General features: G+C 60.4%; 114 protein-coding genes and 1 pseudogene (2 of these 115 only partly in view). 51 read left to right on the forward strand and 64 right to left on the reverse strand.

Annotated features, from left to right (window positions below; genetic code table 11):
* Window positions 1-22, forward strand: the 3' end of a protein-coding gene (locus tag ACQ7C1_RS12705) for an Ig-like domain-containing protein (RefSeq protein ID WP_430958515.1). Its footprint begins 683 nt before the window's first position; the window shows 22 of its 705 coding nt (coding positions 684-705); its start codon lies off the left edge, out of view; it ends in the stop codon at window positions 20-22.
* 211 nt (window positions 23-233) lie between these two features.
* On the opposite strand, the gene ACQ7C1_RS12710 is transcribed toward ACQ7C1_RS12705, so the two are convergent.
* From ACQ7C1_RS12710 to ACQ7C1_RS12730, 5 genes are all read right to left on the reverse strand, one after another.
* On the reverse strand, window positions 234-938 hold the full coding sequence (locus ACQ7C1_RS12710) for a hypothetical protein (RefSeq protein WP_430958516.1): 705 nt from the start codon (window positions 936-938) through the stop codon (window positions 234-236).
* A complete protein-coding gene (locus ACQ7C1_RS12715; RefSeq protein WP_430958517.1) occupies window positions 938-3214 on the reverse strand; it encodes a polysaccharide biosynthesis tyrosine autokinase in 2277 nt (758 codons plus the stop codon). Before ACQ7C1_RS12715 ends, ACQ7C1_RS12710 begins: the two co-directional genes overlap by 1 nt.
* A 51-nt stretch (window positions 3215-3265) precedes the next feature.
* The gene (locus tag ACQ7C1_RS12720) at window positions 3266-3976 is read right to left on the reverse strand and encodes a sugar transporter (RefSeq protein WP_430958632.1); all 711 of its coding nucleotides are present in this window, start codon (window positions 3974-3976) and stop codon (window positions 3266-3268) included.
* A gap of 84 nt (window positions 3977-4060) precedes the next feature.
* On the reverse strand, window positions 4061-5272 hold the full coding sequence (locus ACQ7C1_RS12725; RefSeq protein WP_085779125.1) for a polysaccharide biosynthesis/export family protein: 1212 nt from the start codon (window positions 5270-5272) through the stop codon (window positions 4061-4063).
* 303 nt (window positions 5273-5575) lie between these two features.
* Complete coding sequence (locus ACQ7C1_RS12730) at window positions 5576-6985, reverse strand: O-antigen ligase family protein (RefSeq protein WP_430958518.1); 1410 nt, start codon at window positions 6983-6985, stop codon at window positions 5576-5578.
* A gap of 302 nt (window positions 6986-7287) precedes the next feature.
* Here ACQ7C1_RS12730 and ACQ7C1_RS12735 point away from each other — a divergent pair, with 302 nt between their 5' ends.
* Entirely contained in the window at window positions 7288-7887 is a 600-nt protein-coding gene (locus ACQ7C1_RS12735; RefSeq protein ID WP_430958519.1) for a transglutaminase-like cysteine peptidase, read from the forward strand.
* Window positions 7888-8155: 268 nt separating this feature from the next.
* The gene (locus ACQ7C1_RS12740; protein WP_085779128.1) at window positions 8156-9475 is read left to right on the forward strand and encodes a UDP-glucose dehydrogenase family protein; all 1320 of its coding nucleotides are present in this window, start codon (window positions 8156-8158) and stop codon (window positions 9473-9475) included.
* Between the two features lie 190 nt (window positions 9476-9665).
* On the opposite strand, the gene ACQ7C1_RS12745 is transcribed toward ACQ7C1_RS12740, so the two are convergent.
* Window positions 9666-10457 (reverse strand): metallophosphoesterase, encoded by a 792-nt coding sequence (locus ACQ7C1_RS12745; protein ID WP_430958520.1) that lies wholly within the window; start codon window positions 10455-10457, stop codon window positions 9666-9668.
* A 658-nt stretch (window positions 10458-11115) separates the two neighbouring features.
* Here ACQ7C1_RS12745 and ACQ7C1_RS12750 point away from each other — a divergent pair.
* Entirely contained in the window at window positions 11116-11358 is a 243-nt protein-coding gene (locus ACQ7C1_RS12750; RefSeq protein WP_064804427.1) for a KTSC domain-containing protein, read from the forward strand.
* Between the two features lie 94 nt (window positions 11359-11452).
* On the opposite strand, the gene ACQ7C1_RS12755 is transcribed toward ACQ7C1_RS12750, so the two are convergent.
* The 3 genes from ACQ7C1_RS12755 to ung form a co-directional block, all read right to left on the reverse strand.
* The gene (locus tag ACQ7C1_RS12755; RefSeq protein WP_430958521.1) at window positions 11453-12058 is read right to left on the reverse strand and encodes an alpha/beta hydrolase; all 606 of its coding nucleotides are present in this window, start codon (window positions 12056-12058) and stop codon (window positions 11453-11455) included.
* A gap of 10 nt (window positions 12059-12068) precedes the next feature.
* On the reverse strand, window positions 12069-13001 hold the full coding sequence (locus tag ACQ7C1_RS12760) for a VOC family protein (protein WP_430958522.1): 933 nt from the start codon (window positions 12999-13001) through the stop codon (window positions 12069-12071).
* A gap of 134 nt (window positions 13002-13135) precedes the next feature.
* Complete coding sequence (ung, locus tag ACQ7C1_RS12765; protein ID WP_430958523.1) at window positions 13136-13837, reverse strand: uracil-DNA glycosylase; 702 nt, start codon at window positions 13835-13837, stop codon at window positions 13136-13138.
* Between the two features lie 230 nt (window positions 13838-14067).
* Between ung and ACQ7C1_RS12770 the strand changes: the two genes are divergently transcribed.
* From ACQ7C1_RS12770 to ACQ7C1_RS12780, 3 genes are all read left to right on the forward strand, one after another.
* Entirely contained in the window at window positions 14068-15492 is a 1425-nt protein-coding gene (locus ACQ7C1_RS12770; protein ID WP_430958524.1) for a phosphomannomutase, read from the forward strand.
* 40 nt (window positions 15493-15532) lie between these two features.
* Window positions 15533-16960: a mannose-1-phosphate guanylyltransferase/mannose-6-phosphate isomerase gene (locus ACQ7C1_RS12775; RefSeq protein WP_430958525.1), complete on the forward strand. Its 1428-nt coding sequence runs from the start codon at window positions 15533-15535 to the stop codon at window positions 16958-16960.
* 134 nt (window positions 16961-17094) lie between these two features.
* The gene (locus tag ACQ7C1_RS12780) at window positions 17095-17400 is read left to right on the forward strand and encodes a hypothetical protein (RefSeq protein WP_085779135.1); all 306 of its coding nucleotides are present in this window, start codon (window positions 17095-17097) and stop codon (window positions 17398-17400) included.
* A 25-nt stretch (window positions 17401-17425) separates the two neighbouring features.
* On the opposite strand, the gene ACQ7C1_RS12785 is transcribed toward ACQ7C1_RS12780, so the two are convergent.
* Window positions 17426-18382 (reverse strand): endonuclease/exonuclease/phosphatase family protein, encoded by a 957-nt coding sequence (locus ACQ7C1_RS12785; protein ID WP_430958526.1) that lies wholly within the window; start codon window positions 18380-18382, stop codon window positions 17426-17428.
* Between the two features lie 256 nt (window positions 18383-18638).
* Here ACQ7C1_RS12785 and ACQ7C1_RS12790 point away from each other — a divergent pair, with 256 nt between their 5' ends.
* Window positions 18639-19655, forward strand: coding sequence for an NAD-dependent epimerase/dehydratase family protein (locus tag ACQ7C1_RS12790; RefSeq protein ID WP_183699187.1), 1017 nt, complete (start codon window positions 18639-18641; stop codon window positions 19653-19655).
* Between the two features lie 18 nt (window positions 19656-19673).
* Here ACQ7C1_RS12790 and ACQ7C1_RS12795 read toward each other — a convergent pair whose 3' ends face one another.
* Window positions 19674-19988 carry a hypothetical protein gene (locus ACQ7C1_RS12795; protein ID WP_430958527.1) on the reverse strand — a complete coding sequence of 105 codons (315 nt, stop codon included), beginning with the start codon at window positions 19986-19988 and terminating at the stop codon, window positions 19674-19676.
* Between the two features lie 240 nt (window positions 19989-20228).
* A complete protein-coding gene (locus ACQ7C1_RS12800) occupies window positions 20229-20498 on the reverse strand; it encodes a hypothetical protein (protein WP_430958640.1) in 270 nt (89 codons plus the stop codon).
* 230 nt (window positions 20499-20728) lie between these two features.
* Between ACQ7C1_RS12800 and ACQ7C1_RS12805 the strand changes: the two genes are divergently transcribed.
* The 6 genes from ACQ7C1_RS12805 to ACQ7C1_RS12830 all read left to right on the forward strand — a co-directional run bounded on the left by ACQ7C1_RS12805 (window position 20729) and on the right by ACQ7C1_RS12830 (window position 26950).
* Window positions 20729-21433 carry a CerR family C-terminal domain-containing protein gene (locus tag ACQ7C1_RS12805; protein WP_430958528.1) on the forward strand — a complete coding sequence of 235 codons (705 nt, stop codon included), beginning with the start codon at window positions 20729-20731 and terminating at the stop codon, window positions 21431-21433.
* Window positions 21430-22443, forward strand: a complete 1014-nt coding sequence (hlyD, locus tag ACQ7C1_RS12810; RefSeq protein WP_430958529.1) for a secretion protein HlyD — start codon at window positions 21430-21432, stop codon at window positions 22441-22443. The genes ACQ7C1_RS12805 and hlyD overlap by 4 nt, the downstream gene beginning before the upstream one ends.
* On the forward strand, window positions 22440-24185 hold the full coding sequence (locus tag ACQ7C1_RS12815; protein WP_430958530.1) for an ATP-binding cassette domain-containing protein: 1746 nt from the start codon (window positions 22440-22442) through the stop codon (window positions 24183-24185). Before hlyD ends, ACQ7C1_RS12815 begins: the two co-directional genes overlap by 4 nt.
* A complete protein-coding gene (locus ACQ7C1_RS12820; RefSeq protein ID WP_430958531.1) occupies window positions 24182-25309 on the forward strand; it encodes an ABC transporter permease in 1128 nt (375 codons plus the stop codon). Before ACQ7C1_RS12815 ends, ACQ7C1_RS12820 begins: the two co-directional genes overlap by 4 nt.
* Window position 25310: 1 nt before the next feature.
* Window positions 25311-26423 (forward strand): ABC transporter permease, encoded by a 1113-nt coding sequence (locus ACQ7C1_RS12825; RefSeq protein ID WP_430958532.1) that lies wholly within the window; start codon window positions 25311-25313, stop codon window positions 26421-26423.
* Window positions 26424-26554: 131 nt separating this feature from the next.
* On the forward strand, window positions 26555-26950 hold the full coding sequence (locus tag ACQ7C1_RS12830; RefSeq protein ID WP_064705948.1) for a DUF1236 domain-containing protein: 396 nt from the start codon (window positions 26555-26557) through the stop codon (window positions 26948-26950).
* Between the two features lie 148 nt (window positions 26951-27098).
* On the opposite strand, the gene ACQ7C1_RS12835 is transcribed toward ACQ7C1_RS12830, so the two are convergent.
* The 4 genes from ACQ7C1_RS12835 to ACQ7C1_RS12850 all read right to left on the reverse strand — a co-directional run bounded on the left by ACQ7C1_RS12835 (window position 27099) and on the right by ACQ7C1_RS12850 (window position 30056).
* Window positions 27099-28142 (reverse strand): Gfo/Idh/MocA family protein, encoded by a 1044-nt coding sequence (locus ACQ7C1_RS12835; protein WP_430958533.1) that lies wholly within the window; start codon window positions 28140-28142, stop codon window positions 27099-27101.
* 9 nt (window positions 28143-28151) lie between these two features.
* Window positions 28152-28937: a ThuA domain-containing protein gene (locus tag ACQ7C1_RS12840; protein ID WP_430958534.1), complete on the reverse strand. Its 786-nt coding sequence runs from the start codon at window positions 28935-28937 to the stop codon at window positions 28152-28154.
* 194 nt (window positions 28938-29131) lie between these two features.
* Window positions 29132-29473 (reverse strand): DMT family transporter, encoded by a 342-nt coding sequence (locus ACQ7C1_RS12845; protein WP_064804454.1) that lies wholly within the window; start codon window positions 29471-29473, stop codon window positions 29132-29134.
* Between the two features lie 19 nt (window positions 29474-29492).
* Window positions 29493-30056 carry a TetR/AcrR family transcriptional regulator gene (locus tag ACQ7C1_RS12850; RefSeq protein WP_430958535.1) on the reverse strand — a complete coding sequence of 188 codons (564 nt, stop codon included), beginning with the start codon at window positions 30054-30056 and terminating at the stop codon, window positions 29493-29495.
* A 166-nt stretch (window positions 30057-30222) separates the two neighbouring features.
* Here ACQ7C1_RS12850 and ACQ7C1_RS12855 point away from each other — a divergent pair, with 166 nt between their 5' ends.
* Together ACQ7C1_RS12855 and ACQ7C1_RS12860 are read left to right on the forward strand one after the other, a co-directional pair.
* Window positions 30223-30612 (forward strand): group II truncated hemoglobin, encoded by a 390-nt coding sequence (locus ACQ7C1_RS12855; protein ID WP_085780162.1) that lies wholly within the window; start codon window positions 30223-30225, stop codon window positions 30610-30612.
* 2 nt (window positions 30613-30614) lie between these two features.
* Window positions 30615-30986 carry a DUF423 domain-containing protein gene (locus ACQ7C1_RS12860; protein ID WP_085779147.1) on the forward strand — a complete coding sequence of 124 codons (372 nt, stop codon included), beginning with the start codon at window positions 30615-30617 and terminating at the stop codon, window positions 30984-30986.
* Window positions 30987-31250: 264 nt separating this feature from the next.
* On the opposite strand, the gene ACQ7C1_RS12865 is transcribed toward ACQ7C1_RS12860, so the two are convergent.
* The 5 genes from ACQ7C1_RS12865 to ACQ7C1_RS12885 all read right to left on the reverse strand — a co-directional run bounded on the left by ACQ7C1_RS12865 (window position 31251) and on the right by ACQ7C1_RS12885 (window position 34274).
* Window positions 31251-31565 (reverse strand): antibiotic biosynthesis monooxygenase family protein, encoded by a 315-nt coding sequence (locus tag ACQ7C1_RS12865; RefSeq protein ID WP_097600633.1) that lies wholly within the window; start codon window positions 31563-31565, stop codon window positions 31251-31253.
* A 9-nt stretch (window positions 31566-31574) separates the two neighbouring features.
* Window positions 31575-31847 carry a hypothetical protein gene (locus ACQ7C1_RS12870; protein ID WP_430958536.1) on the reverse strand — a complete coding sequence of 91 codons (273 nt, stop codon included), beginning with the start codon at window positions 31845-31847 and terminating at the stop codon, window positions 31575-31577.
* On the reverse strand, window positions 31844-32251 hold the full coding sequence (locus ACQ7C1_RS12875; RefSeq protein ID WP_085779150.1) for a DUF2325 domain-containing protein: 408 nt from the start codon (window positions 32249-32251) through the stop codon (window positions 31844-31846). Before ACQ7C1_RS12875 ends, ACQ7C1_RS12870 begins: the two co-directional genes overlap by 4 nt.
* 107 nt (window positions 32252-32358) lie before the next feature.
* Entirely contained in the window at window positions 32359-33708 is a 1350-nt protein-coding gene (locus ACQ7C1_RS12880; RefSeq protein WP_430958537.1) for a TonB family protein, read from the reverse strand.
* Window positions 33709-33848: 140 nt separating this feature from the next.
* Window positions 33849-34274, reverse strand: a complete 426-nt coding sequence (locus tag ACQ7C1_RS12885; RefSeq protein WP_430958633.1) for a hypothetical protein — start codon at window positions 34272-34274, stop codon at window positions 33849-33851.
* A 177-nt stretch (window positions 34275-34451) separates the two neighbouring features.
* On the opposite strand from ACQ7C1_RS12885, the gene hemP reads away from it, so the two are divergent.
* The 7 genes from hemP (at window position 34452) to ACQ7C1_RS12920 (ending at window position 39478) form a co-directional block, all read left to right on the forward strand.
* The gene (gene hemP, locus ACQ7C1_RS12890; RefSeq protein WP_430958634.1) at window positions 34452-34634 is read left to right on the forward strand and encodes a hemin uptake protein HemP; all 183 of its coding nucleotides are present in this window, start codon (window positions 34452-34454) and stop codon (window positions 34632-34634) included.
* Window positions 34635-34654: 20 nt separating this feature from the next.
* On the forward strand, window positions 34655-35704 hold the full coding sequence (locus ACQ7C1_RS12895; RefSeq protein WP_430958538.1) for a hemin-degrading factor: 1050 nt from the start codon (window positions 34655-34657) through the stop codon (window positions 35702-35704).
* Between the two features lie 11 nt (window positions 35705-35715).
* Entirely contained in the window at window positions 35716-36645 is a 930-nt protein-coding gene (locus ACQ7C1_RS12900; RefSeq protein WP_430958539.1) for a heme/hemin ABC transporter substrate-binding protein, read from the forward strand.
* A gap of 2 nt (window positions 36646-36647) precedes the next feature.
* Window positions 36648-37760, forward strand: coding sequence for a FecCD family ABC transporter permease (locus ACQ7C1_RS12905; protein ID WP_430958540.1), 1113 nt, complete (start codon window positions 36648-36650; stop codon window positions 37758-37760).
* 23 nt (window positions 37761-37783) lie between these two features.
* Entirely contained in the window at window positions 37784-38578 is a 795-nt protein-coding gene (locus tag ACQ7C1_RS12910) for a heme ABC transporter ATP-binding protein (RefSeq protein ID WP_430958635.1), read from the forward strand.
* A gap of 147 nt (window positions 38579-38725) precedes the next feature.
* Window positions 38726-39070 (forward strand): hypothetical protein, encoded by a 345-nt coding sequence (locus ACQ7C1_RS12915; RefSeq protein WP_430958541.1) that lies wholly within the window; start codon window positions 38726-38728, stop codon window positions 39068-39070.
* A gap of 9 nt (window positions 39071-39079) precedes the next feature.
* Window positions 39080-39478, forward strand: coding sequence for a hypothetical protein (locus ACQ7C1_RS12920; RefSeq protein WP_430958542.1), 399 nt, complete (start codon window positions 39080-39082; stop codon window positions 39476-39478).
* Between the two features lie 348 nt (window positions 39479-39826).
* Here the strand turns inward: ACQ7C1_RS12920 and ACQ7C1_RS12925 are convergent, their stop codons facing one another.
* Entirely contained in the window at window positions 39827-40384 is a 558-nt protein-coding gene (locus ACQ7C1_RS12925) for an RNA polymerase sigma factor (protein WP_011426507.1), read from the reverse strand.
* A gap of 9 nt (window positions 40385-40393) precedes the next feature.
* Window positions 40394-40600, reverse strand: coding sequence for a NepR family anti-sigma factor (locus tag ACQ7C1_RS12930; protein WP_011426508.1), 207 nt, complete (start codon window positions 40598-40600; stop codon window positions 40394-40396).
* A 251-nt stretch (window positions 40601-40851) separates the two neighbouring features.
* Between ACQ7C1_RS12930 and ACQ7C1_RS12935 the strand changes: the two genes are divergently transcribed.
* The 5 genes from ACQ7C1_RS12935 to treZ all read left to right on the forward strand — a co-directional run bounded on the left by ACQ7C1_RS12935 (window position 40852) and on the right by treZ (window position 48054).
* Window positions 40852-41646, forward strand: a complete 795-nt coding sequence (locus ACQ7C1_RS12935; RefSeq protein ID WP_020922074.1) for a response regulator — start codon at window positions 40852-40854, stop codon at window positions 41644-41646.
* Window positions 41647-41839: 193 nt separating this feature from the next.
* On the forward strand, window positions 41840-42835 hold the full coding sequence (locus ACQ7C1_RS12940; RefSeq protein WP_430958636.1) for a sensor histidine kinase: 996 nt from the start codon (window positions 41840-41842) through the stop codon (window positions 42833-42835).
* Between the two features lie 398 nt (window positions 42836-43233).
* Window positions 43234-44595, forward strand: a complete 1362-nt coding sequence (locus ACQ7C1_RS12945) for an NAD(P)-dependent oxidoreductase (RefSeq protein ID WP_430958543.1) — start codon at window positions 43234-43236, stop codon at window positions 44593-44595.
* A 15-nt stretch (window positions 44596-44610) separates the two neighbouring features.
* Window positions 44611-45924, forward strand: a complete 1314-nt coding sequence (gene preA / locus ACQ7C1_RS12950; protein ID WP_097600644.1) for an NAD-dependent dihydropyrimidine dehydrogenase subunit PreA — start codon at window positions 44611-44613, stop codon at window positions 45922-45924.
* Between the two features lie 141 nt (window positions 45925-46065).
* Window positions 46066-48054: a malto-oligosyltrehalose trehalohydrolase gene (gene treZ / locus ACQ7C1_RS12955; protein ID WP_430958544.1), complete on the forward strand. Its 1989-nt coding sequence runs from the start codon at window positions 46066-46068 to the stop codon at window positions 48052-48054.
* Here the strand turns inward: treZ and ACQ7C1_RS12960 are convergent.
* From ACQ7C1_RS12960 to ACQ7C1_RS12970, 3 genes and pseudogenes are all read right to left on the reverse strand, one after another.
* Window positions 48051-48888: pseudogene (locus ACQ7C1_RS12960) on the reverse strand (SIR2 family protein). The gene treZ and the pseudogene ACQ7C1_RS12960 sit on opposite strands and share 4 nt — an antisense overlap.
* Before the next feature lie 203 nt (window positions 48889-49091).
* Window positions 49092-49526 carry a DUF6766 family protein gene (locus ACQ7C1_RS12965; protein WP_207243184.1) on the reverse strand — a complete coding sequence of 145 codons (435 nt, stop codon included), beginning with the start codon at window positions 49524-49526 and terminating at the stop codon, window positions 49092-49094.
* 69 nt (window positions 49527-49595) lie between these two features.
* On the reverse strand, window positions 49596-50633 hold the full coding sequence (locus ACQ7C1_RS12970) for a TIGR03885 family FMN-dependent LLM class oxidoreductase (RefSeq protein WP_430958545.1): 1038 nt from the start codon (window positions 50631-50633) through the stop codon (window positions 49596-49598).
* A 511-nt stretch (window positions 50634-51144) separates the two neighbouring features.
* Here ACQ7C1_RS12970 and ACQ7C1_RS12975 point away from each other — a divergent pair.
* On the forward strand, window positions 51145-52824 hold the full coding sequence (locus tag ACQ7C1_RS12975; RefSeq protein WP_430958546.1) for a glycoside hydrolase family 13 protein: 1680 nt from the start codon (window positions 51145-51147) through the stop codon (window positions 52822-52824).
* A 21-nt stretch (window positions 52825-52845) separates the two neighbouring features.
* On the opposite strand, the gene ftrA is transcribed toward ACQ7C1_RS12975, so the two are convergent.
* Window positions 52846-53844, reverse strand: a complete 999-nt coding sequence (gene ftrA, locus ACQ7C1_RS12980; RefSeq protein ID WP_430958547.1) for a transcriptional regulator FtrA — start codon at window positions 53842-53844, stop codon at window positions 52846-52848.
* A 69-nt stretch (window positions 53845-53913) separates the two neighbouring features.
* Here ftrA and ACQ7C1_RS12985 point away from each other — a divergent pair, with 69 nt between their 5' ends.
* Window positions 53914-54324 (forward strand): rhodanese-like domain-containing protein, encoded by a 411-nt coding sequence (locus ACQ7C1_RS12985; RefSeq protein ID WP_183699138.1) that lies wholly within the window; start codon window positions 53914-53916, stop codon window positions 54322-54324.
* Between the two features lie 40 nt (window positions 54325-54364).
* Here the strand turns inward: ACQ7C1_RS12985 and ACQ7C1_RS12990 are convergent, their stop codons facing one another.
* Window positions 54365-55387, reverse strand: a complete 1023-nt coding sequence (locus ACQ7C1_RS12990) for a zinc-dependent alcohol dehydrogenase family protein (protein WP_430958548.1) — start codon at window positions 55385-55387, stop codon at window positions 54365-54367.
* Between the two features lie 102 nt (window positions 55388-55489).
* On the opposite strand from ACQ7C1_RS12990, the gene ACQ7C1_RS12995 reads away from it, so the two are divergent.
* Entirely contained in the window at window positions 55490-56389 is a 900-nt protein-coding gene (locus ACQ7C1_RS12995) for a LysR family transcriptional regulator (RefSeq protein ID WP_430958549.1), read from the forward strand.
* A gap of 29 nt (window positions 56390-56418) precedes the next feature.
* Here the strand turns inward: ACQ7C1_RS12995 and ACQ7C1_RS13000 are convergent, their stop codons facing one another.
* Entirely contained in the window at window positions 56419-57063 is a 645-nt protein-coding gene (locus tag ACQ7C1_RS13000) for a TetR family transcriptional regulator C-terminal domain-containing protein (protein WP_430958550.1), read from the reverse strand.
* Window positions 57064-57361: 298 nt separating this feature from the next.
* On the opposite strand from ACQ7C1_RS13000, the gene ACQ7C1_RS13005 reads away from it, so the two are divergent.
* From ACQ7C1_RS13005 to hydA, 3 genes are read left to right on the forward strand one after another with little or no spacing between them, the layout of a single operon-like run.
* On the forward strand, window positions 57362-58615 hold the full coding sequence (locus tag ACQ7C1_RS13005; protein ID WP_430958551.1) for a Zn-dependent hydrolase: 1254 nt from the start codon (window positions 57362-57364) through the stop codon (window positions 58613-58615).
* Window positions 58615-59199 carry an endonuclease domain-containing protein gene (locus tag ACQ7C1_RS13010; RefSeq protein ID WP_430958552.1) on the forward strand — a complete coding sequence of 195 codons (585 nt, stop codon included), beginning with the start codon at window positions 58615-58617 and terminating at the stop codon, window positions 59197-59199. Before ACQ7C1_RS13005 ends, ACQ7C1_RS13010 begins: the two co-directional genes overlap by 1 nt.
* Entirely contained in the window at window positions 59196-60650 is a 1455-nt protein-coding gene (gene hydA / locus ACQ7C1_RS13015; RefSeq protein ID WP_430958553.1) for a dihydropyrimidinase, read from the forward strand. Before ACQ7C1_RS13010 ends, hydA begins: the two co-directional genes overlap by 4 nt.
* Before the next feature lie 58 nt (window positions 60651-60708).
* Here hydA and ACQ7C1_RS13020 read toward each other — a convergent pair whose 3' ends face one another.
* On the reverse strand, window positions 60709-61122 hold the full coding sequence (locus ACQ7C1_RS13020) for a cupin domain-containing protein (protein ID WP_011426527.1): 414 nt from the start codon (window positions 61120-61122) through the stop codon (window positions 60709-60711).
* A 94-nt stretch (window positions 61123-61216) separates the two neighbouring features.
* On the opposite strand from ACQ7C1_RS13020, the gene ACQ7C1_RS13025 reads away from it, so the two are divergent.
* The 6 genes from ACQ7C1_RS13025 (at window position 61217) to ACQ7C1_RS13050 (ending at window position 70243) form a co-directional block, all read left to right on the forward strand.
* The gene (locus ACQ7C1_RS13025; protein ID WP_085779168.1) at window positions 61217-62002 is read left to right on the forward strand and encodes an ABC transporter ATP-binding protein; all 786 of its coding nucleotides are present in this window, start codon (window positions 61217-61219) and stop codon (window positions 62000-62002) included.
* A 234-nt stretch (window positions 62003-62236) separates the two neighbouring features.
* A complete protein-coding gene (locus tag ACQ7C1_RS13030; protein WP_430958554.1) occupies window positions 62237-63166 on the forward strand; it encodes an ABC transporter permease in 930 nt (309 codons plus the stop codon).
* The gene (locus ACQ7C1_RS13035; RefSeq protein ID WP_430958555.1) at window positions 63163-64290 is read left to right on the forward strand and encodes an ABC transporter permease; all 1128 of its coding nucleotides are present in this window, start codon (window positions 63163-63165) and stop codon (window positions 64288-64290) included. The genes ACQ7C1_RS13030 and ACQ7C1_RS13035 overlap by 4 nt, the downstream gene beginning before the upstream one ends.
* Window positions 64291-64349: 59 nt before the next feature.
* Window positions 64350-65321: an ABC transporter substrate-binding protein gene (locus tag ACQ7C1_RS13040; RefSeq protein WP_221113550.1), complete on the forward strand. Its 972-nt coding sequence runs from the start codon at window positions 64350-64352 to the stop codon at window positions 65319-65321.
* A gap of 398 nt (window positions 65322-65719) precedes the next feature.
* Window positions 65720-66910, forward strand: coding sequence for an efflux RND transporter periplasmic adaptor subunit (locus ACQ7C1_RS13045; protein ID WP_430958556.1), 1191 nt, complete (start codon window positions 65720-65722; stop codon window positions 66908-66910).
* A gap of 12 nt (window positions 66911-66922) precedes the next feature.
* The gene (locus tag ACQ7C1_RS13050) at window positions 66923-70243 is read left to right on the forward strand and encodes an efflux RND transporter permease subunit (RefSeq protein WP_430958557.1); all 3321 of its coding nucleotides are present in this window, start codon (window positions 66923-66925) and stop codon (window positions 70241-70243) included.
* Window positions 70244-70542: 299 nt separating this feature from the next.
* On the opposite strand, the gene ureG is transcribed toward ACQ7C1_RS13050, so the two are convergent.
* The 21 genes from ureG to ACQ7C1_RS13155 form a co-directional block, all read right to left on the reverse strand.
* Window positions 70543-71154 (reverse strand): urease accessory protein UreG, encoded by a 612-nt coding sequence (ureG, locus tag ACQ7C1_RS13055; protein ID WP_097600658.1) that lies wholly within the window; start codon window positions 71152-71154, stop codon window positions 70543-70545.
* 87 nt (window positions 71155-71241) lie between these two features.
* On the reverse strand, window positions 71242-71913 hold the full coding sequence (locus tag ACQ7C1_RS13060) for an urease accessory protein UreF (protein ID WP_430958558.1): 672 nt from the start codon (window positions 71911-71913) through the stop codon (window positions 71242-71244).
* A 6-nt stretch (window positions 71914-71919) separates the two neighbouring features.
* A complete protein-coding gene (gene ureE, locus ACQ7C1_RS13065) occupies window positions 71920-72522 on the reverse strand; it encodes an urease accessory protein UreE (RefSeq protein WP_430958559.1) in 603 nt (200 codons plus the stop codon).
* 88 nt (window positions 72523-72610) lie between these two features.
* Window positions 72611-73474, reverse strand: coding sequence for a GGDEF domain-containing protein (locus ACQ7C1_RS13070; protein ID WP_430958560.1), 864 nt, complete (start codon window positions 73472-73474; stop codon window positions 72611-72613).
* Between the two features lie 327 nt (window positions 73475-73801).
* Window positions 73802-74461, reverse strand: coding sequence for a TIGR02117 family protein (locus tag ACQ7C1_RS13075; RefSeq protein ID WP_430958561.1), 660 nt, complete (start codon window positions 74459-74461; stop codon window positions 73802-73804).
* Window positions 74462-74485: 24 nt separating this feature from the next.
* Window positions 74486-76198, reverse strand: coding sequence for an urease subunit alpha (ureC, locus tag ACQ7C1_RS13080; RefSeq protein ID WP_430958562.1), 1713 nt, complete (start codon window positions 76196-76198; stop codon window positions 74486-74488).
* A gap of 6 nt (window positions 76199-76204) precedes the next feature.
* The gene (locus tag ACQ7C1_RS13085) at window positions 76205-76609 is read right to left on the reverse strand and encodes a PIN domain-containing protein (RefSeq protein WP_430958563.1); all 405 of its coding nucleotides are present in this window, start codon (window positions 76607-76609) and stop codon (window positions 76205-76207) included.
* Window positions 76596-76862: an AbrB/MazE/SpoVT family DNA-binding domain-containing protein gene (locus tag ACQ7C1_RS13090; protein ID WP_430958564.1), complete on the reverse strand. Its 267-nt coding sequence runs from the start codon at window positions 76860-76862 to the stop codon at window positions 76596-76598. The genes ACQ7C1_RS13085 and ACQ7C1_RS13090 overlap by 14 nt, the downstream gene beginning before the upstream one ends.
* 11 nt (window positions 76863-76873) lie before the next feature.
* Entirely contained in the window at window positions 76874-77527 is a 654-nt protein-coding gene (locus ACQ7C1_RS13095; RefSeq protein WP_430958565.1) for a Urease operon accessory protein, read from the reverse strand.
* A 1-nt stretch (window position 77528) separates the two neighbouring features.
* On the reverse strand, window positions 77529-77936 hold the full coding sequence (locus ACQ7C1_RS13100; protein ID WP_097600664.1) for a lysozyme inhibitor LprI family protein: 408 nt from the start codon (window positions 77934-77936) through the stop codon (window positions 77529-77531).
* A 17-nt stretch (window positions 77937-77953) separates the two neighbouring features.
* The gene (locus ACQ7C1_RS13105) at window positions 77954-78259 is read right to left on the reverse strand and encodes an urease subunit beta (RefSeq protein ID WP_003542314.1); all 306 of its coding nucleotides are present in this window, start codon (window positions 78257-78259) and stop codon (window positions 77954-77956) included.
* A gap of 10 nt (window positions 78260-78269) precedes the next feature.
* Window positions 78270-78521 carry a DUF1272 domain-containing protein gene (locus ACQ7C1_RS13110; RefSeq protein WP_430958566.1) on the reverse strand — a complete coding sequence of 84 codons (252 nt, stop codon included), beginning with the start codon at window positions 78519-78521 and terminating at the stop codon, window positions 78270-78272.
* Window positions 78522-78530: 9 nt separating this feature from the next.
* Window positions 78531-78833 carry an urease subunit gamma gene (locus tag ACQ7C1_RS13115; protein ID WP_064695492.1) on the reverse strand — a complete coding sequence of 101 codons (303 nt, stop codon included), beginning with the start codon at window positions 78831-78833 and terminating at the stop codon, window positions 78531-78533.
* 28 nt (window positions 78834-78861) lie between these two features.
* Window positions 78862-79683, reverse strand: a complete 822-nt coding sequence (locus ACQ7C1_RS13120; RefSeq protein WP_085779182.1) for an urease accessory protein UreD — start codon at window positions 79681-79683, stop codon at window positions 78862-78864.
* A gap of 151 nt (window positions 79684-79834) precedes the next feature.
* A complete protein-coding gene (urtE, locus tag ACQ7C1_RS13125) occupies window positions 79835-80530 on the reverse strand; it encodes an urea ABC transporter ATP-binding subunit UrtE (protein ID WP_097600743.1) in 696 nt (231 codons plus the stop codon).
* An 18-nt stretch (window positions 80531-80548) separates the two neighbouring features.
* Window positions 80549-81067, reverse strand: a complete 519-nt coding sequence (locus ACQ7C1_RS13130; protein WP_097600667.1) for a hypothetical protein — start codon at window positions 81065-81067, stop codon at window positions 80549-80551.
* Window positions 81068-81143: 76 nt separating this feature from the next.
* On the reverse strand, window positions 81144-81899 hold the full coding sequence (gene urtD / locus ACQ7C1_RS13135; RefSeq protein WP_085779184.1) for an urea ABC transporter ATP-binding protein UrtD: 756 nt from the start codon (window positions 81897-81899) through the stop codon (window positions 81144-81146).
* Window positions 81900-81905: 6 nt separating this feature from the next.
* Complete coding sequence (gene urtC, locus ACQ7C1_RS13140; RefSeq protein WP_430958567.1) at window positions 81906-83069, reverse strand: urea ABC transporter permease subunit UrtC; 1164 nt, start codon at window positions 83067-83069, stop codon at window positions 81906-81908.
* Window positions 83066-84691, reverse strand: a complete 1626-nt coding sequence (gene urtB / locus ACQ7C1_RS13145) for an urea ABC transporter permease subunit UrtB (RefSeq protein WP_430958568.1) — start codon at window positions 84689-84691, stop codon at window positions 83066-83068. The genes urtC and urtB overlap by 4 nt, the downstream gene beginning before the upstream one ends.
* 111 nt (window positions 84692-84802) lie before the next feature.
* Entirely contained in the window at window positions 84803-86095 is a 1293-nt protein-coding gene (gene urtA, locus ACQ7C1_RS13150; protein ID WP_097600669.1) for an urea ABC transporter substrate-binding protein, read from the reverse strand.
* A 179-nt stretch (window positions 86096-86274) separates the two neighbouring features.
* The gene (locus tag ACQ7C1_RS13155) at window positions 86275-88179 is read right to left on the reverse strand and encodes a phosphatase PAP2 family protein (protein ID WP_430958569.1); all 1905 of its coding nucleotides are present in this window, start codon (window positions 88177-88179) and stop codon (window positions 86275-86277) included.
* Window positions 88180-88357: 178 nt separating this feature from the next.
* Here ACQ7C1_RS13155 and ACQ7C1_RS13160 point away from each other — a divergent pair, with 178 nt between their 5' ends.
* Window positions 88358-91741, forward strand: coding sequence for a hybrid sensor histidine kinase/response regulator (locus ACQ7C1_RS13160; RefSeq protein WP_430958570.1), 3384 nt, complete (start codon window positions 88358-88360; stop codon window positions 91739-91741).
* Window positions 91734-92651, forward strand: a complete 918-nt coding sequence (locus tag ACQ7C1_RS13165; RefSeq protein ID WP_097600672.1) for a response regulator transcription factor — start codon at window positions 91734-91736, stop codon at window positions 92649-92651. The genes ACQ7C1_RS13160 and ACQ7C1_RS13165 overlap by 8 nt, the downstream gene beginning before the upstream one ends.
* A gap of 193 nt (window positions 92652-92844) precedes the next feature.
* Here ACQ7C1_RS13165 and ACQ7C1_RS13170 read toward each other — a convergent pair whose 3' ends face one another.
* From ACQ7C1_RS13170 to ACQ7C1_RS13195, 6 genes are all read right to left on the reverse strand, one after another.
* Window positions 92845-93969 carry a branched-chain amino acid ABC transporter substrate-binding protein gene (locus tag ACQ7C1_RS13170; RefSeq protein WP_085779191.1) on the reverse strand — a complete coding sequence of 375 codons (1125 nt, stop codon included), beginning with the start codon at window positions 93967-93969 and terminating at the stop codon, window positions 92845-92847.
* 120 nt (window positions 93970-94089) lie between these two features.
* Window positions 94090-94443 carry a DUF6867 family protein gene (locus tag ACQ7C1_RS13175; protein ID WP_085779192.1) on the reverse strand — a complete coding sequence of 118 codons (354 nt, stop codon included), beginning with the start codon at window positions 94441-94443 and terminating at the stop codon, window positions 94090-94092.
* A gap of 18 nt (window positions 94444-94461) precedes the next feature.
* Complete coding sequence (locus ACQ7C1_RS13180; protein WP_176536353.1) at window positions 94462-95205, reverse strand: ABC transporter ATP-binding protein; 744 nt, start codon at window positions 95203-95205, stop codon at window positions 94462-94464.
* Window positions 95205-96080, reverse strand: a complete 876-nt coding sequence (locus tag ACQ7C1_RS13185; protein WP_064804536.1) for an ABC transporter ATP-binding protein — start codon at window positions 96078-96080, stop codon at window positions 95205-95207. The genes ACQ7C1_RS13180 and ACQ7C1_RS13185 overlap by 1 nt, the downstream gene beginning before the upstream one ends.
* On the reverse strand, window positions 96080-97471 hold the full coding sequence (gene livM, locus ACQ7C1_RS13190) for a high-affinity branched-chain amino acid ABC transporter permease LivM (RefSeq protein ID WP_085779193.1): 1392 nt from the start codon (window positions 97469-97471) through the stop codon (window positions 96080-96082). Before livM ends, ACQ7C1_RS13185 begins: the two co-directional genes overlap by 1 nt.
* Before the next feature lie 4 nt (window positions 97472-97475).
* On the reverse strand, window positions 97476-98378 hold the full coding sequence (locus ACQ7C1_RS13195) for a branched-chain amino acid ABC transporter permease (protein ID WP_064811172.1): 903 nt from the start codon (window positions 98376-98378) through the stop codon (window positions 97476-97478).
* Window positions 98379-98912: 534 nt separating this feature from the next.
* Between ACQ7C1_RS13195 and cysQ the strand changes: the two genes are divergently transcribed.
* Both cysQ and ACQ7C1_RS13205 read left to right on the forward strand, forming a co-directional pair.
* Entirely contained in the window at window positions 98913-99710 is a 798-nt protein-coding gene (gene cysQ / locus ACQ7C1_RS13200; protein ID WP_430958571.1) for a 3'(2'),5'-bisphosphate nucleotidase CysQ, read from the forward strand.
* Between the two features lie 586 nt (window positions 99711-100296).
* Window positions 100297-101022, forward strand: a complete 726-nt coding sequence (locus tag ACQ7C1_RS13205) for a sugar transferase (RefSeq protein WP_085779195.1) — start codon at window positions 100297-100299, stop codon at window positions 101020-101022.
* Window positions 101023-101260: 238 nt separating this feature from the next.
* On the opposite strand, the gene ACQ7C1_RS13210 is transcribed toward ACQ7C1_RS13205, so the two are convergent.
* Window positions 101261-101569, reverse strand: a complete 309-nt coding sequence (locus ACQ7C1_RS13210; protein ID WP_430958572.1) for a hypothetical protein — start codon at window positions 101567-101569, stop codon at window positions 101261-101263.
* A 105-nt stretch (window positions 101570-101674) separates the two neighbouring features.
* Between ACQ7C1_RS13210 and ACQ7C1_RS13215 the strand changes: the two genes are divergently transcribed.
* Window positions 101675-101950 carry a DUF1153 domain-containing protein gene (locus tag ACQ7C1_RS13215; protein ID WP_007533628.1) on the forward strand — a complete coding sequence of 92 codons (276 nt, stop codon included), beginning with the start codon at window positions 101675-101677 and terminating at the stop codon, window positions 101948-101950.
* 21 nt (window positions 101951-101971) lie between these two features.
* On the opposite strand, the gene ACQ7C1_RS13220 is transcribed toward ACQ7C1_RS13215, so the two are convergent.
* A complete protein-coding gene (locus tag ACQ7C1_RS13220) occupies window positions 101972-102439 on the reverse strand; it encodes a paraquat-inducible protein A (RefSeq protein WP_430958573.1) in 468 nt (155 codons plus the stop codon).
* Between the two features lie 135 nt (window positions 102440-102574).
* On the opposite strand from ACQ7C1_RS13220, the gene ACQ7C1_RS13225 reads away from it, so the two are divergent.
* Window positions 102575-102853 (forward strand): GNAT family N-acetyltransferase, encoded by a 279-nt coding sequence (locus ACQ7C1_RS13225; RefSeq protein WP_430958574.1) that lies wholly within the window; start codon window positions 102575-102577, stop codon window positions 102851-102853.
* A gap of 156 nt (window positions 102854-103009) precedes the next feature.
* Here ACQ7C1_RS13225 and ACQ7C1_RS13230 read toward each other — a convergent pair whose 3' ends face one another.
* Window positions 103010-103363, reverse strand: a complete 354-nt coding sequence (locus ACQ7C1_RS13230) for a flagellar export protein FliJ (RefSeq protein WP_085779199.1) — start codon at window positions 103361-103363, stop codon at window positions 103010-103012.
* Window positions 103364-103800: 437 nt separating this feature from the next.
* On the opposite strand from ACQ7C1_RS13230, the gene ctrA reads away from it, so the two are divergent.
* Window positions 103801-104502 (forward strand): response regulator transcription factor CtrA, encoded by a 702-nt coding sequence (ctrA, locus tag ACQ7C1_RS13235; protein ID WP_007533606.1) that lies wholly within the window; start codon window positions 103801-103803, stop codon window positions 104500-104502.
* 214 nt (window positions 104503-104716) lie between these two features.
* Here the strand turns inward: ctrA and ACQ7C1_RS13240 are convergent, their stop codons facing one another.
* Window positions 104717-105079 carry a response regulator gene (locus ACQ7C1_RS13240; protein ID WP_011426567.1) on the reverse strand — a complete coding sequence of 121 codons (363 nt, stop codon included), beginning with the start codon at window positions 105077-105079 and terminating at the stop codon, window positions 104717-104719.
* Window positions 105080-105197: 118 nt separating this feature from the next.
* On the reverse strand, window positions 105198-105845 hold the full coding sequence (gene chpT / locus ACQ7C1_RS13245; protein ID WP_430958637.1) for a histidine phosphotransferase ChpT: 648 nt from the start codon (window positions 105843-105845) through the stop codon (window positions 105198-105200).
* A gap of 194 nt (window positions 105846-106039) precedes the next feature.
* Between chpT and ACQ7C1_RS13250 the strand changes: the two genes are divergently transcribed.
* Both ACQ7C1_RS13250 and ACQ7C1_RS13255 read left to right on the forward strand, forming a co-directional pair.
* Entirely contained in the window at window positions 106040-106627 is a 588-nt protein-coding gene (locus ACQ7C1_RS13250; RefSeq protein ID WP_430958575.1) for a DUF1134 domain-containing protein, read from the forward strand.
* Between the two features lie 116 nt (window positions 106628-106743).
* Window positions 106744-107904 carry a hypothetical protein gene (locus ACQ7C1_RS13255; RefSeq protein WP_430958576.1) on the forward strand — a complete coding sequence of 387 codons (1161 nt, stop codon included), beginning with the start codon at window positions 106744-106746 and terminating at the stop codon, window positions 107902-107904.
* Between the two features lie 3 nt (window positions 107905-107907).
* Here the strand turns inward: ACQ7C1_RS13255 and ACQ7C1_RS13260 are convergent, their stop codons facing one another.
* Together ACQ7C1_RS13260 and ACQ7C1_RS13265 are read right to left on the reverse strand one after the other, a co-directional pair.
* Entirely contained in the window at window positions 107908-108729 is an 822-nt protein-coding gene (locus ACQ7C1_RS13260; protein ID WP_221113565.1) for a TrmH family RNA methyltransferase, read from the reverse strand.
* Window positions 108730-108735: 6 nt separating this feature from the next.
* Window positions 108736-109119 carry a hypothetical protein gene (locus ACQ7C1_RS13265; RefSeq protein ID WP_085779203.1) on the reverse strand — a complete coding sequence of 128 codons (384 nt, stop codon included), beginning with the start codon at window positions 109117-109119 and terminating at the stop codon, window positions 108736-108738.
* A 41-nt stretch (window positions 109120-109160) separates the two neighbouring features.
* Between ACQ7C1_RS13265 and ACQ7C1_RS13270 the strand changes: the two genes are divergently transcribed.
* Both ACQ7C1_RS13270 and rpoH read left to right on the forward strand, forming a co-directional pair.
* Window positions 109161-110186, forward strand: coding sequence for an RluA family pseudouridine synthase (locus ACQ7C1_RS13270; RefSeq protein WP_430958577.1), 1026 nt, complete (start codon window positions 109161-109163; stop codon window positions 110184-110186).
* A 189-nt stretch (window positions 110187-110375) separates the two neighbouring features.
* A protein-coding gene (gene rpoH / locus ACQ7C1_RS13275) for an RNA polymerase sigma factor RpoH (RefSeq protein ID WP_085779205.1) crosses the window boundary here: on the forward strand, window positions 110376-111244 show its 5' portion. It continues 40 nt past the right edge of the window; the window shows 869 of its 909 coding nt (coding positions 1-869); its start codon is at window positions 110376-110378; the stop codon falls past the right edge of the window.

Here is a 111244-nt window from a genome sequence, read left to right on the forward strand (position 1 = left end):
CGTCTCCGGCCCCGTCGTCTGATCGACGACAAGCATCGCAGCCCGTTTCCTATGCAAACGGGGTGCCAATAAAAGGCCCGTCACACAATCGGCGGGCCTTGTCACATGGGGAGAGTGCAAGATAGCGCATCGGTGCGAAAATCGGAATCCGGAAAGCACGATGGTAGATTCATGGTGTCAGGGCGTCCGTGCGAAAGGACGCACGGCGCTCCAAGGAAGAGCTCCGCCCCTAATCACTTGCTGCAGCGTTGCCGGAAACGCGCTGTCGCTCCGTCTCCTGCCTTCTCCCAGTTTCTGTCGAAGATCGGGCGGAGTTGCGGGCTGATTTGCTTCATGACGGCTTTGACCCTGCAACGATCCCCAAGCTTCAGCATGGTCATGAGATCGCTGTCGAGCGCGTGGCCCGCCGCCAGGAGCGTTGTATCGGTAAAACCGTTCCAGAAATAAAACCGCGTCAGAATCATCGACTCATCGTAGGGCGCCAGAGCGACCGAACGTTTCATCATGCCAGCGCTCGACAGCGGCTCTTCCGCAATCTTCGACTCGACCGCCGCAAGACGCAGCCAGAAATTACTGTTCGTCGGCATGCATGATAATGCATGTTGCAGATAATGACGTGCACTGGCGGCCGCGGCAACCCAGGCGTCGTAATCGATATTGACGTTCTGTCGATCGAGCTGCGTCAGAACGAGCGTCAGGCCGGCGGCAACAATGTCAGATCGGCAATAGTGTCCGTCGATTCGTTCAATAGCGCGCGCCGCGTATCTGGCCGCGACATTGTTCCCGACAGTTTCGCCGCGTTCTATCCTCTCGGCGACCATCGAAATGCTGGCCGTCCTGATCGAAGCATAGAGCTCGCGGCTGGCCAGCACCGTAAAGACCACGGTCACGATGAAGAAAACGATTCTCGTGCGCAAAACGTGCCGAATGCCGAACATCAGCTTTCGGTATAGTATCGGGAATAGCGCTTGTAATAATATTCGCTCGAACCAAATGTCCGGTAGAGCTTCATCTGGGCCGGATCGACCTTGGTTAGTATGGCTCCGACGCACTTCGTATAGAGATCCGGCTCGGACAACAATGTCGATTGGACCACCTTCCGCGAAGTCTTGCCCCACTCGATCACGAACACGACCGCATCGAGCTTCGGGTTAATGGCGCGTGCATCCACCACCGGAGCCAGAGGAGGCAAGTCGACGATAATGTAATCGAAACTTTGACGCGCAATCTCGAGAAGCTGATCCATACCGCGCGATGCGAGCAGCTCCGACGAATGCGGAACGCGATAGCGTGCCACCGTCGGCAGGAATGCGAGCTTTGTCTTGGGGTCGAGGAGAATGAGATCCTTCAGCGGGCGATTGTCGACGATTGCTTCAAGCAAGCCGGCTTCCGCGTGGCGGCCGATCGCCCGCGTCGCTCCGGGATTGCGCATATCGCCGTCGATAAGCAGGCACCGTGCCCCTTGCATGGCCAAGAGCTTGGCAAAATTGATTGCCGTCGTCGACTTGCCTTCACCGGGCAAGCTCGACACCACACCGATGACTTTGCAGCGCTGGTCGGAGGCACTGATATCGATCGCGATTTTCGCGCTTCGAAGCGTCTCCGCGAATGCCGACAGGGGATGCTCCTCGACATAAGTCGTGGTCTTGCCGCCCCTGGCGATGCTTCGCGGGTTCCCAGGATCGACCAGCGTCGGATCATCGACATTGTTCTCGATCAGCGGCATGACGCCAAGGGATTCGACATCGAGCATATCCCTGACATCGTCACCGGTGCGGAAGAAGCGATCGCGGAATTCACGGAAAGCTCCGATGCCGCTACCGAACGCGCATCCCAGGAACATTGCGAAAGCGATGACGAGGCTTCTTTTCGGCGCACTCGGCTTCGTTGGCGTCTCCGCAGTCGTGATGATACGTGCGGCGGTAATTGGGAAGCTCTGCTGCTGGATCGCCTCTTGATAGCGCGCCAAGAAGCTCTGATAGAGGTTCTTATAAGTATCCCGTGTCCGCTCGAGCTCGCGGAGCTGAACCTGCGTCTCGCCCGCCGTTGCGGCCACACCCGTTGCCTTATCAACGCTGTCACGCAGCGATTTTTCGCGGGACTGCGCAACCGTGAGCTCGCTCTGATAGCTCTCGGCGATGCGATTCAGCTCGTCGAACATCAGCCGTTCGTATTCGGCCATCTCGGCGCGCAGCCGGACGGCCTGGACGTGGTCGGGACCAAGCCGCGCCTCGATTTCGGCCTCGAGCTTCGAAGCTTCGAGATATTTCTTGCGGAGGTCGTTTGAAATCGAGCTGTCGAGCACGTCGGTCACGATCGCATCGGTCTGCTTGGCTTCGATGATCGACTTGATGCGGGTATATTTCGCTTCGGCCTGAGCGGTTTCGGCCTGAGCCTTGATCAACTGGCTGTTCAGCTCGGAAAGCTGCTGCTCGCTGAGCAAGTTGCCCTGCCCCGCCTCGACGAGCCCATGCTCACTTCGGAACTTCTGCACTGCAAGGTCGGTGTCCAACGCCTGCTGCCGGAGTTCTTCGATACGCTCCTGCAGCCACTCGCCGGCCCGCCTTGTCGCGTCATATTTCGAATTGAGCTTATCGACCAGATAAACATCGGCAATGGCGGCGGCGATTACTCGGGCCAGATCCGGAGACTGCGAGGTGTAGGTGACGTCGAGAACGTAGGATTTGCCGACACGCTCGACATCGATATTTCCGGCGACGGTTTCCGCGGCCCATCGCCGCTTCATCTCCAGATCGGGAGCGATGGCCGCGTCGTCGGCAAACCAGGAGCGAAAATTCAGCAGAGATTTCAGCGTACCGACAGAAAAGAGTGAGTTCTTCTGTGCGTTGAACACCGGATCGTCGACAAGTTTCAGCTTGTCGACGACGGCATAGGCGATCGTATCGGACTTCAACAGCTCGACCTGGCTGAGGACCGTACCCTCGTCATCGTCCAACTGGCCAAAAGCCGCCAGCTGGTTAACCATCTGATTGTCGCTGCGGTCGATCAGCACTTTGGTCTCGGCTGTATAGACCGGCACCGCCGTCAGGACATAGACGACACCGAGAATGCCAAAGGCGAAAGCGCATACCGCTACGATCCGCCACTGGCGACGGACGATTGCGATAAGCTTGTCGAAATCGATGAAATCAGCTTCGTTTCCCGTATCGCGGGAAGGGTCGATACGCGGCGTAAGTTTATCTGGCGACAGCAATTTCGATCTCCAACAATGGCGTCAAGCGCTAAGATCTACAGGCAATTCCAGCTATTGTGTGACGGGGACGCTCTGACTGGTCGACTCCGATGTATCAGAGGATGACTGGCCCGCTCCTCCCGCGCTGACGATTGTCGTCGTCGACGTTGTGGACGAGCTGTCCTCATCGTTCGTATTCGAAACCCTAAGCGTGCCGGCAGTCGTGGCGCTGCCGTCAAACGGCGTACCGTCATCCGACCCGGGACCTGTCTGCCCGATTGAACCAGTGTTGCCGATACCGGATGCTGCCGCTGGCGCACCTGTGCCTGGACCGAGCGCCGCCGTCCCGCCTTCGGCCAGAACCTTTGCAAAGGCTGTCAGCAGCGGCGCAAGATCGGGATCGGCGCTGGCCGCCTCGGCAACAGCTTTTTCGATCGCCAGTTTGAACTGCGGATCCGAGACCTGGCAACTGTTTGCGGCTCGCCCGAGACCGGATCCGATCGCCGCCATCTGTGCGGCATTAGCCTTCTTGGCCTGCTCGAGTACCGGCAATAGGGCGTCGTTGCTGCTCCCTACCAGCGCTCGAACACGCGATGACAGAACCAGGGGATCGGACACGTCGAGCAGAACGGCAGGATTGGCGGTAAATCCGCCGACATCTGCGGGTGTGAGATTTGCAGGACCCAGGCAAGCAGCCGCAAAGGCGCTCGAAGTCATGCCGACAAAAATCCCCGCGGCAATTCCGCTATATGCAAGTTTACGATAAACACTAAACCTTGCCATAAAAGTGGCTTCCTTCATCAAATCCGCTATCGCAAACAGACCACCAGCACCGATCGTTGACGATCGGCGCCGGCTACTCCCCACTTAGTTTCCGAGGTCTTGGACCGCATTACGGGTATCGCGTGCGTCGTCCGTGACGCCGGCAACAGTGGACGATACCGAGTTTACGATGTCAAGGAACTTGACCAGTTCGATAGAGTCCGAATTGGAAATATAGATAATATCCTTGTCTTCCATCTTGAATTGCTGAGCGGCAAACAGGGTTGCCGGATCACGAAGATTGGCGCGGATAATCACCGGAACCGTCTCGCCCGCAAACCGCGTCGTATCTACATGCATCGCTGCCAGCGTCTTCTTCGGGACAAGGCGATAGAGCAGGACCTGGGCTGGATCCGCACGGTCGTCACGCAGACCGCCCGCCTTGGCGATGGCCTCCCCGAGGGTCAGGTCCGACTCCTCGAAATCGAACCGGCCGCTCACGCCGGCGGCGCCGAGCGCCAGGAACGTGCGGCGCTCGTGATCGACGGAGATCGTGTCATCCGGCGCCACATAGATATTCTCCGCCGGGTTTTTCAGCAGCGTATTGTAGGCGACCGTCGCCGTTCTGCCGCGTCGCTGCAGCGTCACATTCGTTTCGATGTTATTGGTCGTCAAACCACCCGCGGCGGAAATGACGTCGAGAATGCGCTCACCGGCCGGACTGATCTGAACACGCTGAGGATTGTTGACGTCACCCAGCACGGCTACCTGACTGGAGCGGTTGGTCGTCGTTGTGATAACAACCTGCGGCTCGATCGCGCGGCTGGCAAGACGATCTTCGACATCCTGCTCGACGGTCTCCTTTAGGCGACCGGCAGCCGGAACGCGACCGGCATAGGGGATCGTGATCGTTCCGTTTCTATCGATGGTCTGCGCCGGCAGAGAGATATAATTGCCGGGCCGGCTACCGGCGTCAGAGGGAATAAAGAGACCACCGGATTGAGCTTCGAAAATCGCAACCTCTACGACATCGCCATAACCGAGTGGAATTTCGGGCGCGCCACCGCGTCCACCGCCAAAACCCTTGAAGGAGCTCGGCTGCGGAGTAGTGAAATAGGCCAGGACGTTTTTGCTGAGATCAACCAGGGCGTAGTCGATACCGACTCGACGCTCCTTCGTGGTTACCTTTACCGCGGCGTTTCGATCAACATCCTTGTGATCGGGGCCGGACCTTGGCAAGGACGTGCAGCTTGCCAATATACTCGTTAGCGCTACAACAATGGCGACGCGTGTACTACCAACAGGAAAACAACCCATAGAATAACCCGTGTTGACGCCCTTGAAGCTACTGCTCCGCAATCGGACAAATTACAAGACAATCCCTGATCAATAATTACCAGATGCCGTTTATCATTCCCTAACTGTGGCAGCCCGGCAACGCCGCGCCCTTCAGGAAACAAACGGCCTCAGCCCGACTCTCTGACGTCGGCAATAATCTAAAGGCTGCGTCCGCTATAAAATTTCTTAGGTTTAAGAGTCAACCCGCAGCCCTGAATCAATCCGGCATCTTCGAAAAACCTTCATAAATTCCATTCATTTAAGCCATTGCGCATGCACGGCTCACCCATATTGGCGATCCGTTTCGCGGTGACTGCGGCCGAGGCTGATTGCAACAACGGCGCTCAGGAATGCGGAAAAAAATACTGCGAAACCGGGGATTTGCAGCGAGAAGTCGACCGCGGCATGAAGAGCGACCAGAACCGTCGCCGCTATGCCGAGCAGAACATAATGTCGCAGGCGCCGCCTCTCGGAGAGCCCGCGCCAGAAAACCCTCGCGAGCACTCCGAAAGCAAGAAACGTCGCAACTGGAAACGCTACCCCCAAGCCCAGAAATCCTTCGAGGTAGAAATTATGTGCACGGTCAAAAATCCCGAAGATGCCGCAGGCCGGATCACGATAGGCCGAAAAAACGGTGCGAAAGGTCCCGAGGCCCGTTCCGGTTAACCAGTGATCCGAAATGGCGCGCCATATGTCGGGCAGAATACAGAAACGATCATCATCCTCGAGCCGCCTTTCCTGCGCGCGTAAGATCGCTTGCCCTGCAAATATGCTTAGCAAGAGGACGACGAAAATCACTGCCGCGAGAAGCTTTAACACCGAATGCCATTTCGGTGCCGGTATTAAATATCGCCTTGAGCTGTTCCAATTGAGGACCAGCCAGGGAAAATAGATGAGCGCGGCAACAAAAGTCGCGAATATTCCGGCGCGTGAGCGGCTCAGCATCAACGCGGTGAAACATGCACATAAGAGCAGAATATAGATCCACGTTCTCAAGAGCAGAAGGTTTCGGCCTGGTTCGCCGGGCAGATGCGTTGAATAGGAACGGGCAATGTCCCTGACCAACGTCAGCATGAGCAACGTTCCCAGCCCGAGGAAAGTGGCGGCGGTATTGCGGTTGACGAAGATGGCCGTCAGGCTGTCGAGGTAGGCGTGTTTTTCTATGACGATCAAGACGTTGGGAAACATCGAAAATTGCAGCAGGCCGAAAACGGCGATGCCCCCCGCCGCGAGCCCCAGGCTGGCCAGCACTTTCCGCGCTCGTTGATCGGTATCGCACAAGATAAGTCCGGTCAGAAAGGTCACGAAAGGCAGGGCCACCCAGAGTATCGAGGCAAGCGTGTCCGCCGGTTCGACGGAGATCGCCGCATATTGGACGCCCGCCAGATCGCGTGCAGCGCCCCAGGCGGGGTTTGCCAGCAAATTGGCCGGCAGTTCGATCGTTTGGATAAATGTCCAGCTCGTCAGCACGACGAGCAAAAGCAAGGCGATCTTGAACACCCACCTGCTTTGTCTTGGCTCCGCAAACAGCAATACCGAAACGATGGCGAGAGCAAACATTCCGATTGCGGCGAAGGCGAAGGGCAAAGGTGTGACACTTCCAAAAGGAATGAGCGTCAATATCACAAGGCCGATGAAGGCAACGAGAATCGCCTCCCGCAAGACCTGCCTGTTGATGAGGTTGGATAACATTTGACTTCACTCACCAGCAGCCAACATGAGGCAATCACAACCATTACGGTTAATATACTCGTACTAACATAAGTTGCAGATCAAGCGCTTGCGTGTTAAAGTGCAACAGAATTCCACATCGTTAAAATTGTCGCGAATGGCTTAAGCCAATCGAGACAGGATCCCGCTTATGCTCCTTCAAGCAGCAGAAACGGGATAGACGTTCTGTGCCCAATACTTGGCAGATCACCAAATCGCCATGCCATTGACCGAGCCAAAAGGCAAGCCTGATCTCAAGCGCTTGCCCTGACGGGGATCAAGAGATGAAGAAAACCTTCGTTACACTTCTGGCACTGGCTTTTACAGCGGGGAATGCCTGCTCTGCATTCGCGGCCGGCCCCGCAGGTTTCGCCCGCGGCCTGACCAGCGGTTCGGAGATCAGCTATATCTCCGAAAAGGGAAAGATCGTTCCGCCCTTCGCCCAGGTGCTGTTCTGCGCCCAGAACCCTGCCGAATGCCGCGACAATAACGGACTGTCGGTCATCGCACTGACGGACAAGGAAATGTTGCAGCTGAAGAACGTGAACAACACCGTCAATCGTACCATGATCGGCCGCAACGATTCCCGCAACGAACTGAACGGAGATGTCTGGAAGGTGAATGTGCGCAGCGGCGACTGCGAAGATTTTGCATTGACCAAGCGCAGCCGCCTGATCGCGATGGGCTGGTCATCGCGCGCCTTGCGGATCGCAACGGCCTATACACCTTCCGGCGAAGGGCACGCCGTCCTCGTGGTCAGAACCGACAAGGGCGACCTGGTGCTCGACAACAGGCAAAGCAGCATCAAGAACTGGCACGACACAGATCTGCGCTGGGACAAGATCCAATCGGGAACAGACCCCTACGTCTGGTACCGGCTGTAGCTGCCGAGACAGCCGATAGAGCAATTCGTCTCATTCCCGGGTTGAAGTCGAGCCGGCGCTCACGAACGGCTCGACTTGTCATATCGCCCACATAAACCTATGTTTTTGCTGTCGAGCGGGTGCCCGGCAGCAAACAGCGGCACCCTCAATACGACTTCCGATGTGGGTATTAAGCGATCTTCGATATTGTCTTTTGGCCCAGATTCAGTATGACGAACGTCATGCTGCGACGCAGCATGACGTTCTACTCTAATGATTTGAGGGAAATATGCGCATCACGATGATTGGATCAGGCTATGTCGGCCTTGTTTCAGGCGTTTGCTTTGCGGATTTCGGCCACGACGTCATCTGCGTCGACAAGGATCTGAGTAAGATCGAGGCCCTTCGCGAGGGCCGTATTCCGATCTACGAGCCGGGTCTCGATCAATTGGTTGCTGAAAACACCAGCACCGGCCGCTTGTCGTTTTCGACGGATGTCGGCGAAAGCGTTCGTGGCGCCGACGTCGTGTTCATCGCGGTCGGCACGCCGTCCCGTCGCGGCGACGGCCATGCCGATCTCTCCTACGTCTATGCCGCTGCGCGCGAGATCGCCACCTATGTGGAGGGCTTCACCGTCATCGTCACCAAGTCGACGGTGCCGGTCGGCACCGGCGATGAGGTTGAGCGCATCGTGCGGGAAACCAATCCTTCGGCTGACGTCGCCGTCGTCTCCAATCCCGAATTCCTGCGCGAAGGCGCGGCGATCGAGGATTTCAAGCGTCCGGATCGGATCGTCGTTGGGCTGAATGACGACCGGGCACGCGAGACCATGACTGAAGTCTATCGTCCGCTCTACCTCAACCAGGCTCCGCTGGTCTTCACGAGCCGCCGCACCTCCGAGCTCATCAAATATGCGGCCAACGCCTTCCTGGCCATGAAGATCACCTTCATCAACGAGATCGCCGATCTCTGCGAAAGGGTCGACGCAAACGTCCAGGACGTTTCACGCGGCATCGGCCTCGATGGCCGTATCGGCTCCAAGTTCCTGCATGCCGGTCCGGGTTACGGCGGTTCATGCTTCCCCAAGGATACGCTTGCCCTTGCCAAGACGGCGCAGGATTATGACGCACCGGTCCGTCTGATCGAAACGACGATCTCGATCAACGACAACCGCAAGCGGGCGATGGGCCGCAAGGTCATTTCGGCCGTCGGCGGGGACATTCGCGGCAAGAAAGTCGCCATCCTCGGACTGACCTTCAAGCCGAACACCGACGACATGCGCGACAGCCCGGCCATCGCCATCATCCAGACGCTGCAGGACGCCGGCGCCCAGGTCGTCGGCTATGATCCCGAGGGTATGGACAATGCACGCAAGGTCATCGAGAACATCGAATATGCGAACGGCCCTTACGAAGCCGCTGCCGACGCCGATGCCCTCGTCATCGTCACCGAATGGAACCAGTTCCGCGCACTCGATTTCAATCGCCTGAAGCAGTCGATGCGCGCTCCGGTCTTGGTCGATCTGCGCAACATCTACCGCAGTGACGAGATCCGCAAACACGGCTTTACCTATACCGGTATCGGCACCAACCTTTACCAGGACGCCTGACAGCGCCTGCCAACTATGTGAACCTTCTGGCGCCGCGGGCACAATCCCGCGGCGTTTGTTTTTGAAGCGTGCGCCACGCTCTCTTCGACCAGCACATCGGCACGAAGATCAGAAACGACTTTTAGAAAGTACGAGGCGTAAATTCAGAGTGCAGAGAGGGCGCCCTTCGTCCGAAAAGATGCACGGCGCGCTATAGCAGCCCTACCCGCGTCCCCTTGATCGTCAGTACGGTCAGCCGGCCCGTCGCCGAAACCGCGGTGTCGATGCCGATGCGTTGCGGACCGAATGTCGGGGCTCGCCCCGGAGTATGTCCGTGGATCACGAGAACAGGAAGCTGCGGCCCCTCGTCCAGGAAGGGCTGCCGGATCCACATGAGGTCGCTGTCTTTTTGTTTCTTGAGATCGATGCCGGGTCTGACGCCTGCATGCACAAACACCACCCTGCCCATTCGCATCATGATCGGCAGCGATTCGAGGAACTGGATATGCCGCTCGGGTATCATATTGCGAATGACGCGGGCGATCGTTTCGTTTCCGGCCGCCGACTGCAGGAGATGCTCGATATCGATGCCGTATGAGTGCAGCGTCTCCGTCCCGGCGAAACCCAGCCATTCGAGAATACCCGCCGGTTTGCGATAGAGCTTCACCAACTCAGCATCGTGATTGCCGCAAAGGACCAAGCGCTGAAATCCTGGCGGCGGGTTCTTGCTCAGGAACTCCAGAACCGCGCTTGAATCCGGTCCACGATCGACATAATCGCCGAGCATGACGATGAGTTTCGGCCCCTGAATGCGTGCTGCGTCCTCCTCGATACGGCGATGTACGTCGAGGAGTTCGTTGTAACATCCGTGAACATCGCTCATGGCGTAGACCGCAGCGAAGTCGCCTTCGGCAAAGGTCAGCCGAGCGCGCTGCTTACGATTGCCGGCCAGCATCGGTATCTGTTGTCGCCACCGTCCTAGATAATTAGACATGTAACCCATTTATGAAACCCGACCGCGTGGCGGGTTGATCGATTTCCATCTATCGCTGCAATGGCACGAATCGCAGTGTTCATAAGAAGTTGGCCTGATCGCGGCGTCGACAATGTAGCCGCAACCTCTTGCCATATTCGGAACGACCTGATCCTTCGCCGAATGCTGAACCGCTCGCGCCAGGCTCGCCTGCGCGGTCGCGATAGAACGCTGCCCTCCCAACACATCAAGCAACGGGGACTGTCCATCCTTGTAGCTCGCGATTGAAAGCGCAAGGGTCTACTGCGTGATCTTCCCCTGGGTGCGAAGCGCCGCAGCTCACCGGCGATAGCAAAACGGCTGCCGCGGAAATCGGCGTTCTGTACTTATCCATAGTTGGGAAGACATCGCGATTAATAACAGGTTGTATTTTATTACATGATGCTTAACCACTGGTTAAACTTATGTCTACTGGTTCGATTCTTTCACGTTCAGCTGTGTCATCCAATATTTCCACGCCTGGAAGAACTCGAAACGATGGACTTTCCACAGGTGAGGACTTCGAAAAAGCTGCACATATCAACTACAGCGAGAGGCGACCGGAAAAAATGAACGTTAAAGCAGATCACGCTTGACGACCATTCGACGCCGCATAAATATGGTGCGCTGCGAGCGTGAATGACAATTCTTGATCAGGAATCTCAGATCCAAAACTGCGGGGTGCAAAGTGGAAACTGCGGTTGATTCGAAACTTATCGAGGCAATCAGCTACGACGAAGACAGCCGGCATCTACGGGTCTATCTGACCAACGGTCAGAGACGAGAATATGAAGGAGTCCCCAAAGGCGTCGTCGTCGGTTTGACGATGGCAGAATCACCGGGGAATTTTTACATGAAGGCAATAAGAGGCAAATATCCTCATCGCCCCTAGATAATTTGTCGACTACGATCTTCGTTTCAGCAACGTTGCGGGGCCGGCATTCGCCGGTTCCCGCTCAATATCTTGGCCACTGTGCCGGCACAGATCAATAGCCGCCGAGGAAGTCGCCAACCGCATTGATCTCCGATGGCGCGATCTCGTGCCCACCGGCATGCCAGACCGTCCTGACCTCCGCGCCCCGGCCCTCTAGGTGCGCAGACAGCGCCTGGGTCACCCCAATCGGAGCGATCGGATCCCGCTGCCCGGCTGTCACCAGCACCTTTCGTCCCGCGAGCGTCGAGCGAGCCTCGGGCTGAAACGGAATGAGCGGATGCATCAGAACCGCCGCGTCGAAGATGCCCTTTTCGATCAGCACATTGGCAAGAATATTTGCGCCGTTCGAAAAACCCAGGCCGAGAATGTGAGAAGCCCGGTATTCGTCGGCAAATGCCTGGACGTAGGCGGCCATCTTCTCCGTCGCGCGTGAGAGGTCGGACATGTCGTAGACCCCTTCCCCGGTGCGGCGGAAAAACCGCGCCGCGCCATATTCGGAAACATCGCCGCGCGGCGAAAGAACCGTTGCTTCGGGCAGCAGCCGTCGGCCGAAATCGAAGAACTGGTTTTCATCGCCGCCGGTGCCGTGCAGCACGAGCAGAATAGGCTTGTCAGGTGCTCCGGCATGCAGCCGGTGCACATATCCTGTTTCGGTCATCTTGCCCTCCTTACACTTCGAGCGGCTGCAGATGCTGCTCGAGCAAGGCGCGAAGATGAGCGTGCTGCTGCGGCAGCTTCAGCGCTTCGCCGAGATGGGCCGTGTCTTCGTCACGGTCGAAGCCGGGCTCATTGGTCGCGACCTCGAACAAAACGCCCCCCGGCGTGCGGAAGTAGATCGCCCAGAAATAATCCCGGTCGATGACAGGCGTGACCTGATAGCCGGTATCCATCAGCGCCTTGCGCACTTCGAGCTGCTTTTCACGATTCTCGACGGCAAAGGCGACATGGTGGACGGAGCCGGCGCCGGGAAGCGCGCGGGCAATGTTCGGCATCGTCTCAAGGTCGATGAGGTGCGCGCCGTTGCCGTCAGGCTTGATCAGCCGCTTGATGCCATCCCGCTCCTCATCCACTTGATAACCCATGAATTTCAAGAGTTCGGCCGTCGCGCCCTCGTCTCTCAGCCGCAAGGCAACGGAGTGGAAGCCGCGAATGGCGTGATCCTCGCTGATGCCGCCATGCGTCCACGGCTGACGGTCATCGTCCTTGACCTCGACGAGCGCGAAGCCGTCGCCATCCGGGCCGGAGAAGTTGAGGCGCTTTTCGCCGAAGCTTTCCTCAGCCTTCAGGCCGCCGAGACCAAGCGTAGCAAAGCGGTCACTCCAGAAGCCCAGCGAGCCTTGCGGGACGGAAAATACCGTCGTGCCGACCTCACCGGTGCCGGGGCGGCCCTGCGCCATCTTCGGGAACGGGAAATAGGTCATGATCGTGCCGGGCGCACCGGTCTCATCACCATAGTAGAGGTGGTAGACATCAGGCGCATCGAAATTGACGGTCTTCTTGACGCGACGCAGGCCGAGCGCATGGGTGAAAAACTGGTTGTTGGTGCGGGCGTCCTCCGCCATCGACGTGACGTGGTGCAGACCCTTGATCTGATCGAGCATGTGAGACCCTTTCTTGCCCGCCTTTCGCGGGCTTTTCATGGATCATAAATGCGCCTCACCCGGCCTCCGGAATAGACCCTGAGACCAAAACGCATTGTCTATTATTAGTGAACAAAGATCAGGCCGCGTTCACTTCAGGCGCCGTGAGGATCTGCCGGCAATTGCCAGTCGATCGGCGCCCGCCCGCGGGACTGGAGGAAGGCATTCGCCTTGGAAAAATGTTTGCAGCCAAAGAACCCGTTATGAGCCGAAAGCGGCGAGGGATGCGGCGCCTTGAGCACCAGATGCCGCGCCGTGTCGACAAAAGCGGCCTTGCGCTGGGCATAAGAGCCCCAGAGCATGAAGACGACCGATTCGCATTCGTCGTTCACCTTGCGGATGACGGCGTCCGTGAAGCGCTCCCACCCCTTGCCCTGATGGGCGGCCGCCTGACCTTCCTCAACCGTCAGCACGCTGTTCAGCAAAAGCACGCCCTGCCTTGCCCAATGTTCGAGAAAGCCGTGACGCGCCGGCGATATCCCGAGATCGGTCTCCATCTCCTTGTAGATGTTGACGAGCGAGGGCGGTATGCGCACGCCCGGCCGGACGCTGAAGCACAGGCCATGGGCCTGCCCCAGCCCGTGATAGGGATCCTGTCCAAGGATGACGGCCTTGACATTGGCAATCGGCGTCAGATCAAGAGCGCGGAAATATTCGCTGCCCTTCGGGAAGATCCGCTTGCCCACTCGTTTCTGCGCGACGAGGAAGGATTTGAGTTGTTGCATATAGGGGCTTGAAAACTCCCCCGCCAGCGCGGCCTTCCAGCTCTCATCGAGACTGACGGATGTATCGCTCATCAGGAACCCTTCAGCATAGGACGAAACAATGGACACACGGTTCTAACAAAATCGATCTACGCTGCAATGCCTGTCGGCAATGGGTCTACGTCTTTAGGATCGGCGAGAGAAGACTGCGAGAGGCTGTCCGAGGCATCGTCGTTCGTGTTTAACTATATGATGGCTTCGGTATTTACGCCGGCAGGCGGCCTGAGTAGAACCTTGATTGTAAACTGGAGACACCTCTTCAAATGAAATTCGGCACGAGCGGCCTTCGCGGACTTTCAGTGGATCTCAAGGGTCGCGCCTCGGCTCTCTACGCGATGGCGTTCGGCAAATATCTGCTGAAAAGCGGCAAGGCACAGACCGGCGACGTCATTTTGATCGGCCGCGACTTTCGCGATTCCAGCCCCGAAATCTCGGGCAATTGCGCTGGCGCGCTTGCCGCGCTCGGCTTCCGCATTTTCGACTGCGGCAATGTCCCGACGCCAGCCCTTGCTCTTTATGGTCTTGAAAGCAAGGCCGCATGCCTGATGATAACCGGCTCTCATATTCCGGCGGACCGCAACGGCATCAAGTTCTACCGTCCGGACGGCGAGATCGACAAATCGGACGAGGCTGCGATTACCGCCTTGGCGGCCGAAATCGATAAGAGCGGCGAAGCGTTGATCCAGGCGCCAGCGGCGATGGAAGATCGTGAGGCGATCTGTCGACAGCTCTTTTTCGAACGCAATACGGCCCTGCTTCCGCAAGGCGCGCTGTCCGGCCTGAAGATCGGCGTCTACCAGCACAGCACCGTCGCCCGTGATCTCCTGGTCGACGTTCTTGCCCATTATGGCGCTGAGGTCACCGTTCTCGGGCGTTCGGATAGCTTCATTCCGGTCGATACAGAAGCCGTTTCCGAGGAGACCATCACGCTGATGAAGCGCTGGGTCTCCGATCACAGCTTCGATACAATCGTCTCGACCGATGGCGACGGCGACCGCCCGCTGGTCGCCGACGAAACCGGCACGCCACTGCGCGGCGACCTCCTCGGCCTTATAGCAGCCAATTTCTTGGGAGCTCGCATCGTGGTGACGCCCGTCACCTCCAATTCCGGCATCGAGGTCGCGGGCTCCTTCGCCGTCAAGCGCACCCGTGTCGGCTCTCCCTTCGTCATAACAGGCATGGAAGAGGCCGTGGCGGCTGGCAATGACCGCGTCATGGGCTTCGAAGCCAATGGCGGCTTGCTGACCGCCAGCCCTTTCGATGTCAACGGGCAGAACGTCCGCGCCCTGCCGACGCGCGATTGTTTTATTCCCATGCTCGCAGTCCTGTCGCTTGCGGCCGCTCGCAGGCAGCCGCTCTCTGCCATTGCGATCTCCTATAAGCTGCCCTTCGCCGCTGCCGATCGTCTGGAGAATTTCCCGGTGGAGACGAGCGCCGCGCTGATGCAACACTTGCGCGCCTCGGATCAAAATCTCCGTTCTTTCCTGCAGCCGATCGGCGCTGTCGCGACCAAATCCGATATTGACGGGCTTCGGATGACACTGACGGACGGCCGGATCATCCATTTCCGCCCATCCGGCAATGCGCCGGAAATGCGCTGCTACGTGGAAGCCGGCAGCGAGCCTGCAGCTCTCGACCTGCTGCACGCCGGTCTCAACAGAATAAGAGGCTGGGCAGCCGCCCGCTGACATGCAACCAGTAAGGTCGTCTATTTCAAGGAACCCGCCTATGACGCAGAAAATCGTTCCCGTGATCATGGCCGGCGGCAAAGGCACGCGGCTCTGGCCGCTTTCCCGTGCGACCGCGCCGAAACAATTCATCCAGTTCGTGGGTAATAAGACGCTGTTTCAGGAAACGCTCGAACGCGTTTCCGATCCCGAGCTCTATGAAGCTCCGATCGTCGTCACGAATGAGGAGTTCCGCTTTCTGGTCGCCGAGCAGGCGCGCGAGCTTGCCATTCCGCTCGCCGCCGTGCTGCTCGAACCGGTCGCCCGCAACACCGCCGCCGCGGTCGCTGCCGCCGCAACGCTTGCCGCGGACCTCTTTGGCAAGGGCACTATCATCCAGATGCTCGCCTCAGATCACGAAATCCTCGCCGACAAGAGCTATTTCGACTGTATCCGCATCGCTCGCGAGGCGGCGGCCGACGGCAGGCTCGTCACCTTCGGCATCAACCCGACCGAGCCGGCGACGGGCTATGGCTATATTGAGATCGGCGATGCGCTTGATAATGGCGCTCACAAGGTGAGCCGCTTCGTCGAGAAGCCGGCATTGGATGAAGCCCAGCGGATGCTCGCCGACGGCGGCTTCTACTGGAACTCGGGCATCTTCATGTTCCCCGTGACGGAACTTCTTGCCGAGCTGCAGGAATATGCGCCCGAGGTGCTGAAGGCTTCAAGCAAGGCTGTTTCCAAGGCAAGCCGCGATCTCGATTTCACCCGACTCGATGCCGACCATTTCGCCAAGAGCCCGGATATATCGATCGATTATGCGGTCATGGAAAAGACGTCGAAGGCCGCGGTCGTCCCCTCGCCATTCCGGTGGTCGGACATGGGAAGCTGGGATGCCGTTTGGAAATCGGGCAAACGCGACGATAACGGCAATGTCGCCGCCGCCAACACGACCGTCGTCAATACCCGCAACTCGCTGGTCATGACCCATGGCGTGCACCTTGCCGTCCAAGGCATGGAGGATGTCGCCGTCATCGCCAGCGAAGACGCCGTCTATGTCGGACCACTCAAGGACAGCCAGAACGTCGGGCAATTGGTCAAGATGCTGGCTTCCTCCTCGGCGACGGCGAAATTTGCCGAAACGCATCCGACATCCTACCGACCGTGGGGCGGCTATACCTCTATCTTCAACGGCGACCGCTTTCAGGTGAAGCGCATCTTCGTCACGCCGGGCAAGAAGCTTTCGCTGCAAAAACACCACCATCGCTCCGAGCACTGGGTCGTCGTCAAGGGAACGGCCGAGGTGACGATCGGCGACAATGTGCAGATGCTGCGTGAGAACGAAAGCGTCTATATCCCGCTCGGGGAAGTCCATCGTCTCGCCAATCCCGGCAAGATCGTTCTCGAGCTCATCGAAGTTCAGACGGGCTCCTATCTCGGCGAGGACGATATCATCCGCATCGTCGACGAATTCGGAAGAACGTAAGCCAAGCGTCGGAACGGCCGGCGGGCCAAGTCAGCCCGCCGGCGCTTGCGGCATGCCCACCATCCCTGTTGAATTCCCTGCCGGGATTCTCGTAGAATGAATGAGCCGACAGACCTGACAGGAGATGTCCTCTGATGCGTACCCTGCCCGCCCTCGCCGGATTTCTTTCAATCCTGCTGCCGGCAATGACCTTTGCCCAAACGGCGAACATGCGCGCCGCAAGCGAGGCGGAAATCCGACAGCATCTGCCCGGCACGTCGGAGCTGAAAGAAAGCAGCAACGGCTATGAATATCGCGAGGGCAGCAAGAATGGCTACAAGATCAACAATGGCGAGGTCTGTGTCCGGTTTCCCGATAAGTCGACCGACTGCGTCAACGTGAAGACTGACGGCAAGAATTTTCAGATGATCGACCGCAAGGGCGGCCGAACCAGATTCTAATTTCAGCCCGGCTTATCTTGCCCTGTTATCGTGCCGGCGCCGTCTCGCCGCTCTTATCGACAACGAATTCGGCGATCAGCCCTGAATGATTGGAGCCGAGATTGTCGTCGAGGCGCTTCAACGACGTCAGATGAAGCGGCGCGCGCGCGAATATGTGATCGATGGCAATACCGAACCGACCGGCGGCGATCGGCCATGTCGCCGGTTCGGGCGCCATAGTCTTCAGCTTCTGCTTGCGCAGGAGAGCCTGAATGCTGGGCGCGATCGACGACGAATTGAAATCGCCGGACAGCACCAGCGGACCTGAGATCGCATCAAGCGCGTTGCTGAGATCATCCAGCTCTTCTATCTGGTAATCGTCGAAATAGGGTTTGGTGAGATGGGCCGAGACGAGATTGATGGTATGCCCGCCAAAATCGACGCTCGCTGCGACCAGCCTGTCTTTCCGCAAGCTGCCGATGCTCGCAACCTGGCGGGTCACGAACGGGCGTTTCGATAGCACCAGCGTATCGCAGCTGTCTTTGCCGTTGTCGCAACCGATATGATACGGATAGACCTTGAACAATCGCTGCAGATGGAACGTCAGCGGCTTGGCTTCGAGCAGATTGACGACATCGGCATTCGAAGCGATCACCATATCCGCGATGGCGGTCGAATTTTTCCAGTTATCGATCGCAACGTTGAACGACATCAGACGGAAAAGCGGCGCCGTTCCCGTTCCCCTGTCGTCCCCGGCGAATTCACGGAGCATGATAACGCCGTGCGCCGTGAGGAGCAGCGAGAGAAGCAGAAGGGCAAAGCCGTAAGCATGTCTTCTGACAACCAGGATAACGAGGCTGGCGGCGGCGAATGTGAGGCCGAGATGGATCTGAAAACTGTAGATGAAGGAGAGCAGCCAGAAATTCGTGAGATAGCGCAGCGACACGACCGCAATGGCCAGGGTCAGAAACGCAGAGAGAATCCAATAAACTATGTTTCTCATCAATCCCTGGTCTCGCCTGAACAGGATGTCGCCCGAAACCGCTCAACCATTTCGGCATCATGCTCAAGACGACCGCCGCCCATAACATGCAAGCCATTATGGTGCAATGCAGCATAACGTCCGGAAACGACGACAGCAGCGCCGCGTCAGGTGCTATCTTTCAATGGCCTATCGACTCGGCCTCTTTTTATCCTGTAAGTGGGTGCCATTTTACGGAATCGGCTTTTGCCGTCGGCAGGGAGCCGAGAAGGTGGGAATGCGCTACTTCATTACAGGTACTGCCGGCTTTATCGGTTTTCATCTGGCTAGGCGCCTGTTGCAGGAAGGGCATGAGGTGACAGGCTTCGACGGCCTCACTCCTTATTACAACGTCAAGCTCAAAGAGATGCGCCACGCCGCACTCTCTCAGTTTCCGGCCTTCCGGCCTGTCATATCAATGCTTGAGGACCGGCCGGCGCTGGAAGCGGCAGTCTCCGCGGCCGCGCCTGACATCCTGATCCATCTCGCCGCGCAAGCCGGAGTTCGCTACAGCCTGGAAAATCCCGAAGCCTATATACATTCGAATGTCGAAGGCTCCTGGAACATCATGGAAATCGCCCGGCGGGTTGAAGTCCGCCATCTGATGCTGGCCTCGACATCATCGATCTATGGCGCCAACGCGACTGTCCCCTTCCGCGAAACCGATCGTGCCGACGAACCGCTGACCATCTATGCCGCGACGAAGAAATCGATGGAGCTGATGGCACACAGCTATGCCCATCTCCACAAGATTCCGACGACGGCCTTCCGTTTCTTCACCGTCTATGGCCCATGGGGCCGGCCCGATATGGCGCTGTTCAAATTCGCCAAGAACATGCTCGAAGACCAGCCGATCGAGATCTACGGCGAAGGCAATATGAGCCGTGACTTCACTTATATAGACGATCTCATCGAAGCGATCGTCCGGCTCTCGGCCATTGCTCCGCGCGAAGAGAATCGTTTGGCCGACGCGAGCATCGAAACGCTCTCGCGACAGGCGCCTTTCCGCGTCGTAAATATCGGCGGCGGCCAGCCGGTCAGTCTGATGGATTTTGTCGAAACGGTGGAAAAGGCGCTCGGCCGTCCTGCCATCCGCAAGATGCTGGCCATGCAGAAGGGCGACGTACCGCGCACCTTCGCCGCCCCTGATCTGCTCGTCGCGCTGACCGGCTACAAGCCGGGCACAACGCTCGATGTCGGCGTCAAAGCCTTCGTCGAATGGTATCTCGACGTTCGTCGCGAACTAGACGCTTAATCCGAACATCCTTGCGACTTAGCGCAGAAACGCGAGCGCTTCCACGGTGCCGATAGTCTTTGCAAACACATAGTCGATGGCAAAACTCAGGCTGTTCGAATAGGCCTTGAGCCGATAGCCCTCGCCTTCGATAGCAGCCGGGCTGCGTAGAACGAAGGGAACGCTCGGCCGCACGAAACCCACACGTGTCGTCAGCGGAATCTCGGGCGAACGGCCGATGGCAGACGTATACATCAGGTCTTGGGCAAGACCGGCAGGCCCGACGGCGAGGGCCGGCCCGGCAGCCGCAATGATGCTCGAGGTCAAGACGATGGTGGCAAGAGTTTTCTGCATGTCGAAAGTCCCCGTTTTCGGATCGCAGGGCTTTCGTCTCGCCCTGATCCAAGCGGTCGATGCGTCTGTCCACGCTTCGGCCGCCTTCACGAGAACAGACTACACGTTAGTATTTGCAGGGCTTTTAAGCGCATCGGTCAAATTTTAGGAAATTTGACTTTCTATACGGAAGGACATCGACATGCCTGACGAAACCAGCCACGCCGCGGCTGGAAGCGATGCCCGGACGCGAATCGCAGCTTAGAGGATGCGATCCAGCTTCTTGTTGATATGCAGGTTCGGCATCAGGCCCGCGCTCTGCGCGGCATGATAGGATTCTCGCGCCGCATCGAACGAGATCGACCACATGATGGCGCTGAGCAGGAGCGCGATAATATAGATTTGGATACGCATCGCATTGGCGATAGGGAAGGAGCAAGGCAGTTTTGTGTCAAAAAATGAGCGCATAACGAGAAAAACAACGCCTCTTCGTTCCGCCGCGGTCGGCGCCGGACACATCACTGTCGTCAATGGTGCTTCCCACTGTCAGAGCAATTCCAAAAAAGTGCGAAGCGGTTTCCATCCGGCACAAATCCAAAAAGGTTTGGAGCGGTTCTGCGCTTCCGTGACGCTGAACCGCTTTAGCCGCCATCTCGAGCTCTGAGAGGACATAACGTGCCCTTTTCCGCGTCCGAAGCGGTTCGCCATCTGGAATATATCATTCGATTGACTTAATACAACTTCGGTGTTATGAATCCGTCATGACCCAGAACAGTGACACTCCAAATCCCCCGGCCTCCGCCCGCGCCGAGATCGCGCGCCAGAAGATGCTGACCGCTGCTCTCGATGTCTTCGGGCGCTACGGTTTCGATGGCGCCTCGACGCGCCAGCTGACTGAAGCCGCCGGCGTCAACCTGCAGGCGATCCCCTATTATTTCGGCAGCAAGGAAGGCCTCTACATCGCCACCGCCGAATATCTGATGATGAGGATCGATGCGCATGTCAGCGGCATGAGGGCGCGCATCGGAGCGCATCTGGTGGCGCTCGACGCGGCCGGCGAGCCGCTCGGCGAAGCCGACGCCCGCATTTTCCTGACTGAAGTTCTCCAGACCATGGTGACGCTCTTCGTCGCCAAGGAATCGGAACCCTGGGCCCGATTCCTCATCCGCGAGCAGATGGAGCCGACCGAAGCTTTCAAGCGGGTCTATCGAGGCATCATGAGGCCGATGATCGAAATGGGTCGGCGCCTGGTCGGCGCCATTCTCGGCGAGGATCCTGCGTCCGAACATGTGCGTCTGCGCACTTTCAACCTCGTCGGCAGCATTCTCATCTTCCGCTTCGCCCATGCCTCCGTACTCGCGCAGATGGAATGGGACGCCTTCGGCCCGGAACAGGTGGAAATCCTGCGCGGCCTTGCTGCCGAACTGGTCGATGTCATCGGACCGCCGAAAAGAGGCGCGGCATGAAACGCATCCTTCTCCTCGTGATTCTTCTCCTCCTTGCCGCAGGTGCCGCCGCCTGGTGGTACGGCCTGCCCGAACGGCTCGGCTCGCTGCCCGAGGCGCGTCGCGAATTCGTCCTTTACGGCAATGTCGATATCCGTCAGGTCTCGCTCGGCTTCCGCGTCAGCGGCCGCCTCTCCGAACTGCGCGTCGACGAGGGCGATGTCGTCAAGAGCGGCACGGTCCTGGCGAAGCTCGACGCCGCACCCTACGAATTCGCAGTCCGCTCCGGCGAGGCCAATGCCGCGGCCCTTCGCGCGACGCTCGACAAGCTGAAGGCTGGCCCGCGGCCGACCGAGATCGCCCAGGCGCGAGCTGCCTACGACGAAAGCCTGGCGGATCTGCAGAATGCCAACCTCGCTTACGACCGCGCCCGCCAGCTTCGCCCGCAGGGCACGATTTCCGAAGCGAACCTCGACCAGGCGACCGCCGCAAAGGCGATGGCCGCCGCCCGCTCGCAATCCGCCAGCGAGGCGCTGAAGCTGCTGCAGGAAGGCTCGCGCGTCGAGGACATCGCCGCCGCCGACGCCCAGCTGAAGGCCGCCGAGGCCACACTCGCCTCAGCCAGAACCTCGCTCGCAGACACCGAACTGCGCGCTCCGAACGACGGCGTCATCCTCTCGCGGGTGCGGGAGAACGGCGCGATCGTCTCGCCGGCCGATACCGTCTTCGTGCTCTCCCTGACAGAGCCGGTCTGGGTGCGCAGCTATGTCGCCGAACCCGATCTCGGCCGCGTCCACCCCGGCATGAAAGTATCCGTCACCTCCGATACCCAGCCGGATAGACCTTATGAAGGCACCATCGGCTTCATCTCGCCGGTCGCCGAATTCACGCCGAAGTCGGTGGAGACGCCTGAACTGAGGACCGATCTCGTCTATCGCCTGAGGATCGTCATCGACAGGCCCGGCCCCGACCTGCGGCAGGGCATGCCGGTCACCGTGCGGCTGTCCGCGCCGCCGACAGGCGGACAATGACTGCCCCAGAACCCGGTCGGGACGCCAGGCCGCTCGTTCGGATCGACGGCGTCACCAAACGTTTCGGCGATGCGCCTGCAGCCCTTAACGCCGTCTCCGGCGTCATCGGCGGCGGCGCGATCACCGGCCTCGTTGGTCCCGACGGCGCCGGCAAGACGACGCTGATCCGGCTGATGACCGGCCTGATGCTGCCCGACACCGGAACGATGGAAGTGCTGGGCTTCGACACCAGAAAGAACGCCGCCGGCATTCAGACGGCGATCGGCTACATGCCGCAGCGCTTCGGTCTTTATGAGGATCTCTCGGTGCAGGAAAACCTCGACCTCTATGCCGATTTGCGCGGCCTGCCGAAGAGCGAACGCACCGGCGCCTTCGACGAGCTGCTGACCTTCACCGACCTTAAACGCTTCACCGGCAGGCTCGCCGGAAAGCTCTCCGGCGGCATGAAGCAGAAGCTCGGCCTTGCCTGCGCGCTTCTGAAAAAGCCGCGCCTGCTGCTGCTCGACGAACCGGGCGTCGGCGTCGACCCGATCTCGCGCCGCGACCTCTGGAAGATGGTCGAGAACCTGACTAGGGAAGGCATAGGCGTGGTCTGGTCGACCGCCTATCTCGACGAGGCCGAAGCCTGCGACCACGTGCTGCTCTTGAACCAGGGAAAACTGCTCTTCTCGGGAAAACCGAATGAAATGACCGAGCGCGTCAGCGACCGCGTCTTCCGGGTCTCCGATGTCACCGGCCGCCGTCGGCAGGTTCTCGCCGAACTCCTGCAGGCCGATGGCGTCATCGACGGGGTGATTCAGGGCGAGGCGATCCGCCTCGTCGCGGCCAGTGGCAAGACGCCCGATATCGGCAAGGCCGGCGACGGCGCATCGCTTTCCCCCGCCCCACCGCGTTTCGAGGACGCCTTCGTCGATATGCTCGGCGGCGGTCCCGGCGGCCGCTCCCGGCTTGCCGAGGCGCAAGAGCCGCTGAAAGCCGGGGGTGACCGGCCGGTGATCGAGGCCAGGGGTCTGACCAAGCGCTTCGGCGATTTCACCGCCGCCAACGACATCAGCTTCGATATCCGCCGCGGCGAGATCTTCGGCCTGCTCGGTCCGAACGGCGCCGGCAAGTCCACCACCTTCAAGATGCTCTGCGGCCTCTTGAAGCCGACCGGCGGCGAAGGCCGCGTCGCCGGTTTCGATCTCCGTCGCGATGCCGCCGAAGCTCGCAACCAGCTCGGCTATATGGCGCAGAAATTCTCTCTCTACGGCGATCTTACAGTCATGCAGAATCTGGAATTCTTCGCAGGCGTCTATGGCCTTCGCGGCCAGCGCCGGCGCGAGCGCATAGAGCTGATGGCCGACATTTTCGATTTCGGCCGCCATGCCCGCGAAGCCGCCAAGGATCTGCCGCTCGGGCTCAAGCAACGCCTGGCACTTGCCTGCGCCGTCATGCACGAACCGCGCGCCCTCTTCCTCGATGAACCGACCTCCGGCGTCGATCCGATCACTCGCCGCGAGTTTTGGACGCATATCAATGGCCTGGTCGAAAAGGGTGTCACCGTGCTCGTCACCACCCATTTCATGGACGAGGCGGAATATTGCGACCGCATTTCGCTGATCTACCGCGGCCGTTCGATCGCGCTCGGTTCTCCCGATGAGTTGAAGGCACGTGTCGCGACAAAGGATGCGCCGGACCCGACGATGGAGGACGCCTTCATCGCGCTGGTGCAGCAATCGGAAGTGGAGGATGCAGCATGAGCATTTCCTCCGGCCGGCTCCGGCGTCTTGCAGCTCTGGTGCGCAAGGAAAGCTTCCAGGCGATCCGCGACCCGAGCAGCATCCTCATCGCCTTCGTACTGCCGCTGATCCTGCTCTTCCTCTTCGGCTACGGCGTCTCGCTCGATACAACGCGTACCCGCATAGGCCTCGTGACCGAAGAGATGACGCCGCTGACGCAGGACCTCGCGGCCAGCTTCCGGGCCTCGCGCTATTTCGACGTGGCGATCGGCCGTGACCGCCGCCTGTTCGAAGAAGATCTCGTGATCGGAAAGCTGCGCGGCATCGTCGTCATCCCGGCCGATTTCACCACCCGTTATACCGCCGGCAACCGCCCGCAGGTCCAGGTGATTGTCGACGGCTCCGATCCGAACACGGCGAACTTCGTCCAGAACTATGCGCAGGGCGCCGTTGCCAACTGGGAACAGCAGAGGCAGGCGGACGTCGCCTCCCACAGTCCCGCCATCACAGTCGAGCAGCGCTTCTGGTTCAATCCGGAGCTGACCAGCCGCAATTTCCTCGTGCCGGGCTCGATCGCCATCGTCATGACGCTGGTCGGCACGCTGCTGACCTCACTCGTTGTCGCCCGCGAATGGGAGCGCGGGACGATGGAAGCAATGATGGCGACCCCGGTGACGGCAGTCGAGCTGCTTGCCGGCAAGATCCTGCCCTATTTTCTGCTCGGCTTGACGTCGATGACGCTCTGCGTTCTGCTTGCGGTCTTTCTCTTCGGCGTGCCGTTCCGCGGCTCGGTCGCTGGCCTTTATGCCCTGTCGGCCGCCTTCCTGATCCCGGCGCTGGGGCAAGGCCTGTTGATCTCGACGGCAACCAAGAACCAGTTTCTCGCCTCGCAGCTGGCGCTGATCTCCGCCTTCCTGCCGGCCTTCCTGCTTTCGGGCTTCCTGTTCGAGATCAACTCCATGCCCAGGATCATCCAGTGGATCACCTTCATCGTGCCGGCCCGCTACCTGATCCCCAGCCTGCAGACGGTGTTTCTCGCTGGCGACATCTGGCCGATGTTCGGACAGGCAATCTCGGTCATGCTGACGATCGGCGGCGTCATGTTCGTCCTGGCCGCACGCAGCACCAGAAAGAGGATCGGCTGAGATGGGATGGACAAGGCTCTACGCCCTCATCGTCAAGGAATTGCTCGCCGTGCTGCGCGACCCCAAGGGCCGCGCCATCCTGATCGGCCCGCCGATCGTCCAGCTCCTCGTCTTCTCCTATGCGGCGACGCTCGAAGTGCGCAACGTCGACGTCATGATCCTCAACCGCGACAACGGCCATTGGGGCCAGGAGCTGATCGAGCGTATCGATGGCTCGCCGACCTTCCGCAATATCTCGATCGCCGCCGAACAGGCTGAGGTCCAGGTGGCGATAGACAATCAGACGGTCATCGCCGCGATCGAAATCGGCCCGGATTTCTCCCGCAATATCGAAGCGGGAACGCCGACCGACCTGCAGGTGGTGCTCGACGGCCGCCGCTCCAACGCCTCGCAGATCGTCGCGGGCTACCTCTCGCAGATCGGTGCGGCGCTTGCTGCCGAGACGCCGGCCGGCAAACGCGCCGGGGCCAGCATCGTCTCATCCGTGCCGCGCAACTGGTTTAACCCGAACCTCACCTATCAATGGTTCATGGTGCCGAACCTGATCGCCAGCATCGCGCTCCTGATCGGTCTGATCGTCACGGCACTGTCGATCGCCCGCGAGCGCGAGCTCGGCACCTTCGATCAGCTGATGGTCTCGCCGTTGCGCCTGCACGAGATCCTGATCGGCAAGCTGATCCCGCCGATGATGATCGGCCTCTTCCACATCACCGTCTATATCCTCGCCGCCGTCTTCCTCTTCGAGGTGCCGCTGCGTGGCTCGCTCTTCCTGCTTTACGGCAGCGCGATCTTCTATCTCGGTTCTGTCGCCGGCCTCGGTCTTTTCATCTCGGCGCTGTCGATGACGCAGCAGCAGGCGATCCTCGGCGCCTTCCTCTTCATGGTCCCGGCCATGCTGCTCTCAGGCTTCGCGACCCCGATCGAAAACATGCCGGGCTGGCTGCAGCCGATAACCTACGTCAATCCGCTGCGCTATTTCCTGGTGATCGTCAAAGGCGTATTCCTCAAGGATATCCCATTGGGCGAGGTGGTGAACCAGACCATCCCACTGGCGCTGATCGCTACAGTGACGCTCAGCGCCGCTGCCTGGCTCTTCCGCCGGCGCCTGGAATAATCCCAGTCCCACACATGCTGCGGCCGCCTCACAGAATGTAAACCGGCCTTCCAAAGCGTGACTCTTTGCTGCGGGAACCTCGATTTGGCGACGTCGTTAGTCGAGTGCAACCCCAGCAAAGGAGAAGCAAAATGTACAAGATCATACTTGTCTCCGGCGCCCTTGCGCTGTCGTCGCTTGCCACCAATGCTCTGGCTGACGGAGCAGTCACCGGTGCAGCTGGTGGCGCCATCACCGGCGCGATCGTCGGTGGTCCTGTGGGTGCCGCAGTAGGCGGCATCGCCGGCGGTGTCGCCGGTGCCGCTATTGACCCGCCGCCGCGCGAGGTCGTCACCTATGTCGAGCAGCAGCCGGCCCCGACCTCCCGCGTGGTCGTTGAACAGCCGATCGTCGTCGGCAAGCCGCTTCCGGCGGATGTCGTCGTCACTCCGGTGCCCGACAACCCTAAATACGCCTATACGGTCGTCAACGATCGTCGTGTGATCGTTGAACCCCGCACCCATAGAGTCGTGCAGGTCATCGAATAATCAAGCGATCGAGACCGCCTGCTGCGGCTCGACTACCTCCGGCCCCGCTTCGGCGGGGCCTTTTTCTACGATTGCACCAACAATCAATCGGCGCGCGATAGCACGGCAAACCGCCGTCTGAACGGCGCTTCCATATCCCAATCGGAGATCAGACTTTCAGCTCGCGCCGCTCGCGCTCCGTCACCATGGCGAGATCGAGGACCTTCTGCAGGTTGGCGGCGTGGCGGAAGTTCGGGTCGGGCTGGATGCCGCTTGCCACCGCTTCGGCGAAGCGCTGGTAGTTGGTTGGCACCGGCGGCGCTTCGATCTCCTTCCAGCTGGCGGTCTCGGCATCCTCTCCGAGGCAGCCGCGCAACTCGGACCCAGCCGGGCGATTGATGACTTCAAGGCTGCCTTTTTCGCCATAGATGCGCAGCTTAAGCTCATTCAGATGACCCGTCGCCCAGCGGCTGGCATGGATGACTCCGAGCGCGCCGTTGGCGAAATCGACGGCCATGGTAAAGCTGTCATTCGCATCGAGCATATACTCGCCAATCTGGCCGCCTGGCGCCTTGTTGAAGGTTTTCAGCCGGGCAAAGACGTGGTCGATGTCGGTCGCGGCGCCGTAAGCAGCGAAATCGAGGATGTGGATGCCGACGTCGCCGAGCACCCCGTTCGAGCCGTGGCCGGTGGAAAGCCGCCACAGCCAGGTCGATTCGGTGCGCCAGTCGCCCCAGGCGCGCGAGACGAGCCAGCTCTGGAGATAGGAGGCCTCCACATGCTTGATCGTGCCGAGTTCGCCTGATAGCACCATCTCGCGGGCACGCTGCAGCGGCGCAACGTTGCGATAGGTGAGGTTCACCATGTTGATGACACCGGCCTTTTCGGCCGCTTCCGTCATCTCCAGCGCCTTAGGATAGTGTTCCGCCAGCGGCTTCTCGCAGAGCACATGTTTGCCGGCCGCAATCAGCGCCATGGTGGTCGGGTGATGGATGCGATCGGGCGTGATGTTCGTCGCCGCATCGAACTCGCCCCAGGCGATCGCCTCATCCAACGAATGAAACCGCTTTTCGATATTGAACTTGTCGGCAAAGGCGGAAAGCCGGTCGGGATCGGTGTCGACGGCGCCAACCACCGTCACCCCGTCGATTTTGCTGAAGTGGGTGAGCTGGCTTTTCGCCATCACGCCCGTGCCAAGAACGAGTAGTCGCATGGATGCTCCTCAGCGGTAACCGGCTTCGCCGGCCTGGTGCAGTTTCGGGCCGCGTTCGACGATCGGCTCCAATGCCTTTTCCACCGGCACATTTGGAGCGTCGGTAATGTCAGTCAACGCGCCTTCAGGGTTGTAGGCCCACTTGACGCCGTTGATCAGCACCTTCTGGACGGTGGCGTCGTGATAGGTCGGATAGGTCTCGTGGCCCGGGCGGAAATAGAAGATGTTGCCGGCGCCGCGGCGCCAGGTCAGGCCCGAGCGGAACACTTCCCCGCCCTGGAACCAGGAGATGAACACGGTTTCGAGCGGCTCCGGCACCGAAAACTGCTCGCCATACATTTCCTCGTTCTCAAGCTCGAAATGCTCGCCGATGCCGGCGGCGATCGGATGGCGCGGGTTGATCGTCCACAGCCGCTCGCGCTCACCCGCCTCGCGCCATTTCAGCGCGCAGGGCGTGCCCATCAGCCGCTTGAAGATCTTCGAGAAATGGCCGGAATGCAGAACAAGAAGGCCCATGCCTTCCCAGACGCGCTTGGCAACGCGTTCGACGACGACATCGGACACAGCGCCGTGATCCTTGTGGCCCCACCAGGTCAAGACATCGGTTTCGGCAAGCCGGGCTTCGCTCAGCCCGTGCTCCGGCTCCTGCAGCGTCGCCGTCGTAGCCGAGATGCCAGGATCGGTATTCAGCGCATTGGCGATCGTCGCATGCATGCCTTCCGGATAGATGCCCCGGACGATCGCATTGGTATTCTCGTGAATGTTTTCACCCCACACAACGGTGCGTATGGCCATGCTGTGCTCCTCTGGAAGCTGGAAGGATCGTTTAGGCGGGAAAGGCAGAATTCAAAGCGCTTTGGAGAAAGGCGCTGGGTGCGCCTCGGTCTCCACAACGTCCGAGCAACACATAGCGCTTTGTCAGAAGTTTGACAAAGGGGAAATTTTCTCTCCTGAGACTCCGGAGGACCTTCTGAGATATAACAATGAAATCAATGAGAAACGGATTTCGAGAACAGATTGACGACGATGACGCCCGATATGATCAGCCCGAGGCCGACAATGGCCGGCAGGTCGAGGCGCTGCTTGAAAAAGATCAGGCCGACCGACGAAATCAGCACTATTCCCAAAGCGCTCCAAATCGCATAGGCGATGCCGACGGGAATGCTCTTCAGCGTCAAGGACAGGCAATAGAAGGCCGCCGCATAACAGGCGACGACAAGCGCCGTCGGCCCGATGCGGGTAAACTGCTGCGACAATTGCAGCGCCGTAGTGCCGATGACTTCGAGCACGATGGCTGCAAAGAGCAGCCCGTAGATGGCGGCCTGGCTCATGACGAATTCCTTTTTCGGATTACTTTCCCGTGAGCTCGACAAGGCGGCTGATGAGATTCCGCCTCAGGGCACTGCTGATGTCATGGCTCTCCAACGTGTCTGCAAACCACAGCCCATCGGCGGCGAACCGCACGATCTGAGCATCGAGAGAGGAGTCGGTGCCGACATATTCCTCAGCCCGCGCCTGCACCCATTGGCGCCAGCGAAGGCGCAGCCTGGGTTCGGCGAGAAGCGCGATCGTCACCTGCGTCCAGCTCCTGGAATCGTCGGGACGATCCTTGAGACCGGACACCGCCCTGAGATAGGCCCGGGTGAAGCGTCCCTGCGGCACGGGATCGCCGCGCATCAGTTCCTCGATATCCGCATCGAACCTTTCGAGCAGGCTCTCGAACAGCGCGTCGAGCAGCGCATTCTTCGTCGGGAAGTGATGCAGCAATCCGCCCTTGCTGACGCTGGAGGCGGCGGAGACCGCATCGAGTGTCACGGCCGCCATGCCTTCGCTGGCGGCAAGGCTCGCTGCGACCTCCAGCAATTCCTGGCGCACGAGAGCCGGTTGTTTCTTGCGGTGATGAGCGTTTGACATGCGCTATAAAGATACCGTCCAGACGGTTTTGTCAAGGAGAATCGCTGCAAACCCCTGGCCCCAGGCATTATGCGCGAAATGCCGCGGCACCTTGATGACAGTTGCGGTCGTTTTCCATCAGGTGCATGAAGGATCGGGAGTAGAATGATATCTGGGGAATGGTTTCGTGACGGAGAAGGTCACCACTCTATACGAAGCGATCGGCGGCAATGCCGCCGTACGGGCGCTGACGCACCGCTTCTATGCGCTGATGGATACGCTGCCGGAGGCAAAAAACGTGCGTGCCGTACACCCGCCGAGCCTCGAAGGCAGCGAAGAGAAATTCTACGAATATATGACCGGCTATCTCGGCGGCCCGCCGCTCTATATCGACAAGCGCGGCCATCCGCGCCTGCGCAGCCGCCATTTCGTTGCCGAAATCGGGCCTATCGAACGGGACGAATGGCTGCTCTGCTTCCGCCGCGCGCTCGACGAGACGATCGCAAGTCAGGCGCTGCGCGATCTCATCTGGGCGCCGGTCGAGCGCCTTGCCTATCATATGCAGAACAAGGAATAGTCATGAGCCTGAACGCGCGCATCGAGCCGGTGCTCTATCTCTTCGCCGGCTTGTTCGGCGTGGCCGGCGTGGCGCTCGCCGCGCTTGCCGCCCATGGCGGCGGTGAGGCCAATCTTGCGGCATCCGCCTCCGCCATGTGCCTTGCACACGCCCCTGCCCTGCTCGCTTTGGCCCTCGGCACCGCCAAGCTCAAAACCGCCTGGCTCGCCGGTTTTCTGATGATCGTGGGAACCCTGCTCTTTGCCGGCGATCTTGTTACGCTCCGCTTCTCCGGCTCCGGCCTCTTCCCCTACGCCGCGCCGACCGGCGGCTGGGCGATGATGCTCGGCTGGCTGGCTGTGGCGGCAGGTGCTGTCTTTCGCGTGCGGTTTTAGGGGCTTGGAAAACTCGGCCGCTTGTCTATGAGGGTACGTTGCAGCAGAGTATCCATCCGCAAACTGAGCGGCTGATGGGAGTCCGCTGCCCTCTCTTCCCTGTGCTCGTCACAGGGATCTAGCGCGCCCAAGTCCTTGGGCGCGGGAGACTCTCTTCAGGCCCTACGGGTCATTCACGGGACGGACGCGCCGTGGCTGGATTCCTGTGACGGGCACAGGAATGAGCGTGGGGAACGCCTCGCCTTCCACTCGTAAAAACTGCCATCAAATCCCGTCGACCACATTAAAACCCTCAAAAACCGGCGGACCCTTATACATCGCCTTGCGGTCTCCGGCATTGCGGTGCGCCGCGCGAAAATTCTCGGACTTCGTCCAGTTCTGAAAATCCTCTTCGCTCTTCCAGACCGTGTGCGAGGAATAGAGCGTATACCCCTCTTCTTCATTGACCTTGCCACGCAGCAGGCGGAATTCGACGAAGCCGGGCACCTCGGCCAGGCTGGAATCGCGATTGCGCCAGACCGTCTCGAAATCGCCCTCGGTTCCGGTTACCACCTTGAAGCGATTCATTGCGATATACATGAAGTCTCCTTACGCCTTCCTCTTGGCGGCCCTTACAGCAGGCGAGGGAAAGGCGAGAATATTATTGCCATTTGCCGCCGCCGCGCCAAGCGGTCTTGTCGCCGCTTCCCCGGGCATTCGTGCCTCCCAGGTCGGGAACAGCGTCACATTCTGGTAGATCTGCCGGCGTTCGGCATACTGCTGAAAAAGCTCGTAAAGCTCGGGCACGAGGCCGCCACCGCTCTGCGCGGCGAGCTTGTGCAGGCCGATCATGGTGAAGCCGTCGGGGCACTTGTCGTTCATCGGGAATTGTCTCGTTCGTTCATCGTCTGCAGCGCACGTTCCAGGCTGGACTTGCTGCCGTTTCGAAGCGGGATGAAGGCCTTGCTGAACTTCTTGCAGCCGGTCTTCACGCGCAGGCAGGCATCATGGCTGATACAGTCGATGGGGCAGAACACGCAATCAACAGAGGGAAGCAAGGTGTCGATGCGCGAAACCGCCTCGCGCAGACCGCCATCGTGATGAATGAGTTCGGCGCCGAAATTGCTGGCGATCTGGCGCAGATGCGCCACTTGGCAGTCGCGCCCGCCGACATAAAGGAAACTGCGGCCATCCAGTTTGGTTCGTCCGTTGGATGCCTGGCCGGCCTCCTCGCCCGCACTGTCGCGGACCTCCCGGTTCGATCCCTTCTTGCCCTTGCGAGCCATATGCCACCCGTTCGCTCGTTGATCGTCACACGATTCCTGCGTGTGCGGATGGACCTTATTAAACTTGATTTTAGCAGTAAAGTATAAAGTTGATTATCTTTATCATATTATCTCGTGACCTGGACCTCCTGGGAAAAGGTCCAGCTAGCCTTCCCCCATTCGGAAGGCAGAGGTGGGAACGGCGCCGCGCGCCGCACACCATCCAAAACAGCTTTATCCAACTCCGCAACACCCGAACTGCGAGCAACGGAAACCGATGCCACCCTACCGGTCCCGTTAATCGTCAATTGAACCCTGACGGTGATACTACCGCTCTTGTTCTTGTATTCATTGGGTACGCGAACAGCGCGCCGGATCCGCTTCTGTACCTTGCCCGGGTAGTTGGCTACGGCCGTGCTTCCCACTCCATCACTTCCGCCCGTCGCGGTTGATGTTCCATCAATTTCCGGCCCGTTCTGACCGCTGACCACGCCCCTCGTCCGGTCTTCACGATCTAAGCCCTTGTCCCCACCCGCAGGTTTTGCCTTCTTATGAAGCTGTTTCTTTTTGACCGGTTTCGGCTTGTCAGCCTTTGGCTTCGGTTTTGTCACCGGCTTTTCTTCAGGCTCCGGCGAGGTCTCTGCATTCTCGACAGGTTTTATTTCTTCCGGCGGAACTTCGGTGGGCTGTAGCGCCATTGGCGCTATCTCTGCCGGTACTAATGCCCGCTGGACTTCAGGCGTCGGCTGTTCGGGCAAGAGCGTCGCCGTCGGCTGAATGACGGAAGATTCTGCAGGACTCTCGGAGACAAGCACCTCTGGCTCGGCGGCAACAACGGTCTCAGGGGAAACGTGCGTAACGTCCTGCACCGGCGGCACGGACTCCGTCGTTGCGGTTTCTACTGGCTGGATCTGCTCCGGCGGCACGGCCGTAGCATTTAGCTCAGTGGCCTCTTCCGATTGAACTGTAGTCGGTTCAACTTCTTCCGCCGCAACTTGCTCAGGCTGCCGTTCTAGTTCCGGATCACCCGCCGATGTCTGGTTAACGTCAGAATCGCCATAAACGACGACGCTGACAGCTTCACCAGCGTCTTCGATTGCTTCGTCCGGGGGTCGTGACACAAATAAGCTGAGAGCAACCACCAAACCTGCGTGAAAAAGGAACGAACCGGCACACGTCAGCGCCACCCGCTGCCGCACCGGCTTCTGCTCGTCTTCCTGCTTCTCCAGCGCCGCATCCATTGGCGGCGCAGAAGCGGGAGCTGCCGGTTCGGCTTCCGGATGGTCGGGAAAGGAAGAGATCTGCGCAAAACGTGTGTAATGGATGACCGTCTCCCCCGCCGGCTGCCGCTGCGCGTTTCGCAGTTCGGGAAGTTCGTGGCCGGGGTGCATGCCGGGCGTGTTGTCATTCAGGCTGGTGTCGGCGTCCGCCTCCCCGATGAGCACGTGTCTCGATTTGGATTTCGCTGAAATCGCCATTCTTTACGCCTCGGACAGCCGGAAACATGTCCGCCGGGGTTCATGCCCGGCGTCTTCTTGAGCAATTCCAGCAAAAGTGCGCAGCGGTTTTGCGTCCGGAATTGCGTAAAGCCAAAGAGTTAGAGCATTTCCGAAATGCTCTAACCTTCGAAGGGAACGGAGATCTGCGAGCGAGTGACGAGACCCTTCATGCATTCGCCGGCGGCCGGCCCATCGCAGACCGGCGTGTCGTTGATCAGGATGCGGGTCACGCTCTCGCATTTGACATTCGGCATGTCGAACTGGCGCACGCGCTTCTTGCCCTGCGGCAAATCGCGGAAATCGAGAACGGTGATGCGGTCGACGGCATTCTTGTCGTTGAAGAAGGCGAGCTCGAAGGAAACCTTGTCGATGGCGGCGGGTAGCTTGTTGAGCGCCACGAAGGTCATCATGCAGCCCTTCTGCGAGGGCGCCAGCGCGTTGAGTTCGACATCGAGGGAGGCTGCGGGCGCCGCCTCCTGCGCCTGGGCTACGCCTGCAACCGTCATCACCAAGCCGGCCGCAACGGCCGCAAACCTACCCGTCATCATCTTCTCCGCATTGTCGCGAGCCGTCAGCGGACGGCTTCGTATCAGCAATCTCAAAAACTTGACTACGTTAGTCTTCTATTGCGTCTTTAAAAAACTATGAGTAAGAAAGTCAAGTTAATTGTAAACGCAGCCGGAGACCTTCTGATCGCCGGCCTCACGGAATTGCCAACCGAAATGATGGTTGAAAAGCCAGACACCTTTAAACATGCGCCAATGCCCAACGAGCCGGCGGCGCAGCACCGGATCGTCGAAAGCGCGGATCTTTTCCGCGGCACGAACGAGATCATGATCAGACACGACGGGCTGGTTTACCGCCTGAAGATCACCCGCCAGGGCAAACTCATTCTCAATAAATAGGGCCAATAAGTAGGTAAGACATGACCGAGCAGAAAAGACCGGCTCCAGCAGAAATCCGCGCGTTTCGGGCCGAAAATCCGAAGATGCGCGAGCGCGATATGGCCGCCCGGCTGAAGATTTCCGAAGCAGCTCTCGTCGCGGCCGAGACCGGCATCAGCGTCACCCGCATCGACGGCAGCGCATTGAAGCTTCTCGAGCGCGTGGAGCGCCTCGGCGAAGTGATGGCGCTGTCGCGCAACGAAAGCGCCGTGCACGAAAAGATCGGCGTCTTCGAAAACATCAAATCAGGCGTGCAGAGCGCGATCGTTCTCGGCGAGAATATCGACCTGCGCATCTTCCCGAGCCGCTGGGAGCATGGCTTCGCCGTCTCGAAGAAGGATGGCGACCAGGAGCGCCTCAGCCTGCAATATTTCGACAAGGCAGGCAACGCGGTGCACAAGATTCACCTGCGCCCAAACTCTGATATCGAGGCCTATCACGCGATCGTCGCCGAGCTGAAACTCGAAGAACAGTCGCAGGAATTCGTCGAGGCCGAGATCTCGAATGCAGCCGACGAGACCGCCGACGTCAGCCGCGACGAGCTGCGTGACAACTGGAGCAAGCTCACCGACACCCATGAATTCTTCGGCATGCTGAAGCGCCTGAAGATCGGCCGCCAGGCAGCCATCCGCACCGTCGGCGACGACTATGCCTGGAAACTCGATAACACCGCGACGGCGGAGATGATGCATGCCTCGGTGAAATCGGGCCTGCCGATCATGTGCTTCGTCGCCAATGACGGCATCGTCCAGATCCATTCCGGCCCGATCTTCAACGTGCAGGCGATGGGTCCATGGATCAACATCATGGATCCGAACTTCCACCTGCATTTGCGCCAGGATCACATTGCCGAGACCTGGGCCGTGCGCAAGCCGACCAAGGACGGCCACGTCACCTCGCTGGAGGCTTACAATGCCGCGGGCGAGATGATCATCCAGTTCTTCGGCAAGCGGAAGGAAGGCTCCGACGAGCGCGCCGAATGGCGCGATATCATGGAAAACCTGCCGCGCGCAGCAAGTGCCGCCGCATAAGGACCACAGCGATGACGATGCGTAAAAACCTGCGCCGGATCCGCCTTTGGGAACTGGCCCTGACGGCCGCCGTCATGGCGCTGCCGCTGATCCCGACGGCGCCGGCCGGCAAAAGCTTTGCCTTCGCTAGCGCCGCCCATGCCGAGGAGAAGAAGCTCGACACATCGCGCCTGGTTTCGGTCGGCGGCGACGTCACCGAGATCATCTATGCGCTCGGCGAGGAAAGCCGGCTGATCGCCCGCGATACCACGAGCCTCTATCCGGAGGCGGCGCTCAAGCTGCCGAACGTTGGATACATGCGCGCGCTCTCGCCGGAAGGCATCCTTGCCATGAACCCGACGGCGATCATCGCCGTCGAGGGCTCCGGTCCGCCGGAGGCGCTTGCCGTGCTGAAGAATGCCAGCGTGCCTTTCGAGACCGTGCCGAACACCTTCACCCGCGACGGCATCATCGCCAAGATCGACCGCGTCGGCACGCTCCTCGGCGTGCCCGACAAGGCGAAGGCGCTCGAAGAAAAGGTCGCGGCCGATCTCGACACCGCGATCGCCGATGCCGAAAAGCGCCCGGAGACCGCGCGCAAGCGCGTTCTCTTCATTCTTAGCGCCCAGAACGGCCGGATCATGGCATCAGGCACCGGCACGGCAGCCGATGGCGTCATCAAGCTTGCCGGGGCCGTCAACGCCGTCGGCGCATTCCCCGGCTACAAGCCGCTGACGGACGAGGCGATCATCGAAGCCAAGCCCGACATCATCCTGATGATGAACCGGGGCGATGGCGCCGGCACCAAGAACGAGGACCTGCTGGCCCAGCCGGCAATCGCCCTGACGCCGGCCGGCGAGAAGAAGGCGATCATCCGGATGGACGGCGTCTACCTGCTCGGCTTCGGTCCACGCACGGCAAGCGCGGTGCGTGACCTCAACGCGGCGATCTACGGGGGCTGATCATGGCCCGGCCGCAAGCCATGACGGAGCAAAGGCGACCAGTCCGGGTGGCAGAGATGCGTAAAGTCAGGCAGGCAGGAGACAGGACGCGGCTCGCTCTGCTGGCGATCGCCCTGCTTGCCGCCGGCTCTATTTTCGCGATGCTGTTTTCGGTGACGACGGGCGCATCGGATGCCTCGATCCTCGACGTCATCGCCAATATGGCCGGCTCCGAGACGGCGCTCAGCGCCCGCGACCGGGTCATCATCTTCGACATCCGCCTGCCCCGCGCGATCCTCGGCTTCCTGATCGGCGCTTCGCTTGCCGTTTCCGGCACGGTGATGCAGGGCCTCTTCCGCAATCCGCTGGCCGATCCCGGCCTCGTCGGCGTCTCCTCCGGCGCAAGTTTCGGCGCGGTCGCCATGATCGTGCTCGGCGGCGGTCTCGCAGCGCCCCTCCAGGCATTTTTCGGCATCTATGCCCTGCCGGCGGCCGCCTTCGGCGGCGGTCTCGCCACGACGCTGCTGCTCTACAGGATCGCGACGCGGCATGGCCAGACCTCGGTGGCGACTATGCTGCTTGCCGGCATCGCGCTCGGCGCGCTGGCGCTGGCGCTCACCGGCCTCCTGATCTACATGGCGAACGACCAGCAGCTGCGCGACCTGACCTTCTGGAGCATGGGCTCGCTCGCCGGCGCCACATGGACGAAGATCGCCGCCGCCGGCCCGATCATCCTTTTGTCCTTCACCGCCCTGCCCTTCATGGCGCGCGGCCTCAATGCCATCACGCTCGGCGAGGCGGCCGCCTTTCACATGGGCGTACCGGTGCAGCGGCTGAAGAATGTCGCGATCACAGGCGTCGCGGCTGCGACCGGCGCTTCCGTCGCCGTCAGCGGCGGCATCGGTTTCGTCGGCATCGTCGTACCCCACATCCTTCGCATGGCGATCGGGCCGGACCATCGTTTCCTGCTGCCGGCCGCAGCCCTTCTCGGCGGCTCGCTGCTGATCTTCGCCGACGTGCTCGCCCGCACCCTGGTCGCCCCGGCCGAGCTGCCGATCGGCATCATCACCGCGGCGGTCGGCGGGCCGTTCTTCCTGTGGATCCTGCTGAAGCAGCGTTCGCGCCTTGCCATCTGAGAGAACTTGTGAGTGACGTGCAGATGATCGAAGTGTCCGGCCTCTCCGTGCGCCTTTCCGGCAAATCAATCATCAGCGAAGTCGCTTTCACCGCAAGGGCAGGAGAGCTGACGGCGATCGCCGGGCCGAACGGCTCCGGCAAGACGACGACGATGAAGGCGGTTTCAGGCGAGCTCGCCTATGGCGGCTCGGTGCGCATCGGCGGCGACGAGGTGAAGGGGCTGAAACCCTGGCAGCTTGCCGCTATTCGCGGCGTGTTGCCGCAGGCAAGCGCCATTTCCTTTCCCTTCACCGTGCGCGAGATCGTCCGCATCGGCTTGACTTCGGGCCTGAACCTGCATCCCGACAAATCAGATCAGACGGCGGCGGCCGCCCTCGCCTCGGTCGATCTGACCGGTTTCGAAGGCCGCTTCTACCAGGAACTCTCCGGCGGCGAGCAGCAGCGCGTGCAGCTTGCCCGCGTGCTGTGCCAGATCTCCGAACCCGTCGTCGCCGGCAAACCCTGCTGGCTGCTGCTCGACGAGCCGGTCTCGAGCTTGGACATCAGCCACCAGCTGACCATTATGACGCTCGCGCGCAATTTCTGCGAACGCGGCGGCGGCGTCATCGCCGTCATGCACGACCTAAACCTGACAGCGCTGTTTGCCGACCGGCTCGTGCTGATGAAATCCGGCCGGCTCGCCGCCGCCGGTAGAGTTAAAGAGGTGCTGACCGACGAGACGATGCTTTCGGTATTTGGCTGCGCGCTGCGGATCAATCAGATCCCGGCTGATGGCACGCCTTTCGTGCTCGCCCACAGCGCCCTCTCCTGTGCCTAAGCCTGCGCGGGCGGAACTTTTGCCCCTTCAACACGTTGTCGGCAATGATCTGGGTCAATGCCGGGCGACATCATTCATGCAACGGACGGTGGTGACCCTCGTGCGAAACAGGCGGGCTCGCGCGCGCCCCAGCCAATGGAGACAGCCATGAGCTATTCTATCTTCCAGTCCGGCCGCAGCCGCCGCAACGGCACCTTCCACCATCTTGAATCCGGCATCGAAGAACAGATCGAGGCATTGCGCGACGAGCTCGCCGAACTGACGCGCCTCGTCGGCAAGAACTCGCGCCACCAGAGCGAAAAGATTCGCAGTCAGGCCAACGCCGGCTATGAGGAACTGCTCAGCCGCAGCGAGGATCTGCTGCGCGAGCTGCAGCACGGTTACGAGCGCGGCGCCACAGAAATGCGCGAGACGGTACGCAAGCATCCGCTGGCTACCGTCGGCGCCGCTGCCGCATTCGGCTTGGCCATCGCCTTCCTCGCCCGTCGCTGAGGAAGCGCGATGCTCTCGATCCTCAGCCTGCTGACGGGCGCAAGCGTACATCGGACCGTCGCGCGCGTCAAACGCAACACCATCTTCATCGCGCTCGCCGCGCTCTTCCTCCTCACCGCGTATGCGCTGGCGGTGACCGCCGGCGCCATTTGGCTCGCCGGCATCTATGGTCCGCTCGCCGCGGTCCTCTTCCTGGCCGTCTGCGCGCTGCTGATCGCAATCATCGTGCTGGTGGTGATGTCGATCATCAACGCCCGGGAGGCACGCCGCGCCCGCGATCGCCGTGCGGCGCTGGAATCTCTGGCGACGGTAGGCATCGGCCTCGTCCGAGCCCAGCCGCTGCTCACCGCCGGCGTCCTGGCCGCCATCGTCGCGGCCAATCTGATCGGCTCGAAGCGGGAGGATTAGGGGAGCCACTCGCTCGCCCACAAGAAGAGAGGTAGGAAGGTGTGCTATCCCTTTCTACACGCAAGCAGAAGATTGGGGCAGGACTCCCACTCCACTCTCCCTCACCTGTGCTCGTCACAGGAATCCAGCCACGGCGCGTCTGCGCCGTGAATGAAAAAGCTTCAAAGGTTAGAGTCGTTCGCGCCCAAAGACTTGGGCGCGCTGGATTCCTGTGACAGGCACAGGAAATGAGGGAGGAGAGGTAGTGCCTCGAATAACAACCACCGTACAGCGTCCTCCCCGTGCAACGAAGCAAAACGCCGGCGCGCCCAAGAGACAGCCGGCGTCCTTTTCAAGCAGAGTCGCTTCTCAGAACGCAAAAGCCTTCGATGTCAGAGGCGCCGAAGTGGCGTCGGGGCCGAAATCGGCCTCGCCTGAAATCTGCAGCAGTTCCTGCAGGCGCTGCCGCGCGCGGTTGACGCGGCTCTTGATGGTGCCGACGGCGCAGCCGCAGATTTCGGCCGCCTCTTCGTATGAAAAACCTGAGGCACCGACGAGGATGATCGCCTCGCGCTGGTCCGGCGGCAGCTGATCGAGCGCCTTCTTGAAGTCCTGCAGATCGAGTGCGCCATACTGCGAGGGATGCATGGCCATCGATTCCGTGAACAGCCCGTCGCTGTCCTGCACCTCGCGACCGCTCTTGCGCATCTGGCTGTAGAGTTCGTTGCGCAGGATTGTGAAGAGCCAGGCCTTCATATTGGTGCCCATCTCGAAATGGTCCTGCTTGGCCCAGGCCTTCATGATGGTGTCCTGGACGAGATCGTCGGCGCGATCGTGCCGTCCGATCAGCGAAATGGCAAAAGCGCGAAGGCTAGGGAGGGCCGCCAGCAATTCCCGCTTAAAGCTGGGTTGCAGTTTCTCTTCCATGCGACGATCCTATTCGGCCATCTTGGCAGAAGCCATCATTTCAGCATGGTCGAGCTTTTCGAGAAGATCGAGAAAACGATCGGGGATCGCCTCTTCTTGTGCCGCGGCATAGAGCGACCGCAGCTTGACGCCGATCTGGTTGTTCGGGTCCAGAATATCGCTTGCCCGCAGCTCCAGCTTCCGCTGATCCGCCGCCTCTTTATTGCGTGTAGTCATCAACTCGTCTTCTCACCGTTATCTGTTACAAAGGCGTGCAATCAAGAGATCAACCACCGACACCGACCGTTCCACTATCGATATCGCTGATATTTGCCGCGGCATGGATCAAAATGCTACGCCCGCCCTTTCTTTGTCGGGTGGAATAATGCGGCGCGACAAAAAAAGTTCCTACCGTTCCGGAACTTTTTTACCAAGGCAGCGTTAACTGGCCATTGAACCTACGACCGGCCTGCATACGGGAGCCTTTAATGACACTTTCTACTCGAATTGCGCCGCACCTTCCTTATCTGCGTCGCTATTCCCGCGCCCTTACCGGCACCCAGACTTCAGGCGACGCTTACGTCGCTGCCGTTCTTGAAGCCATTATAGCCGATTTGTCGATTTTCCCGGATACGGCCAATGACCGGGTCGCGCTTTACAAACTGTTCACGCAACTGTTTGGTTCCACTGCGGTCCAGATTCCGGAGCCGACTTCCCCTTATGCATGGGAGCAGCGCGCCACACTCAATCTGTCCAAGGTTTCCCCGGGCGCCCGCCAGGCTTTCCTGCTCGCGTCGGTGGAGAATTTCCGCGTTGCAGAAATCGCGGAAATTCTCGAACTCGATGAACAGGATGTCATGCAGTTGCTCGACAAGGCCTCGCAGGAAATCTCCCGTCAGGTCGCAACCGACATCATGATTATCGAGGATGAACCGCTGATCGCCATGGATATAGAGCAAATGGTCGAGAGCCTCGGCCATCGCGTCACCGGCATTGCCCGCACGCACGCCGAAGCCGTCGCGCTCTACAACAAGACGAAGCCGAGCATGGTGCTCGCCGACATCCAGCTTGCCGACGGCAGTTCCGGCATAGACGCGGTCAACGACATCCTCAAGACGTCGAGCGTGCCGGTGATCTTCATCACCGCATTCCCGGAACGGCTTTTGACGGGCGAACGCCCCGAACCCACTTTCCTCGTCACCAAACCGTTCAATCCCGACATGGTCAAGGCCCTGATCAGTCAAGCGCTTTTCTTCAATGAATCGACCAAGGTAGCCGCCTGAGACGCAATTTTCCGGTTCTCGGAACCAAACCGCCGAGACAGGCGTTCCGGTGCTACCGGGGCGCCCCGATGGCTTTAACGGTTTTTGCAGCGCTTTATTCTAGAGTTGGCAGGCGGTTTCTGGCGGGGCGTTCCGTTCAGCGATGCTCCGAGATGTCACAGGGAAAGGCGGCCGAGTGAATACGACTGAACCATTGTCGGGCACGCCTTTCACCTTCGAAGGCAAAGCCGCAATGATGGAGCGGGCGCTCGGCAGCGCCGGGATTTCGATCCTCTGCCAGGACGCCCGGCTTTCAATCTTCTACGCCGAAAATCTGCCGCCGCACTTCGCAGCGCTTTTTATGCCCGGCGGCAGTGATTCCGCCCTTTTCGGTGATATCCATGGACAATATCTGACGGCGCTGAAGCGCAAGGTGCTGGAGACTGGCATTCCCAACAATGCCGAGGTCGAAATCGATGTCGACGGCGAATTGCGTACCTACGAATTGAAGATCCAACGCACTGGCGACCGCGGCACGCTTGGACTTCTGTCCGTGATGACGGAGGTCACTGAAAGCCGGCATCGCGAAAAAGTCCTGAAATCGCTGCTGCGTGAGCTCTCGCACCGCTCGAAGAACCTTCTCGCTATCATTCAGGGCATTGCGACTCAAACAGCGCGCAACACGCTCTCGCTCGACAGCTTCCTCCTCAAGTTCCGCGGCAGGCTGCAATCGCTTTCGAATTCCCAGGACCTCGTCACGGATTCGAGCTGGCGGGGCGCCTATCTCTTCGAACTCGCTGAAAAACAGTTCGCTCCCTACTGGCCGGAGACATCAGGCTCCATGCCGATCTACGGCATCAATGCCCATCTGACGCCGAATGCCGCCGTGCATCTCGGCCTCGCCCTCCACGAGCTCATTGTCAACTCCGCTTCCTACGGGGCAATATCAGGCGGCGCCGCCTCAATCACGTTGAACTGCCGCGAAGCGATGATCAACGACAGGAAGGCGATCGAGATCGCTTGGGCCGAAGTGCTGCAGGATCAGTCTGAAGTCCACGAATTCAGCGATAACAGCTTCGGCCGCACCGTGCTGGAGCGTGTCGTACCCTCGTCGGTCAACGGCAAGGCGGAATTGAACCTCGTGCCCGGCCGTATCGAATATCGGCTGACTATTCCGGAAACCGAATTCGAGATCTTCAAGCGAGTGTGAAGAGCGACACCACAACGAAAAACAGCCGGTGCGAGGGCGGCGCACCGGCTGTCTTCACTCACCGGGAGGGGACCGTGAGTACGTCCGGATAGTGGGTTGGGGGCGCGCATGTTGGGTCGATGCGATCACCATCCGGATACCGCAATAACGGCGAAGTTTAAGTTTGGTTCCCTGCCATTCGAAAAAAATCGGGTTTTTTTAATCTTTTTTCCGATGCCCTTCCCTCGCCGCACGCTCAGTTAAATCATCAGTCGAGACTGAAGAAATTGGTCTTTAAAAAACAGTAATTTACCGGCACCTCTTCCAGGAGGATCCGTCAAAATTTTACCGTTTGATAAATTTTTAAACCTGAGTTACGCTTTCCTCACAGGCCGTTTACCAATAATGAGGGAACTTCAATGGAACGACTGGAAACTGGGATTCATGCCGGCCGGCTTTCGCCCGCCGAGTATGAGGCTAATTTTTCCGACCTGCATCCGCGCCTTGACAATCACGAGGCGCTGGTCGCCGCCGACCGCTGTTATTTCTGTTATGACGCGCCGTGCATGACGGCCTGTCCCACCTCGATCGACATTCCGCTTTTCATCCGCCAGATTTCGACCGGCAATCCGCTGGGTTCGGCCAAGACGATCTTCGACCAGAACATCCTCGGCGGCATGTGCGCCCGCGTCTGTCCCACCGAAGAGCTCTGCGAACAGGCCTGCGTGCGTAACACGGCAGAGGAACGGCCCGTCGAGATCGGCCGCCTGCAGCGTTATGCGACCGATGCCGCCATGCAGGGGGGCAAACAGTTCTATGTCAAGGCCGAAGCGTCGGGAAAGAGGATCGCCGTCGTCGGCGCGGGCCCGGCAGGCCTTGCCGCCGCCCATCGCCTGGCCGTGAAGGGCCATTCCGTCACGATTTACGACGCCAGGGAAAAATCCGGCGGCCTCAACGAATACGGTATCGCCACCTATAAGACGGTCGACGATTTCGCCCAGAAGGAGGTCGATTACATCCTCTCGATCGGCGGCATCGAGGTGCGCCACGGCGCCCTTCTCGGCCGCGATTTCTCGCTTTCCGATCTGCAGGCGCAATATGACGCCGTCTTCCTCGGCATCGGCCTTGCCGGCGTCAATGCGCTGCGCATCGAGGGCGAGAACCTTCAAGGCGTCGACGACGCAGTCGATTTCATCGCCGCCCTCCGCCAGGCCGAAGACAAGAGCGACATCGCCATCGGACGGCGTGTCGTCGTCCTCGGCGGCGGCATGACGGCGATCGATGCCGCCGTGCAGGCAAAGCTGCTCGGCGCCGAGGAGGTGACGATCTGTTACCGCCGCGGCAAGGAGCACATGAACGCCTCCGAATACGAGCAGGATCTGGCAAGCTCCAAGGGCGTCATCATCCGCCACTGGCTGGCGCCGAAATCGATCCTGTCGCAGGACGGCAAAGTTGCCGCGATCGAAGTGGAATACACCAAGATCGTCGAGGGCCGCCTCGTCGGCACCGGCGAGACCGGCGTGATTGCCGCCGACCAGATCTTCAAAGCGATCGGCCAGACCTTTGATGCCGGGGGCCTTGGTTCGCTACGCATGGAGTCCGGCCGCATCGCGGTCGACGTCGAAGGCCGCACCTCGCTCGACGGCGTCTGGGCCGGCGGCGACTGCGTCTTCGGCGGCGAGGACCTCACGGTTTCCGCCGTCGCCCATGGCCGCGACGCGGCTGAATCCATCCATCGCGCCCTCTCCGCAACAGCCGCTCCGGCTGTCGCGGTTGCTTGAAGGGGAGAATGAACAATGGCTGATCTCCGCAACAATTTTGTCGGCATCAAATCCCCGAACCCGTTCTGGCTGGCATCCGCGCCGCCGACCGACAAAGCCTATAACGTCGAGCGCGCCTTCAAGGCCGGCTGGGGCGGCGTGGTCTGGAAGACGCTCGGCGAGGAAGGCCCGCCCGTCGTCAACGTCAACGGCCCGCGCTACGGCGCGATTTTCGGCGCCGACCGCCGCCTGCTAGGCCTCAACAATATCGAGCTCATCACCGATCGCGATCTCTATACAAACCTGCGTGAAATGAAGCAGGTGAAGATGAACTGGCCGGATCGGGCGCTGATCGCCTCGATCATGGTGCCCTGCGAGGAACAGGCCTGGAAGTCGATCCTGCCTCTGGTCGAGGAGACCGGCGCCGACGGCATCGAACTCAATTTCGGCTGTCCACACGGCATGTCGGAGCGCGGCATGGGCTCCGCCGTCGGCCAGGTCCCGGAATATATCGAAATGGTCGTGCGCTGGTGCAAGCAGTACACCCGCATGCCCGTCATCACAAAGCTGACGCCCAACATCACTGACATCCGCCGCCCCGCCCGCGCCGCCAAAGCCGGCGGCACCGATGCCGTCTCGCTGATCAATACGATCAATTCGATCGTGTCGGTCGATCTCGACAACTTCGCTCCCAACCCGACGGTCGGCGGCAAGGGCAGCCATGGCGGCTATTGCGGCCCGGCGGTCAAGCCGATCGCTCTCAACATGGTCGCCGAGATCGCACGCGATCCCGAAACCTATGGCATGCCCATCTCCGGCATCGGCGGCATCACCACCTGGCGGGACGCGGCCGAATTCCTGGTTCTCGGCGCCGGCAACGTTCAGGTCTGCACGGCGGCGATGACCTATGGCTTCAAGATCGTGCAGGAGATGATAACGGGTCTCTCCGACTGGATGGACGAAAAGGGCCATCGCAATCTCGACGACATCACCGGCCGCGCAGTGCCCAACGTCACCGATTGGCAGTATCTGAACCTCAACTACGTCGCCAAGGCGAAGATCGACCAGGATGCTTGCATCAAATGCGGCCGCTGCCACATCGCCTGCGAAGACACCTCGCACCAGGCAATCACCAACGTCGTCAACGGGCTACGCCATTTCGAGGTGATCGAAGAGGAATGCGTCGGCTGCAATCTCTGCGTCAACGTCTGCCCGGTCGAGAACTGCATCACCATGGAACCGCTTGCCGCCGGCACCATCGACAAGCGCACCGGCCGCGTCGTCGATCCGAACTATGCCAACTGGACGACCCACCCGAATAATCCGATGGCCCGCCAGGCGGCGGAGTGACGGCTTCGCAACGCCGCGGACCAGCGCGTCCGCGGCGTAACGCTAGATTGCAAATCCGGATTTCCGGCTTGATGGACGACCCTGAAGCGGGAACATCATGAGGCTGCCGAAGTTATCGCAGGCGATCTCCGCGAGAGAGCCATGCACGACCACTCAAGCAGCGAAAAATCGAGACCGGCACCCCCCCATTGGAGCCGACGCCTCCCGATCGGAGCGGAGGTTGATGCCGGCGGCGTTTCGTTCCGGCTATGGGCCCCTGCCAGGGAACGCTGTTTCCTCGTCATCGAGGAAAATTCCGGATATGAGATGACGGCGGAGGAAGGCGGCTACTTCTGCCTCTATCTGCCCGGTCTGGCTGCAGGGACGCGATACCGGTTTCACTTTGAGGACGCAGGTGATCTTCTTGCCGATCCTGCCTCGCGTTTTCAGCCGGAGGGTCCATCGGGGCCATCAGTCGTCGTGGATCCGACGCGGTATCAGTGGCGCGATCACCATTGGCAAGGAATGTCCCCCTTCGGAGCCGCTCTCTATGAGATGCACGTCGGCACCTTCACAAGGGAGGGGACCTTTGCGGCGGCTAGGGAAAAGCTGGCAAGACTCCAGTCGATTGGCATCAACTGCCTGGAAGTCATGCCGATCAACGAATTTGAAGGCGAGTTCGGCTGGGGTTACGACGGCACGTTGCTCTATGCTCCGACCCGACTCTATGGACCACCGGATGATGTGCGCGCCTTTGTCGACGAAGCCCACCGGCTCGGCATTGGGGTGATCCTCGACGTCGTCTACAATCACTTCGGTAAAGGTGAGCGTTTTTGCGAATTCACACCAGACTATTTCACCGAGCGTTATTCGAACGAGTGGGGCAAGTCGATCAACTTCGATGGACCGAACAGCCGTGGCGTTCGCGAGTACGTCGCAAAGAACGCGGCTTATTGGATCGACGAATTTCATTTTGATGGACTGCGCATCGATGCAACGCAGGCCTTATTCGACTCAAGCCGCGAACACATCGTCACGGTTATCGCCAGGGAAGCTCGCGCAGCAGCGAGACAGCGTCAAATCTATCTCGTCAGCGAAAATGAGCCGCAACAAACCAGTATGGTGCGGCCGGCTGAGGTGGGAGGGCATGGGCTGGACGCCTTGTGGAATGAGGATTTCCACCGCTCCGCGACAGTGGCGCTGACGGGCCGCAACGAAGCCTATTTTCATGATTATTGTGGTACCGCTCAGGAGCTCGTTTCTGCCGCCAAATATGGCTGCCTGTTTCAGGGACAAAGATATGATTGGCAGGACAAACCACGGGGCACTGCGGGGCTCGACCTCAAGCCGTGGAATTTCGTACACTTTCTCCAAAACCACGATCAAGTCGCTAACTCCGGCACAGGAGCCAGGATCGGCCACATAACATCGCCGGCTCGCCTTCGAGCCCTGACGGCGCTCCAGCTGCTGGGGCCGCAGACGCCCATGCTCTTTCAGGGGCAGGAGTTCGGTTCCTCTTCCCCGTTCTATTATTTCGCTGATCACACCGGAGAAATCGCCGACATCGTACGGCAGGGACGGCGCGATTTTATCAGTCAATTCCCGAACCTTCGGGATGAAGAACTCATCAGACACATGGCGGATCCATGTGCTCGCGAGACGTTCGACAAGGTGAAGCTTGATTGGGCCGAATGGGAGAGGAACGCGGCAGTCGTTCAGCTTCATCGCGACCTGCTGAATCTGCGTCAGATAGAAAAGGCATTTTCCCGCCAAGCCTGCGCCCGTGACGGCGAAATGGACGGCAGTATCTTGTCCAGTGCCGCCTTTCTACTGCGATTCTTCGCGGAGGAACCCTCTGACGAGAGACTATTGCTGATCAACTTCGGCAATGATCTCGCGATAGACAGTCTGCCGGATCCGCTTTTTGCTCCACCAGAGGCTCACCAATGGCGTCTCTCGTGGTCCAGTGAAGATGCCTCATACGCTGGTAGCGGCCGCCGCCCCTATGATTTTCAGAAGCGCTGGGTATTGAATGGGGATATTGCCCTCGTGCTCGCCGCCGCAAAACTCCATAATAAGCAAGACGCGCCAGCAGTGCCGATGGAGGAGTGGCAAGCCGGCATTTTGCGAGCCGGAGATCCTGACACTTAGCGGCAGTCGTCCGGATTTCGTCGTTCAAGCAGACGTCCGAGGAACTGAGCGAGGGAGTGACCTGAATTCTCGCCATCGCCGCTGAGGACGGTGACGCCCCACCTCTTGAGGACGTGCACCTGGACTTCGCTTGGCTCATGCATGAAGAGAAATAGCGGCGGCCGGTGTCGGTCCAGCCCTGTTCGACGCCACGTTGACCACAGATGATGGAGCAAAAAGCGAATATTCAGATCTGACATGCTGTAGCCGATGAACAGCAATGTCGAGGCGAAGGCATCACTCCTGAATTTAATGTCCAAGGGGGCATCAAATGACAGGCGGTCGAAGTAGTCCGACTCGGTCAGCACCAGCGTGTCAGGATCGGAGAAATCGCCGTGATATTTGACAATCTGTGTTTTGCCGGCCGGCGCCGTGGCCATGTCTTTCGCGCTCGTGATCCGGGTGAATGGCCGCCCGAATGTTTCATAGGACATCTCGAGATTTGAATCGTAATTCGTCGTGTAGACGAGAGGAAAGTCCAGTTCCACGATCAGCCGATGCAACTCCGAGTTTTTCAGTTGCGCCGGCGAAATCTGCCACTCGCGCTTCATCCAGTCGACCAAACTGAGACAATGAGCCGTGCTTCAAGCGGTAATATTCGGCGATCTCCTGGTAGGTCGTGCCGTTCGCGACGGCGAACGACGAAGGCAGGCCTAGATCCATCAACATGTGGTCAATCAGGCAGGTCCACGACGGTAAGCCGACATTCATCGATATGCCTGCGCCAACGAACAAGATGACCTGCCGGCGTTCAAGCGCGCCGGCGATCGCCACTATCTGTTCATCGTGTGCCACGGCTCCTCCTGACTTCCGCAGACCAAACGTCGTCTGGAGGGACTTGTTTCCGTCCGCTAGCGTACCTCCGTGCGGCGCTTGACCTCAAGCTGGAAAGAATCGTGGCCACTCTCCTTTTACGTGGCTGCTTCGGGCGCCTCGACAGGCCCCGACCGGCTGCGGGATGCAAACGACCGGCACCTCCGTGATCCGCCTGCGCCGGCCTAGGTGGCGTCGCCGATCCGTTTCGGGCCTCTTTGCGTCTCCAGCTCGTGGGCGTATGGACCGGCATGTCCACCGGTTCTCATGAAGTGTTTGTCGATCTCGGCGATGATCGCTTCAGCCTTCTCTCCGCCATTCAATCTGATCAGAGCGTCCAGTTTCGCTTCGGTGCGGTCATCGTTTTCCTTCGAAGAAGGAGATCCGATATAGAGAAAGTAGGCAAGACCCACGACCTGCCAGAGCAACTGTAAGAATTCGGACTGCCAATTTTCAAAGGTGTCTCGGCTCATCTCCATGAGGTAGGCATTGATATCAGGGGCTTGACCGTGGCTCTGTTGCTCGCCGACAAAGGCGAACCAGCCAAATAACCAATGGCCGGCGAGCGAAAATAGAAAGAAGCCGACTGTGATCCAGGCGTAGGCGTATTTCTTGAACATGATACCTCCTTTGGACAGGCGACCGGTGGGCGGCGCGTGCGCGACCAGCCGCACTTTTTGAAGTCCTCATCAGCTGATACCTGGCCTGCCCTCCAAGTCCGCTCGGATCGAGAGATCGCCTGCAGCAATCGGCGCGCCGATGCTGAAAGCGGGCACGACCTCGTGTCCAAAGGTTTTGATGAACTCGCGCTGGTTGCGCCCGACATTGTGGATATAAATCTCTTCAAATCCCATCGCGATATCGGCCTTCAGCCACTCGACGTGCTGTTGCGGATCGGCCGAGATGCGCACATGCTCATCCATGTCTTCGGGCCGCACCTTCAGGCACGCCTCGTCGAACTCCTCCGGCAAACGAAGCGTTTCCGAGATCGCGGCCGAAATCGCGTTGCTCCGCCATTGGTCGAAAGCGTTTGCCCTGGCTTCGCCTTCGGAGTCGGCATAGGACACATGCGCCTGTAAATAGAGCGGCTTGTCCTTCCCGCCGCCACGGCGGAAGGCATCGACGACTTCGCCGAGCTTGTCGGGCGGCTGGTTAATGGTGATAAGCGCATCCGCCCATTCTCCCGCCCACTCGGCCGTTTCCGGCGAAAGAGCACCGGCGACAATGCGGGGAAGCCTGTTCGACAGGGTATGGACCCGCGCCTGATCGACTTTGATCGGCGCTGACCGACTGACAAGCTTCCCCGACCATAAGTCCCGTATGATCTCGACCGCCGCTCGCAGTCGTTCATTTCTTTCTGCCTTGGAAGGCCAGCGTTCACCCATGACGTGTTCATTCATGGCTTGCCCGCTGCCGACCGCGATCCACGGCAACCGTCCGGAAAACATCTCTGCGATTGTAGCGCCGGCCTGTGCAGTAATCGCCGGATGATAACGCCAGCCCATAGGGACGGTTATGATACCGAAGGGAATAGACTGCGTCGCCTGGAGGGCCGCCCCTAACCACGCCCAAGCAAAGCCTGACTGACCCTGCCTCTCGCTCCATGGCGTCAGATGATCGGACGACATCACGGCGCCGAAACCTGCAGCTTCCGCCGCCTGCACATATCCAAGGAGCTCACTTGGCGAAAATTGTTCATGGGATGCGTGATAACCGATGAGCGTCATGATCCGTTTCCTTCCGAAACAAACCAATGGTCGGCATAGGGCTCGAGCTCCGGGCGTGGTTGGAGGATACCTTCGAACTCCACATCGCCGATGAGATCTCTGAACTTCCTGGGCTGCATGCCGTTAAAATCGATTTCCGTTTTGTCGGAAAACGGTCCGTCGGCGACGATCGGCTGACACAGTTTTCCGACGTTCGCACTGGAGAACCCCGCATTCCTCTCCGACGACCATTGCATCGGCACCCGCACTGCTGGTCGCGGTGCTTGCCTACGACGGGTTCTGCACCTTCGAATATGGAATAGCCTATGCATACCAGCTGCTGCTTCGGTTCGGCACCGCGACGGTCTCCCGATAATCTCTGTTGCCACACCTTCTAACGGTTCCGGAGGGAGGGGGTTCCTTGAGCCGCGCCACGGCTACGAACGGGAAGTTGGGATGAAGTCCGGCCTGATGGAACCCACGCGCACCACCGGTGTTCTCCCAAGATCCCAAACAAGTAGGAAAGCTTCCGATGGATCAGTCCACGACACCGCTGGGAGGTCCCGAGCGATCACCTCTCCAACCAAAATGGTGGCATACGGCAACTGTCTACCAGGTCTATCCGCGCAGCTTCTGCGATTGCAACGGAGATGGCATCGGCGATATTCCGGGCATTACCTCCAAGCTCGATTATCTGAAGAAACTCGGGATCGACATCATCTGGCTATCGCCGATCTACAGGTCGCCGATGGACGACAACGGTTATGACATATCCGACTATAGGGACATCGCGCCCGAGTTCGGCACGCTCGCCGATTTCGACCAGTTGGTGGCAAAAGCTAGAGAACGTGGAATCGGCATCATGCTCGATCTCGTCGTCAACCACACATCGGACGAGCATCCATGGTTTGTTCAATCCCGTCAGGGGCCGAATAACCCGTTCCGCGACTTCTACATCTGGCGCAAGCCAGCGCCGGACGGAGGGGCGCCCAACGGCCTGAAATCCTCCTTCGGCGGGCCGGCATGGACGCTCGATCCCGGCACCGGGGAATATTACCTGCACATGTTTTCCCGCCGCCAGCCGGACCTCAATTGGGAGAACGAAAGGGTGCGGGCGGAAATCTATGACATGATGAACTGGTGGCTCGAACGCGGCATCGCAGGCTTTCGGATGGATGTCATCGACTACATCGGCAAGCAGGTGGACCGGGAGATCGTCAAGGACGGGCCGCACCTGCACGACTATCTGCAGGAGATGAATGCCAAAACCTTCGGCAGCCGCGACGTCCTGACGGTCGGCGAAGCCTGGAGCGCCACGCCGGGCGCGGCGCTCCTCTATTCCGGGCGTGAACGCCGGGAACTGTCGATGATCTTCCAGTTCGAGCACGTCACCCAGCAATGGGACGCGGTTTACGGGAAATGGCGCCCGAAACCGTTCGACCTCGTGAACCTCAAGACCGTCCTCAGCAAGTGGCAGCTGGCTCTATCCGAAGATGGGTGGAATTCGCTTTTCTGGGGCAATCACGATTTGCCGCGCGCCGTATCGCGCTACGGCAATGTCAGCGGCTATCACGTCGAGTCGGCAAAGATGCTGGCGACCGTTCTGCATCTGCTGAAGGGCACGCCTTTCGTCTATCAGGGCGAGGAGATCGGCATGACGAACGTCCCCTTCACCTCCATCGAACAGTATCGCGATATCGAAACTATCAACATGCACAGGCTGCACGTGGAGGCCGGCCTTTCACCGGAGGAATTCATCCGCGGCGCAAACGAGAACGGCCGCGATAACGCCCGCACACCGATGCAATGGAGTGCTGCCCCCTACGGCGGTTTCTCCACCGGCGTGCCCTGGATCGAGGTCAATCCCAATTACCCGAAGGTCAACGCCGAAGCGGCCATCAAGGACGAGAGGTCGATCTGGAACCATTATCGCAAGCTGATCGCTCTCCGGAAAACCCACCCTGTCATCGTCTATGGGGAGTACCGGTCCTGGCTCGACCAGCACCCCGATGTCTTCGTTTATACCCGCGCGCTCGACAGGAGCTGGATCATAGTGGTTGCCAACTTCACCGCTAGGACTATTGCGCTGAGTTTACCGACGGAGCTCGCCATCAAGGGAGAATGCCTGATCTGCAATTATGAACCGGTGCACATGATCGGGGAAACGGTTGAGCTCAAGCCGTACGAGACCTTTGCCATAGAGTGTAAGTGAAGCGAGTGGCACCGTCAGGCGCTAACCGCCGAATGACTTCCGATAGGCATGCGGGCTCGTGCCCAGCCGCTTGCGGAAGTGGTGCCGCATCGTCGCCAGCGTGCCGAAGCCGCTTGATATCGCGATATCGTCGAGCGATACGCCAAGTTCTCTTTCGAGAAGGTCGCGCGCATGGCGCAGCCGCTCCTTCAGCAGCCATTCGCCGACACTGAGACCCGTCGTCGCTTCGAAGCGGCGCTGGAAAGTGCGTATGCTCATGCCGGCCCTTTTGGCGAGCAGGCTGATCGGCTGCTCCTCGGCAAGGCTTGCGCGCATCCAGTCGATCAGCGGGCTGAGGCGTATGCCCTCACGTTCCTCCGGAACCGGCGCGCCGATGAACTGCGCCTGCCCGCCTTCGCGGTGCGGCGGCACGACGAGGCGGCGGGCGACGCTGTTTGCCGCCTCCGAGCCGAAATCGCCGCGCACCACATGCAGGCAGAGATCGATGCCTGCGGCGCTGCCGGCCGCTGTCAGCAGGCTGCCCTCATCTATGTAGAGTACATCCGCGTCGAGCGTGATGTCGGGATAAAGCGCCGCGATCGAGTTGACATAGCGCCAATGTGTTGTCGCCCTGCGGTTGGCAAGCAGTCCGGCGCCGGCAAGGACTGCAACGCCGGAACAGAGCGACATGATGCGCGCGCCGCGCTGATGCGCTGCCTTGAGAGCGGCGGCAAGCGGTTCCGGCACCGGCGCATCGATCGACCGCCAGCCGGGCACGACGATCAGGTCCGCCGCGTCGAGCACTTCCAGCCCCCTGTCGACCGCGACCGTCAATCCGCCGGCGGCGCGAAGCGGCCCCAGCTCGATGCCGCAGACGGAGAAGCGATACCACCCCTCGCCCATCTCGGGACGCGGCAGGCCGAAGACCTCATAAGCTATCCCGAATTCAAAGGTGCAGAGCCCGTCATAGGCAAGCACCGCGACCAGCGGTCCGTTCGTCTTCGGAGATATGTTTGGCATGATCTTTACGCTGTCAGTCATGATGGCCAATTTCGCCAAGCTTTAACATCGGCGATATCAGGGGGCAATCCAGCACGAAAGGAAAGACCGATGCCAAGCGCCGTCTTCGAAATCCCCGCCGCCGAGCCTGACCTCGCCGCCGCCCATTATGCCGCTAAGCTCGCCTTCGAGACCGATTGTTCGGATGTCCGCGCCGCTTTCGCAGCTGGAAAGGTCGATTTCGTTCTTCTCGATGTGCGCTCGCCGGCACTGTTTGCGCAGTCCCATGTGCCGGGCGCGATTAACCTGCCGCACGGCAAGATGACCGCACATCGCATGTCGGAATGGGCAAGAAACACGCTCTTCGTCGTCTATTGCGCTGGTCCGCATTGCAACGGCGCCGACAAGGCGGCCTTTCGCCTTGCCAAGCTCGGCCTCAGAGCCAAGCTGATGATCGGCGGCATGACCGGTTGGGCCGATGAGGGTTTTGCCTTCGAAACCGAAACCATCGCTGCCGAATAACAGAAGGCTCCCCTCCACGATGCGCAGGGAGCCTCATGTCTCAAAACTCAATGACGATCTTGCCGAAGGGGCCTCGATAGAGATGATCGAGCGCCTGCGGCAGCTCTTCGAAGCCATAACGCCTGTCGATAACAGGCTTCAGCCCGGTCTGGTCGACGGCGCGCACCAGATCCTCCAGTGCCCTGCGGTGACCGACCGTAATTCCCTGCAGGACGGGCGCCTTGAGAAGCAGTGGCGCCACCGGCGCCGAGATCTCAAAACCCTCGAGGACGCCGATCACCGAAATGCGGCCGTTAATCGCCACAGCCTTCAGCGCTTGGCCGAGATGTGGTCCGCCGACGATTTCGAGCACGTGGTCGGCGCCGTCATCGCCGGTCAGTTGATGGAACTGCGCCACCCAGTCGCCCTCGTGCCGGTTGATCAGATGATCGGCACCGAGCGCCAGCGCCCGGTCGAGCTTTTCGCTACTGCCTGACGTGATGAAGACCTCGGCGCCATGCGCCTTGGCGATCTGCAGGCCGAAGAGCGCGACGCCGCCGGTTCCCTGCACCAGCACCTTGTCGCCAGCCTTGAGCTTGCCGCATTCGATCAGCGCGAACCATGCCGTCAGTCCGGCGCAGGGCAGCGTGCTCGCTTCAGCGGCATCGAGCGTTTTCGGCGCATGCGTGAACCACTCCTCGGAAAACACGGTGTGTTCGGTCAGCACGCCCGGATGGAAGCCGCCGCGCGTCTGGTAGGGTAGATTACGCGCGTTGCCCGGGCCGCGTCCATCGATCCAATCCGGGGAAAAGGTGGAGATAACTCGATCTCCGGGTTTGAAGCGTGTGACATCCGGCCCGACGGCCTCAACCACGCCTGCCATGTCCGAGGCCGGGACAAAGGGAAACTGCAGCGGCAGTCCCATGCCGCTTTCGAGCACAAGCCTGTCGCGGAAATTGAGGGAGACCGCCTGCGTCCGCACCCGGATCATCCTGCCGGACACGTCGGGAATTCTCGCTTCACCGATCTTCAGATTGGCCTCCGGCCCAACGGCATCGGTTTGCCACTGCTTTGTCGTCTGCATCTCCTGCTCCTTCTCGATTGGAGGAGCAGCAGGTATATCGTTGAATATTCATCGCCTGTTGCGATATTATGTCGTCAAACTGGTGCCACAAAGGAAACAAAGATGGAGCAACTGAAGGGGATTTCGATCTTCGTCCAAACGGTCGAAGCCGGCGGTTTCTCCGCCGCCGCCGAACGGCTTCACCTCACCCGCTCGGCGGTCAGCAAGACGATCGCAAGGCTCGAACAGCGACTCGACGTCCGGCTCTTCAACCGCACGACCCGGACCCAGAGCCTGACCGACGAGGGCCGGTTCTTCTATGAGCGCTGCCTGAAAGCCATCGAGGAAATCCGGATCGGCGAGGCCCAACTTGAATCGGGCAGGCGCGAGGTCCGCGGCAGGCTGAGGGTATCGATGCCGGCGCTGTTTGGACGTCATTGCGCCGCTCCGATCCTGACCCGCCTGCTCGACGACCACCCCGATCTCGAATTGGACTTATCCTTCAGCGATCGGGTCGTCGATCTCCTAGAGGACGGCTTCGACCTTGCCGTCCGCAACGGTCCGCTGAAGGACAATCCCGACCTGATGGCGCGAACGATCGCCCGGCAGTCCATGACGGTCTGCGCCTCGCCCGCTTATCTCGAAAACTATGGCGTCCCGCAAACGCTCGACGATCTCGCCCGCCATCATGGTATCGTCTATCGCAGGGGTGATAATGACAAGGCCTGGACCTTCCCGGCTCCGTCCGGCCCCCCACGCGAAGTTCTACCGAAATCTCGGTTGCGGCTCGATGATCTCGCCTCGATCGCAGACGCCGCGGTTGAAGGCCGCGGGCTTGCCTGGCTGACCTGCTGGCTGGTGCGGGACAAGGTCCTCTCAGGTGCACTCGTGCGGGTTCTGACCGATACACCATCAACCATATTTGAAGCCTATGCCGTCTGGCCGCGATCGCCGGTGATGCTGCCGAAAGTGCGTCTTGCCATCGATACGCTGGCCGCGGAACTGCCGGCGATCATGAGCTGAAAAAGGCATCTTCTCAGGAAATCGAGCTGTTAGCCACCCTCCGGCCGCAGTCCGCCGATAAAGAGTTGCTCCAGAAACCGCGCGGCATCCTCGAAGCGCCCCTCGCCGGAATGTTCCTGCCCCAGCACGGCGCGCACCTGGACGTCGAAGTCGGCATAATGCTGCGTCGTCGACCAGATTGAGAAGATCAGGTGGTAGGGATCGCATTCAACGATCTTGCCTGATTTCGTCCAGGCGCGGATGACCTCCGCCTTCTCGTCGACCAGTTCCTTCAGCGGCCCCTTCAATTCATCCTCGATATGCGGTGCGCCCTGCAGCACCTCATTGGCGAACAGCCGGCTCTCGCGCGGAAAATCGCGCGCCATCTCCAGCTTGCGCCTGATGTAGCTGCGAATTTCTTCTTCCGGATTGCCCTCAGCGTCGAAGGCCCGCAGCGGCTCCAGCCAGGTATAGAGGACCCGGTCGATCAGCGCCCGGTGCATCGCTTCCTTGGTGCGGAAATAATAAAGCAGATTGGGTTTCGACATGCCCGCGACTTCGGCGATCTGGTCGATCGTCGAACCGCGAAAGCCGCGTGCCGAAAACACGTCGAGCGCCGCCTCCAGAATCTGCTCTTCCTTCTCCTCCTGGATTCGCGTTCGCCTCTGGGTCTTCGCTGCTCTCGGAATAGCCATCGGCTATTGTTTCCCCTTGCAATTCAACTTCTTCCCTCAAGTTTCGGCAGAGGCGACCCCTGGCGCTTTCTTGAGCAACTGCCCGCATTTTTATCGGCAAATTTCGTGATTTTCGTCTTGAGCCCCGCGGTGGAAGTTGTAATGTTTACCAATCGGTCAAATATCCGCCAGATGAAAAACAAAGGCAACTGGCGATTTTCCGGCGCTCGACAAAACCAACAACAGCGCGGGAAAGGACCACGGGAACAGGCGGGCATGCCCCTTGCATGGCTGCCGCAAACAGGTGAGGGCTTGAAGAATGGTGGCAGCACCAGGCGAGAACATGCGCATCAATGGCGACCGTCTGTGGGACAGTCTCATGGACATGGCGAAGATCGGCCCCGGAATCGCCGGCGGCAACAACCGCCAGACGCTGACGGATTCGGATGCCGAGGGCCGCAGCCTTTTCAAGACATGGTGCGACGAGGCGGGCCTGACCATGGGTGTCGACCGCATGGGCACGATGTTCGCCACCCGCCCCGGCACTGATCCCGACGCCCTGCCAGTCTATGTCGGCTCGCATCTCGACACCCAACCAACCGGCGGCAAATATGATGGCGTGCTTGGCGTGCTCTCGGCCCTCGAAATCGTGCGCACGATGAACGACCTCGGCATCAAGACGAAGCACCCCATCGTCGTCACCAACTGGACGAACGAGGAAGGCGCACGCTTCGCCCCTGCCATGCTGGCCTCGGGCGTCTTCGCCGGCGTGCACAGCCTGGACTTCGCCTATAACCGCAGGGATCCAGAGGGCAATCTGTTTGGCGACGAGTTGAAGCGCATCGGCTGGGTCGGCGACGAAGAGGTCGGCGCCCGCAAGATGCACGCCTATTTCGAATATCATATCGAGCAGGGTCCGATCCTCGAAGCCGAGGAAAAGCAGATCGGCGTCGTCACCCATTGTCAGGGCCTGTGGTGGCTGGAATTTACGCTGACCGGCAAGGAGGCCCATACCGGCTCGACGCCGATGAACATGCGCGTCAATGCCGGTCTTGCCATGTCGCGCATCCTGGAAATGGTCCAGGCTGTCGCGATGAGCGAGCAGCCGGGCGCCGTCGGCGGCGTCGGCCAAGTCTTCTTCTCGCCGAATTCCCGCAACGTGCTGCCGGGCAAAGTGGTCTTCACTGTCGACATCCGCTCGCCCGACAAGGCCAAGCTCGATCGCATGCGGGCAAAGATCGAGGCTGAGGCGCCTGGCATCTGCGACGCGCTGGGCGTCGGCTGTTCCATCGAGGCGATCGGCCATTTCGCACCGGTCACCTTCGACGAAAAGCTCGTCACCTCGGTTCGCTCCGCCGCCGAACGTCTCGGTTACAGCCACATGAACATTATCTCCGGCGCCGGCCACGACGCTTGCTGGGCCGCCAAGGTCGCGCCTGCCACCATGGTCATGTGCCCCTGCGTCGGCGGACTCAGCCACAACGAGGCGGAAGAAATCTCCAAGGAATGGGCGACGGCCGGAGCCGACGTGCTGTTCCACGCGGTGGTCGAGACGGCGGAGATTGTGGTGTGATGTCTGCTGCAGAACCCGGAGCCCCCTCATCCGACCCTTCGGGCCACCTTCTCCCCGCTGGGGAGAAGGGAATGGCGAACGTCGCGGCTTCTCCCTTCTCCCCTCGGGGAGAAGGTGCCCGAAGGGCGGATGAGGGGGCTCCGGGCGCGACCAAAATTATCAAACAGGATATCCGCAAACATCGCCCAGTCAAAACAGCACAAGCTCGACAGCTTCGTCAAAACGAAACCGAAGAAGAATACCATCTCTGGAGCGACCTGCGCTCCCGCCGCTTGAACTGTTATAAATTTGCAAGGCAAGTCCCGCTTGGGCCATTCATTGTCGATTTCCTCTGTCGCGAAAAACGATTGATCGTCGAAGTCGATGGCTTCCAGCATGCCGAAAACGTCAGCGATCAACGCCGAACCGAATGGCTTAATGCAAATGGCTATTCTGTCCTGCGCTTCTGGAATCAGGAAGTCTCTCGCGAAAGACGCTCCGTACTCGAAACAATCCTGGCAGCATTGGAAGGCCGGCTTGAAGCCAGCGAGGAAACGCTCAGCTTCTATTCACCATCCAAAGAAAAGAAGAGGGAACGATCATGACCACAGTCATCAAGAACGGCACCATCGTCACGGCCGACCTCACCTACAAGGCTGATGTCAAGATAGACGGCGGCAAGATCGTCGAGATCGGTCCGAACCTCTCTGGCGACGAAACGCTCGACGCCTCCGGCTGTTTTGTCATGCCGGGCGGCATCGACCCGCACACTCATCTCGAAATGCCCTTCATGGGCACCTATTCCTCCGATGATTTCGAGAGCGGCACGCGCGCGGCGCTTTCCGGCGGCACGACCATGGTGGTCGATTTCGCCCTTCCCGCCCCCGGCCAGTCGCTGCTGGAGGCGCTGACCATGTGGGATAACAAATCGACCCGCGCCAATTGCGACTATTCCTTCCACATGGCGGTCACCTGGTGGAGCGAGCAGGTCTTCAAGGAGATGGAGACCATCGTCCGCGACAGGGGCATCAACACCTTCAAGCACTTCATGGCCTATAAGGGCGCGCTGATGGTTGATGACGACGAGATGTTCGCCTCTTTCCAGCGCTGCGCCGAGCTCGGCGCCCTGCCGCTGGTGCATGCCGAAAATGGTGACGTGGTCGCCTCCATGTCGGCAAAGCTGCTCGCCGAGGGCAATAACGGCCCCGAGGCGCATGCCTATTCCCGGCCGGCTGAAGTCGAGGGTGAGGCCACCAATCGCGCCATCATGATCGCCGACATGGCCGGCTGCCCTGTTTACATCGTCCACACCTCCTGCGAACAGGCGCACGAGGCGATCCGCCGGGCCCGCTCCAAGGGCATGCGCGTCTACGGCGAACCGCTGATCCAGCACCTGACGCTCGACGAGAGCGAATATTCCAATCCGGACTGGGATCATGCCGCCCGCCGCGTCATGTCGCCGCCTTTCCGCAGCAAGCAGCATCAGGATAGCCTCTGGGCGGGGCTCGCCTCCGGTTCGCTGCAGGTGGTCGCGACCGACCACTGCGCTTTCACCACGGCGCAGAAACGTTTCGGCGTCGGCGACTTCACCAAGATCCCGAATGGCACAGGCGGCCTCGAAGACCGCCTGCCGATGCTCTGGACGCATGGTGTCAACACCGGCCGGCTGACGATGAACGAGTTCGTCGCCGTCACCTCGACCAACATCGCCAAGATTCTCAACATCTATCCGAAGAAGGGCGCGATCCTCGTCGGCGCCGATGCCGATATCGTCGTCTGGGACCCGAACCGTTCGAAGGTCATCTCGTCCAAGACCCAGCAGTCGGCGATCGACTACAACGTCTTCGAGGGCAAGGAAGTGACTGGCCTGCCGCGCTACACGCTGACGCGCGGGGTCGTCGCGATCGAGGAAAGTACGATCAAGACCCGCGAGGGCCACGGCGAGTTCGTCAGGCGCGAACCGGTGACAGCCGTCAGCAAGGCGCTGTCCACCTGGAAGGAGATCACCTCTCCGCGCAAAGTGGAACGCAGTGGCATCCCGGCAACCGGCGTATGACGATGGAGCATAGCGATACGGCCATCAACCGGGGAACGACGCCTTCATGCGGATGACTTCACGCCGGCACCAGCGCGTCCAGTTCCGGCAGAAGAACGACGCTTTCCTGCTCGTGGGGATCGGTGCGCGCAATGACCGCCGTGCAGGGCGTGCTGCTGAGGTTCGCAGGCATATGCGGCACGCCGGCCGGGATGTAGAACAGTTCGCCGGCATGGGTGATGACGTGATGCTCCAGCCGGTCGCCGTACCAGGTATGAGCCTCGCCGGAGAGCACGTAGATCGCCGTCTCATGCGCCTCGTGCAGGTGCGCCTTGGCACGCACGCCGGGCGGGATCGTCAGGAGGTGCATGCAGATGCCCGTGGCGCCGACAGTCTCAGCCGCTATCCCTTCGAAATAGCTGAGCCCCTGCTTGCCGTCATAGGCGTGCTTGGGACGAACGATGTGGCAGGTGGGTTTTGATGTCGCGTCCATTTTCTTCCTCCAAGAATTGCGCCGCCGGCAAAGCCGGCAGCGATGGTAACATGCAAACCGCCGTCAAGCGGGGAAAACAAGATCGGTCGCATTGATGCAAGCACCCTCCGTCGTATCCGCCAAGGACCTCTGTCTCACCTACCAGGCGAATGACGGCCCGGTGCGGGCGCTGAGCGATGTCAATCTCGATGTCCGCAAGGGCGATTTCGTCTCTTTCATCGGCCCGTCCGGCTGCGGCAAGACGACTTTCCTCCGCGTCATCGCCGATCTCGAAAGGAGCACCTCGGGCGAAATCTCGATCAACGGCATGACGCCGGCGGAGGCGCGCAAAGCCCGCGCCTACGGCTACGTCTTTCAGGCGCCGGCGCTCTATCCCTGGCGCACCATCGAGAACAATATTGCCTTGCCCTTGGAGATCATGGGTTATCGCGGCGCCGATCGGACGAGGCGCATCGCCGAGGCGCTCGACCTCGTCGGTCTTTCCGGCTTCGAGAAGAAATTCCCCTGGCAGCTTTCCGGCGGCATGCAGCAACGCGCCTCAATCGCCCGCGCGCTCGCCTTCGACGCCGACCTGCTATTGATGGACGAGCCCTTCGGCGCGCTTGACGAGATCGTCCGCGACCATCTGAACGAAGAGCTGCTGAAACTCTGGGCCCGCACCAACAAGACGATCTGCTTCGTCACCCACTCCATCCCCGAGGCGGTCTACCTCTCGACCAAGATAGTGGTGATGTCGCCGCGCCCCGGCCGGGTGACCGATGTGATCGACTCGACACTGCCGGCCGAACGCCCGCTTGACATCCGCGATACCCCCGAATTCCTGGAAATCGCCCATCGCGTCCGCGAGGGACTGAGGACGGGGCATAGCCATGAGGTTTAGGCGGCTGCATTCTGGGGCTACCCCCCTCTGCCCTGCCGGGCATCTCCCCCACAAGGGGGGAGATCAGCAGGAGGCGAAGGCTCCCGCAAACAAGGACAAGAGAGCAGTACTCCATAGAAGCAAATGGGAACGAGGTGCTATCCTCTTGCCGATCTCCCCCCTTGTGGGGGAGATGCCCGGCAGGGCAGAGGGGGGTGGCTGCGCATTCGACACCAACATATCGGGGCAGTCGCTGTGAAACCCGACACCTTCAAAAACAAGATCGTCCCCGTCACCACCATCCTACTCGCCCTCGTCGCCATCTGGTATGTCGCCGCCATTCTCATGAACGCGCCGTTCCAGCGTGACATGGACAGCCGCGCCGGCCTCACGCCGACCACGATGGAATTCATCGGCAAGACGCTGGCGCAGCCGAAGCCGATCCTGCCGGCACCGCATCAGGTGGCTGAGAATGTCTATGAGAACACTTTCCTGCGCAGCCTTTCGAGCAGCCGCAGCCTCGTCTATCACAGCTGGGTAACGCTCTCCTCCACCCTGCTCGGCTTCGGTTTCGGCATGCTGCTCGGCATTCTTCTCGCCGTGCTGATCGTGCATAACCGCGCCATGGACCGCTCGCTGATGCCTTGGCTCGTAGCCAGCCAGACAATCCCGATCCTCGCTATCGCGCCGATGATCGTCATCATCTCCTACAACGTGCTGACCGGCGACAATGCGCTGGCGCATCTGCTGAATCTCGATTCCGACGCCTCCCGTCTCGTCTCCAAGGCGCTGATCTCCACCTACCTCTCCTTCTTTCCGGTCGCCGTCGGCATGGTGAAGGGGCTGCGGTCACCCGAACTCCTCTATCTCGACCTCATGCGCACCTATAACGCCAGTCCGATCCAGACCTTTTGGAAACTGCGCGTCCCTGCCTCGATCCCCTTTCTCTTCACTTCTATGAAGGTCGCGATCGCCGCAAGCCTCGTCGGCGCCATCGTCGGCGAATTGCCGACGGGCGCCGTTGCCGGCATTGGTTCGAAGCTGCTCGCCGGCTCCTATTACAGCCAGACCATCGATATCTGGGCAGCGCTGGTCGCCGGCTCGCTGCTTGCAGGCGTCCTCGTCGCGATTGTCGGCCTTGCGGCGAAGATCGTCGACCGCGCCATGGGCGGGAGGCCGGCATGAGACGTCTGAGCTTCTCCTGGCAAGGCGCGGCCGCTCTTCTTTTCTGCATCGGGGCGCTGGCTGCCTTACCGCTTCTGGCCGAGGGCGCGGCCCGTCCTTTAACCGATGGCACCGCAAGCCTGATCTTCATCGTCATCGCCGCGGCCGCTCTCCTGTCCTTTGCACCGCAGCCGCCGGCCTATCGCGCCACCGTGCTGTTCATCGGCGCCCATGGCGCCGCCTGGCTGCTGCTTGCAGCGATTTCCGGCAACGAGGGCACGGCAACGCGGGCTTACTTCCTGCTGCTCTTCGCCGCGTGGCTGCTCGCCTGGCGATGCGTCACGGAGCTTTCGAAAGTGCCGCCTGCCGCCGCCTTCGGTGCATCGGTGCTCGAACTTCTGATTCCGGCGATTTTCGGCGCCTGGATTCTCATCCTCTGGGAGGCGATCACGCGCGGTGCCGGCGTCCCCTTCATCCTGTTGCCGCCGCCGAGCGCCATCGGCGCCCGCATCATGGCCTCTCTGCCCATCCTCGGCGACGACGTCAGGCAGACGATCTTCAAGGCGGTGCTGATCGGTTATATCGTCGGCTGCCTCAGCGGCTTCGTCGTCGCGGTGCTGGCCGACCGCATCGCCTTCCTGCGCCGCGGCCTGCTGCCGATCGGCAACATGGTGTCGGCTCTGCCGATCATCGGCATCGCTCCGGTCATGGTCATGTGGTTCGGCTTCGACTGGCCGTCGAAGGCCGCCGTCGTCATCATCATGGCCTTCTTCCCAATGCTGGTGAACACCGTGGCAGGCCTTTCCGCCTCCGGCAGCATGGAGCGCGACCTGATGCGCACCTACGCATCGAGCGACTGGCAGACGTTGCTCAAGCTCAAGCTTCCGGCGGCGATGCCCTTCATTTTCAACGCACTGAAGATCAACTCGACGCTGGCTCTGATTGGTGCCATCGTTGCGGAATTCTTCGGGACGCCGATCGTCGGCATGGGCTTCCGCATCTCGACCGAGATCGGCCGCATGAATGTCGACATGGTCTGGGCGGAAATCGCCGTCGCGGCGCTGGCCGGCTCGATCTTCTATGGCATCATCGCCCTGACCGAACGGGCGGTGACGTTCTGGCATCCGTCTATCCGTGGTGGCTAGGCGCGCGCGGGCCTCGCAAATTGGGTCCGGGCATAACTTCAGAGGGTAAGGACAAGAAAATGAAAAAATTGATGATTGCAATGATGGCGAGCGCCATGTCGCTTGCAGCGGCCCATGCTATGGCCGCCGACAAGGTGGTTCTGCAGCTGAAATGGGTCACACAGAGCCAGTTCGCCGGTTATTACGTCGCCCAGGAGAAAGGTTTCTACAAGGAAGAGGGCCTCGACGTCGACATCAAGCCGGGTGGTCCCGATATCGCGCCTGAGCAGGTGATCGCCGGTGGCGGCGCCGATGTCATCGTCGACTGGATGGGCGGCGCGTTGGTTGCCCGCGAAAAGGGCGTTCCGCTGGTCAACATCGCCCAGCCATATCAGAAGTCCGGCTTGGAAATGATCTGCCGTAAGGACGGCCCGGTCAAGACCGAGGCCGACTTCAAGGGCCATACGCTCGGCGTTTGGTTCTTCGGCAACGAATACCCCTTCTTCGCTTGGATGAACAAGTTGGGTCTTTCCACCGAAGGCGGCCCGAACGGCGTCACCGTGCTGAAGCAGAGCTTCGACGTGCAACCGCTCGTCCAGAAGCAGGCCGACTGCATCTCGGTCATGACCTATAACGAATACTGGCAGGCAATCGACGCCGGCTTCAAGCCGGAGGAACTGACGGTCTTCAACTATACGCAAATGGGCAATGACCTTCTCGAGGACGGCCTCTACGCCATGGAAGACAAGCTGAAGGACCCGGCGTTCAAGGAGAAGATGGTCAAGTTCGTCCGCGCCTCGATGAAGGGCTGGAAATATGCGACCGAGAACCCCGATGAAGCCGCCGAGATCGTCGTGGACAACGGCGGCCAGGACGAGAACCACCAGAAGCGTATGATGGGCGAAGTTGCCAAACTGGTCGGCGACGGCTCCGGCAAGCTGGACGAAGCGCTCTATGCCCGCACGGCGAAGGCTCTGCTCGACCAGAAGATCATCAACAAGGAGCCCTCGGGGGCCTGGACACACGAGATCACAGACGCCGCATCCAAGTAAATACGGCAGGAAGTAAAGCGAAACGCGCGGAGAAAATTTCCGCGCGTTTCTCATTTTTGGGATAACACGAAAAAAAGCGTCGCTGATGTCGCATTTTTCCGGCGTCAAACGTCATTAGGAGAAAAGCGGGATCAATGATCGTCATGTTCGCATAAGTCTGCGATGATTGATTCAGGTTATGATGGTATTTATTATCGGCTCATGGGGAATTGTTTTCTGCCGGGCTTGCATATCGAGCAAATCGATACCAACTAGAAGCCGATTTGCCGGCGAGGGATGAAGACGGCAAATGACGTGTGGATACCCCTGAGAATGCAGGAAAGGCAGTGGCCTGGTCGCGAGCTCAATGGCAGACGCGCGAATTCGGCTAACCTTATGATGAGATTGGACGAAAACGCATGGTACGCAAGCCGACTGGAATTTTAGGCACATCCACCCTTTTTGCAGCGGCGCTGGCTGCATCCGCCGCCTTTTCGCAGGAAGCGCCGGTCGCAAAGCCGCAGCAGAACCTGCCGGCGATCGTCGTCACCACCGCCGTCAATCGCACTCTTGTCGACCGTGTCATCGGCACCGGAACGGTCAAGCCGGTCGAGGAAGTCTATATCCAGCCGCAGGTCGAAGGCCTTTCGATTCGCACGCTGAAAGCCGATGTCGGCGACAAGGTCCAGGCTGAAAGCACGCTGGCAACGCTCAATGACGATGCCCTGGTCCTGGAGAAAAGCCAGATGATGGCGACGAAGGCCAAGGGCGAGGCAAGCCTTGCCCAACTGCGCGCCCAGCTCATCGAAGCGCAGGCCAATGCCGAACAGGCAAGGCAGCAGCAGGCCCGCGCCCAGGAAATGGGCAAGAAGGGCACGGTTTCTACAGCCCAGGTCGAGCAGGCCGATGCGACCGCCGCTGCCGCCAACGCCCGAGTCGTCTCCGCCGAGCAGGCGATTGAGGTCGCCGAAGCCGATCTGAAGGTCTTCGACAGCCAGATCGCAGACGCCGATCTGAAGCTCGCCCGCACCGATGTGAAGACGCCGGTTGCCGGTGTGGTTTCGGCTAAGAACGCCAAGGTCGGCGCGATCGCCGCCGGCAACGGCGATCCGCTATTCACCATCATCCGCAACGGCGATATCGAGCTCGTCGCCGAAGTCGCCGAAAGCGATATTGTCAGGATTGTGGCCGGCCAGAAGGCAACCATTTCCCTTTCCGGCAGCCGCGAAAAGCTTTCCGGTGCCGTGCGCCTGGTTTCACCCACCGTCGATTCCGTGACCCGCCTCGGCCTCGTCCATATCTCCATCGACGATGACAGCAAGGCGCGTTCCGGCATGTATGGCAGCGCCGAGATCATCGTCCGTGAAACCGAGGGTGTATCGCTTCCCCTGACTGCGGTGCTCACCGGCAACGACGGATCCTCCGCCCGCAAGGTCGAAGACGGAGTGGTGAAATTCGCTAAGATCGAGACCGGCATCCAGGACGGCGCCTATGTCGAGATCGTCAATGGATTGAAGAGCGGCGACGAGGTCGTCGCCAAGGCGGGCGCCTATGTTCGCGACGGCGACCACATCACGCCGGTGCGTGAACAGCCCTCCGCTTCCAACTAAAGAGACCATCCGATGAATTTTTCAGCCTGGTCCATTCGAAATCCCATCGCGCCGCTGCTGGCCTTCTGCCTGCTGATATTCATCGGCATTCAGTCCTTCAACACGCTGCCGATCACGCGCTTTCCGAACATCGACGTGCCGCTGGTCTCGATCAGCGTGACGCAAAGCGGCGCGTCGCCGGCCGAACTCGAAATGCAGGTGACGAAGGAGATCGAAGACGCGATCGCCTCGATCACCGGCATCGACGAAATCCAGTCGACGGTGACCGACGGCAGTTCACAGACCAACGTCATGTTCCGGATGGAAGTGCCGACCGAACAGGCCGTGCAGGACGTCAAGGACGCGATTGACCGCATCCGCAGCGATCTGCCGGCGACGGCCGAAGCACCAATCGTTACCAAGGTTGATGTCGAGGGCCAGGCGATCCAGACCTTCGCCGTGTCCTCACCCGACATGTCGCTCGAAGAACTGTCCTGGTTCGTCGACGATACAATCAAGCGAGCGCTGCAGGGCCAGGCCGGCATCGGCCGCGTCGATCGTTACGGCGGCGCGGAGCGCGAAGTGCGCATCGAACTCACGCCCGGAAAACTGGATGCTTACGGCATCACCGCCGCAAGCGTGAACGATCAACTGCGCGGCACCAATGTCGATCTCGGCTCCGGTCGCGGCCAGGTGGCGGGCAGCGAACAGGCAATCCGCGTTCTTGGCGACGCCCGCAACGTCGCCGAACTGGCAGACACGACGATTGCATTGCCGAGCGGCCGTTTCGTCAAGCTGTCCGATCTCGGCGTCATCAAGGACACCTATGAGGAGCCGAAATCCTTTTCGCGCTTCAACGATACGCCCGTCGTTACCTTCGGCGTCTTCCGCTCGAAGGGCGCCAGTGAGGTCAGCGTCGCCGAGACGGTGGCGCAGAGCCTCGACAAGGTGCGAAGCGAAAATCCGAACGTGAAGATCGAGATGATCGACGATTCGGTCTATTTCACCTACGGCAACTATGAAGCCGCCATCCACACGCTGCTCGAAGGCGCCTTGCTCGCCGTCATCGTGGTTCTGCTGTTCCTCCGAAACTGGCGGGCGACGCTGATTTCGGCCATCGCCCTACCCCTCTCCGCGATCCCGACCTTCTGGGTTATGGACATGATGGGCTTCTCGCTGAACCTCGTCAGCTTCCTGGCGCTGACGCTCGCGACAGGTATCCTGGTCGACGACGCGATCGTGGAAATCGAGAACATTGCCCGCCATATCAAGATGGGCAAGACGCCCTATCGGGCGGCGATCGAGGCGGCGGATGAAATCGGTCTCGCCGTCATCGCCACCACCTTCACCATCATCGCCGTCTTCGTGCCAGTTTCCTTCATGCCGGGCATTCCGGGCCAGTACTTCATCCAGTTCGGCCTGACCGTCGCATTCTCCGTCTTTTTCTCGCTGCTGGTGGCACGCCTCATCACCCCGATGATGGCCGCCTATCTCATGCGCGCCGAAGACGGTGTCGACGACCATCACGACAATGACGGTCTGCTGATGAAGGGTTATACGCGCCTGATCCGCGCCACGACCGGGCACAAATATTCGCGATATCTAACGCTGCTTGCGGCGATCGGTTTCCTCGTCGGTTCGGTTATGCTGCTGATGAAGGTTCCAGGCAGCTTCCTGCCGCCCGAAGATGCCTCGCGCATCGTTCTCTCTGTTGAACTGCCGCCCAATGCGCGGCTCGACGACACCGAGAAGACGACGAAGGCGATCTATGACAGGGTCAAGGACCTCAACGGCGTCGAAAGCGTATTCGTCCTCGGCGGGGCATCGCCAAAGGGCGATCTCGAACTCCGCCGTGCAACCATTACGCTGGCGCTCCACAAGCTCGACCAGTCGCTGGTCAAGAAGGTGGTCAACGACGTGCTCGGCCATATCCCGGTCATCGGTCCGATGCTGCCGAAGGTGGAAGTCCACGGCCGCGAGCGCCCGCAATGGGATATTGAAAAGGAAGTCTTCGCCAAGCTGCGCGATATTCCCGATGTCCATATCCTGAAGCTTAACGACCGCGGCGAACGCGACCTCTCCTTCAACTTCCTCTCCAAAAACGAGAAGGACCTGAACGAAGCCGTCGGCATTCTGGAATCCAAGTTGCGTGCCGACCCGCTGCTCGCCAATGTCAGCGCCGACGGCGCCCTGCCGCGTCCGGAACTGCAGGTCTATCCGCGCAAGGACGAGGCGGCGCGTCTCGGCATCACGCCGCAGCAGATCTCCGAGACGATCCGCGTCGCCACCATCGGCGATGTCGATGCGGCCCTCGCCAAGATCTCGCTCGACGATCGCCAGATCCCGATCCGAGTCCAGGCGGCCCTTGACATGCGCCGCGACCTTGCCGCCATCCGGGCGCTGAAGATCCAGACCGCCAGCGGCGGCACCGTTCCGCTCTCGAGCGTCGCGAATATCGACTATTCGGAAGGCGTAAGCTCGATCAAGCGCAACAACCGTAACCGGGTCGTCTCTATCGGTTCCGACCTGCCGCAGGGCGTAGCGCTCGACACCGCCTCGGCCCGTTTCCGCGAGATCGTCAAGGAGGCCAACATTCCGGCCACGGTGCACCTCGCGGAAAGCGGCGACACCAAGGTGCAGACCGAGATGCAGCAGAGCTTCGTCAACGCCATGTTGATGGGCCTCCTGTTGGTGCTGACCGTGCTGATCCTGCTCTTCAAGGACGTGATCCAGCCCTTCACCATCCTGTTCTCGCTGCCGCTCGCGATCGGCGGCGTCGCGGCGGGCCTGATCATCACCAGCAATCCGCTGTCAATGCCTGTCATGATCGGCATTCTGATGCTGATGGGCATCGTCACCAAGAATGCCATTCTGCTCGTCGATTTTGCAATCGAGATGCGCCATCAGGGCATGTCCCGTGTTGAAGCCATGGTCGAGGCCGGCCGCAAACGCGCCCGGCCGATCATCATGACTTCGATTGCCATGTCGGCAGGCATGCTGCCGTCGGCGCTCGGCGTCGGCGAAGGCGGCTCGTTCCGCGCGCCGATGGCAATCGCCGTGATCGGCGGTATCATCGTCTCGACGGTGCTGTCGCTCGTCGTCGTTCCCTCCTTCTTCCTGATCATGGACGATCTGTCCCGCCTGCTCGGCTGGATGTTTGGACGCCTGGTCGGCAGGAAGGACGAGGAAGACCTGCCGCTCTCGCGCGAGGATCTTACCCGCGTGACCCGCGAGAACCGCAGCGATATTGATGCGCTGGACGAGCGCCTGACCGCGATCGAAAAGCCGGAAAGCAAGCGCAAGGGCGCCAACGACACCAATGTGCTCCGCCTGCCGCCGTTTGCGGCGGAGTGAGCAAAGCCTCAGGAAACGAGACGGGCCGGGAGCGACCTCCCGCTCGTCGGGCTGCTGACAAACCGCATGCAAAACCCCCGACGTCATCCTCGGCCTTCTGCCGAGGATCTATGCCGGCCCAATTAAATACCTGGAAATAAAGGTTTACCCATCAAATAATCGCGGTGGTTAGATGCTCGGCACGAGCCCGAGCATGGCGGAAGAGACGTTGTCAACAAACTACGGACCGGAGCGATCTCCCGGCCCGTTTTTGTTTCGCCACCCTCGCCGCCATCCGCCAGATGCGGCGGGCTTGTCCCTCAGAGCCCGCCCTGCTCTCTCAAGAAACTAACGATCGAGCTGACGCCATCGCCACGCTTCATATCGGAGAAGACGAAGGGGCGTGAGGCGCGCATGCGCGTCGCATCCCGCTCCATCACCTCAAGGTCGGCGCCGACATGGGGTGCCAGATCCTTCTTGTTGATGACGAGCAGGTCGGAGCGGGTGATGCCGGGCCCGCCCTTGCGCGGGATTTCCTCGCCCTGGCAGACCGAGATCACATAGATGGTGATATCGGCGAGGTCGGGCGAAAAGGTCGCCGCCAGATTGTCGCCGCCGGACTCGATGAAGACGACATCGAGATTGGGGATCCGCTCGTTAAGGCTCGCGATCGCCTGAAGATTGATCGTCGCGTCCTCGCGAATGGCGGTGTGGGGGCAGCCGCCCGTCTCGACGCCGACGATGCGGTCCGAAGGCAGTGCTTGCATGCGCACCAGCGCCTCGGCATCCTCGGTCGTATAGATGTCGTTGGTGACGACGGCGACGGAATAGTCGTCCCGCATCGCCTTGCAGAGCTTTTCCGTCAGCGCCGTCTTGCCCGACCCGACCGGCCCGCCGATGCCGACGCGCAGAGGTCCGTTTCTTGATTTCATATGGCGTACTCCAATAGGATTCCGATGATAGCGACGCCGCCGGCACGCGCCACCGTCAAATGACGCAGTTACGGGATAATGTGGTAGTTACGAGCGGAAAAGCCTGGTCGTCTGGGTTTCGTGGCGCAAGCTGGCGATATCGGCCTGCACCGTCGCCGAACCGAGATCATTGAGGGTTGAGGCTGCCGCCCGTCGCGCGATCCCCGCAATCTGCTCTTCAAGCCCGGCAAGCACGGCAACACCATCCTTCTGCCCGGCGACGCCGAGACGGATACCTGTTGAAACCGTCTGTGAGGCATAGGCATGCAGGAACACCGCGAGCACCTTCTCAGGCCTTATAGCATGGGCGCCCGCAACCGCTCCGACCGCAATGGGATAGGCGGTTTTGCCAGGCAGTCTTTCGAAAACCTCGTCCGGCCATGCTCGCGCCGCCAAGAGGAAGGCCTCGCCGAGCAGCATCGTTTCCTTATGGCGCTCACGCGATCCGGCAAGCGCTTCGGCAAGCGCAGCGATTTCGGCAAGGCCCGGAGCCTCGGCCTGGCGCCTGTGGCTCTCCGCCAGAAGCACCGCATCGTTCCAGATCGAGCCATGGCCGATCAGCGTGCCGATCCAGTCCGCAAGCGAGGCCGAGTCGGTCACGAGCCCATCGGCTACCGCCCGCTCCAACCCGCCTGAATAGGCGAAACTGCCGATCGGAAAGGCCGGTGAAAGCCATGCCGTCAGGCGCAACAGTGCCTGCAATTCACGATCTTCGCTCATCGAGCCTCAATCGTGTTTGTGGCCTTGATGCCCGTGCCCATGACCATGGTGGTGATCATGGTCACAGGTATGATCATGTTTGTGGTCATGGCCATGCGCGTGATCATGGTCATGACCAGCGTTGTGATTGTGCCCGTGGTCATGATGCGCATGCCCCTGGTCATGCGAATGTCCGCCATGTGAATGATAGGCCCCGCGCGCAGGCTGGAAGGGCTCTTCGATATCGAGCACGGTGGCGCCGAGCCCCTGCAGCATGGTTCGGATGACATGATCGCGCAGGATGACGATGCGGTCTTCCTCGATCTGGGCGGCGAGATGACGGTTGCCGAGATGCCAGGCAAGCTCGACCAGATGCCTGCGGTCGCGTCCGCGAATCTCGAAGAGCTTCTCGTCGGCGGCAAGGATCTCGATCAGTTCGCCGTCTTCGCGCACAAGCAGGTCGCCATTGGCGAAGAGCACCGGATCCTTGAGGTCGAGCATGACCATCTCGCCATTCTCCAGATGCAGGAGCTTGCGGCGCAAATGCCGCAGATCATGCGGCAGCTTGACCTGGGCGGTCGGATGGGAGGAAGGGGTTCCGGCGGGAAGATAGGAGGTGACGCGCTGCATGATATGTCCGTTTTGATGAGACGACGACCATGCAAAATAGCCCTTGCCGATGCAAGCACCAATGATCTTTCATTTGGGAGGCCGGCTTTTATATTCCGTAGGCCTGCATCATGTTGTCGCTCCCCAGCCCCCTGCCCTCGGTATTGGCACTAGTTTCGGCGAGCCCGTGCCAGGCATGATGCAGTCCCTCCCGCTCGTGCACGACGCGATTGCGTCCTAGCGCCTTGGCGAGATAAAGCGCCCGGTCTGCCGAAGCATAGACCTGCTGCTTGTTGCGCCCGACGATGAGATCGGCAACGCCGCCGGAAATGGTGAGGGCGATCTCATACCCCTCCGCCACGATCGACTTGCCGGCGATATCAGCCCGCACGGCCTCGATCCGCTCCAGCCGCGCCTCCAATGGTTCGCCGGAGACGATGACGCCGAACTCCTCACCGCCGAGGCGCGCGACGACGGAGAATTCGTCGAAGGCGGAAAGCAGCACCGCCGAGACCGCCGCGATAACCGCATCACCGCAGGCATGGCCGAAGCGATCGTTGATCGCCTTGAAGCGGTCGACGTCGAAAATGACGAGCGAGGCATCGCCTTCGGTCCCGTCCAGCGCTTCGGTGAAGGCGCGCCGGTTGAGAAGACCGGAGAGCGTATCGGTGCGGCTGAGCTTTTCGAACTCCGCCCGCGACAGCGTCAGCTCATGCATTGTGAACCCCGCCGCCAGCGCCAGCATGCCGGAAACGGTGCCGCCGACGAGCCAGGAAAAGATGGCGCCGAAGCCGATCGCATGCGAAAGCGTCACCGGCAGCAACCCGAGAAAAGCGAGCGGCGGTATCGTCAGAGCGATAATGGCGCCGGACACAATGACGGCAAGAAAGCTCATCTTCAACGCAAAGACATAGACATCCCTGCGATATTGAAAATTGCCGAAATCGGCCTGCAGCGACATCCAGTTTCTCATGAGAATCGACCTTCCTGCCCGGCGTTCCAGGCATTGATAGAAGCCCAATTGCTGCGGGTGTCTTAATCGACTCGTTAAAATCCGATCGTTTTTGGCCGATTCAAGGGGAAGATTTTTTCTAACAGAGGGTGCAAGCTTCGAGTCCCTGAATATGACAGCGCTACATTGTGATTAAATAGCTGATATAGAATTGCTTTTTTGAACTGCCCCTTTGAGGCTGTTCCAGAATGGCTTACCTGGGGAACACAGGTTTCTCCACTAATTTTTACAACCGATTGGAGAGTTCCGTTCGCAATTTCTTTAAGAGCTGATTGGCCAGCGGCTGCTTCAATTGTAGACAGAGATAGACAATCGCAATGATTGTGGAAGTGGGTTCCAGAAGCCGGTCCGAAGCCCCGCCGACCGGAGTGCCGCGGCAGTCCAGGTATTGCAGCCGAAGAGAGCGTTGAAGTATCCCTTAGCCTCGAAGAACCGATCGATCTCCCCGTATCCCGCATTCGGGATCGCCGGGATCTCGCCCGCCTTGCGGACGAAGCTGTTCAGGATGAAGTTGCGCAGCCGCGCCAATTCATCATCACTAATATCGAAGGCCGTAACATCAGGCTGCGGCTCGGCAATATGGCCAGCGAGATCCACATGCAGCACCGAACGGTCGATAGTCAGCGCCCGTAGCACGGGCAGCGGCTTCAGCTCAGCCCAGGTCGGTGTTTCGAGATAGAAGGCGCGGCCGCCCCAGCCGATCACGAGCCATTCCGCATTCGGATGACCGAGCGGAAAATCCGGCTCGTCGAGGAAGGAAAATGCCGCCCGTGTCTCCTCATCGAGCGGAATGGCAATATCGGTATGAATCGATCCCGATAGGAGGAGAATGCGGTGGATTGCCTCCGCCGACGAAGCCTTGACCGGGGCAATCAGCGGCAGCGGAATGAAGGTTCCGCCCGCTGCCAGAGCTGCGAGCAGGAGCACGATCCGCAACAGCCAGCGCATCCGCCTCAGCACGGAATGACTGGCCTAGAACAGGAAATAGCGCTGCGCCATCGGCAGCACCGTCGCGGGCTCGCAGGTCAGCAGTTCGCCGTTCGCCCTGACTTCATAGGTCTCCGGATCGACTTCGATCTCCGGTGTCAGGTCGTTATGGATCATCGACGCCTTGGAGATGCCGCCGCGCGTATTCTTCACCGCCACGAGTTCCTTTGCGACCCCGAGCCGGCCCTTCAGCCCGGCATCGAGCGAGGCCTGGCTGACGAAGGTGACGGAGGAATTGGTGAGGCTGCGGCCATAGGAGGCGAACATCGGCCGGTAATGCACCGGCTGCGGCGTCGGGATCGAGGCATTCGGATCGCCCATAGGGGCGGCGGCAATCGAGCCGCCGAGCAATACCATGTCGGGCTTCACGCCGAAGAAGGCCGGATTCCAGAGAACGAGGTCGGCACGCTTGCCGATCTCGACCGATCCGATTTCATGGCTAAGGCCATGCGCGATTGCCGGATTGATCGTATATTTGGCGATATAGCGGCGGACGCGGAAATTGTCGTTGTCGCCCTTTTCCTCCTTCAGTCGGCCGCGCTGGCGCTTCATCTTATCGGCCGTCTGCCAGGTGCGGATCGCCACCTCGCCGACGCGGCCCATGGCCTGGCTGTCGGACGAAATGATCGAGAAGGCGCCGATATCGTGCAGGATGTCTTCGGCCGCGATCGTCTCCTTGCGGATCCGGCTTTCGGCAAATGCGATGTCCTCGGGAATCGACGGCGACAGGTGATGGCAGACCATCAGCATGTCGAGATGCTCGGCGATGGTGTTGACCGTATAGGGCCGCGTCGGATTGGTGGACGACGGGATGACGTTCGGCTGCCCACAGATCTTGATGATGTCAGGCGCGTGCCCGCCGCCCGCTCCTTCCGTGTGGAAGGCATGGATGGTGCGGCCCTTGATGGCGCCGATCGTATCCTCGACGAAGCCGCTTTCGTTCAGCGTATCGGTGTGGATCATCACCTGCACGTCATATTCGTCGGCGACCGACAGGCAGCAATCGATGGCGCCAGGCGTCGTGCCCCAGTCCTCATGCAGTTTCAGCGAGGTGGCGCCGGCCAACACCATTTCGGTCAGTGCTCCCGGCAGCGAGGCATTGCCCTTGCCGGCAAAGGCAAGGTTCATCGGGAAGGCGTCCGCCGCTTCGATCATACGCGCCAGATGCCAAGGACCTGGCGTGCAGGTGGTGGCGAGCGTGCCATGCGCCGGCCCCGTGCCGCCGCCGAGCATGCAGGTCATGCCAGACATCAGCGCTTCCTCGATCTGCTGCGGCGCGATGAAATGGATATGGCTATCCATGCCGCCCGCGGTGACGATCTTGCCTTCGGCGGCGATAGCCTCTGTGCCCGGGCCGACGATAATGTTGACGCCCGGCTGCATATCGGGATTGCCGGCCTTGCCGATGGCAACGATGCGCCCACCCTTCAGCCCGATATCGGCTTTATAGATTCCGGAATGATCGACGATCACCGCATTGGTGATGACCGTATCGACCGCGCCGTCCGCCCGTGTCACCTGGCTCTGGCCCATGCCGTCACGGATCACCTTGCCGCCGCCGAACTTCACCTCCTCACCATAAGTGGTGAAATCCTTCTCGATCTCGATGAAGAGCTCCGTATCGGCAAGGCGCACCTTGTCGCCGGTGGTCGGTCCGAACATGCCGGCATAGGCGGCGCGCGAAATCTTGTAGGGCATCTTCTTCTACCTCTGGAGTTCTGAGAAATTGGGAGACTTCGATGCGGCCTTGTCGAAGGTCAGGGTCGTACGACAACCGTTCCGCCTGTTGATTTCGCCAATAAGATGATCGGAAAAGTCGCCGGGATATTGGATGAAACTGCTCAATGAGGCCTCCACGATCATCGGCTCCTGAACCGTTACATCGGACATGTGGAGCAGTCTCGTCATGATGTCGGCGATGACTTCCTTGCTGTATTTCAACTTCTGCCGAAGCACCCAGATCGTCTCGACAATGACCACGTGATTGACGAAGAACGGCTCGCGGCTGCCGACGACAGCGTCCCGAACGAGGGAAAGCTGGTCCGGCGTGTCATCGGAAAGGTCCGTGAGAAAGATCCTGAGCAGGATATTCGTATCAATCCCCAACATTCCCCGATCCCGTCGCCATTGCACCGCGAGCCTCCGCGATCCATTTTTCAATGTCTTCGCTGGAGACCGGCTGGTCGCTCTTGAGCACTCCTATCAAGTCGGCGAGACTCTCCCGTAACACGTGGACTTCGAACACACCTTTGGAATTCGCAACGAAGTCAATGCGATCGCCTGCATGGATATCCAGGGATTTGCGCAACGCTGCGGGCAGTGTGATCTGGTTTTTCGATGTGACCTTTGCCGATGTCGCCATAACAAATCTCCTTACATTCTGCTCAAAATGTAAGGCGCTCTCCCAGTTGCTGCAATATCCGCTCCAAGACGTCGAAGCCGCCCTTCCCAGATATAGCGGTCCACCAGCTGCCGTTCGGCCGCAAACGGATGCCATTCCCAGCCGGCGTGACCAAAGCCGGCCAGCATCACCTCGGCCTCGGCATATTTGTCCAGCACATCGGCGATAACGATCATGCCGCTGCTCGGCACCACATAGGGCGCAGGCGCAAAGGCCGAAAGCGAGGCGTCGACGGCCTCGTGGACCGTCTTGCCGATGACGATATGCGCCTTGCCGGTTTCCGCGCAGAAGGCAGCGAACGCATCCGTATAGTCGTCGCAGAAATCATCGAGATCGGGATGCGAGACGGCAAGCGGCGCCCGCATCGCGGCAAATTTTTCCGGGTCGCGCACGCTCCAGATTTCGCGCGCCGAAACAACACCGGGATGGGCGCGCCACTCGGGTGAGCCGAGCATTGCCTTTGCCGGCCGGCCGGTATTGCAGACCGCGACGGCATCCGTGCGGCTGCCGCCAGTGCCGTAGGAACGGCAATCGTTGAAGCGGATGACGAAATCGGCGGCATCGATGGTGCCTGCCTGTCCTTCCCCAATCTCGCCATTGCCGACGATTACGATCTTTTTGATCACCCTAGTTGCTCATCGTGTCTTCGAGCTGTTTCAGCTCTTTCGTGCGTTTATCCGTCTCTTCGGCCAGACATCCGGCAACCAGCATCGGCTCCATCGTGCCGCCGCGGGCCTGAAAGCCGAAGGCATCGCATTCTGCGTCGCGATAGTCGATCCAGGCGCGCTGCGCCTTGACCAGCGCCCTTTCGGCACCCTTCATGTCGCCGTCGAGATCCTTGTCGATCGCCGCCATGGCGGCGCGTGTCTTCTTATATTGTTCGTTCAGCGCCTTGTCGGCAGCCTCATGGCGCGCTTCTTCGCAGGAGGTCATGTCCGATTGCGTCTGCGGATTCTTGCAATCGACATCCTGCGCGGACACACGGCCGGCCACAAACAGCATCGCCGCCCCGATGAGGCAGATATTCAGACGCAATCACCTCTCCCGTTCTTCTAAAGCTTGCCCATCACGAGCTGGCGGAAGCCGTAAACCTCGCGCTTGCCGGAAAGCGGGATCAGCGTCACCGAACGCGTCTGCCCCGGCTCGAAGCGCACGGCCGTCCCGGCCGGAATATCAAGACGTTTCCCGTGCGCCGCCGCGCGGTCGAAGGAAAGCCCGGCATTGGTCTCGGCAAAATGATAGTGGCTGCCGACCTGCACCGGCCGGTCGCCTGTATTAGAAACTTCCAGCGTCACCGTCGGCGCGCCGGCATTGAGTTCGATGTCGCCGCTTGCGGCAATGATCTCGCCCGGAATCATCTCATTCTCCTTAAGCCGCTCTGGGCGCACAGCCCTCGGCCTTCAGCACGCGTTTCGTCGACGCCGAATGTTTGGCGAGCATGGCGGCCGGCCGGATGGGCCTGGCGACGAGATTGCCGCCGCAATTCGGGCAAGTGCCCTTCAGCACGCCGTCCACGCAATCGGCGCAGAAGGTGCATTCGTAGGTGCAGATCCGCGCCTCAGCGCTCTCCGGCGGCAGATCCTTGTCGCAGCATTCGCAATTGGGTCTCAGTTCCAGCATTTTCTCTCCCTACCGAATCGGTTCATGTACGGTGACGAGCTTGGTTCCGTCGGGAAACGTTGCTTCCACCTGCACGTCGTGGATCATCTCGGCAACGCCCTCCATCACCTGATCACGGCCGATCACATGGGCGCCGGCTTCCATCAGCTCGGCGACGGGACGGCCGTCGCGGGCGCCTTCGACGACGAAGTCGCTGATCAGCGCAATCGCTTCGGGATAGTTCAGCTTGACGCCGCGCTCCAGCCGCCGCCGTGCCACCATCGCCGCCATCGAAATCAGCAGCTTGTCTTTTTCTCTCGGAGTGAGGTTCATTGCTTGCCCATCTGCCTCATGCTTCGCTTCATAGATTCCAGACTTTCGGCACAGGCGCACCGTTGCGCAAGACGGAAATGACCGGGATAAGGATTTTTCTCAGCGTAAAACCGTCGGCTGCGGCAAGGCGAACGACGAGCTTGTCGCTCCAGGCACTCGCGCCGCCCATGATCCCTTCGACGAGCGGCCGCACCTTGCCGAGATAGGCTTCAGCCAGCGGACCGGCATAAAGCAGCGTCGCAAAGGCCACCTGCCCGCCGAGCACGGCCTGACGCGCGGTCAATGCCGCGATACCCTCGGAAAGTCTAAGCTCCTCGGCATGGATCAGCCGGCCCGAGCGGCGGATACGCCAGCGGTCACGAAAGAGCCCAGTCTCCACCGCCTCGCCCATTGCCTTGCGGCCGAGCAGCACCGCTTCGACGGCCAGGAATTCGGCGCTTTCGTCGAGATCGACGTCCAGGCGGCGGAAAAGCGCTGCCCTGTCGAAGAGGATCGTTTCCTGCGGAAGCCAGTCGACGCGCGCTCCAACGCCGACTTCGATGCGGGTCGTCACCTCGGCGGTGCCGGCCGACGCCTTGTAGATCTTTTCGCAGGCCTGGGTGGTAACGTCGATCTTCGTGCCGGCACCGGCAACAACGCTCCAGTCCAGCCGATCGCCGCCGGTCAGCCCGCCCGCGGTGTTGATGATGACGGCTTCCATCGAGGCGTCGAAAGTATCAGGCAAGCGGATCTTCGCCGCGCCCTCCTGATAGAGCTCGCGAATACGAGTGCGCCCATCGAGCAGCCTTGCCGCCAGATGCCCCCGTCCCTCCGCTCTTTGCGGTCTGGTACTCACTGCCGCACTCGTCATGTCGTCCTTTCAATCGCGCCACCGCTTTCCATTCACGCGCGCGAATGACGGAAAGCAAGCAATTCCCATGCCGCCCGACAAGGGCTGCGGTCCGCGCAGAAGAGATCAACGAGCCGTCGTTCTCTCTGCCGCAAATTGCGGCATTTGCCGGTCAGACGGTCAGATGGCGGCGAGCCTCCTGCGTATCCAGCGTTTCGGCAAGCCCTTCATGCACGATCTCGCCGCGGTCCATGATGTAGACATAGTCGGCAAGCTCCCGGCAGAAATCCAGATATTGCTCGACAAGCAGGATCGCCATGCCTGTGGAATCGCGGAGATAGCGGATCGCCCGGCCGATATCTTTGATGATCGACGGCTGAATGCCCTCGGTCGGCTCGTCGAGCACGAGAATTTTCGGCCGCGTCACCATGGCGCGCCCGATTGCCAGCTGCTGCTGCTGCCCGCCGGAAAGATCGCCGCCGCGCCGTGACAACATCGATTTCAGCACCGGGAAGAGACTGAAGATATCGTCGGGAATGTTGCGGTCGCGGCGGCCAAGCGGAGCGAAGCCGGTTTCGAGATTTTCCTTGACGGTAAGCAGCGGAAAGATTTCACGCCCCTGCGGCACATAGCCGATGCCCTGCTTGGCGCGGGCAAAGGGCGGCAGGCCGTTCAGTTTTGTATCGTTGAAGGTGACGGTGCCGGCCGACAGCGGATGCTGGCCGGTGACGGCGCGCAGCAGCGAACTCTTGCCGACGCCGTTGCGCCCCAGCACGCAGGTGATCTTGCCCATCTCCGCCTTGATGGAGATGCCGCGCAGCGCCTGCGCCGCGCCATAATGCAGATTTGCGTTCTCGACTGTCAGCATCCGTTCACCCATTCCCCATCAGTTCATCAGACTGCGCCTCAGCGTCTGCAGGGCGTAGTCCTGTTCTTTCGTTCTCTCGCCGCCGGTCTCGGCCACGTCCTCGGCAATGCCGATCAATTGCTGGCGCTCCTGCATGTCGAGCGCCTTTAACCAGAGATCCCGGAACCGGCGGATCGGATCTTCCGGACTGGTGACGTTCTTGGAAGCCCACTCGCCGAAAACCAACACCTCCTCCAGGTCGCCCGGCCGGATGATGCCTTTCATGCGGCTGCGGATAACATCCTTCGCCGCGTCGACATACATCGGCTTCTCCTTGGCAAGGCAGAAGAAAAAGGCCACCGCCGCAATCGCCGGATCGGCAATCGAGGCCAGCGGCGCTACCTCGGCCTGCTTGCGAAACTTCCTGCGCTTATAAGCGCCCCGCATGCGCTCGACGGAATCGATGATCTCGTTTCCCGCCTCGCGCACCATTTTAAAACGCCAATACCAGATGACCGCGCCGCTGAGCGCCGCGACCAGAATACCGAGAAAAGCCATGATGAAACCCCACAGTAAACCCCGCTCGTTTTAGAGCGTCTTCCATTGTCAGGTTCAAGCCTGGAAGTTGCATTCCTCACCTTCCTAGATAATTCTCGATCACCTTCGGATCCGAACTGACGAAATCGATCGATCCCTCCGCCAGCACCGATCCTTCCGCAAGGCAGGTCACCTTGACGCCGAGGTCGCGGATGAAGCCCATGTCGTGCTCAACGACGACGACCGACCGGGTCTTGGCGATATTCTTGAGCAGAATCGCCGTTTCCGCTGTCTCCGCATCCGTCATGCCGGCGACCGGCTCGTCGACGAGCAGCAGCTTCGGCTCCTGGGCAAGCAACATGCCGATCTCCAGCCATTGCTTCTGCCCGTGCGATAGATTGGCAGCCAGTTCGTCGCGGCGGTGGGTCAGCCGCACGGTTTCGAGAATCTCATCGATGCGCGTCCTGTCTTCGCTCGAAAGTCGATAGAACAGCGTCGAGAAGACGGAGCGGCGGCGGTTCAGCGCCAGTTCCAGATTGTCCCAGACTGTATGGCTTTCGAAGACCGTCGGCTTCTGGAACTTGCGGCCGATGCCGAGCTGAGCGATGTCGGCCTCATCCTTCTTGGTGAGGTCGACGGTCCCGTTGAAGAAAACCTCGCCCTCATCAGGCCTGGTCTTGCCGGTGATGATATCCATCATCGTCGTCTTGCCGGCGCCGTTCGGGCCAATAATGGCGCGAAGCTCGCCGGGCTCGATGACGATCGAGAGCGAATTCAGCGCCTTGAAGCCGTCGAAGGAAACGGAGACGCCGCTGAGATAGAGCACGCTGTTGGGTTTGACGTCGGGAATCATGGGCGCTCACTCCGCTGCCTGGATTTTCGCTTCGATGTCATCTTCCTCTGCCGCCGGGGGTACAGCGTCGGTGACGGCCTTCCGTTTGCCGAGTTGGTGCGCGATGGTGCCGACGATGCCCTTCGGCAGGAACAGCGTAACGGCGACGAAGAGACCGCCGAGCGCAAACAGCCAGAACTCGGGGAAGAGACCGGTGAAAATCGTCTTGCCGCCATTGACGAGGATCGCCCCGATGATCGGCCCGATCAGCGTTCCCCGCCCGCCGACCGCCGTCCAGATGACGACTTCGATGGAGTTTGCGGGCGCGAATTCGCCGGGATTGATGATGCCGACCTGCGGCACGTAGAGCGCGCCGGCAATGCCCGCCATCATCGCCGAGACGACGAAGGTGAAGAGCTTGAAATGCTCGACGCGGTAGCCGAGGAAGCGTGTGCGGCTTTCGGCGTCGCGTACGCCGACGAGCACCTTGCCGAACTTTGAGCGGACGATTGCCGAGGCGATCGTCAGCGATAGCGCCAGAAAGATCGCGGTCGCGGCGAAGAGGCTGGCGCGCGTGCCGTCTGCCTGGATGTTGAAGCCGAGGATGTCCTTGAAATCGGTCATGCCGTTATTGCCGCCGAAACCCATGTCGTTGCGGAAGAAGGCAAGCAGCAGCGCATAAGTCATCGCCTGGGTGATGATCGAGAGGTAGACGCCGTTGACGCGCGAGCGGAAAGCGAACCAGCCGAAGACGAAGGCGAGCAAACCAGGCACGAGGAGCACCATCAGCGCCGCGAACCAGAACTGGTCGAAGCCGTACCAGAACCAGGGCAGTTCCTTCCAGTTCAGGAACACCATGAAGTCGGGAAGGATCGGATCGCCGTAGACGCCGCGCGAGCCGATCTGGCGCATCAGATACATGCCCATCGCATAACCGCCGAGCGCGAAGAAGGCGCCGTGGCCGAGCGAAAGGATGCCGCAGAAGCCCCAGACGAGATCGAGCGCCAGCGCCAGCAGCGCATAGGTCAGATACTTGCCAAACAGCGCCATGATGTAGGTCGGGACGTGAAGCGGATGGGTTGGCCCGGTGGCGAGGTTCAGCACCGGCACGAGAATGGCGACCGCCAGCAGCAGGGCGACGGCGATTGTGATCCTGCGATCGAGCGATCGGAGAAGGAAGGCCGTTATCATGCTTCCACCGCCCTTCCTTTGAGTGCGAAGAGCCCGCGCGGACGCTTCTGGATGAACAGAATGATGAGGACGAGCACCAGGATTTTGCCGAGCACGGCGCCGGCGAAGGGCTCAAGGAACTTGTTGACGACGCCGAGCGACAGGGCGCCGACCAGCGTGCCCCAGAGATTGCCGACCCCGCCGAATACGACGACCATGAAGCTGTCGATGATGTAGTTCTGGCCGAGGTTCGGCGAGACGTTATCGATCTGCGAGAGCGCCACACCGGCCATGCCGGCGATGCCGGAGCCGAGCGCGAAGGTGAAGGCATCGACCCAGCCGGTGCGGATGCCCATGGAGGAAGCCATGCGCCGGTTCTGCGTCACCGCCCGCATCTGCAGCCCGAAGGCGGAGCGCTTGAGCAGCATCAGGAGCGTCAGGAATACCACCACAGAGAAGGCGATGATCCAGAGCCGGTTCCAGGTGATGACCAGCCCGCCGAAATCGAAGGCACCGGACATCCAGCTCGGATTGCGGACCTCGCGGTTGGTCGGGCCGAAATAGCTGCGGATCGCCTGCTGCAGGATCAGCGACACGCCCCAGGTGGCAAGCAGGGTCTCCAGCGGGCGGCCGTAGAGATAGCGGATCACCGAACGTTCGATGACGAGACCGACCAGACCGGTGAAGAGGAAGGCAGCCGGCACCGCGAAGGCCAGTGAATAATCGGCAAGCGAGGGGAAGGCCGAGGCGATCGTTTCCTGCACGACATAGGTCGTATAGGCGCCGATCATCACCATCTCGCCATGCGCCATGTTGATGACACCCATGACGCCGAAGGTGATGGCAAGGCCGATAGCGGCCAAGAGCAGCACCGAGCCGAGCGACAGGCCGTACCAGACGTTCTGGACGACGTCCCAGAGCGCCAGGTCACGGTTGATCGAATTGATCTCCGTCTGGATCGCGGGCTTCAGATCGTCGGGCGCATTCGCCATCGCCGTCGTCAGGATCGTCAGCGCATCGCGGCCGCCGCGGGCGGCGATCATATCGATGGCAGCCCGCTTCTCCTCGAGACCGGCATCGCTCTTCAGCACCATCACGGCCCGCGCCGCTTCCATCGTGTTTTTGATCTCGCCATCCTTCTCGGCTGAAAGAGCCGAATTCAGGAGTTCGAGATTGGCAGGATCGGCATCCCTAAGCATGCCCTCGGCCGCAGCGAGCCGCGCCGAGCGATCCGGGCTCAGGAGCGTCAGCTGGCTCATCATCGTCGTGATCGTGGTGCGCAGTGCATTGTTGATCTTGACCTTCGACATCAAGTCGGGATCGACATCGGCAACCGCCTCGCCGGTGATCGGATCGGAATAGGTGGGCTCATCCTCCGTCCCGCCCTGCACGAGCACGGGACCGCCCTCCAAATTGACGTAGAGTTGGCCGTCGCTCAGCTGCTGCAGGATCTGGCTGACATGCGTATCCCCGGAAGCGGCAAGCGCCCGGATGGCCGCGTCGCGCTCGGGAAAGCCGCCGACGCCGAGCGCATCGACGAGAGCGTGCACGTCGTCCTCGGCGCGAAGGCCGGTCCCAGAAAGCGTCAGGCCCGAAAGCATCAGACAAAATGTCAGAAGGAGAATCTGGATGGCGCGAAACATCGGCTCTCTCGCCTTGAGTGTCGTCGGCCTTGCGGCGCAGCGGTAAAGATGGAGCTTCCGCCCGGATCGGCTCCGGACGGAAGTCTTCAGGCTATCAGCGGATGGGTCTCCTCAGGAGCCCTTGCCGCCGCACTTGCCGGTGGCAACGTTGAAGTTGCCGCAGTTCAACGGCTTGCGCCAATCAGAGATCAGGTCCTTGGAGTCCGGCAGATAGTCCGACCATTCGTCGCCGACGACAGCGGGCGTTTGCTGGACGATTTCGAACTGGCCGTTGGCCTGGATTTCACCAATCAGCACCGGCTTGGTGATGTGGTGGTTGGGCATGACGGTGGCATAGCCGCCGGAGAGGTTCGGAACGGTGACGCCGATGATGTTATCGAGAACGGCATCGGTATTGGTGGTGCCGGCGGCCTCGACGGCCTTCACCCAGGCGTTGAAGCCGATATAGGCGGCCTCCATCGGATCGTTCGTCACACGCTTGTCGTTCTTTGTGAAGGCGTGCCATTCCTTGATGAACTTCTTGTTGGCGGGGCTTTCCACCGACTCGAAGTAGTTCCAGGCAGCGAGATGGCCGACGAGCGGCTTGGTGTCGAGGCCGGCAAGCTCTTCTTCGCCGACCGAGAAGGCGACAACCGGAATGTCGGTCGCCTTGATGCCCTGGTTGCCGAGCTCCTTGTAGAACGGCACATTGGCGTCACCATTGATCGTGGAGACCACGGCGGTCTTCTTGCCGGCAGAGCCGAATTCCTTGATCTTGGCGACCTCGGTCTGCCAGTCGGAGAACCCGAACGGCGTGTAGTTGACGAGAATGTCTTCCTTCGGAATGCCCTTGGATTCGAGATAGGCTGCCAGGATCTTGTTGGTCGTGCGCGGGTAGACATAGTCGGTGCCTTCGAGCACGAAGCGCTTCACGCCTTCGGTCTTCATCAGATAGTCGACAGCCGGGATCGCCTGCTGGTTCGGAGCCGCACCCGTGTAGAAGATGTTGCGCGAGGATTCCTCGCCTTCATACTGCACAGGGTAGAAGAGCAGCGAGTTCAGCTCTTCGAAAACCGGCAGCACCGACTTGCGCGAGGACGAAGTCCAGCAACCGAAGACCGCGGCGACCTTGTCCTTTTCGATCAGCTCACGCGCCTTTTCGGCAAAGAGCGGCCAATCGGACGCCGGATCGACGACGACAGCTTCGAGCTTCTTGCCGAGAAGGCCGCCCTTCTTGTTCTGCTCGTCGATGAGCATCAGCATGGCGTCTTTCAGCGTGGTTTCGGAAATTGCCATCGTGCCCGAGAGCGAATGCAGCACGCCGACCTTGATCGTATCGTCGGCGGCAATCGCGCTGCTGAAGGCAGCCGACGCTGTCATGATGGCGCCGAGCGCGGCACCCGTAATCGTGGATTTGAGATTCATATGGTTGATCCCCTCTCTTGTTCCGCAACAGGCCGGAAACGGAATTAACTGTTGCCGAGAGGACTATCGGGTGCTGCAGCGCAAAAACACATACGCAAAATGACGTAGGCGCAGGGGTCGAATGCACAGTCATGACGAGGAGGGCATCCCCGCCGCAGGGGTGCCCGGTCGGTTCGATATTAGCCGTCGATCGTCAAGGTGACCGAACTCGGGCCGTAAGACAGGGTCGCCCTGTGGCCGGAGATGGTGAACTTGCCGAAGGTGCCGGTAATGGCGGCAGCCTTCAGGATTTCGATCTTCGTTCCCGGCGCCGGCGCAAAGCCATGGGCGAGCGCCACGTCAAGATCGCCAGCAAGCGCCGCCTTGCCTGCAACGACCAGCGTGCCGGCGCCATTCGCGCCGAGCGTCGGCTTCGCCGTCGCACTGGCGAGCTGCTGATAGTCGCCGCCCACGGCTAAGGGCCTGTCGGCGGCCACAATGAGCGAACCGCCATTGACCATCAACCCGCCGGCGCCGAGGGCCGAGGGAGAGCCGGCAACCAGCACGCCCTCTTCCAGCACGGTGCCGCCGGCATAGCTGTTGGCGCCGGAAAGACCGAGAATGCCGCTGCCGCGCTTCACCAGTCTGCCCTTGCCGCCGATGTCGTTGCGCCAGGTATCGATCGCATTGAAGCCGCCCTTTGCCGCATCCATCGTCACGGTCACGTCCTGTTCGAAGGCGCCGTAACCGTCGGCGGCGGCAAACAGGTTGAGGCGGCCGTAGCCTTCCGCGTCGTCGAGCAGCGGATAGCCCGAGGCGATTTCCGTTGTACCAAGCACCTCGCGGCGCTGTTCACCATCAAGATAGGGCAGACGGGTTTCCAGAAGCGCTTCGGCGCCCTCCGGCACGCGGGCCGGCTGATCGGTCGCATGGATCGTCGGCAGCCCATAGCTCAGGCGCTGCAGCACATAGGCACGATTGGCTTCGTGATCGGCGAAACGGTCCGCCGAAAGCGGCGCCGCATGGGCGGCGACTTCGAGCGCGCCCGCATCCGCAACACCCGACTTGGCGATCAGCCATGACTGCGCCTGGGCGTAGGCAGCGCTCTTCAGCGCTGAATTGTCGGACTTGTTCAGGTTATAGACGACAGTGGCGGTGCCGAGCATGCGGCCGCCCATCACGTCGAGCGGAGAGTGCATGCCTGCAAGGATGCGGTCTTCACCCATTTCGCTGGCGCGGGCGATCATTTCCTGGAATCGCTGTGGCACCAAATAGGCCATGGCGAGCGCATCCCGCCAGGCTTCCGCCGTATGTCCGCTGGGGAAGCCACCGTCCTCGACCGGCTTGCTGCTTTTGGCGGGCTCGAGTGTCGGGACGACCGAGACGTCCGGGCTCCAGCGATAGGGACGGGCATATTTGAAATAGCGCTTGGCGGGCTCCGTCGAGCCATCGGCGCTTGCGGCATTGATGAAGTCTATGGCGAGCCCCATGTCCGGGTTGGCGTCGGTCTTGTTTTCCGTATCCGCTTTGCTGCCGGCGCCGCGATTGTTGCCCTTGTCGTCATATTTGACCGTCGTCGCGTCGGCCGCCACCTCAGTGATCGTGGTGATCTGCTTGGAACCGGCCTTCCAGGCATCCGTCAGCGGACCGAGACCATCGACGATGCTGGCATTCTTGCCGCGCCGATCGTCAAGATAGGCGGCCACCGCCTGCTCGGCCGTTCGCGCCTGCGTCGCCTTCACGACATAGCCGATATTAGCATCATGGACTGGCCTGTTGACGATCTGGCCGTCGGTCTTGCTGAAGGGAATGCCGTCCCAATCTGTCTTGGCGACTGCAGGGCAATTGTCCTTGGCTGCGGCTTCCACACCGGCATCGACGAAAGGCGTGCGCGGGGTCCAGACTTCGAGGAAGCCGGAGAGAAGATGGACGGCGGCGTTGGTGTCGGCCGTCGAGAAGCAAGCGTCACCGCGCTTGTTGGTGTTTCCGGTCTCGGCATAGGGCGCTTTCGCGCTTGTGGCTTGCTCTGCCGCGGCAAGCGAGGGCACGACCGAAAGAAGGCTGACGAGAGCGGTGCTCAGGCGGCAAAGTTTTGAAACAGACATGAGTATACCCGAAATGGTTTAACGAGTGGCGGTAGGGTTAGAGCGGATATGTGACAGAGCCGTTTCAAAAATATGACTGTTCTGCAAATCCGCCAGTGCTCACCCCTTGCCTTTCCCGTCCATCCCGCCAAAACTGCCGTGGAAACGATGAGCCCAACGAGAGTGCCGGAAAGAGGGCATGACAGCGCGCCAACGCATCATTCCGGTGAGACGCGAATATAATCGCTGGGTCGCCAACCAGACGCTTGAAGACTATGCGCTGCGCTTCACCGCAAAGAGCGCCCGCCATTTTTCGTCTGAGCGCATCTCGCAGACGGCAATCGGCGCGATCTCCTTCCTGGCGCTCGAAGCGATCGGCGGGGCGATCACCCTCTCCTACGGCACCACCAACGCCTTCTACGCCATCATCGTCGCCTCGATCGTCATGCTGGCAATCGGCCTGCCGATCAGCCGCTACGCCATCCGCCACGGCGTCGACATCGATCTTCTGACGCGCGGCGCCGGCTTCGGCTACATCGGCTCGACCATCACCTCGCTGATCTATGCGAGCTTCACCTTCATGCTGTTTGCGATAGAGGCCTCGATCATGTCCGGGGCCCTGGAGCTCACCCTCGGCATTCCGCTATGGATCGGCTACATCATCAGCGCCGTCATGGTGATCCCGCTAGTGACGCACGGCGTGCGGCTGATCAGCAAGTTCCAGCTGATCACCCAGCCCTTCTGGATCGTGCTGAACATCCTGCCCTTCATCTTCATCGCCTTCATGGACTGGGAGAAATTCGATCTCTGGCGCGCCTTTTCCGGCATCCGCCACGCTTCCGGCCCGCCCGGTACCATCGCCGACTTCGATCTGGTGGAGTTCGGCGCCGCCTCCGCCGTCATTCTGGCGCTGATGTCGCAGATCGGCGAGCAGGCCGATTTCCTCCGCTTCCTGCCGCCGGCGCTGCAGCGCAAATGGCGCCATCGCCTAGCCGTCTTCCTTGCCGGACCCGGCTGGGTTATCATCGGCGCGCCGAAGCTGCTTGCCGGCTCCTTCCTGGTCGTGCTCACCTTCACTTCCGGCGTTCCCCTGGACCGCGCCGCCGATCCCGCGCAGATGTACCTCACCGCCTTCGGCTACATGGTTCCCTGGCACAATGCTGCGCTGCTGCTTATGGCCGCCTTCGTTGTCGTCTCGCAGCTCAAGATCAACGTGATGAACGCCTATGCCGGCTCGCTCGCCTGGTCGAATTTCTTCTCCCGGCTGACCCACAGCCATCCCGGCCGCGTTATTTGGCTTGTCTTCAATGTTGCGATCGCCCTGCTGTTGATGGAACTCGGCATCTACCGGCTGCTGGAGGAGACGCTCGGCATCTTCTCGATCATCGCGATGGCTTGGCTCTGCACGATCTCCGCCGATCTCTTCATCAACAAGCCGCTGGGGCTCGCGCCTGCCGGCATCGAGTTCAAGCGCGCCCATCTCTACGACATCAACCCGGTCGGCCTCGGCGCCATGACGCTGTCGGCGACGATATCGCTGATCGCGCACTTCGGCGCTTTCGGCGAGATGGCCGCGTCGCTTGCTCCCTATATCACCCTCGTCATCGCGCTGGCTGCCTCGCCTGCCATTGCCTGGGCGACGAGGGGCAAGTTCTATCTCGCCCGCAAGCCGCGCCAGAGCTGGAAGAATCTGACAAGCATCACCTGCTCTGTCTGCGAGCATCCTTTCGAGCCGGAGGATATGGCCTGGTGCCCGGCCTATGCAGCCCCGATCTGCTCGCTCTGCTGTTCGCTCGACAGCCGCTGCCACGACATGTGCAAGCCGGCCGCGCGTTTCAACGCCCAGGTCGGAACCGTCGCGAGGACGCTGCTGCCGGAGAGCGTTCTGGGCAAGCTGACGACACGCCTTGGCCGCTACGGCATCGCCGTGGCGCTGGCGCTGACCGCCATCGGCGCGATCCTGGCGATGATCGCCCATCAGGTCGCCTCCGCCTCGCCGGAGACGGCAGAGGTGGTCAATCGCACCATTCTGATCGTCTTCTTCGTCTTCTCGGTGATATCAGGCGTCGTCTGCTGGTTCTATGTGCTCGCCCATGATAGTCGCGTCGTCGCCGAGGAGGAATCCTCGCGCCAGAACACGCTGCTGCTCAAAGAAATCGCCGCCCACAAGAAAACCGATGCGGCCCTTCAGAACGCCAAGGAGACGGCCGAGGCCGCCAACCGCGCCAAGAGCCGCTATGTCGTCGGCCTCAGCCACGAGCTGCGCACACCTTTGAACGCCGTGCTCGGCTATGCCCAGATCCTCGAACGCGACGAAACGATCCCGGCGCCGCGCCAATCCGCGATCAAGGTCATCCGCCGCAGCGCCGAACATCTCTCGGGGCTGATCGACGGCCTGCTCGATATTTCGAAGATCGAGGCCGGCCGCCTGCAGGTCTATTCCAACGAGATCAATATCCATGACTTCCTCGACCAGATCGTCGAGCTGTTCCGCCCGCAGGCGCAGGCCAAGGGACTTGTCTTTCTACATGACCGTTCGCCTGTTTTGCCGCAATTCGTCCGCACCGACGAAAAGCGCCTGCGCCAGATCCTCGTCAACCTGCTCTCCAATGCCATCAAGTTCACCGACGAAGGCAGCGTCGCCTTCGATGTCGCCTATCGCAGCCAGGTCGCGACCTTCACCGTCACCGATACCGGCCGCGGCATTGCCGAAAAAGACCTGACACGCATCTACGAACCTTTCCAGCGGGGCGAGGCAGACAGCGTGCGGCCGATGCCTGGCCTCGGCCTCGGCCTCACCATCACCCGGCTTCTGACCAACACGCTCGGCGGCGAGATTGCGGTATCCAGCGTCAAGGACGAAGGTTCGACATTCCGTGTGCGGCTCATGCTCTCCGCCGTCATGCGCGCCGCCGCGCCGCCGCAGGAAAAACGCATCGTCGGTTACGACGGTCCGCGCCGCACCATCGTCGTCGTCGACGATAACGAGGATCACCGCGAGATGATGCGTGAAATCCTGGCGCCGCTCGATTTCATCGTGCTGACGGCGGCAGGCGGCGCCGAATGCCTGACACTGATCGACGGCATCCAGCCCGATCTGTTCCTCGTCGATATACTGATGCCCGGCATGAGCGGCTGGCAGCTTGTCTCGCGTCTGCGTGAGGCCGGTCAGACGGCACCGATGCTGATGCTTTCGGCCAATATTGGCGATGCGGCGGTTCTGAGCGACAGCGACGACAGCCATAATGACGCCATCGGCAAGCCGGTTGACATTCGCCAACTGCGTGACAAGCTTGCCCTGCATCTCGGCCTGAATTGGGTCTATGCCGATGACGCGCCCGCCGCTCCTGCAACGATCGAGGCGCAGCTGCTAGGTCCGGGTGCAGCCCATGTGCAGGAATTGCTACGACTCGGCGAGATCGGTTACATCAAGGGCATCGAAGCCAAGCTTTCGGACCTTGCCAAGGTGGAGGCAAATCGGCCATTCACGGAGGCTCTTCGACCCTATGTGGCCGCCTTCGATCTGGCCGGCTTCATGTCCTTCCTGCACGACTTCGACGAAAAGGTGGAATCCATTGGCTGAGCCGGCCCTCCCCCGCGACATCGTTCTGCTGGTTGACGACTCGCCGGAGGCACTCGGTTTCCTGACGGATGCGCTCGAACAGTCCGGCTTCTCCGTTCTCATCGCCACCTCGGGCACGGCAGCGCTTGGCATCGTCGAGCGCATCACGCCTGATCTGATCCTGCTCGACGCTGTGATGCCTGTGATGGATGGCTTTGAGACCTGCCGCAGGCTGAAGGCAAATGCCGCCGTCGGCCAGGTGCCGGTGATTTTCATGACCGGCCTGACGGAGACCGAGCATGTCGTGCACGCGTTGGAATCCGGCGGCGTCGATTACCTCACCAAACCGATCAACATCGACGAACTGCGCGCCCGCATCCGCGTCCATCTGCGCAATGCCCGCTCGGCCCAGAGCGCCCGCGTTGCGCTGGACGCTGCCGGCCGTCACCTGCTGGCGGTCAAGGGCGATGGTGCGATCCACTGGTCGACGCCGCAGGCAACGCGGCTCGTCAATGCCGCCATGGGCAGTGACGACGGCATTGAGATCGTCGTCCGTCATATTGCCGGCTGGATGCGCGACCGCGCAGGCGCGGGACGAGACGGCATCATCTCAATCACCCATGCCGGCCAGGCAGCGCTGCAGCTTGCCTTCCTTGGCGCGATCGGCCCGGATGAATATCTCTTCCGCCTCACCGCCGCCAGCCACCGTAGCGACGACGAGATGCTGCGCCAACGTTTTTCGCTCACCCAACGAGAATCCGAAGTGCTGCTCTGGATCGCCAAGGGCAAGGCCAACCGTGACATCGGCGAAATACTGGGTTTGTCGGCGCGCACCGTGAATAAGCACCTCGAACAGATCTACGTGAAACTCGGGGTAGAGAACCGCGCATCGGCCGCCGTGAAGGCGACTCATGTGCTGCATGAGATGTGATGGATAGCGGAAGGCGTTCCGTGGATCACGTCTCCTCCACCGCACCGCTGACAGGCGGCGACAGTACCACTTTCTCAATCCGGCCAAGCCAGCGCCGCTTCACCGGCTGACCGCCCGGTGGATGAAGCGCCGCCAAAAAAGAAGCCCGGTGAACCGGGCTTCAATGATCATATTCCTAGAGAGGAAGCTAAGCTTACTTGGTCTCCTGCGGGACGTAGGTGTATTTGCCGTCCGCGCCCTTCTTCCATTCGTACATGATGTAGCCAGGAATCTTCGGGTCGCCCTTTTCGTCGAACGAAATGTCGCCGAGCACCGTCGGGAACGGACCCTTTTCCTTCATGGCCGTGGCGACGGCTTCAGGGTCCACCGAACCGGCAGCCTTGGCAGCGCCGGCAATCGCCTGCATCGCAGCGTAGGAGTAGAGCGTATAGGCTTCCGGGTTGAAACCAGCAGCCTTAAACTTTTCGACGAGCTCCTTGTTCGCCGGGTTCAGCGTCGGATCGGGGCCGAAGGTGTTCAGGGTACCGGCGACAGCGTCACCAGCGATCGAGGCCAGCTCGTTCGAAACGATGCCGTCACCGGAAACCAGCGTTGCCTTCAGGCCCTGGTCTGCGGCCTGACGGATGATGAGACCGGCTTCGGTGTGCAGACCGCCCCAATAGATGATCGAGACGCCGGCTTCCTTCATCTTGGCGATGAGGGCCGAGAAGTCCTTGTCGCCGACGTTGATGCCTTCGTACATGACTTCCGTCAGGCCGGCGGCATTCATCGCCTTCTTGGTTTCGTCTGCAAGGCCCTGACCGTATGGGGTCTTGTCGTGAATGACGGCGATCTTGGCGTCCTTGAAGTGGTCGGCGAGATACTTGCCGGCGATGGCGCCCTGCTGGTCGTCACGGCCGCAGGTGCGGAACGTGTTCCAGAGGCCCCGTTCCGTGAACTTCGGGTTCGTAGCGGCCGGGGTGATTTCGAGGATGCCGTTTTCGGCATAGACTTCCGAAGCCGGGATTGAAACGCCCGAGTTGAAGTGGCCGATGACGAACTTGACGCCGTCGGCAACGAATTTATTGGCGACCGAAATGCCCTGCTTCGGGTCGGAAACGTCGTCGCCGAGCTCGATCTTGATCTGCTCGCCATTGATGCCGCCAGCAGCGTTGATGTCGGCGGCTGCCTGCTCGGCACCCTTCTGAAGCTGAGCGCCGAAAGCGGCGTTCGGGCCGGTCAGCGGACCAGCGACAGCGATGAGGACGTCGGCCCAAGCGTTGCCGCTGAAGGCGACCATCGCCGTCAGAGCCACTGCCGACAGAAGAGACTTCTTCATATTGTTACTCCCAATTTTTGGGCGGGTTCCGGTCCAAGGCCCGACGCATTACCCACCATAGACTGCGCCAGGAAAGCTGTTCCGCTCTGAAGGCAATTCATGCCTAGTTTCAACGGACTGTCAATGTTTGTCCTTCCACGAAAACGCGGAAGTTTTTTCGTACAGCCAGTAATAGTTGTTGACCATCTGATTGGTACGGCGAAAGCGAAAGCCCGCCGTCGAGAAGACAAGCAAGGTCACGAAGTCGATGCCATAGTAGAGGGCGCTGAGCATCGGCCCATTGAACAGGGCGTGGTGTAGAAACTGCATCGCCCAGGCAAGGAGGAAGGTGTACACGACGGCCAGCGGATAATTGTTCCAGCCGTCAGCAACCGCCTTGCCGGCTCGCCAGGCCGTCCAGAAGCCGATCAGAACCACGAGAGCGCGAATGACGACGCGAACGCCGTCGTCACTTTCGAAGAAAAGTCCCTGCATGTTAAACTCTCCCTTCGACTAGTGTCTTCCGCCTTCGAGATAGGCGGCGCGGACTTCCGGATTGGCGAGCAGTTCCTTGCCGGAGCCGCTCATCGTCACCTTGCCGTTCACCATCACATAAGCGCGGTGCGAAAGCCTCAGTGCCGCGAATGCGTTCTGCTCGACGAGGAACACTGTGAGACCTTCCTGCTCGTTGAGCTTCCGGATCGCTTCGAAAATCCCCTTAACGATCAGCGGCGCCAGACCGAGCGAAGGTTCGTCGAGCAGCAAGAGCTTCGGACGCGCCATCAGCGCGCGGCCGATCGACAGCATCTGCTGCTCGCCGCCCGAAAGCGTGCCGCCGCGCTGGGCATGGCGTTCCTTGAGACGCGGGAAGAGCGTGAAGATCTTCTCGACGTCCTCAGCAAAATATTTGAGATTGTCGAGACCCGCGCCCATCTGGAGGTTTTCCATGACCGTCATGCGCGGGAAGATGCGACGCCCTTCCGGCGACTGCGCGATGCGCAGGCGTGCGATTTCATGGGTCGGCATACGGGTGATCTCGCGACCCTCGAAAACGACCGATCCCTTACGGGCCTGGGGGCTGCCGCAGATCGTCATCATCAGTGTCGACTTTCCGGCGCCATTCGCGCCGATCAGACTGACGATCTCGCCCTTGTTGACCTCGACATCGATGCCGGCCAGCGCGCGGATATTGCCGTAATAAGTTTCGACGCCATTCACCTGAAGAAGCGGTTGACCCGTCATGACTGCATCGCCCATCAGTTTGCGCCTCCTTCGAGCTGCTCGACGGTTGCGATCACCTCTTCCACTTCTTCATCCTCGACGCCGAGATAGGCCGCAATGACCTTTGGATCGTGCTTCACATGATCCGGCGTGCCGTCGGAAATCTTCTGGCCATATTCGAGGACGACGACGTGATCGGAGATTTCCATAACCACAGACATGTCATGCTCGATAAGGAGAATGGAGGTTCCGGTATCGGCGCGAATGCCCTGCAGAAGCTCGTTGAGCTTAGCGGATTCGCGTGGGTTGAGGCCTGCGGCCGGTTCGTCCAGGCAGAGCAATTCCGGGCCCGTGCACATTGCACGGGCGATCTCGAGACGGCGCTGGGCGCCGTAAGGCAGATCGCCTGCCGGATCGTCTGCACGCTCGATCAGATCGGCCTTTTCAAGCCAATGACGCGCCAACTCTACGGCTGCGGCGGCTTCTCGCCGATAAGGGCCGATGCCGATGAGGCCGAGAATGGTATAGCCCGACGCCTGCATCAGCTTGTTGTGCTGGGCGACGAGCAGATTTTCCAGAACCGTCAAGCCGGAAAACAGCCGGATGTTCTGGAAGGTGCGCGCCACCTTGGCTTCCTTGGTGATACGAAAGTCCGGGAGACGCTCCAGCAGGTACTGCTTGCCGCTTCTCTGATTAAGCGTGATCATCCCCATTGTCGGCTTATAGAAGCCGGTGATGCAGTTGAAGACGGTGGTCTTGCCGGCGCCGTTCGGACCGATCAACGCGGTGATGTCGCCGCGCTTGGCCTCGAAGGAGAAGTCGTTGATGGCCATCAGGCCGCCGAACTTCATCGACAGGTGCTCGACCTTGAGAAGCGTATCGCTCGACATCGTATTGGTGACGGGGCTCATCAACCGTGGCCCTCCTTGGTGAAGCTTCCGGATACAGCCTTGCGTGTCTTGAGGAAGGCGGTTGGTTCACGCGATCCGACGAAACCGCGCGGTTTGAACAGCATGACGACCACCATTGCGAGACCGAAGAGCAGCATGCGGTAGAGTTCCGGCGTGAAGTCGGGCCCGAAGACCGCTTTCAGGAAATCCATTTCGCGCAACGCTTCGGTACCGCCCACCATGACGATCGCGGCGATCGCAATGCCGGTCAGCGAGCCCATGCCGCCGAGAACGACGATGGCGAGAACGACGGCCGATTCCAGGAAGATGAAGGATTCCGGCGAGACGAAGCCCTGGCGAGCGGCGAAGAACGAACCCGCGAAGCCGCCGAACATGGCTCCGGTCGCGAACGCCGTCAGCTTGGTCGTCACCGTATTGATGCCGAGCGAACGACAAGCGATCTCGTCTTCACGCAGCGCTTCCCAGGCACGCCCGATCGGCATGCGCCGCAGGCGGATGGTGACGTAAGCCGTCAACATGCACAGCGCCAGGATCAGGTAGAAGAGGAAAATCTTGTAGTAGGCGGAAGACATCGGCAGGTGAAAGAGCTTGGCAAAGCCGCCGGCCGTCGCATCGAAGGGAATGCCGAAGAGCGTCGCCTTTGGAATGCTTGAGATACCGAAGGTTCCCTTGGTCACATCGGTCCAGTTGATCAGCACGAGGCGGATGATTTCACCGAAGGCGAGCGTGACGATGGCGAGATAGTCGCCGCGCAGACGCAGCACCGGGAAGCCGAGAATGACGCCCCAGAGCGCGGCCAGGATGCCGGAAAGCGGCAGGAGCAACCAGAAGGACAGGCCGAAATAGCTCGACAGAAGCGCGTAGGAATAGGCGCCGACCGCATAGAAGGCGACATAGCCGAGATCGAGAAGGCCCGCGAGGCCGACGACGATGTTCAGCCCCCAGGCGAGCATCACGTAGATCAGGATCTGGATGCCGAAATTGTCGACCCATTTCAATGAGCCCTGAGCGCCGACTGCCGCCACGATCACCATCGGATAGAGCAGCAGCGCAATCAGCGCGATCTTCAGGAAATGCCGATGGAAGAAGCTCTTCTCGGTCGAAATGTCGAGATCGCCCTCCCGCGCCTTCCGCAATTTGCGGCGGTCGATATTCGGCTTGATGAAAACGACCATGGCGAAACGGCCGATCGCCGCGATGGCGACGAAAATCGCCAGCAGACCCCAGCGCTGGATGATGATCAGTTCGTTGTTGATGTTCTGATCGGTCTTCAGACCGACATAAAGAACAAACATGCCGAGCGACAGGACGGCGGCGAAAAGGGCTTCGATAAGACCTTTGCGGACAAGTCCGGCATCGGGCTTGCCTGCAGAATTCTCGATGTTTGCCATGACGTTATACCTTCTCGACTTCCGGCCGTCCGAGGATGCCCGTCGGCTTGAAGATCAGCACGAAAGCGAGGATGGCGAAGGTCGCCACATCCTTATACGCGATGGTGAAATAGGCCGACCACAGCGATTCGATCAGGCCGATCATCAACCCGCCGAGAACGGCGCCCGGCAACGAGCCGATGCCGCCGAGAACGGCTGCGGTAAATGCCTTCACACCCGGCGTGAAACCATCGGCGAACGAAGCGACGCCATAATACATCAGATACATCGTCCCGGCGACGGCAGCCAGCGCCGCCCCCATGACGAAAGTGATCGAGATCGTCTGGTCGACATTGACCCCGAGCAGCGCCGCCATCTTGCGATCCTGCTCCGTGGCGCGCTGGGCGCGGCCAAGCGCGGTATGATTGACGATATACCAGAAGACGGTCAGCAGCACCGCCGTGATCAGGATGATGATGATCTGCTTCAGCGACACCGAGATGTTGCCGAACTGGTAAACCGAGCTCACCATCGGCGGGATCGGCTTGTTGCGCGGTCCCTGCGTCACCTGGATGAAGTTGGACAGCACGATCGACATGCCGATTGCGGTGATCAACGGTGCAAGGCGGAAGGATCCGCGTAGCGGACGGTAGGCAACACGCTCGATCGTCCAATTCCACAAGCTCGTCATCAGCATCGCAACGACAAGCATGGCCAGCAGCAAAATTGCCACCGGGAGACCTGCGAAGATGGATGTAAGGACGAGAAAGACGATAAGAGCGGCGAAACCACCGAGCATGAAGATGTCGCCATGGGCGAAATTGATCATGCCGATAATGCCATAAACCATCGTATAGCCGATAGCCACGAGGCCATAGATGGATCCGAGCGTCAGCCCATTGAAGAGCTGCTGGACGAAATACTCCATATGTCGTTTTCCCCTGGATGCGAGCCGAAGATGCTGCATCTCTTTTTGGTTATTCGGCTCCTCGTTCAAGGAACCTCATAGGCCGCATCCATACCGGTTTCGTTGAAAATGTGAAGACAAAAAGGGTCTACTCCAGCAGATTCTTGTTCGAACAGGCCTAAATGGCGCATTTTGAACCAGAATCCACAGAAAATCGGCAAAGCCCGACCCATTTTTAGCCAAAATCCTCTGTCGGCTTAACCATCCGGCAAGCGCGCCTTCGATTTCCTGCGTCGCTTCCCGCGTAAGCTATTCCGCAAGGCTGGAAGAAAGCGCAAATTCAACCCTTAAGCCCGCAGTTTTTGCGAATGGTATTTCACATGCAAATGCCGCCATCCTCGCCTGACAGCTGCGTGAACTTATGGTAGCATCAACTATCTGCGTTATCGGGGGTGCGGGGCGCGGCGAGAACCACCATATCGATATCTGGTGCGACAGGGATGGTTGACGACGAGCGACAGCGGGCGCTCGCGGCGCGGCGAACGGCAAAGGACAATGCTGACCACATTTGAAAAGGCGGCGCTCGAAGCCGGTAAGGCCATTATCGCGGTTTTGCGCGAAGGCTTTCCCGTCGCCATGAAGGCGGACGCAAGTCCGGTTACGGTTGCCGACGAGGAGGCCGAACGCATCATCCTCGCCCATCTCTCCAGGAATTACCCCGACATACCCGTCGTGGCGGAAGAGTCGGTTGCCGCTGGAAACGTGCCCGACATCAGCGGCCGGGGCTTCTTCCTCGTCGACCCGCTCGACGGCACCCGTGAATTCGTCGACGGACGGCAGGAATTCACCGTCAACATCGCCTATATCGAGAACGGCGCCCCGGTCGCCGGGATCGTCTACGCGCCGGCGCTCGGGCTCGCCTTCTCGGGAGAACGCGGCCGTGCCGAAAGGCTTGATGTCACCGAGGACTTCACCATTGGGGCACGCACCGCAATTGCCGTGCGCGAGCAGCCGGACGATCGGCTGGCACTTGCAAGCCTTCGTCACAACAGCCCGGAGACAGGAACCTTCCTCGCCGATCACGCGATCTCCAAATGCACCAATATCGGCTCTTCGCTGAAATTCTGCCTGCTGGCGGAAGGCAAGGCCGACGTCTATCCACGCTTCACCCGCACGATGGAGTGGGACACCGCGGCCGGCGACGCGGTGCTGCGCGCCGCCGGAGGGTCGACAGTGACGCTCGACGGGGCGCTGCTGACCTATGGCAAGACGGGGGCGGCGGCCGATTTCGACTTTGCCAACCCCAACTTCATCTCCTGGGGCGGCAGGAAACGCGTCCTCGAACCCGCGTGACCATCCAGGCATTCGGCAAATGCCGTGATAGCGCGATGCCGCCCGTTATGATGTTCTGCGCCTGCCGCGGCATTCCCTACCGCGTTCGATCGCACAGCACACCCTCGCACAAACTGGGAAGTGATTTGGCCGGGGCGGTCGCGTGATTCCGGGCCGGCTTAACTCTCGATCGCTCACAGTTTGGAGCTTGTCGATTCGGCCTTGATTTTGTCATATTCTGACACAGATTGAGAACGGCCGAACATATCCGGCAAAAAAATTCACGTCGGAATTCGTTAAAAATGCCGTCAGCCAACCGTCGGTCGCGTGTCGAAACAACACGAGGACAGCCCCATGGAAGCCATGGCCAAAGGCCTAGAAACCTTGACGAAATTGTAATTCTTAACGAAATATCATGAGCTTGCCTCAACTTAACGCAGGTGCGAAAGATTTGTTGCGATGCGATATTTCTCTGGACACCATTACACAATTGTCGCATTTTTCCGTTTTAGTAGGGTTACCAACACCTGAGTGCAGCCCTGGTCACAGGGCAAACCATTGATCGCCTATTGCCGCCGCGCCCCTCGAAGACAACAGAGTACGATCCTTGAGCATCACGGAATTAAACAACACCATTTCGACTGATTCCTTCCGCCCGAGCCGCCGCCAGCAGCCGAGCTTGAAGATTCAGACCCCTGTTATCCATAGCGATGCCTCCCAGGCGCCGTGGATGGACCTCGCCCTGAAGCGGGCGTTCGACATAGTTTCGTCGTTGAGCGCCCTCCTCGTCCTCGCTCCTTTCCTTCTCCTCATAGCCCTGCTGATCAAGCTCGACAGCCCGGGACCGGTGCTGTTCAAGCAGACCCGCTGGGGTAAGAACTGCAAGGCCATCAAGGTCTACAAGTTCCGTTCCATGCGCACCGATCTTTGCGATGTCTCGGGCGTTGCCCAGACGGTGAAGAACGACCCGCGCATCACCCGCATCGGCGCTATTCTGCGCCGCACGAATATCGATGAGTTGCCGCAGCTGTTGAACGTGCTGTTGGGCGACATGTCGGTCGTCGGTCCTCGCTGCCATGCAATCGGCATGCGCGCCGGCGGCATGCTCTATGAAGAGCTCGTACCCGAATATCATCAGCGCCACGCGATGCGCCCCGGCATGACCGGTCTTGCCCAGATGCGTGGCCTGCGCGGTCCGACCGATCGTCCCGCCAAGGCGCGCGCCCGCATCGCTTGTGATCTTTATTATGTCGGGAATTTCTCGATTTTGATGGATATGCGCATTATCGCCGGGACCGTCGTATCCGAACTGACCGGCGGAAAAGGCTTCTAAGCTTTTTGTGAGAAAGGACCGGCTGCCTCAGGGCGGCCGGTGCCGTTCTGGCGATCTCCTGCGTGCGGTTGACCGTATATGGCTTGAACATCGCGCTCTTCAGATAACCATCGACCGCGTGCGACGAGAGATCGAGAATGATCGTAATCTCATCGCTGCTCGTGCGTTTCGCTGACAACGCAGCTCTTCGAGCTGGCGCCGGCTAGACGTTTCCGGCGAGCCATCTTCCGGATTGCGGTTAGAACCTCACGCAGCCATAGCGCATTGCCACAGAGTGCTCCCGTGCCCACATCGCCGCCCGAGTAGCGAAAATGTATTTGCTTCCTGTGAGTGTCGTGCAATGCGAAGGGATGTTCAGGCCGGACACCTGGAAGAGCGCGTCGAGGCGGCAATTTTCCTGATCGGCAGCACCGCCCGCAATCGATCCATCCTCGCAGAAGATCGGCGGAACCGTACGCTTCATCGGCGTCACCGGTCTGATGCCATAGAAGAGATCGACGTGCTCGTGAGAGCCGGCGGGATTTTGTTTCGCTCGTTCACCGGCCACTCCGGCACCTAAATTTGTTATCAAAGTCTTACGTTGGGCTTAGGCAATTTTTAAATGTGGCAGGCTAGAGTGGCGCTCGTGGTCTTGCGTTGTGTAGAGAGTCCAATGACCGAAATGATACGTCCCCGAGTGAAATATGTCATCGGCCCCGATGGCAGCCCCCTGACCATCGCGGACCTTCCGCCGCCCAATACGCGGCGCTGGGTAATCCGCCGCAAGGCAGAGGTTGTCGCGGCTGTTCGCGGTGGCCTGTTGAGCTTGGAAGAGGCCTGCGAGCGTTACACGCTCACGGTCGAAGAATTCCTTTCCTGGCAGTCGTCGATCAACAGCCACGGCCTCGCCGGGCTGCGCACCACCCGCATCCAGCAGTATCGCCACTGATCACGCGCCATTCGTCGTCACTTATTTCGGGCCGGACGCATCTCCCATCAGGGAATGAAGAAGGCCCGAAATCATTGACGAGGCCGCGTAGCACCAGAGGCCGGGCTGCGTGAAGGCATCCGCCAACCCCGTTGTCTTCGCCGCAGCAATGACGATCGCGACCAGCAGCACGTCCATCATTGACCACTTGGACAGATGCGGCACGACGCGACGATAGAAGAGGCTCCCGGCCCCGCTGCCGGCAGCCGTCGCTTCCGCCGCAATCCCGATCATCTTCAGAAACGGAAGCACGATCGAGACCAGCGCGACGATCAGCGCCAGCAGCCCATCTCCGCCTTGCCAGAGCGAGACGACGATTTCGATGAGCGACGGAGTCTGATCGAAGAAGTACAGAGTCTCGAAACGGACCAGCGGCAAGATCAGACCGAGCGCCAGGAGGAACGGCGCTGCTACGAGAAGAGCAGGGCGGACGATCGAAAGCGCGCTCATTCCCAAAGACCTAGCGCCGATCCGACATTTTTCATGAACACTGCGTCTCCCTGAGGAACTGTTCCACTCGCTTGGCACGACCGCGCCGCCGTGTCACCGTCGGCTGCGATAAATATCTGTGTACGAGGAAAGACGATGGATATCCGAAATGAGGAAGGCGCATCCGGCGGCCGTTATGCCGTGGATGTCGAGGGGCACGAGGCGGAGATGACCTATTCACGTGCGTCGCCGAAGCTCGTCATCATCGATCACACGGCCGTTCCCGACGCTTTGCGTGGCAAGGGTGTCGGCGAGGCATTGGCGCTTCACGCGGTGGAAGCGGCCCGCGCCGGCGGTTGGAAGATCATTCCGCTCTGCCCGTTCTTCAAGGCGCAGGCACAACGTCATCCGGAATGGCAAGATGTCGTGAACTGATTCGCGACGCTTGAAGCGGTCGTCGCGTGGAGCGGCGGCGTGCGGACGCAAAACAAGGGAAACACCAAAAGCCATGTATGACGGACGGCACGCCCATCATACATGGCTTCTCTCTGGCGATTCCCGGGGCGCCGACGCCGGCGCCCGCATTTTCTCTCAGGCCCTGGCGGCGCGGGCGCCGCTGTCACGTTCTTCCAGCGCCGTCGCCCTTGCAAATTCCGCCTGCATCTCCTCAAGCGCCAATTCCAGCGCCTCTTCCTGCATCTTCAGTTCCTTGATTGAAACCTGCAGGTTGTCGGCCCGCTGACGCGCGGCCTTGGCGAAGGTCGGATAAGCAAAGTGATTCGGGTCGGATATACCGGACTTCTTTTCCTCGACGACGATCTGGCTCTCCAGATCCTTCGTCATCCGTTCGAATTCGGACATCATCATCTGCAATTGCTGCAATTGACGTCGTTTTTCGTTCACCTGAAACTCTTTCAGGCGAACGAGACTTTCTCGCGACTTCATACGCATTACTCCCGTGATGCGAGACCCCGGCTCAACTTGAAACCGCCCTGCGCGCCGCTTTGACACGGTTTGCTAAAAAATTTCCTGCGATATTAACAAAAACCTACCGCTGGTAACCTTTCGTTTACGGGCATCGTTAATGATAGGCCCGATGATTTAAGGGTCGGTAAATGCCACGGCATGAAGTTCGAACCTTTTCATTGGCGAGTCGGATGAATCACTTAGCGCTGTTTCCTAATGTTAACGTTGAGGAACGCCTTTTTGAGATTCCTATTGGAAAACAGAGAAATGGAAAAATTATTTAATAAATTCGATACTCCTTGCCAGAGTGAATTAGAATTTGTTAACCATTTCGTGGCAGCCTCCAAATCACCTAGCTTGTTCGGGTAGCGTGTAGGGGGCCAGACCACCTTTCGGCGGCGGTAAAGGGGATAATTATGCGGGTACTTCTCATCGAGGATGACAGCGCTACGGCGCAGAGCATCGAATTGATGCTCAAATCAGAGAGTTTTAATGTTTACACCACCGATCTCGGTGAAGAAGGCGTCGATCTGGGCAAGCTGTATGATTACGACATCATCCTTCTCGACCTGAACCTGCCCGACATGTCCGGATATGAAGTGCTCCGCACTCTCCGGCTTTCCAAGGTCAAGACACCGATCCTCATTCTGTCGGGCATGGCAGGCATCGAAGACAAGGTTCGCGGCCTCGGCTTCGGCGCCGACGACTACATGACCAAGCCGTTCCACAAGGACGAACTGGTCGCCCGCATCCACGCTATCGTTCGCCGCTCCAAGGGTCACGCCCAGTCGGTCATCATGACCGGCGAGTTGATCGTCAATCTTGACGCCAAGACCGTCGAAGTCGGCGGCCAGCGCGTCCACCTGACGGGCAAGGAATATCAGATGCTGGAGCTGCTGTCGCTTCGCAAGGGCACCACGCTCACCAAGGAAATGTTCCTGAACCACCTTTACGGCGGTATGGACGAGCCGGAACTGAAGATCATCGACGTCTTCATCTGCAAGCTGCGCAAGAAGCTCGCCAACGCCGCCGGCGGCGCCAACTACATCGAAACCGTCTGGGGCCGTGGTTACGTTCTTCGCGAGCCGGATGGCACCGAATATGCGGAAACCGCTTGATCTTCCGATCCCCCTTGTCGGATGACGAAGTCCCGCCCTTTCGGCGGGATTTTTCGTTTGTACCGCCGGCGCTGCCGCCGCGTTGAAGGTATCCGCCTGATCTGACCGAACAGGCTGATATCCGGTCAAGGAAAAGCGCAGCGTCAGCCGGAGCCCGGCGGCGCTTTCGACACTATGCTCAGGGACGGCCGATGCGGCCAGAAAAAAGCTGCTGTCAGGCAGCAATCGCGCGGTTTCCGAAAACCGCGGTTAGGATCTTACGATCGAACGGCTTCAGCAGGAAATCGGTGGCGCCGGCTCGTTTACCCGCCATCAGCTTCTTCAGATCCGCCTCAATGACGCAGTAATAGATCTTGACCTCTTTGCCGCCGTCCATGGCGCGGATGGCCGCGATGAGATCGAGCGCACCTTCCATGCCGGAATCGACGATCAGGTATTCCGGCAACTCTGTCTGGCAGCGCTGCAGCGCCTCGGCGGCATTGGAGGCCTCGCTGACGAGAAAGTCGAGTTCGGAGAGAATGCGCTTGCCGACCTTACGGACAATATCCGAATTATCGGTGATCATGAACCTTTGCATGACTACTCCTTTCCCCGCATTCGTCGTAACGAGGGGTCTTCCACAACCTAAGAGAATAGGTCTATCAGGCTAAGGAATCGTTACCAGACGGGCGAGAGCATGCTGCTGCACCCGAAAATCAGACCGCAGCAACCGTCGCCGTAAACACCAGTTCGTCCGGGCTTGCGCTGTGGTCAAGCGTCATTCCGCACTCCTCGGCCAGAAGCACGGCGTAGTACGGCTGGATCGAATGGGCGTCGATCGCTTCCTCGATCGTGCCCGTCGATATCTCGACGAATTTCGGCGGCAGACGCATCAACTTGCCTTTCGCCGTCAGCGTGAACTTGGCGTCGAATTCGGGATTTTCGAGCGTTACCTCGAGCACCCCGCCGCGCGGAATCGCCGAATAGGCGACGAGGAAGAGGTTGAGCAGCAGCTTGACGCGGTTCTTGGCGACGATGGCACGCGGTCCATTCCAGATCACCTCAGTCTTCTTCTCGGCGAGTGCAAAATCCTTCGCGGCCCGCTCGGCCTCGCCGGTATCGATCGAGGCGCCGACGGAACCGGAGGCGCCGAAGGCGAGGCGCGCGAATTTCAAACGGACCGAGGCGTTGAACGCACTGGTGCGGATCAGATCCATTGCATCGGAATCAGCTCCGCCTTCATCCAAGAGTTCCAGGCCGTTGTTGATCGCGCCGACGGGCGAGATGACGTCGTGGCAAACGCGGCTGCAGAGAAGCGCGGCCAGATCCGGGCCGGACAGGGTGAGGTTCGGGTTCTTGGACATCATCGTCTCCTGAAAGGCGGCAATCTCATCGCGCCCGCAAATATGCTTCATCAAAATTGCGCGAAGTTTGCGATCGTATTCGGTGCCATAATGACACCATATTTGGTAAACCGATTGTTAAGATCATCGGCGCAAAATGCAGCAATCGACGCGAGCGGGTGCCCGCTCCAGCCAAACGACGAACGGATGACATCATGCGCCCTCGATTTCCGCACCGATTCATTGGCTTCTGCAGGTTGCTTTCGGCCCTCGTCTTCTCCTCGCTGGTGATTGCCGGGCCGGCCGCCGCCCAGAACAACGGGCAGTATACGATGCAGGAAATCATCGATACCGGCCACTCCTTCTTCGGCTCCGCCAGTGGCGGCCTTGCCAAGGTGGTCGAGAGCGCCTTCCAGAAATACGGCCTGCCGAACGGTTATATTCTCGGGCAGGAAGGCGGCGGCGCCTTCATCGCCGGTCTCACCTACGGCGAGGGCCAACTCAACACCAAGAACGCCGGCGAGCATCCGCTCTACTGGCAGGGCCCGTCTCTCGGCATCGATTACGGCGGCCAAGGTTCGCGCGTCATGATGCTGGTTTACGACCTGCCCTCCATCGACGGCATCTATGCCCGCTTCGGCGGCGTCAGCGGTTCGGCCTATGTGATCGCCGGCTTCGGCATGACGGTGCTGAAAAACAATGACGTGCTGGTTGTGCCGATCCGCACCGGCGTCGGCGCCCGCCTCGGGGTCAATGTGGGTTATCTCAAGATCACCCAAGCGCCGACCTGGAACCCCTTCTGAGACCTTAAAAGCGGCAGGAATCGGCCGCCGCCGCATCGGCGGCCTTGCCATGCGCGCCATGCCTCTTTAATCATCGCGGCTGACCCCGCATTAACTGTCGAACCGATGGCCGCGCCGTGATCGAATACGCTCTCTTGTTCGGATTGGGCTTCCTGACCGCGGCCTTCCTCGTCTTTCTGGTTTCGCCGGCCGTTCACCGCCGCATTGTCTGGTATACCGAGAACCGCCTGAAGGCGACAATGCCCCTGAGCCCGCAGGAGGTTCGCGCCCAGAAGGATATGGTGCGCGCGCTTCATGCCGCCGAAAATGCCCGCACCACCCAGGACCTTCTGCGTGAGCGCGAGAAATCCCTGTCTCTCCAGCTGCGCCACGATGCGCTCGCCGTCGATGCCGGCAGGCTCGCCGCCGAGATTGGCGAATTGCAGGCCCAGATCGGCGAGATGCACGTCGAGGCGGCCGAGCAGCGCTCGCGCCTGCGTAAGGATGAAAACTATATCAGCCAGCTGAAGACCAATCTGCATATTGCCGAACAATCCGCCGCCAACAAGGAGGCCGAACTGACGGCAATGCGGACGCGGCTGAGCAAACTCAGCGAACAGGCCGACGGGCTGAGAATCGATCTCGCCGCGCGTGAGACCGAAGCGGAAAGCCTGAAATTCCGCGCCAACGCGTTGCGCGACGAACGCGACACCTTGCGCCAGGACGTCAACCTGCTGCAGAAGCGGGCTAGGGATGTCGAGCAGAAACTCACGCAGCAGCAGCATTTGGTGATCCGCCTGGAGGATAAGGCTGCGCGCGAAAGTGCTTCCGCCTCCGAGAAGGAAACGCAGCTCGCCCGCCGTCAGCAGGAGATCGCCAAGTTGAAGGAGCAGTTGAAAGCCGCCAATGCCGAGATCCGCAAGATCAACCGAATCCTGCGCGATGCCGGCCTGGCCAAGATAGCGGCAGAACTACCGACGGAACTGACAGTCGAAGACACGACCGCATCCGTGCTCGACGTGGCCGCTGTGACGGCCGAGATAGGCGAGGATGTCCGCAAGCGCAGCGCCGCCCTTGCCGAACGTTTGCAGAAGGCAAAGTCCGTCACCGGACGCGATGGCGCGATCCGCGAGGAGATCGCCTCGATCGCCGCCAACATGGTGGCGCTGACCGCACTCGACGAAGGCCCTTCGTCGCCGATCCGCGCGCTACTGCCGGATGCCGGCAACAAAAATCCGAGCGATCGCGTCAGTCTTGCAGACAGGGCGGCCGCCATCATCGCCAATCCGCTGCGTTAAAGCTCATAGCCGCCCCATGGCGGAGGCCATGGAAAACAATGCGATCCCTGTCGCAGTTGCCGCGTTCAGACTATCGAGCTCGTCTGATTGGGGGATGCGCGCGCTCTGAAAACGCGCCAGCAGCGCCTCCGGCAAGCCCTCCCCTTCGGTGCCGATGACGAGCGCCATGCGTGCCGCAGCGGGAATGGCGCGGATGTCGGTCTTTCCGTGCGGCGAAAGCGTCCAGATGGCAAAGCCCCGTTGGGCAAGCGTCAGGAGCAGGTCCAGCGCCTTGCCGCCGCGCCGGTGCGGAACGCTAAGCACCGAGCCGACCGACACACGTAACGCCTTGCGATAGAGCGGATCGCAGCAGGTTTCGTCGAGCAACACGGCATCCGCCCGGAAGGCAGCAGCATTGCGAAACATCGAGCCGGCATTGTCGTGGTTGGAAATGCCGCAGCCGACCAGCACCAGCGCCCGTTCCGGCAATGCGTCGAGAAGTGCCGCCTCGCCGCGGTCCTCTCGCTTTCCAAGGGCGAGAACGCCGCGATGCAGATGAAAGCCGACGACACCATCGAGCACTTCGGCCTCGGCGACATATACCGGCACACTAGCCGGAAACCGTTCCAGGATGGATTGCAGGCCGTCGACGCGATTGCGCAGCAGCAGGATTTTCTCGGCCGAGAAGCCGCGACGTGCCGCATGCGCCTCGGCGAGCATGCGCAGCACGACAGTGCCTTCGGCGATAAAGCGGTTTTCCCGGCCCGTCAGGTCACGCTCTCTTATATCGCGAAACTCGGCGATGCGTGGATCGTTGGCGCTGTCGATGACGATCGGGGCGGCCATCCCGCCTCAATTTCCCCCGACGGTGACGTCGGCGACCGTGCGGCCGGTCCTCAGATCGAATACCAGCGCCTTCCTCGTGCCTTCAACCGTTTCTCCATAGAACAGCATCTGTCCCGCCGAAAACGAGGTGGACTGCACCTTGAACCCGAGAGGCAGGGAGAGGCTCGCCGCAAGCGGTGCATCCGCAGGCACGCCGGAGGCTGCGGCAGTGGACGCGGTCTCCTTGGGCTCGCGCATCGTCTTGTAGACAACAGCGCCGAAGACCGCCATAAGGCTGACGAACATGATGGCGCCGGAAACAATCTGCAGGCGGACCATCTTGCGCCGGACACTTTCCATCGCCGGATCAAGGGGCTTCTCTTCCTGGTCGTCTGGCTCGATTGCTGTCATCTGTGCGTTCCGTTCTAAAAATACGTCGGAGAAGAAGCGTCTTGAGCGACCCCTTTAAACAAGCAGCCGGCATTAGAAAAGTCCTGACCGCCGATGAAACCGCCGAAGGCCGGCTCGACGCCTGGCTGACGGCGCAGGTTGGTGAGGATTTTTCCCGTAGCCGCATCAAGGCGCTGATCAAGGAGGGGCTGGTTTCTTTGAGAGGCGAGCGGGTTACCGATCCGCAGCGCAAGGTGCGCGTCGGCGACAGTTTCGAGATCACCCTGCCCGAGCCGGAAGACCCGACCCCAAAGGGCGAAGATATCCCGCTCGACATCTTGCATGAGGACGATGACCTTATCGTCATATCGAAACCGGCGGGGCTGGTCGTCCATCCCGGCTCCGGTAACTGGACAGGAACGCTGGTCAACGCGCTGATCCATCATTGCGGCGATACGCTCTCAGGCATCGGCGGCGTGCGCCGCCCCGGCATTGTCCATCGTCTCGACAAGGACACGACAGGCGTTATGGTCGTCGCCAAGAACGATGTCGCCCATCGCCACCTCTCGCTTCAATTTGCCGACCACGGCCGCACCATGCCGCTGGAGCGGGCCTATCGGGCAGTCGTCTGGGGCCGTCCCCGCACTCTGTCGGGAACAATCGATGCGCCTCTCGGCCGCGCCACCGGCGACCGCACCCGCCGGGCAGTCAAGCGGCCCGACAGCCAGGATGCGGACGCGGCGATCACCCACTACGAAGTAATCGAGCGCTTCCAGGAAAACCCTGACGCGACCGCGCTCGCTTCGCTGGTCGAGTGCCACTTGGAGACCGGTCGCACCCATCAGATCCGCGTGCACATGGCCCATATCGGTCATCCGCTCGTTGGCGACACCGTTTATGGCGCCGGCTTCAGGACCAAGGCCAATCTTCTGCCCGAAGAAATCCGCAAGATCGTCAACGGTTTTGGCCGTCAGGCACTGCATGCCTTCATGCTGCAATTCGAGCATCCCCGCACCGGCGAACTCATGCATTTCGAAGTACCGCTGCCGGACGATATGATGAAACTGGTCGAAGCTTTGCGACGATAAAGGCGATCCGGGATACCGCTCTCGCCGCCTCACACCTGCGTGAGCAGCACCTTGAACCGCCGTTTCGCCATACTTATCTGTATATAGACTTAGTGCGGGCTTGGAACAAAAGCCGCACGTCCCGGTTCGCCTATTAACGCGGGGGCGCGTTTCCATCGGGAACCGGAATTCACTTTAGGAGGGTGCAATATGGCCCGAAATACCTTGCCGTCCATTACCGCCGGCGAAGCCGGTCTCAACCGTTATCTCGACGAAATCCGCAAATTCCCGATGCTGGAGCCGCAGCAGGAATATATGCTGGCCAAGCGTTATGCCGAGCATGGCGACCGTGACGCTGCCCATAAGCTCGTCACCAGCCATCTTCGCCTCGTCGCGAAGATCGCGATGGGCTACCGCGGCTACGGCCTGCCGATCGGCGAAGTCGTCTCCGAAGGCAATGTCGGTCTGATGCAGGCCGTCAAGAAATTCGATCCCGAACGCGGCTTCCGCCTCGCCACCTACGCCATGTGGTGGATCAAGGCCTCGATCCAGGAATATATCCTGCGGTCGTGGTCGCTGGTGAAGATGGGCACGACGGCCAACCAGAAGCGCCTGTTCTTCAACCTGCGCCGGCTGAAGGGCCGCATCCAGGCGATCGACGACGGCGACCTGAAGCCGGAGCACGTCTCAGAAATCGCCACCAAGCTGAACGTCTCGGAGGAGGAGGTCATCTCGATGAACCGCCGTCTCTCCGGCGACGCTTCGCTGAACGCGCCGATCAAGGCGGCCGAAGGCGACAGCGGTCAATGGCAGGACTGGCTTGTGGACGACCACGACAGCCAGGAAGACGTGCTGATCGAACAGGATGAGCTCGAAACCCGCCGGCGCATGCTGGCGAAAGCGATGAGTGTTCTGAACGAACGCGAGCGCCGCATCTTCGAGGCCCGCCGCCTTGCCGAGGATCCGGTGACGCTGGAGGATCTCTCGGCCGAGTTCGACATCAGCCGCGAACGCGTCCGCCAGATCGAAGTCCGCGCCTTTGAAAAGGTGCAGGATGCTGTCCGCAAGGAAGCCCTGGA

Source organism: Rhizobium sp. Nf11,1 (assembly GCF_050587665.1).
Lineage (GTDB): Bacteria > Pseudomonadota > Alphaproteobacteria > Rhizobiales > Rhizobiaceae > Rhizobium.

Excerpts from the sequence above, each read along its gene's own strand:
- ACQ7C1_RS12710 (WP_430958516.1), bottom strand. The coding sequence starts at position 938 with ATGTTCGGCATTCGGCACGTTTTGCGCACGAGAATCGTTTTCTTCATC.
- ACQ7C1_RS12720 (WP_430958632.1), bottom strand. The coding sequence starts at position 3,976 with ATGGCAAGGTTTAGTGTTTATCGTAAACTTGCATATAGCGGAATTGCC.
- ACQ7C1_RS12725 (WP_085779125.1), bottom strand. The coding sequence starts at position 5,272 with ATGGGTTGTTTTCCTGTTGGTAGTACACGCGTCGCCATTGTTGTAGCG.
- ACQ7C1_RS12730 (WP_430958518.1), bottom strand. The coding sequence starts at position 6,985 with ATGTTATCCAACCTCATCAACAGGCAGGTCTTGCGGGAGGCGATTCTC.
- ACQ7C1_RS12735 (WP_430958519.1), top strand. The coding sequence starts at position 7,288 with ATGAAGAAAACCTTCGTTACACTTCTGGCACTGGCTTTTACAGCGGGG.
- ACQ7C1_RS12740 (WP_085779128.1), top strand. The coding sequence starts at position 8,156 with ATGCGCATCACGATGATTGGATCAGGCTATGTCGGCCTTGTTTCAGGC.
- ACQ7C1_RS12745 (WP_430958520.1), bottom strand. The coding sequence starts at position 10,457 with ATGGGTTACATGTCTAATTATCTAGGACGGTGGCGACAACAGATACCG.
- ACQ7C1_RS12755 (WP_430958521.1), bottom strand. The coding sequence starts at position 12,058 with ATGACCGAAACAGGATATGTGCACCGGCTGCATGCCGGAGCACCTGAC.
- ACQ7C1_RS12760 (WP_430958522.1), bottom strand. The coding sequence starts at position 13,001 with ATGCTCGATCAGATCAAGGGTCTGCACCACGTCACGTCGATGGCGGAG.
- ung (WP_430958523.1), bottom strand. The coding sequence starts at position 13,837 with ATGAGCGATACATCCGTCAGTCTCGATGAGAGCTGGAAGGCCGCGCTG.
- ACQ7C1_RS12770 (WP_430958524.1), top strand. The coding sequence starts at position 14,068 with ATGAAATTCGGCACGAGCGGCCTTCGCGGACTTTCAGTGGATCTCAAG.
- ACQ7C1_RS12775 (WP_430958525.1), top strand. The coding sequence starts at position 15,533 with ATGACGCAGAAAATCGTTCCCGTGATCATGGCCGGCGGCAAAGGCACG.
- ACQ7C1_RS12780 (WP_085779135.1), top strand. The coding sequence starts at position 17,095 with ATGCGTACCCTGCCCGCCCTCGCCGGATTTCTTTCAATCCTGCTGCCG.
- ACQ7C1_RS12785 (WP_430958526.1), bottom strand. The coding sequence starts at position 18,382 with ATGAGAAACATAGTTTATTGGATTCTCTCTGCGTTTCTGACCCTGGCC.
- ACQ7C1_RS12790 (WP_183699187.1), top strand. The coding sequence starts at position 18,639 with ATGCGCTACTTCATTACAGGTACTGCCGGCTTTATCGGTTTTCATCTG.
- ACQ7C1_RS12795 (WP_430958527.1), bottom strand. The coding sequence starts at position 19,988 with ATGCAGAAAACTCTTGCCACCATCGTCTTGACCTCGAGCATCATTGCG.
- ACQ7C1_RS12805 (WP_430958528.1), top strand. The coding sequence starts at position 20,729 with ATGACCCAGAACAGTGACACTCCAAATCCCCCGGCCTCCGCCCGCGCC.
- hlyD (WP_430958529.1), top strand. The coding sequence starts at position 21,430 with ATGAAACGCATCCTTCTCCTCGTGATTCTTCTCCTCCTTGCCGCAGGT.
- ACQ7C1_RS12815 (WP_430958530.1), top strand. The coding sequence starts at position 22,440 with ATGACTGCCCCAGAACCCGGTCGGGACGCCAGGCCGCTCGTTCGGATC.
- ACQ7C1_RS12820 (WP_430958531.1), top strand. The coding sequence starts at position 24,182 with ATGAGCATTTCCTCCGGCCGGCTCCGGCGTCTTGCAGCTCTGGTGCGC.
- ACQ7C1_RS12825 (WP_430958532.1), top strand. The coding sequence starts at position 25,311 with ATGGGATGGACAAGGCTCTACGCCCTCATCGTCAAGGAATTGCTCGCC.
- ACQ7C1_RS12830 (WP_064705948.1), top strand. The coding sequence starts at position 26,555 with ATGTACAAGATCATACTTGTCTCCGGCGCCCTTGCGCTGTCGTCGCTT.
- ACQ7C1_RS12835 (WP_430958533.1), bottom strand. The coding sequence starts at position 28,142 with ATGCGACTACTCGTTCTTGGCACGGGCGTGATGGCGAAAAGCCAGCTC.
- ACQ7C1_RS12840 (WP_430958534.1), bottom strand. The coding sequence starts at position 28,937 with ATGGCCATACGCACCGTTGTGTGGGGTGAAAACATTCACGAGAATACC.
- ACQ7C1_RS12845 (WP_064804454.1), bottom strand. The coding sequence starts at position 29,473 with ATGAGCCAGGCCGCCATCTACGGGCTGCTCTTTGCAGCCATCGTGCTC.
- ACQ7C1_RS12850 (WP_430958535.1), bottom strand. The coding sequence starts at position 30,056 with ATGTCAAACGCTCATCACCGCAAGAAACAACCGGCTCTCGTGCGCCAG.
- ACQ7C1_RS12860 (WP_085779147.1), top strand. The coding sequence starts at position 30,615 with ATGAGCCTGAACGCGCGCATCGAGCCGGTGCTCTATCTCTTCGCCGGC.
- ACQ7C1_RS12865 (WP_097600633.1), bottom strand. The coding sequence starts at position 31,565 with ATGTATATCGCAATGAATCGCTTCAAGGTGGTAACCGGAACCGAGGGC.
- ACQ7C1_RS12870 (WP_430958536.1), bottom strand. The coding sequence starts at position 31,847 with ATGAACGACAAGTGCCCCGACGGCTTCACCATGATCGGCCTGCACAAG.
- ACQ7C1_RS12875 (WP_085779150.1), bottom strand. The coding sequence starts at position 32,251 with ATGGCTCGCAAGGGCAAGAAGGGATCGAACCGGGAGGTCCGCGACAGT.
- ACQ7C1_RS12880 (WP_430958537.1), bottom strand. The coding sequence starts at position 33,708 with ATGGCGATTTCAGCGAAATCCAAATCGAGACACGTGCTCATCGGGGAG.
- ACQ7C1_RS12885 (WP_430958633.1), bottom strand. The coding sequence starts at position 34,274 with ATGACGGGTAGGTTTGCGGCCGTTGCGGCCGGCTTGGTGATGACGGTT.
- hemP (WP_430958634.1), top strand. The coding sequence starts at position 34,452 with ATGATGGTTGAAAAGCCAGACACCTTTAAACATGCGCCAATGCCCAAC.
- ACQ7C1_RS12895 (WP_430958538.1), top strand. The coding sequence starts at position 34,655 with ATGACCGAGCAGAAAAGACCGGCTCCAGCAGAAATCCGCGCGTTTCGG.
- ACQ7C1_RS12900 (WP_430958539.1), top strand. The coding sequence starts at position 35,716 with ATGACGATGCGTAAAAACCTGCGCCGGATCCGCCTTTGGGAACTGGCC.
- ACQ7C1_RS12905 (WP_430958540.1), top strand. The coding sequence starts at position 36,648 with ATGGCCCGGCCGCAAGCCATGACGGAGCAAAGGCGACCAGTCCGGGTG.
- ACQ7C1_RS12910 (WP_430958635.1), top strand. The coding sequence starts at position 37,784 with ATGATCGAAGTGTCCGGCCTCTCCGTGCGCCTTTCCGGCAAATCAATC.
- ACQ7C1_RS12915 (WP_430958541.1), top strand. The coding sequence starts at position 38,726 with ATGAGCTATTCTATCTTCCAGTCCGGCCGCAGCCGCCGCAACGGCACC.
- ACQ7C1_RS12920 (WP_430958542.1), top strand. The coding sequence starts at position 39,080 with ATGCTCTCGATCCTCAGCCTGCTGACGGGCGCAAGCGTACATCGGACC.
- ACQ7C1_RS12925 (WP_011426507.1), bottom strand. The coding sequence starts at position 40,384 with ATGGAAGAGAAACTGCAACCCAGCTTTAAGCGGGAATTGCTGGCGGCC.
- ACQ7C1_RS12930 (WP_011426508.1), bottom strand. The coding sequence starts at position 40,600 with ATGACTACACGCAATAAAGAGGCGGCGGATCAGCGGAAGCTGGAGCTG.
- ACQ7C1_RS12935 (WP_020922074.1), top strand. The coding sequence starts at position 40,852 with ATGACACTTTCTACTCGAATTGCGCCGCACCTTCCTTATCTGCGTCGC.
- ACQ7C1_RS12945 (WP_430958543.1), top strand. The coding sequence starts at position 43,234 with ATGGAACGACTGGAAACTGGGATTCATGCCGGCCGGCTTTCGCCCGCC.
- preA (WP_097600644.1), top strand. The coding sequence starts at position 44,611 with ATGGCTGATCTCCGCAACAATTTTGTCGGCATCAAATCCCCGAACCCG.
- treZ (WP_430958544.1), top strand. The coding sequence starts at position 46,066 with ATGCACGACCACTCAAGCAGCGAAAAATCGAGACCGGCACCCCCCCAT.
- ACQ7C1_RS12965 (WP_207243184.1), bottom strand. The coding sequence starts at position 49,526 with ATGTTCAAGAAATACGCCTACGCCTGGATCACAGTCGGCTTCTTTCTA.
- ACQ7C1_RS12970 (WP_430958545.1), bottom strand. The coding sequence starts at position 50,633 with ATGACGCTCATCGGTTATCACGCATCCCATGAACAATTTTCGCCAAGT.
- ACQ7C1_RS12975 (WP_430958546.1), top strand. The coding sequence starts at position 51,145 with ATGGATCAGTCCACGACACCGCTGGGAGGTCCCGAGCGATCACCTCTC.
- ftrA (WP_430958547.1), bottom strand. The coding sequence starts at position 53,844 with ATGACTGACAGCGTAAAGATCATGCCAAACATATCTCCGAAGACGAAC.
- ACQ7C1_RS12985 (WP_183699138.1), top strand. The coding sequence starts at position 53,914 with ATGCCAAGCGCCGTCTTCGAAATCCCCGCCGCCGAGCCTGACCTCGCC.
- ACQ7C1_RS12990 (WP_430958548.1), bottom strand. The coding sequence starts at position 55,387 with ATGCAGACGACAAAGCAGTGGCAAACCGATGCCGTTGGGCCGGAGGCC.
- ACQ7C1_RS12995 (WP_430958549.1), top strand. The coding sequence starts at position 55,490 with ATGGAGCAACTGAAGGGGATTTCGATCTTCGTCCAAACGGTCGAAGCC.
- ACQ7C1_RS13000 (WP_430958550.1), bottom strand. The coding sequence starts at position 57,063 with ATGGCTATTCCGAGAGCAGCGAAGACCCAGAGGCGAACGCGAATCCAG.
- ACQ7C1_RS13005 (WP_430958551.1), top strand. The coding sequence starts at position 57,362 with ATGGTGGCAGCACCAGGCGAGAACATGCGCATCAATGGCGACCGTCTG.
- ACQ7C1_RS13010 (WP_430958552.1), top strand. The coding sequence starts at position 58,615 with ATGTCTGCTGCAGAACCCGGAGCCCCCTCATCCGACCCTTCGGGCCAC.
- hydA (WP_430958553.1), top strand. The coding sequence starts at position 59,196 with ATGACCACAGTCATCAAGAACGGCACCATCGTCACGGCCGACCTCACC.
- ACQ7C1_RS13020 (WP_011426527.1), bottom strand. The coding sequence starts at position 61,122 with ATGGACGCGACATCAAAACCCACCTGCCACATCGTTCGTCCCAAGCAC.
- ACQ7C1_RS13025 (WP_085779168.1), top strand. The coding sequence starts at position 61,217 with ATGCAAGCACCCTCCGTCGTATCCGCCAAGGACCTCTGTCTCACCTAC.
- ACQ7C1_RS13035 (WP_430958555.1), top strand. The coding sequence starts at position 63,163 with ATGAGACGTCTGAGCTTCTCCTGGCAAGGCGCGGCCGCTCTTCTTTTC.
- ACQ7C1_RS13040 (WP_221113550.1), top strand. The coding sequence starts at position 64,350 with ATGAAAAAATTGATGATTGCAATGATGGCGAGCGCCATGTCGCTTGCA.
- ACQ7C1_RS13045 (WP_430958556.1), top strand. The coding sequence starts at position 65,720 with ATGGTACGCAAGCCGACTGGAATTTTAGGCACATCCACCCTTTTTGCA.
- ACQ7C1_RS13050 (WP_430958557.1), top strand. The coding sequence starts at position 66,923 with ATGAATTTTTCAGCCTGGTCCATTCGAAATCCCATCGCGCCGCTGCTG.
- ureG (WP_097600658.1), bottom strand. The coding sequence starts at position 71,154 with ATGAAATCAAGAAACGGACCTCTGCGCGTCGGCATCGGCGGGCCGGTC.
- ACQ7C1_RS13060 (WP_430958558.1), bottom strand. The coding sequence starts at position 71,913 with ATGAGCGAAGATCGTGAATTGCAGGCACTGTTGCGCCTGACGGCATGG.
- ureE (WP_430958559.1), bottom strand. The coding sequence starts at position 72,522 with ATGCAGCGCGTCACCTCCTATCTTCCCGCCGGAACCCCTTCCTCCCAT.
- ACQ7C1_RS13070 (WP_430958560.1), bottom strand. The coding sequence starts at position 73,474 with ATGAGAAACTGGATGTCGCTGCAGGCCGATTTCGGCAATTTTCAATAT.
- ACQ7C1_RS13075 (WP_430958561.1), bottom strand. The coding sequence starts at position 74,461 with ATGCGCTGGCTGTTGCGGATCGTGCTCCTGCTCGCAGCTCTGGCAGCG.
- ureC (WP_430958562.1), bottom strand. The coding sequence starts at position 76,198 with ATGCCCTACAAGATTTCGCGCGCCGCCTATGCCGGCATGTTCGGACCG.
- ACQ7C1_RS13085 (WP_430958563.1), bottom strand. The coding sequence starts at position 76,609 with ATGTTGGGGATTGATACGAATATCCTGCTCAGGATCTTTCTCACGGAC.
- ACQ7C1_RS13090 (WP_430958564.1), bottom strand. The coding sequence starts at position 76,862 with ATGGCGACATCGGCAAAGGTCACATCGAAAAACCAGATCACACTGCCC.
- ACQ7C1_RS13105 (WP_003542314.1), bottom strand. The coding sequence starts at position 78,259 with ATGATTCCGGGCGAGATCATTGCCGCAAGCGGCGACATCGAACTCAAT.
- ACQ7C1_RS13110 (WP_430958566.1), bottom strand. The coding sequence starts at position 78,521 with ATGCTGGAACTGAGACCCAATTGCGAATGCTGCGACAAGGATCTGCCG.
- ACQ7C1_RS13115 (WP_064695492.1), bottom strand. The coding sequence starts at position 78,833 with ATGAACCTCACTCCGAGAGAAAAAGACAAGCTGCTGATTTCGATGGCG.
- ACQ7C1_RS13120 (WP_085779182.1), bottom strand. The coding sequence starts at position 79,683 with ATGACGAGTGCGGCAGTGAGTACCAGACCGCAAAGAGCGGAGGGACGG.
- urtE (WP_097600743.1), bottom strand. The coding sequence starts at position 80,530 with ATGCTGACAGTCGAGAACGCAAATCTGCATTATGGCGCGGCGCAGGCG.
- ACQ7C1_RS13130 (WP_097600667.1), bottom strand. The coding sequence starts at position 81,067 with ATGGCTTTTCTCGGTATTCTGGTCGCGGCGCTCAGCGGCGCGGTCATC.
- urtD (WP_085779184.1), bottom strand. The coding sequence starts at position 81,899 with ATGATTCCCGACGTCAAACCCAACAGCGTGCTCTATCTCAGCGGCGTC.
- urtC (WP_430958567.1), bottom strand. The coding sequence starts at position 83,069 with ATGATAACGGCCTTCCTTCTCCGATCGCTCGATCGCAGGATCACAATC.
- urtB (WP_430958568.1), bottom strand. The coding sequence starts at position 84,691 with ATGTTTCGCGCCATCCAGATTCTCCTTCTGACATTTTGTCTGATGCTT.
- urtA (WP_097600669.1), bottom strand. The coding sequence starts at position 86,095 with ATGAATCTCAAATCCACGATTACGGGTGCCGCGCTCGGCGCCATCATG.
- ACQ7C1_RS13155 (WP_430958569.1), bottom strand. The coding sequence starts at position 88,179 with ATGTCTGTTTCAAAACTTTGCCGCCTGAGCACCGCTCTCGTCAGCCTT.
- ACQ7C1_RS13160 (WP_430958570.1), top strand. The coding sequence starts at position 88,358 with ATGACAGCGCGCCAACGCATCATTCCGGTGAGACGCGAATATAATCGC.
- ACQ7C1_RS13170 (WP_085779191.1), bottom strand. The coding sequence starts at position 93,969 with ATGAAGAAGTCTCTTCTGTCGGCAGTGGCTCTGACGGCGATGGTCGCC.
- ACQ7C1_RS13175 (WP_085779192.1), bottom strand. The coding sequence starts at position 94,443 with ATGCAGGGACTTTTCTTCGAAAGTGACGACGGCGTTCGCGTCGTCATT.
- ACQ7C1_RS13180 (WP_176536353.1), bottom strand. The coding sequence starts at position 95,205 with ATGGGCGATGCAGTCATGACGGGTCAACCGCTTCTTCAGGTGAATGGC.
- ACQ7C1_RS13185 (WP_064804536.1), bottom strand. The coding sequence starts at position 96,080 with ATGAGCCCCGTCACCAATACGATGTCGAGCGATACGCTTCTCAAGGTC.
- livM (WP_085779193.1), bottom strand. The coding sequence starts at position 97,471 with ATGGCAAACATCGAGAATTCTGCAGGCAAGCCCGATGCCGGACTTGTC.
- ACQ7C1_RS13195 (WP_064811172.1), bottom strand. The coding sequence starts at position 98,378 with ATGGAGTATTTCGTCCAGCAGCTCTTCAATGGGCTGACGCTCGGATCC.
- cysQ (WP_430958571.1), top strand. The coding sequence starts at position 98,913 with ATGCTGACCACATTTGAAAAGGCGGCGCTCGAAGCCGGTAAGGCCATT.
- ACQ7C1_RS13215 (WP_007533628.1), top strand. The coding sequence starts at position 101,675 with ATGACCGAAATGATACGTCCCCGAGTGAAATATGTCATCGGCCCCGAT.
- ACQ7C1_RS13220 (WP_430958573.1), bottom strand. The coding sequence starts at position 102,439 with ATGAGCGCGCTTTCGATCGTCCGCCCTGCTCTTCTCGTAGCAGCGCCG.
- ACQ7C1_RS13225 (WP_430958574.1), top strand. The coding sequence starts at position 102,575 with ATGGATATCCGAAATGAGGAAGGCGCATCCGGCGGCCGTTATGCCGTG.
- ACQ7C1_RS13230 (WP_085779199.1), bottom strand. The coding sequence starts at position 103,363 with ATGAAGTCGCGAGAAAGTCTCGTTCGCCTGAAAGAGTTTCAGGTGAAC.
- ctrA (WP_007533606.1), top strand. The coding sequence starts at position 103,801 with ATGCGGGTACTTCTCATCGAGGATGACAGCGCTACGGCGCAGAGCATC.
- ACQ7C1_RS13240 (WP_011426567.1), bottom strand. The coding sequence starts at position 105,079 with ATGCAAAGGTTCATGATCACCGATAATTCGGATATTGTCCGTAAGGTC.
- chpT (WP_430958637.1), bottom strand. The coding sequence starts at position 105,845 with ATGTCCAAGAACCCGAACCTCACCCTGTCCGGCCCGGATCTGGCCGCG.
- ACQ7C1_RS13250 (WP_430958575.1), top strand. The coding sequence starts at position 106,040 with ATGCGCCCTCGATTTCCGCACCGATTCATTGGCTTCTGCAGGTTGCTT.
- ACQ7C1_RS13260 (WP_221113565.1), bottom strand. The coding sequence starts at position 108,729 with ATGGCCGCCCCGATCGTCATCGACAGCGCCAACGATCCACGCATCGCC.
- ACQ7C1_RS13265 (WP_085779203.1), bottom strand. The coding sequence starts at position 109,119 with ATGACAGCAATCGAGCCAGACGACCAGGAAGAGAAGCCCCTTGATCCG.